General features: G+C 44.4%; 99 protein-coding genes, 1 tRNA gene, 1 pseudogene and 1 riboswitch (2 of these 102 running past the window's edge). Of the genes and pseudogenes, 40 read left to right on the top strand and 61 right to left on the bottom strand.

Going from position 1 to position 115343, the window contains the following annotated elements; translation table 11 throughout:
• Nucleotides 1–527, top strand: partial view of a serine/threonine transporter SstT gene (gene sstT / locus F0231_RS01585; RefSeq protein ID WP_171757961.1) — the 3' end only. It extends 694 nt beyond the left edge of the window; only the last 527 of its 1221 coding nucleotides appear in the window; its start codon lies beyond the left edge, outside the window; the stop codon is at nt 525–527.
• Between the two features lie 67 nt (nt 528–594).
• On the opposite strand, the gene F0231_RS01580 is transcribed toward sstT, so the two are convergent.
• The 3 genes from F0231_RS01580 to F0231_RS01570 all read right to left on the bottom strand — a co-directional run bounded on the left by F0231_RS01580 (nt 595) and on the right by F0231_RS01570 (nt 3634).
• Entirely contained in the window at nt 595–1728 is a 1134-nt protein-coding gene (locus F0231_RS01580) for a tetratricopeptide repeat protein (protein ID WP_171757960.1), read from the bottom strand.
• Nucleotides 1729–1913: 185 nt separating this feature from the next.
• On the bottom strand, nt 1914–2699 hold the full coding sequence (locus F0231_RS01575) for a PilZ domain-containing protein (protein WP_171757959.1): 786 nt from the start codon (nt 2697–2699) through the stop codon (nt 1914–1916).
• Between the two features lie 215 nt (nt 2700–2914).
• On the bottom strand, nt 2915–3634 hold the full coding sequence (locus tag F0231_RS01570) for an SDR family oxidoreductase (RefSeq protein ID WP_171757958.1): 720 nt from the start codon (nt 3632–3634) through the stop codon (nt 2915–2917).
• A gap of 150 nt (nt 3635–3784) precedes the next feature.
• Here F0231_RS01570 and F0231_RS01565 point away from each other — a divergent pair, with 150 nt between their 5' ends.
• Entirely contained in the window at nt 3785–4675 is an 891-nt protein-coding gene (locus F0231_RS01565; protein WP_171757957.1) for a LysR family transcriptional regulator, read from the top strand.
• Between the two features lie 3 nt (nt 4676–4678).
• Here F0231_RS01565 and F0231_RS01560 read toward each other — a convergent pair whose 3' ends face one another.
• Both F0231_RS01560 and F0231_RS01555 read right to left on the bottom strand, forming a co-directional pair.
• Entirely contained in the window at nt 4679–6115 is a 1437-nt protein-coding gene (locus tag F0231_RS01560; RefSeq protein WP_171757956.1) for a coniferyl aldehyde dehydrogenase, read from the bottom strand.
• A gap of 173 nt (nt 6116–6288) precedes the next feature.
• Entirely contained in the window at nt 6289–6429 is a 141-nt protein-coding gene (locus F0231_RS01555; protein ID WP_171757955.1) for a hypothetical protein, read from the bottom strand.
• Nucleotides 6430–6611: 182 nt separating this feature from the next.
• Here F0231_RS01555 and F0231_RS01550 point away from each other — a divergent pair, with 182 nt between their 5' ends.
• From F0231_RS01550 to F0231_RS01520, 7 genes are all read left to right on the top strand, one after another.
• Entirely contained in the window at nt 6612–8363 is a 1752-nt protein-coding gene (locus F0231_RS01550) for an SgrR family transcriptional regulator (RefSeq protein WP_171757954.1), read from the top strand.
• A 220-nt stretch (nt 8364–8583) separates the two neighbouring features.
• The gene (locus F0231_RS01545) at nt 8584–9573 is read left to right on the top strand and encodes an ABC transporter substrate-binding protein (RefSeq protein ID WP_171757953.1); all 990 of its coding nucleotides are present in this window, start codon (nt 8584–8586) and stop codon (nt 9571–9573) included.
• A gap of 92 nt (nt 9574–9665) precedes the next feature.
• Entirely contained in the window at nt 9666–10565 is a 900-nt protein-coding gene (locus F0231_RS01540; protein ID WP_171757952.1) for a proline/glycine betaine ABC transporter permease, read from the top strand.
• Complete coding sequence (locus F0231_RS01535; RefSeq protein WP_171757951.1) at nt 10558–11784, top strand: glycine betaine/L-proline ABC transporter ATP-binding protein; 1227 nt, start codon at nt 10558–10560, stop codon at nt 11782–11784. Before F0231_RS01540 ends, F0231_RS01535 begins: the two co-directional genes overlap by 8 nt.
• 195 nt (nt 11785–11979) lie before the next feature.
• Entirely contained in the window at nt 11980–13572 is a 1593-nt protein-coding gene (locus F0231_RS01530; RefSeq protein ID WP_171757950.1) for a BCCT family transporter, read from the top strand.
• Between the two features lie 282 nt (nt 13573–13854).
• Nucleotides 13855–15270, top strand: a complete 1416-nt coding sequence (locus F0231_RS01525; RefSeq protein ID WP_171757949.1) for a YfcC family protein — start codon at nt 13855–13857, stop codon at nt 15268–15270.
• Between the two features lie 167 nt (nt 15271–15437).
• Nucleotides 15438–16244, top strand: a complete 807-nt coding sequence (locus F0231_RS01520) for a Cof-type HAD-IIB family hydrolase (protein WP_171757948.1) — start codon at nt 15438–15440, stop codon at nt 16242–16244.
• Here F0231_RS01520 and F0231_RS01515 read toward each other — a convergent pair.
• The 4 genes from F0231_RS01515 to F0231_RS01500 all read right to left on the bottom strand — a co-directional run bounded on the left by F0231_RS01515 (nt 16230) and on the right by F0231_RS01500 (nt 18527).
• On the bottom strand, nt 16230–16616 hold the full coding sequence (locus F0231_RS01515; protein WP_171757947.1) for a VOC family protein: 387 nt from the start codon (nt 16614–16616) through the stop codon (nt 16230–16232). The genes F0231_RS01520 and F0231_RS01515 overlap by 15 nt on opposite strands.
• Before the next feature lie 9 nt (nt 16617–16625).
• Entirely contained in the window at nt 16626–17054 is a 429-nt protein-coding gene (locus F0231_RS01510; RefSeq protein WP_171757946.1) for a VOC family protein, read from the bottom strand.
• 13 nt (nt 17055–17067) lie between these two features.
• Complete coding sequence (locus F0231_RS01505; protein ID WP_171757945.1) at nt 17068–17655, bottom strand: hypothetical protein; 588 nt, start codon at nt 17653–17655, stop codon at nt 17068–17070.
• Nucleotides 17656–17741: 86 nt separating this feature from the next.
• On the bottom strand, nt 17742–18527 hold the full coding sequence (locus tag F0231_RS01500; protein ID WP_171757944.1) for a LuxR C-terminal-related transcriptional regulator: 786 nt from the start codon (nt 18525–18527) through the stop codon (nt 17742–17744).
• Between the two features lie 198 nt (nt 18528–18725).
• On the opposite strand from F0231_RS01500, the gene F0231_RS01495 reads away from it, so the two are divergent.
• Together F0231_RS01495 and F0231_RS01490 are read left to right on the top strand one after the other, a co-directional pair.
• Complete coding sequence (locus F0231_RS01495; protein ID WP_171757943.1) at nt 18726–19721, top strand: porin; 996 nt, start codon at nt 18726–18728, stop codon at nt 19719–19721.
• Nucleotides 19722–19918: 197 nt separating this feature from the next.
• The gene (locus F0231_RS01490; RefSeq protein WP_171757942.1) at nt 19919–21811 is read left to right on the top strand and encodes a tetratricopeptide repeat-containing diguanylate cyclase; all 1893 of its coding nucleotides are present in this window, start codon (nt 19919–19921) and stop codon (nt 21809–21811) included.
• A 32-nt stretch (nt 21812–21843) separates the two neighbouring features.
• Here the strand turns inward: F0231_RS01490 and F0231_RS01485 are convergent, their stop codons facing one another.
• Nucleotides 21844–23865, bottom strand: a complete 2022-nt coding sequence (locus tag F0231_RS01485) for an EAL domain-containing protein (RefSeq protein WP_367613452.1) — start codon at nt 23863–23865, stop codon at nt 21844–21846.
• Nucleotides 23866–24182: 317 nt separating this feature from the next.
• Between F0231_RS01485 and F0231_RS01480 the strand changes: the two genes are divergently transcribed.
• Nucleotides 24183–25133 (top strand): 2OG-Fe(II) oxygenase, encoded by a 951-nt coding sequence (locus F0231_RS01480; protein WP_171757940.1) that lies wholly within the window; start codon nt 24183–24185, stop codon nt 25131–25133.
• A 48-nt stretch (nt 25134–25181) separates the two neighbouring features.
• Here the strand turns inward: F0231_RS01480 and F0231_RS01475 are convergent, their stop codons facing one another.
• The 4 genes from F0231_RS01475 to F0231_RS01460 all read right to left on the bottom strand — a co-directional run bounded on the left by F0231_RS01475 (nt 25182) and on the right by F0231_RS01460 (nt 29197).
• Entirely contained in the window at nt 25182–26135 is a 954-nt protein-coding gene (locus tag F0231_RS01475) for an AraC family transcriptional regulator (RefSeq protein WP_253825693.1), read from the bottom strand.
• An 82-nt stretch (nt 26136–26217) separates the two neighbouring features.
• Nucleotides 26218–26991, bottom strand: coding sequence for an SDR family oxidoreductase (locus F0231_RS01470; RefSeq protein WP_171757938.1), 774 nt, complete (start codon nt 26989–26991; stop codon nt 26218–26220).
• A 197-nt stretch (nt 26992–27188) separates the two neighbouring features.
• Complete coding sequence (locus tag F0231_RS01465) at nt 27189–28154, bottom strand: aldo/keto reductase (protein WP_171757937.1); 966 nt, start codon at nt 28152–28154, stop codon at nt 27189–27191.
• 140 nt (nt 28155–28294) lie between these two features.
• Entirely contained in the window at nt 28295–29197 is a 903-nt protein-coding gene (locus F0231_RS01460; protein WP_171757936.1) for a helix-turn-helix transcriptional regulator, read from the bottom strand.
• Nucleotides 29198–29360: 163 nt separating this feature from the next.
• Between F0231_RS01460 and F0231_RS01455 the strand changes: the two genes are divergently transcribed.
• Together F0231_RS01455 and ribB are read left to right on the top strand one after the other, a co-directional pair.
• Nucleotides 29361–29780: a tetratricopeptide repeat protein gene (locus F0231_RS01455; protein ID WP_171757935.1), complete on the top strand. Its 420-nt coding sequence runs from the start codon at nt 29361–29363 to the stop codon at nt 29778–29780.
• A 99-nt stretch (nt 29781–29879) separates the two neighbouring features.
• Nucleotides 29880–30024: riboswitch (FMN riboswitch) on the top strand.
• A 118-nt stretch (nt 30025–30142) separates the two neighbouring features.
• The gene (gene ribB / locus F0231_RS01450) at nt 30143–30799 is read left to right on the top strand and encodes a 3,4-dihydroxy-2-butanone-4-phosphate synthase (protein WP_171757934.1); all 657 of its coding nucleotides are present in this window, start codon (nt 30143–30145) and stop codon (nt 30797–30799) included.
• A 53-nt stretch (nt 30800–30852) separates the two neighbouring features.
• Here the strand turns inward: ribB and F0231_RS01445 are convergent, their stop codons facing one another.
• From F0231_RS01445 to F0231_RS01415, 7 genes are all read right to left on the bottom strand, one after another.
• Complete coding sequence (locus tag F0231_RS01445; RefSeq protein WP_171757933.1) at nt 30853–33348, bottom strand: EAL domain-containing protein; 2496 nt, start codon at nt 33346–33348, stop codon at nt 30853–30855.
• A gap of 213 nt (nt 33349–33561) precedes the next feature.
• Nucleotides 33562–35100, bottom strand: coding sequence for a response regulator (locus tag F0231_RS01440; protein WP_171757932.1), 1539 nt, complete (start codon nt 35098–35100; stop codon nt 33562–33564).
• Between the two features lie 35 nt (nt 35101–35135).
• Nucleotides 35136–36224, bottom strand: a complete 1089-nt coding sequence (locus F0231_RS01435) for a two-component system response regulator (protein WP_171757931.1) — start codon at nt 36222–36224, stop codon at nt 35136–35138.
• A 12-nt stretch (nt 36225–36236) separates the two neighbouring features.
• On the bottom strand, nt 36237–41555 hold the full coding sequence (locus tag F0231_RS01430) for a response regulator (RefSeq protein ID WP_253825692.1): 5319 nt from the start codon (nt 41553–41555) through the stop codon (nt 36237–36239).
• A gap of 317 nt (nt 41556–41872) precedes the next feature.
• Complete coding sequence (locus tag F0231_RS01425; RefSeq protein ID WP_171757929.1) at nt 41873–42787, bottom strand: dihydrodipicolinate synthase family protein; 915 nt, start codon at nt 42785–42787, stop codon at nt 41873–41875.
• An 80-nt stretch (nt 42788–42867) separates the two neighbouring features.
• Entirely contained in the window at nt 42868–43833 is a 966-nt protein-coding gene (locus F0231_RS01420; RefSeq protein WP_171757928.1) for an ornithine cyclodeaminase family protein, read from the bottom strand.
• A gap of 126 nt (nt 43834–43959) precedes the next feature.
• Nucleotides 43960–45213 (bottom strand): FAD-binding oxidoreductase, encoded by a 1254-nt coding sequence (locus F0231_RS01415; RefSeq protein WP_171757927.1) that lies wholly within the window; start codon nt 45211–45213, stop codon nt 43960–43962.
• A 111-nt stretch (nt 45214–45324) separates the two neighbouring features.
• On the opposite strand from F0231_RS01415, the gene F0231_RS01410 reads away from it, so the two are divergent.
• From F0231_RS01410 to F0231_RS01350, 13 genes are all read left to right on the top strand, one after another.
• On the top strand, nt 45325–46326 hold the full coding sequence (locus F0231_RS01410; RefSeq protein WP_171757926.1) for a 4-hydroxyproline epimerase: 1002 nt from the start codon (nt 45325–45327) through the stop codon (nt 46324–46326).
• 20 nt (nt 46327–46346) lie between these two features.
• Nucleotides 46347–47858, top strand: coding sequence for an aldehyde dehydrogenase (NADP(+)) (locus tag F0231_RS01405; RefSeq protein ID WP_171757925.1), 1512 nt, complete (start codon nt 46347–46349; stop codon nt 47856–47858).
• Nucleotides 47859–48025: 167 nt separating this feature from the next.
• On the top strand, nt 48026–49090 hold the full coding sequence (ribA, locus tag F0231_RS01400; RefSeq protein ID WP_171757924.1) for a GTP cyclohydrolase II: 1065 nt from the start codon (nt 48026–48028) through the stop codon (nt 49088–49090).
• Nucleotides 49091–49280: 190 nt separating this feature from the next.
• Nucleotides 49281–49946 carry a GntR family transcriptional regulator gene (locus F0231_RS01395; RefSeq protein WP_171757923.1) on the top strand — a complete coding sequence of 222 codons (666 nt, stop codon included), beginning with the start codon at nt 49281–49283 and terminating at the stop codon, nt 49944–49946.
• A gap of 18 nt (nt 49947–49964) precedes the next feature.
• Nucleotides 49965–50729, top strand: a complete 765-nt coding sequence (locus tag F0231_RS01390) for a transcriptional regulator (RefSeq protein ID WP_171757922.1) — start codon at nt 49965–49967, stop codon at nt 50727–50729.
• A gap of 217 nt (nt 50730–50946) precedes the next feature.
• The gene (locus F0231_RS01385; RefSeq protein ID WP_171757921.1) at nt 50947–52134 is read left to right on the top strand and encodes an alpha/beta hydrolase; all 1188 of its coding nucleotides are present in this window, start codon (nt 50947–50949) and stop codon (nt 52132–52134) included.
• A gap of 397 nt (nt 52135–52531) precedes the next feature.
• Nucleotides 52532–54142: a peptide ABC transporter substrate-binding protein gene (locus F0231_RS01380; protein WP_171757920.1), complete on the top strand. Its 1611-nt coding sequence runs from the start codon at nt 52532–52534 to the stop codon at nt 54140–54142.
• Nucleotides 54143–54212: 70 nt separating this feature from the next.
• Nucleotides 54213–55133 (top strand): oligopeptide ABC transporter permease OppB, encoded by a 921-nt coding sequence (gene oppB / locus F0231_RS01375; protein WP_171757919.1) that lies wholly within the window; start codon nt 54213–54215, stop codon nt 55131–55133.
• 10 nt (nt 55134–55143) lie between these two features.
• Nucleotides 55144–56073, top strand: a complete 930-nt coding sequence (locus F0231_RS01370) for an ABC transporter permease subunit (protein ID WP_171757918.1) — start codon at nt 55144–55146, stop codon at nt 56071–56073.
• A 9-nt stretch (nt 56074–56082) separates the two neighbouring features.
• Nucleotides 56083–57072, top strand: a complete 990-nt coding sequence (locus tag F0231_RS01365) for an ABC transporter ATP-binding protein (protein WP_171757917.1) — start codon at nt 56083–56085, stop codon at nt 57070–57072.
• A gap of 8 nt (nt 57073–57080) precedes the next feature.
• Entirely contained in the window at nt 57081–58079 is a 999-nt protein-coding gene (locus F0231_RS01360) for an ABC transporter ATP-binding protein (RefSeq protein ID WP_171757916.1), read from the top strand.
• Nucleotides 58076–59863: an aminopeptidase P family protein gene (locus tag F0231_RS01355; RefSeq protein WP_171757915.1), complete on the top strand. Its 1788-nt coding sequence runs from the start codon at nt 58076–58078 to the stop codon at nt 59861–59863. The genes F0231_RS01360 and F0231_RS01355 overlap by 4 nt, the downstream gene beginning before the upstream one ends.
• Before the next feature lie 163 nt (nt 59864–60026).
• Entirely contained in the window at nt 60027–60326 is a 300-nt protein-coding gene (locus tag F0231_RS01350; protein WP_171757914.1) for a hypothetical protein, read from the top strand.
• Between the two features lie 105 nt (nt 60327–60431).
• Here the strand turns inward: F0231_RS01350 and F0231_RS01345 are convergent, their stop codons facing one another.
• Nucleotides 60432–62897: a collagenase gene (locus tag F0231_RS01345; protein WP_171757913.1), complete on the bottom strand. Its 2466-nt coding sequence runs from the start codon at nt 62895–62897 to the stop codon at nt 60432–60434.
• Nucleotides 62898–63123: 226 nt separating this feature from the next.
• Between F0231_RS01345 and F0231_RS01340 the strand changes: the two genes are divergently transcribed.
• The gene (locus F0231_RS01340) at nt 63124–63624 is read left to right on the top strand and encodes a hypothetical protein (protein WP_171757912.1); all 501 of its coding nucleotides are present in this window, start codon (nt 63124–63126) and stop codon (nt 63622–63624) included.
• 55 nt (nt 63625–63679) lie between these two features.
• On the opposite strand, the gene F0231_RS01335 is transcribed toward F0231_RS01340, so the two are convergent.
• Nucleotides 63680–63916 (bottom strand): YdcH family protein, encoded by a 237-nt coding sequence (locus F0231_RS01335; RefSeq protein WP_171757911.1) that lies wholly within the window; start codon nt 63914–63916, stop codon nt 63680–63682.
• 179 nt (nt 63917–64095) lie between these two features.
• Between F0231_RS01335 and F0231_RS01330 the strand changes: the two genes are divergently transcribed.
• The gene (locus F0231_RS01330; protein WP_171757910.1) at nt 64096–64989 is read left to right on the top strand and encodes a LysR family transcriptional regulator; all 894 of its coding nucleotides are present in this window, start codon (nt 64096–64098) and stop codon (nt 64987–64989) included.
• Between the two features lie 26 nt (nt 64990–65015).
• Here F0231_RS01330 and F0231_RS01325 read toward each other — a convergent pair whose 3' ends face one another.
• Entirely contained in the window at nt 65016–65888 is an 873-nt protein-coding gene (locus F0231_RS01325; protein ID WP_171757909.1) for a radical SAM protein, read from the bottom strand.
• A gap of 317 nt (nt 65889–66205) precedes the next feature.
• Between F0231_RS01325 and F0231_RS01320 the strand changes: the two genes are divergently transcribed.
• Nucleotides 66206–66991: an SDR family NAD(P)-dependent oxidoreductase gene (locus tag F0231_RS01320; protein WP_171757908.1), complete on the top strand. Its 786-nt coding sequence runs from the start codon at nt 66206–66208 to the stop codon at nt 66989–66991.
• Nucleotides 66992–67059: 68 nt separating this feature from the next.
• Here F0231_RS01320 and F0231_RS01315 read toward each other — a convergent pair whose 3' ends face one another.
• The 4 genes from F0231_RS01315 to F0231_RS01300 form a co-directional block, all read right to left on the bottom strand.
• Complete coding sequence (locus F0231_RS01315) at nt 67060–68325, bottom strand: RidA family protein (RefSeq protein ID WP_171757907.1); 1266 nt, start codon at nt 68323–68325, stop codon at nt 67060–67062.
• Between the two features lie 511 nt (nt 68326–68836).
• Complete coding sequence (locus tag F0231_RS01310) at nt 68837–69793, bottom strand: LysR family transcriptional regulator (protein ID WP_171757906.1); 957 nt, start codon at nt 69791–69793, stop codon at nt 68837–68839.
• Between the two features lie 9 nt (nt 69794–69802).
• Nucleotides 69803–70261: a YaiI/YqxD family protein gene (locus F0231_RS01305; protein ID WP_053439592.1), complete on the bottom strand. Its 459-nt coding sequence runs from the start codon at nt 70259–70261 to the stop codon at nt 69803–69805.
• Nucleotides 70262–70409: 148 nt separating this feature from the next.
• Nucleotides 70410–71798 (bottom strand): MATE family efflux transporter, encoded by a 1389-nt coding sequence (locus F0231_RS01300; protein ID WP_171757905.1) that lies wholly within the window; start codon nt 71796–71798, stop codon nt 70410–70412.
• Between the two features lie 178 nt (nt 71799–71976).
• Here F0231_RS01300 and F0231_RS01295 point away from each other — a divergent pair, with 178 nt between their 5' ends.
• Entirely contained in the window at nt 71977–72882 is a 906-nt protein-coding gene (locus F0231_RS01295) for a LysR family transcriptional regulator (RefSeq protein WP_171757904.1), read from the top strand.
• Between the two features lie 70 nt (nt 72883–72952).
• Here F0231_RS01295 and F0231_RS01290 read toward each other — a convergent pair whose 3' ends face one another.
• A complete protein-coding gene (locus tag F0231_RS01290) occupies nt 72953–73834 on the bottom strand; it encodes a LysR family transcriptional regulator (RefSeq protein WP_171757903.1) in 882 nt (293 codons plus the stop codon).
• A 127-nt stretch (nt 73835–73961) separates the two neighbouring features.
• On the opposite strand from F0231_RS01290, the gene F0231_RS01285 reads away from it, so the two are divergent.
• On the top strand, nt 73962–75140 hold the full coding sequence (locus F0231_RS01285) for an MFS transporter (protein WP_171757902.1): 1179 nt from the start codon (nt 73962–73964) through the stop codon (nt 75138–75140).
• Nucleotides 75141–75181: 41 nt separating this feature from the next.
• On the opposite strand, the gene F0231_RS01280 is transcribed toward F0231_RS01285, so the two are convergent.
• The 6 genes and pseudogenes from F0231_RS01280 to F0231_RS01260 all read right to left on the bottom strand — a co-directional run bounded on the left by F0231_RS01280 (nt 75182) and on the right by F0231_RS01260 (nt 78899).
• A complete protein-coding gene (locus tag F0231_RS01280; protein WP_171757901.1) occupies nt 75182–75448 on the bottom strand; it encodes a hypothetical protein in 267 nt (88 codons plus the stop codon).
• Nucleotides 75449–76140: 692 nt separating this feature from the next.
• Nucleotides 76141–76743 carry a hypothetical protein gene (locus tag F0231_RS01275; RefSeq protein WP_171757900.1) on the bottom strand — a complete coding sequence of 201 codons (603 nt, stop codon included), beginning with the start codon at nt 76741–76743 and terminating at the stop codon, nt 76141–76143.
• A gap of 55 nt (nt 76744–76798) precedes the next feature.
• On the bottom strand, nt 76799–77239 hold the full coding sequence (locus F0231_RS01270) for an immunity protein YezG family protein (RefSeq protein ID WP_171757899.1): 441 nt from the start codon (nt 77237–77239) through the stop codon (nt 76799–76801).
• A gap of 10 nt (nt 77240–77249) precedes the next feature.
• Entirely contained in the window at nt 77250–77672 is a 423-nt protein-coding gene (locus F0231_RS20835; protein WP_253825691.1) for a DNA/RNA non-specific endonuclease, read from the bottom strand.
• 6 nt (nt 77673–77678) lie between these two features.
• Nucleotides 77679–77780, bottom strand: a pseudogene (locus F0231_RS20895) (POTRA domain-containing protein); the annotation flags it as partial.
• A gap of 498 nt (nt 77781–78278) precedes the next feature.
• The gene (locus F0231_RS01260) at nt 78279–78899 is read right to left on the bottom strand and encodes a LysE family translocator (protein WP_171757898.1); all 621 of its coding nucleotides are present in this window, start codon (nt 78897–78899) and stop codon (nt 78279–78281) included.
• Nucleotides 78900–79463: 564 nt separating this feature from the next.
• Here F0231_RS01260 and F0231_RS01255 point away from each other — a divergent pair.
• A complete protein-coding gene (locus tag F0231_RS01255; RefSeq protein ID WP_171757897.1) occupies nt 79464–80768 on the top strand; it encodes a dicarboxylate/amino acid:cation symporter in 1305 nt (434 codons plus the stop codon).
• Nucleotides 80769–80826: 58 nt separating this feature from the next.
• Here the strand turns inward: F0231_RS01255 and F0231_RS01250 are convergent, their stop codons facing one another.
• The 4 genes from F0231_RS01250 to F0231_RS01235 all read right to left on the bottom strand — a co-directional run bounded on the left by F0231_RS01250 (nt 80827) and on the right by F0231_RS01235 (nt 83678).
• Nucleotides 80827–81189 carry a YkvA family protein gene (locus F0231_RS01250; protein ID WP_171757896.1) on the bottom strand — a complete coding sequence of 121 codons (363 nt, stop codon included), beginning with the start codon at nt 81187–81189 and terminating at the stop codon, nt 80827–80829.
• 132 nt (nt 81190–81321) lie between these two features.
• A complete protein-coding gene (locus tag F0231_RS01245; protein WP_171757895.1) occupies nt 81322–82446 on the bottom strand; it encodes a M20 family metallopeptidase in 1125 nt (374 codons plus the stop codon).
• Nucleotides 82447–82455: 9 nt separating this feature from the next.
• On the bottom strand, nt 82456–82923 hold the full coding sequence (locus F0231_RS01240; protein WP_171757894.1) for a YjiG family protein: 468 nt from the start codon (nt 82921–82923) through the stop codon (nt 82456–82458).
• Nucleotides 82923–83678, bottom strand: a complete 756-nt coding sequence (locus F0231_RS01235) for a nucleoside recognition domain-containing protein (RefSeq protein ID WP_171757893.1) — start codon at nt 83676–83678, stop codon at nt 82923–82925. The genes F0231_RS01240 and F0231_RS01235 overlap by 1 nt, the downstream gene beginning before the upstream one ends.
• A 326-nt stretch (nt 83679–84004) precedes the next feature.
• Between F0231_RS01235 and nhaD the strand changes: the two genes are divergently transcribed.
• The gene (gene nhaD / locus F0231_RS01230) at nt 84005–85441 is read left to right on the top strand and encodes a sodium:proton antiporter NhaD (protein ID WP_171757892.1); all 1437 of its coding nucleotides are present in this window, start codon (nt 84005–84007) and stop codon (nt 85439–85441) included.
• Nucleotides 85442–85456: 15 nt separating this feature from the next.
• Here nhaD and F0231_RS01225 read toward each other — a convergent pair whose 3' ends face one another.
• From F0231_RS01225 to F0231_RS01210, 4 genes are all read right to left on the bottom strand, one after another.
• Nucleotides 85457–85825, bottom strand: coding sequence for a hypothetical protein (locus F0231_RS01225; protein WP_171757891.1), 369 nt, complete (start codon nt 85823–85825; stop codon nt 85457–85459).
• A gap of 118 nt (nt 85826–85943) precedes the next feature.
• A complete protein-coding gene (locus F0231_RS01220) occupies nt 85944–86315 on the bottom strand; it encodes a hypothetical protein (RefSeq protein ID WP_171757890.1) in 372 nt (123 codons plus the stop codon).
• Complete coding sequence (locus F0231_RS01215) at nt 86316–86795, bottom strand: methylated-DNA--[protein]-cysteine S-methyltransferase (RefSeq protein ID WP_171757889.1); 480 nt, start codon at nt 86793–86795, stop codon at nt 86316–86318.
• Nucleotides 86792–88156 (bottom strand): DNA-3-methyladenine glycosylase 2 family protein, encoded by a 1365-nt coding sequence (locus F0231_RS01210; protein ID WP_171757888.1) that lies wholly within the window; start codon nt 88154–88156, stop codon nt 86792–86794. The genes F0231_RS01215 and F0231_RS01210 overlap by 4 nt, the downstream gene beginning before the upstream one ends.
• 149 nt (nt 88157–88305) lie before the next feature.
• Between F0231_RS01210 and F0231_RS01205 the strand changes: the two genes are divergently transcribed.
• Nucleotides 88306–88509 carry a hypothetical protein gene (locus F0231_RS01205; RefSeq protein ID WP_171757887.1) on the top strand — a complete coding sequence of 68 codons (204 nt, stop codon included), beginning with the start codon at nt 88306–88308 and terminating at the stop codon, nt 88507–88509.
• Here the strand turns inward: F0231_RS01205 and F0231_RS01200 are convergent.
• Both F0231_RS01200 and F0231_RS01195 read right to left on the bottom strand, forming a co-directional pair.
• Complete coding sequence (locus tag F0231_RS01200) at nt 88495–89769, bottom strand: HAMP domain-containing sensor histidine kinase (RefSeq protein WP_171757886.1); 1275 nt, start codon at nt 89767–89769, stop codon at nt 88495–88497. The genes F0231_RS01205 and F0231_RS01200 overlap by 15 nt on opposite strands.
• Nucleotides 89766–90449 (bottom strand): response regulator transcription factor, encoded by a 684-nt coding sequence (locus tag F0231_RS01195; protein WP_171757885.1) that lies wholly within the window; start codon nt 90447–90449, stop codon nt 89766–89768. The genes F0231_RS01200 and F0231_RS01195 overlap by 4 nt, the downstream gene beginning before the upstream one ends.
• A gap of 164 nt (nt 90450–90613) precedes the next feature.
• On the opposite strand from F0231_RS01195, the gene F0231_RS01190 reads away from it, so the two are divergent.
• The 3 genes from F0231_RS01190 (at nt 90614) to F0231_RS01180 (ending at nt 95213) form a co-directional block, all read left to right on the top strand.
• On the top strand, nt 90614–91387 hold the full coding sequence (locus tag F0231_RS01190; protein ID WP_171757884.1) for an efflux RND transporter periplasmic adaptor subunit: 774 nt from the start codon (nt 90614–90616) through the stop codon (nt 91385–91387).
• 13 nt (nt 91388–91400) lie between these two features.
• A complete protein-coding gene (locus tag F0231_RS01185) occupies nt 91401–94400 on the top strand; it encodes an efflux RND transporter permease subunit (RefSeq protein WP_171757883.1) in 3000 nt (999 codons plus the stop codon).
• A 234-nt stretch (nt 94401–94634) separates the two neighbouring features.
• Nucleotides 94635–95213 carry an FMN-dependent NADH-azoreductase gene (locus F0231_RS01180; RefSeq protein ID WP_171757882.1) on the top strand — a complete coding sequence of 193 codons (579 nt, stop codon included), beginning with the start codon at nt 94635–94637 and terminating at the stop codon, nt 95211–95213.
• A gap of 339 nt (nt 95214–95552) precedes the next feature.
• Here F0231_RS01180 and F0231_RS01175 read toward each other — a convergent pair whose 3' ends face one another.
• The 12 genes from F0231_RS01175 to F0231_RS01120 all read right to left on the bottom strand — a co-directional run bounded on the left by F0231_RS01175 (nt 95553) and on the right by F0231_RS01120 (nt 108843).
• Nucleotides 95553–96716 carry a reverse transcriptase family protein gene (locus F0231_RS01175; protein ID WP_171757881.1) on the bottom strand — a complete coding sequence of 388 codons (1164 nt, stop codon included), beginning with the start codon at nt 96714–96716 and terminating at the stop codon, nt 95553–95555.
• Between the two features lie 249 nt (nt 96717–96965).
• The gene (locus tag F0231_RS01170; RefSeq protein WP_171757880.1) at nt 96966–98114 is read right to left on the bottom strand and encodes a hypothetical protein; all 1149 of its coding nucleotides are present in this window, start codon (nt 98112–98114) and stop codon (nt 96966–96968) included.
• A 58-nt stretch (nt 98115–98172) separates the two neighbouring features.
• On the bottom strand, nt 98173–100659 hold the full coding sequence (locus F0231_RS01165; RefSeq protein WP_171757879.1) for a DEAD/DEAH box helicase: 2487 nt from the start codon (nt 100657–100659) through the stop codon (nt 98173–98175).
• Nucleotides 100660–100671: 12 nt separating this feature from the next.
• Entirely contained in the window at nt 100672–101547 is an 876-nt protein-coding gene (locus tag F0231_RS01160; protein ID WP_171757878.1) for a DUF1837 domain-containing protein, read from the bottom strand.
• Between the two features lie 307 nt (nt 101548–101854).
• A complete protein-coding gene (locus F0231_RS01155) occupies nt 101855–102616 on the bottom strand; it encodes a hypothetical protein (protein WP_253825690.1) in 762 nt (253 codons plus the stop codon).
• A gap of 66 nt (nt 102617–102682) precedes the next feature.
• On the bottom strand, nt 102683–104173 hold the full coding sequence (locus tag F0231_RS01150; protein WP_171757877.1) for a hypothetical protein: 1491 nt from the start codon (nt 104171–104173) through the stop codon (nt 102683–102685).
• 2 nt (nt 104174–104175) lie between these two features.
• Nucleotides 104176–104394: a hypothetical protein gene (locus F0231_RS01145; protein WP_171757876.1), complete on the bottom strand. Its 219-nt coding sequence runs from the start codon at nt 104392–104394 to the stop codon at nt 104176–104178.
• Nucleotides 104391–105488, bottom strand: coding sequence for a site-specific integrase (locus F0231_RS01140; protein WP_171757875.1), 1098 nt, complete (start codon nt 105486–105488; stop codon nt 104391–104393). The genes F0231_RS01145 and F0231_RS01140 overlap by 4 nt, the downstream gene beginning before the upstream one ends.
• A 247-nt stretch (nt 105489–105735) precedes the next feature.
• Nucleotides 105736–105921 carry a hypothetical protein gene (locus tag F0231_RS01135; protein ID WP_061066152.1) on the bottom strand — a complete coding sequence of 62 codons (186 nt, stop codon included), beginning with the start codon at nt 105919–105921 and terminating at the stop codon, nt 105736–105738.
• A gap of 144 nt (nt 105922–106065) precedes the next feature.
• A complete protein-coding gene (locus tag F0231_RS01130) occupies nt 106066–107112 on the bottom strand; it encodes a hypothetical protein (RefSeq protein WP_253825689.1) in 1047 nt (348 codons plus the stop codon).
• A 293-nt stretch (nt 107113–107405) separates the two neighbouring features.
• Nucleotides 107406–108668: a tyrosine-type recombinase/integrase gene (locus tag F0231_RS01125; RefSeq protein ID WP_171757873.1), complete on the bottom strand. Its 1263-nt coding sequence runs from the start codon at nt 108666–108668 to the stop codon at nt 107406–107408.
• Nucleotides 108669–108752: 84 nt separating this feature from the next.
• Nucleotides 108753–108843: transfer RNA gene (locus tag F0231_RS01120), tRNA-Ser, on the bottom strand.
• 316 nt (nt 108844–109159) lie between these two features.
• Between F0231_RS01120 and F0231_RS01115 the strand changes: the two genes are divergently transcribed.
• Nucleotides 109160–109867, top strand: coding sequence for a MaoC family dehydratase (locus F0231_RS01115; protein WP_171757872.1), 708 nt, complete (start codon nt 109160–109162; stop codon nt 109865–109867).
• A gap of 62 nt (nt 109868–109929) precedes the next feature.
• On the opposite strand, the gene F0231_RS01110 is transcribed toward F0231_RS01115, so the two are convergent.
• Nucleotides 109930–110505 carry a hypothetical protein gene (locus tag F0231_RS01110; RefSeq protein ID WP_171757871.1) on the bottom strand — a complete coding sequence of 192 codons (576 nt, stop codon included), beginning with the start codon at nt 110503–110505 and terminating at the stop codon, nt 109930–109932.
• Nucleotides 110506–110681: 176 nt separating this feature from the next.
• Between F0231_RS01110 and F0231_RS01105 the strand changes: the two genes are divergently transcribed.
• On the top strand, nt 110682–112226 hold the full coding sequence (locus F0231_RS01105; protein WP_171757870.1) for a DUF3612 domain-containing protein: 1545 nt from the start codon (nt 110682–110684) through the stop codon (nt 112224–112226).
• A gap of 286 nt (nt 112227–112512) precedes the next feature.
• On the opposite strand, the gene gntR is transcribed toward F0231_RS01105, so the two are convergent.
• From gntR to F0231_RS01090, 3 genes are all read right to left on the bottom strand, one after another.
• Nucleotides 112513–113514, bottom strand: a complete 1002-nt coding sequence (gene gntR / locus F0231_RS01100; protein ID WP_171757869.1) for a gluconate operon transcriptional repressor GntR — start codon at nt 113512–113514, stop codon at nt 112513–112515.
• Nucleotides 113515–113631: 117 nt separating this feature from the next.
• Complete coding sequence (gene gndA, locus F0231_RS01095) at nt 113632–115125, bottom strand: NADP-dependent phosphogluconate dehydrogenase (RefSeq protein ID WP_171757868.1); 1494 nt, start codon at nt 115123–115125, stop codon at nt 113632–113634.
• A protein-coding gene (locus tag F0231_RS01090; RefSeq protein ID WP_171757867.1) for a gluconokinase crosses the window boundary here: on the bottom strand, nt 115122–115343 show its end. The gene runs 279 nt beyond the window's last position; the window shows 222 of its 501 coding nt (coding positions 280–501); its start codon lies beyond the right edge, outside the window; the stop codon is at nt 115122–115124. Before F0231_RS01090 ends, gndA begins: the two co-directional genes overlap by 4 nt.

Genomic DNA, 115343 nt, shown 5'->3' with positions numbered 1-115343 from the left:
CAATCATTGTCTTGGTGAAAACAGGTGAGAACCCATACCCGCTAGTATTGCAATGTATTCGCGAATCAGGTGTGACAGCATTCTTCACACGCTCAAGCGCGGCAAATATCCCAGTAAATATGGCTTTATGTGAGAAGTTAAAACTGGATGAAGATACCTACTCTGTATCTATCCCTCTTGGTGCGACCATCAACATGGCTGGCGCTGCAATCACGATTACTACACTGACTCTCGCAGCCGTTCATACAATGGGTATTGAGGTTGATCTACTGACTGCACTGCTCCTTAGCGTAGTCGCAGCGGTATCGGCATGTGGCGCTTCAGGTGTTGCTGGCGGTTCACTTCTTTTGATTCCACTAGCTTGTGGCCTCTTCGGTATCCCGAATGAGATCGCAATGCAGGTTGTCGCGGTTGGCTTCATCATTGGTGTTGTACAAGACTCTGCTGAAACAGCATTAAACAGCTCAACCGACGTAGTCTTTACCGCTGCTGTGTGTAAATCAAAGCAGAAAAAAGCGACTAAGTAATACATTACTTTGTGATATAAAAATGGCCTCGTATTTCTACGAGGCCATTTTTTTGTTCAAAAACAATTTATTTGGATGAGTTATCCATCGGAGATTGCGAAAAATCTAAACGATTAGGAGCCTCAAGTTCGACCGAGTTTTCGTCAGTTTCACTCTCAAGGGTAGGTTGCTCTGCGTTCTCTTGGATCAATGAAGCATCTAAATCTTCAATAGGAATATCACGTTTATAGAGCTTATTTAACGCCTTAATGATTGAGTGTTTACCAACCTTCTTATCACGAATTTTTTTCAACATCGGCTTAGACAAACTTTGTAAACCGACAACAGTATCAACCCCTATCTGTTGTGCGACCTGATCTCGTAGTTTTTTTGCAGGCTCGTAACCCAACTGCGCCGCCAAAAATAACCAGATATAACTAATGGAATTACCGTTTGGTCGCTGATCCATCCATGCTTCACCGGCTCGATACATCGCTTCTAAATAACCTTTCTCGGCGGCACGCTCCAACCAATAACAACCAACAGAAAAGTTGCTCGCAACTCCGATCCCTCGAATATAGTTCAAGCCTAGCTTCATGCGCCCTTCATTACTTTTAAGTTCCGCCGCTCGACGGTAGAGAGAGACAGACTTAACCGGATCTCTGTCGTTTTCTGAAGAGTACCAATCACCCAAGAACAAGATGGCATCAATGTGGTTGTCTTTTGCAGCGGCTTGCATGACCGAAAGACCTTTGCTCACATTCAGGTCCGTCCCTCGACCATTGATTAATGCTTGGCCCATTTCGAACTTATGTGGAATACTCCCTTCGAGTGCTTTAATGCACACTTTCCAGTACTTAGCTTGTTCTTTTAAGATAACGTCTTGTTGCATCTTATTGCTAATACGCACCACACCGTACATACCATTGATGTTGTCTAAGTTGGCTGCTTTGTTGTACCAGTAAAGGGCTTCTTTCGGGTTACTACGTTCAGACAGCTTAGCGAGATAGAGAATTGTCGGGATGTGCCCACCTTCTGCTTTCATCACGCGCTCTTCTCGTTCTTGACGACGACTGCGTTCAACCGCTTTTCGATAAGCGATTTCTCGTTCACGTCGCTCTTTTTCAAGTCGCTTTTTCCGCATTGATAAAGCAAGCATCCACATAAACATGCCAAGTAGCAGTAAACCCGTTACCCCAATGGCAATCCCAATAATATTCATTTGCTCTCTTTTACGTTTTTTGTCTGAACAACACGTTATCGGCTGTTAGGCAAAATTATTAAGAACCGAAATCATACATCACAAACTGAATGTACGCACAGGCCCTGATGAAATGTCTTGTCTCCATCACCATAAAAAAATCCGAGCAGGGCCCGGATTCAACGCTGATGACCAATGACATCGTTCTAAAGCATAAACTTTTGTTCAACGGAGCAGTAATGTAACCGTTCAATCAAAGCACTGATCTTATCGACACATTCATCCTCGAACCGCACGCCTACTTTCTCATAGCGTTGAGTTTGGCTGATATTTTTTACCACGGCCTGCACACTTAGATCATCATTCCCCTCTCCATCTCCATTGTCTAAGATTTTTAGGTTGACGACAGAGCCGACTTTGTAATGAATTTTGCCTTTTTCAATGACAATCAAGCACCCTGTTCGTGAGATGTTATTGAGGTTACATGAGTAATTGTTTGGGTTAGAAAACAGCGTCGCGGGTAGGTTGATATCAAGGCGTGCATTCTCCCTCAGTCCTGTGACAACTTGTGCTGCATGGGGGAGCTTTATCAAAATTAGGCTTGTATTGCCGCCTGTCAGTAAGTATTCAATGGTGCTTTTAAAATAGACACGCTCTCCGCTACCTTTAGAAGAGGTAATACATGCGGTGATGATATAACTTCTACATATATATTGGGATAAATCTGAAGCTGAGATCGAAGGCGTTTCAATCATGATAATGTTGTTTGCATGAAAACCAATATACTTGGTTCGAAACTTTAACACTTTCCCAGTGGGCGTGGTTACAATCCCTGTTACTTCACATTGAGGTAAGATATTTTGAAATGCATCTTCACCGTAACAAATTGATGTTGATTGCTCGACACTGTTGTCACTGTCATTCACTGCGTTTCTATTCGGGGCAGCCGCTGCCGTCGGATTTCCACTATCACATTGCGCTAACTCTGTCATCGTTGATCATCCCTGTATTATTAAGCACCATATGTTAACCATCAATCATGTACAATCCTTGTTGGTTCAAAGCTCCCAACTTACACAATTAATTTACAGTTAGTAATTCGATTAAATTCAATTTCCCCAATTGTGTCAAGTTATTCTCACAATCAAACCGCATGATTAGAAACCAAAAAAGGCCAGCTGTTGCTGACCTTCTACAAAACAAAAAGTTATGGTTGTTGCTTAGTTGGTGCTAACGCAATTTCGCGAATACAAACATTCTGTGGTTGTGCGTAGGCAAACTCAACTGCACGTGCAACATCATCTGCAGCTAACACACCGCCCATATCTTCTTTCCATGCGTCGTAGCCACCTTTGATGTCTTCTGACGTAGTATGTGAAAGTAGTTCAGTCTCAACTGCACCTGGGGCAATCGTTGTAACACGTACATTTGACGCTGCCACTTCCTCACGTACATTTTCTGAGATAGCGTGAACCGCAAACTTAGTACCACAATAAGCCGCGTGATTTGGGAACGTCTTCTTACCTGCAATCGAACTGATGTTGATGATTGTACCGCTGTTACGCTCCATCATAGGTGCAAGAACCGCTTGCATACCGTTAAGAAGGCCTAATACGTTCACATCAAACATGCGCTTCCATTCAGTCGCGTCTTGAGTATCAATCTGTCCCAGAAGCATTACACCGGCATTGTTCACAAGACCATCGACAGGACCAAATTTCGCTTCCGCTTTCTCAATTGCCGCTTCGAAGGTCGCTTTATCTGTTACGTCTACTTTCTCACACAGTGTATTTGGAAGGTTCAAAGCTTCTAGGCGTTCAACACGACGAGCTAATAGAAGCAGAGGATGTCCTTCATTGCTCAAACGACGAGCAATAGCTTCACCAATACCTGAACTAGCACCTGTGATTACGATTAATTTTTTCATCTTAATAACTCCTCTAAATAATAACTAAGCAGCTCGTCTCGCTGCGATGGAGGTATATTAAGAAAAAGTTATTTGTTGATATATATCACTTTAGTTGAAACACTGTTGCCATAGTGCAACAATGATATCAGTACTCTTTGGAGGTCGCGTATGCTCAATAATGTCAACTTAGCTGATATCCGTTCGTTTGTTTTAATCGCACAACTCGGTAACTTTACTCGTGCAGCAGAGACATTGAACGTTTCTCGCTCCCACGTTTCTCGCCAAATCAGCAACCTTGAACGTCAAATGAAAGTGACCTTGTTGATTCGTACGACACGTACGTTGAAGCTCACTGAAGCGGGTAAGCAGCTTTATACTCAATGTGAGCAAGCACTCAACGGCATTGACCAAGCCGTACTTGCCGCAGTAGACGACGTGGAGAAAGTTCAAGGTGAGATTCGAGTAAACTGTGTAGGCGGTTATCTGGGCGAAGAGGTTATGGCTCAGCTTGCTTTAGACTTTATGCTTCAATACCCCGATGTTCAGATCAATCTCGATTTCAGTAGCTATCGAGTCGATCTGTTAGAGGAGGATTTTGATATCGCATTTAGAATGGGGAAACTCGAGGACTCTGGTTTTGTTGCGCGTAAGCTAATGGATATTGAAATGTCTACTCTCGCTTCTCCTCAATATTTGCAAAAGTTTGGGCAGCCCAAACACCCAAAGGATCTTATTGAGCACCACTGTTTAACTGGCTCAGTCAAACGTTGGGGGTTTAAGCATTCAAAAACAGACGAGCAAAGTGAGATTGCTATTCGTGGTCACCTTGAGTGTAAGAACGGACGAGTGTTAGTAAAAGGAGCACTTAACCATCACGGCATCATTCGTGTTCCTCAAGTTTATTGCCAATCAGAGATTGAAACTAAGCAGCTCATTGAGGTTTTCGAAGAGTGGCGAATTCCTAGTGTCGAATTTTCAGCGATTTATCATCGCGATCGCTATCAACCAAAACGCCTGAGAGCCTTCATCGATTTTGTGAAAACCCATTTTGACTCTTAACGACTAACGTAAAAACAATCGACCAATGAAACTCACTGCAAGACTGCGATACTTGAGAAGAAGATAGCTTCTTGGTAGCCAAGAGGGCGTGCTCAGAACCGTTTTCGCTTTGGAGAAGGTGCGGAAACCTTCTTCACCATGATAATGACCGAGGCCAGACTCTCCTATTCCGCCGAATGGTGCGTCATCGGCAGCAACGTGAAGCAAAGTATCGTTGATCGCAACGCCGCCGCTGTGAGTCTGCTCAATCACTTGTTGCTGAAGTAACTTATCATCCGACATCAAATAGAGTGCTAGCGGTCTCGGCCTTGCGTTAATAAACGCAATCGCTTCGCTTACTTGTCGATATCCTATTACCGGCAAGATAGGGCCGAAAATCTCTTCATTCATCAAGCGCATTTTATCCGTCACCCCTGTCACTAACTGTGGCAGCATTTGACGTCCAGTGGTCTCTACATACTCCACTGAATGGACGGTCGCACCGTGATCGCTTGCGTCTTTCAGATAACACTTCAAACGTTCAAATTGAGCATCATTAACAATATGTGTGGCTTCAAACAAACGGCCTTCTTTCGCATACAGCTGATAGAATCGCTCTAGGTAACGTTCAATAAAAGGGAGTTCTTTACCCTGTGGCACCAAAACATAGTCCGGTGCGACACATATTTGGCCAGCATTAACCGATTTTCCCAATAAGATCGCGTCGATAGCCTTATTAATGTCGGCATCCTTATCAATAATGACTGGAGACTTTCCTCCCAGCTCTAGTGTCACCGGTGTGAGGTTTTTTGCTGCTGCAACGGCCACCAACTTACCAACCTGAGTCGAACCAGTAAAAATCAAATGGTCAAAGGGCAAGGAAGAAAAGTACTGCGCTATTTCTGCCTCTCCTTCTACAGGATAAACATGATCATTCAGGGCTGAGAATATCTCACTCAACACTTGATTCGTATTTGGAGTATGTTCGCTAAGTTTGACCATGACTCGGTTGCCCGCCGCCAGTGCCGTCACTATCGGCGCAATACTCAAGACAATAGGAAAGTTCCATGGCACTATCACTCCAACAACACCGACTGGCTGATATTCAACTCGAACGCGCGATGGCATCAGAAGCAGACCACTGTGTCGCTTGCTCGGTTTCATCCACTTCTTGAGATGCTTTTGGGTATAGTTTATATGGTTGATGGCAGGGAGGAGGTCACAGATCAAACTGTCGAACTCACTGCGAAAACCGTAGTCTTCTGTTAATGCTGCGACGAGCTTTTCTTTGTTGCCTAGCAGTTCAAATTTAAGGGTTTCGAGAAGATCAAGGCGCTGGCTGAGGTTCGAAGCAGGATCGTTAGCGTAGTGTGTCTGAACTTCCGAATAGAGCAGGCGGAGATCCTGTTCCGATTTAACGTGCTCTCTTTGCCACTTGTTAAGGTCTACTACTTTTTCCATAAGACAGGCCATTGAATTTTTACTCTATATTGAACAATAGTAGCCATTCTTGAGCGTAAAATCTTGTTTGCATCTCACGCCAATATATTGCTCATCATAGTTGTAGGGTAAAGCGGCACCAGAGAATTGTTCGTGGGGGTCAGGAGCATGTTCCTACTGGTGCCACTTTAATCTTATTGGTACACAGACATCAGGTTTAGTAACGTTAGAATCGCAACCTTCTCCAACATCGATGTACTCTTATCCAACCTATTCAGATAATGGCTTTTCATTGCGCCTTTGTTCTGGTTACTTGGGTTCGGGGCTGTACTCATAAATTCCTCCTTAGCTGCGGTACAGTTTGCCGCTTAAAGGGGAACACAAAAAGAGACAGTTTTATTTAATCTCCTTCCCCATATCGCACTCATTTAAGAGAATTAGCGTTCAAATACTAGAATTTGAGGTAAATAAGGAACAAACTTAGTGAAAGTGTTCTGAGTTTTTTATAGAGATTCCTGTGTCTGACCTAAATTTGATCCGTTACTACGCTCGCCTTGCTCCATTGGGTATTGGCCAAGAGATTAAAACCGCACTTCCTATGGTGGCTGAGCTGCTATTTACCAGTCCGAGGCATGCGCGAAATTTATTGAGTCAGATGCAGCAATTGGATTGGTTAACGTGGATTCCTAAAGCCGGCAGAAATCAACGTTCGACATTAGTGCTCAATCACCAGCTTGAAGATCTAAAAGGCTTGCTTGCTGCCAAACGTATTATGGAGGGCAAATATGAAAAGGCGCTCTCTATCCTTGATGACGATGAAATTGCATTCGGTCGACTTCTGCAGAGCACATCTGGCGCCTCAATGCGCGAAGGTTTATTGCACATTCAGCTTACTTACAAACGACCGTTTGAGAGGCTAGTTCCTCATCAACTCCACCGTTCCAGTGAACGCTACCTGATTCGACAAATATACTGCTGTTTAGTTAGCAGTTCATACACAGGTGGACTCGAATCTCAGCTTGCACACCACTGGCACTACGATGAACACAACTTGGAATGGTCTTTTTACCTTCGTCCGGGGCTCACTTTTCACAATGGTGCCCGCATTGATGCTCAATGCATTGTTGACCTATTTAACAAGCTTATGGCACTTGAAGACTACCAAAGCGAATTGAGCCATTTACAAGACGTTTATGCGCCGATTCATAATAAAGTGGTGTTCAAGCTATCTCAGCCAGACCAAGGTTTTGGTGGCCTTATTTCTGGGGTTAAGTACTCCATCCAACCCCCAAGCCAAGTCAATGACTCCGCCAACAATCTGGTGATTGGATCTGGACCTTTTGAAGTCACTGAACACTCCCACACCAAGCTCTGCCTTCAAGCATTTGACCGCTACTACGCCTGCCGAGCACTGACTGAACAAGTCACTATCTGGCATTTAGAAGAGTCCGAACTAGAAAACAAACAGATACAAACCAATCAGCCCGGCGCTCAATACAGCAAAGGATGCAACTACTACGTCTCTCACGCAGTAAGTAAGACCATTGAAAAAGACGTTAAACAGAGTAGAACCGAGGACGGCTGTATGTTCATCTTGTTCAATCAATGCGCCGACGTTGTTCTCGATGATACGCAACGTAGATACCTGTCGACTTATCTCACACCGACAAAAGTTTATGATTACCTAGACAACAACAACCTTTTGTTTGGCTGCCAGATCGCCCATAACTTACTGCCGATGTGGCATAACATTGCGCGCCCTGAAATGCCTCAAGCTGCTCTTCCTAAACATCTAGACATTGCCGTGTACGATTACAGCTCACTGTGGAATTGTGCGCTTGCGGTTAAGCACCTGTTAGAGAGTCAAGGAGTCACTGTGTCTATTCACTCATACTCGTACCGAGAACTCACTGCCCTCTCCATGTCCAGCCAACTGAAAGAGTCGTTGATCATCACTAACCTTAACCTTGACGATAACCGTCATGCTTCCGCGTTTAACAACCTTTATCACAACCCAATCGTTCAAAACTGCATAGGCGAAGAGTCGAAACAGTGGCTTATCACACAGCTCGATCAGTTGAGAACACAAACATCGTTAGACCATTACCTAGATGCACTAGAGCCGATTGCCTCAGCGCTTATCAATCAGTTTTGGTTGTCACCACTTTTCCACCATCGCCAAACATTGCGCTTTCATGGTGTACTAAAAGATGTCGCGCTGACGAACTGGGGATGGCCTGACATAAAAAATGTCTGGTCAGCAGACTAACTCTTTCATTCAGTTCTAATAATTTGAACTCAAAATATAATTCGTAACAAAAGTGTCTAAAAAGCCGCAAAGGTAGTAATAAAGCCAGTAAAAATGCGAGCTGAGCGCATTTTTTACAGCTGATAAATGTCAGATTTGGATCATAACTAATACACAATAATTTGAACTCTAAATATCAATTCGCTATTTTTATAAAGTATTCATTAAAAAGGAAATTAAAATGAAACTAAAAACGGCTGCATTACTAACCCTAAGCGCAACCGCTTTCCATAGCCAAGCAGAGGAATGTGGCAAAGTGACGATAGCGGACATGAACTGGAACTCAGCGACCGTTATTGCCAATGTTGACCGATTTATTCTTGAACATGGTTATGGCTGTGAAGCCGAATTGATCCCTGGCGATACCATGCCAACCGGCACCTCCATGATTGAAAAAGGCCAGCCTGATGTCGCTCCTGAACTTTGGAGTAACAGTCTGAAAGATGCGCTCGATAAAGGTGTGGCCGAAAAACGCCTTCGCTATGCTGGCAAATCTCTCGTTGACGGCGGCGAAGAAGGATTCTGGGTACCGAAATACCTAGTAGATAAGCACCCAGAACTTGCAACGATAGAGGGCGTAAAAAAACACGCTAAATTGTTTGAACACCCAGAAGATCCAGACAACTCAGCGTTTTACAGCTGTCCTGCGGGCTGGAACTGTCAAATTAGTGCGGGTCACCTATTTACTGCACTAGGTCTAAAAGAGTCAGGCTTTACGATTGTTGACCCAGGTTCAAGTGCTGGTCTTTCAGGTGCGATAGCTAAAGCTTACGAGCGTGAAGAAGCATGGTTTGGCTACTACTGGGCACCAACCGCCGTATTGGGCAAGTACAACATGGTTAAAGTCGATTTTGGTAGCGGCGTAAACGAAGAAGAGTTCGTTGGCTGTACGACTCAACCAGAGTGTGCCGAGCCTAAACCTACAATGTACCCACCATCACCAGTGCATACGATTACAACTGAAGAGTTTGCAACTCGTGCCCCAGAAGCATACTCATACTTCTCTAAGCGCGGCTTTACCAACGCAGATATGAACCAACTGTTAGCATGGATGGAAGACAACCAAGCTGATGGTGAGGAAGCGATGTTCCATTTCCTAGAAGAGTACCCACAAATCTGGCAAGCGTGGGTTCCACAAGACGTTGCGAATAAAGTGAAGCAAGCACTGTAAGAATCGTTTCTCTCCTATAGTGCTAGACACTATGCTTTAGATGTACTCGCTCACTACCATACGTAGTGAGCGAGAATAAAAGGAACTTATTGATGTCAAATGATAGCTGGTTCAACAGCTTTCCTGAGATGGAGCGCTCTGATCTAAGAGCAATCCGCAAAACACTTGATGGCGCTTATCGAGATTTCTCCCGAGAGTATGGTGACTTAATCGAGTCATTCTTTGATCCTCTACTCTCTTTTCTTATCTGGTTTGAAAAACTCCTTATCTCAACGCCTTGGATGATCATTCTTGCGGTCTGTACAGGTCTTGTTTATATCGCTAGTCGTTCATGGAAGCTCTCTTTAGGCTGTTTTGTCTCGCTCATTCTCATTGGTTATTTCGGAATGTGGGAAGACACGATGCGAACACTCAGCATCATTACTGTCTGTACCATGCTCTCCATTGTATTAGGGATACCAATCGGCATCGCAATGGCCCGTTCAAACAGGGTTCAATCTGTTGTGACACCCATGCTTGATGTCATGCAAACCATGCCTGCATTTGTCTATTTAATCCCAGTCGTAATGCTACTTGGTATTGGTAAAATTCCGGGCTTGATCGCTGTCGTGATCTACGCCATTCCACCAGTAATACGTTTGACCAACTTAGGCATTCGCTTGGTCGACAAAGAGGTGCTTGAAGCATCCACCGCGTTTGGAGCCAGTGCAAAACAGCGTTTGTTTGGCGTACAGCTTCCTCTTGCTATGCCAACCATCATGGCAGGCATCAACCAAACGATCATGATGGCGCTGTCTATGGTGGTGATTGCCTCAATGATCGGCGTAAAAGGTCTTGGTCAGCCTGTTCTCAAGTCCATTACAAACCAGTACTTCACTCTTGGTCTGCTCAACGGTTTCGCCATTGTGGCTCTCGCCATCTTATTCGATCGTGCTTCTCAAGCTTACGCTAAACGCACACAGGCTCACCTTGGAGATATGAAACATGACTAAACCTCTTATCGAAATCAGTGGCCTCTACAAGGTGTTTGGTGCAAAACCGAAATCGGTCATGGATCGTGTCAAACAAGGTGATAGTAAAGATCAGGTTCTTGCCGAGACTGGGCATACCGTTGGCCTTAAAGAGATCAACCTCAGCATTAAACAGGGTGAAATCTTTGTCATTATGGGGCTATCTGGCTCAGGCAAGTCTACGCTTATTCGCCACTTCAACCGACTGATTGATCCAACGGAAGGCCAAATATTGGTTGAAGGCACCGATGTAATGAAGCTTAACCAGAAGGAGTTGGAGGAGTTTCGCCGTCACAAGATGTCGATGGTTTTCCAGCGTTTTGGACTGCTTCCACACCGCACCGTTGTAGACAATGTCGCCTACGGGCTTGAGATTCAAAGTGTTGAAAAATCACAGCGACTCTCGAAAGCCAACGAATGGCTGGAAACGGTCGGATTGAAAGGTTATGAGAATCAATATCCCTCTCAATTGTCCGGCGGTCAGCAGCAACGTGTTGGGCTTGCACGAGCACTGTGTACAGATGCAGAAATTCTTTTGATGGATGAAGCTTTCTCTGCGCTTGATCCGTTAATCCGAAGTGAGATGCAAGATCAATTGATCGAACTTCAAGAGAAGCTACATAAAACCATCGTGTTTATCACTCACGACTTAGATGAAGCACTAAGGCTTGGCGATCGCATTGCAATACTGAAAGATGGTGAACTTGTCCAGCAAGGTACGCCTGATGAAATCCTTCTGCACCCTGCTGATGATTACGTTGAAGCATTCGTGAAAGACGTTAATCGTGCTCGTGCCTTAACGGTAGAAACCGTCATGAACCCACCCGCTTATCGAATCACCGCCAACACGATTCAAGAAGCGATCACTCAAATGAAGCGTGTTAAACAGGATTATGCGTATCACGTAACTGACGACGGTTATCAGGGTGTCTTGACCAAAGAGGGACTGCTTGATGCCGCGAAAGAAACGGCTCATGACGAGATCAATCAAGACATCTATGAAGAAGTGCCTTCTGTTTCTCCAGACGCTGCTATTGAGGAAGTGTTGGTTGACACCATGTCTTACGACTATTCTCTACCCGTCGTTGATGACGAAGGCAACCTACAAGGTGAACTTGAACGCAGTGCCGTAGCAGAAATTTTCTCGGATACGAACGAGGAGGAAACCACGGATACCCCAAAGTTGGATAAAGCCTCATAGTGTACCGCAAGGCTACATATCACAAGGCATTCCGCTGATTTTCAATTGTTCTCTAACCTTTAGAGTTCTTCCTAAAAAGCCCTGAAACATTAGGGCTTTTCTCGATTTTATTGTGATCTACCTTTAGTTTTTACCACTACTCTGTTAACCTGACCGCACAATATACTTCGAACTCTAACTATTGTGTGAGGATTAATGAGTAGTACTAAGGATAGGTATAGCATTGAAAGTACCGACTATACAGTTGGTCAGGATAACGTCCAAAAGTGGGGATTTGATGTCCACAACCCCGTTTTCGGCATCAGTGCGGGCGCAATAATTTTGTTTTTACTGGCTCTTTTGGTCGCTGAACCAGAAGCCGCAAAAGCAGCTCTAGACGGAATGAAATGGAAAGTGATCGGCAACTTCGATGGTTTTTTCATGTGGTCGGCGAACCTGTTTGTTCTCTTCTGTTTTGCCCTTATTGTTTCTCCTTACGGTAAGATTCGTATTGGTGGCAGTGAAGCCAAAGCAGAACATTCAAACCTTTCATGGATGTCGATGCTGTTTGCCGCTGGTATGGGTATCGGCCTTATGTTTTGGGGCGTTGCTGAACCTTTAGCGTATTTTACAGGTTGGTATGAGACTCCACTTGGCGTAGAAGCTTACTCTCAAGAGGCACAAAAACTGGCTCTCGGCGCAACCATTTATAACTGGGGTCTTCACGGCTGGGCTATCTATGCCGTTGTTGCTCTAGCGCTTGCTTTCTTTACGTTCAACAAAGGTATGCCGCTTTCAATCCGTTCCATTTTCTACCCAATTCTTGGCGATAGAACATGGGGTTGGTTTGGTCATATTGTCGATATTGTTGCGGTTCTTGCGACACTGTTCGGTCTAGCGACTTCTCTTGGTTTAGGTGCACAACAAGCAGCAAGTGGTATTAACCACGTCTTTGGTATAGACGGCGGAATCGGTACGCAGCTAGCTGTGATTGCCGCGATTACTCTGCTTGCGACGATTTCTGTCGTGCGTGGCATTAACGGTGGTGTAAAAGTATTAAGTAACATCAATATGGTGGTTGCTTTGTGTCTACTTATCTTTGTCGCAATTGCTGGCGGCATTGTCGGTATGAAGGCCATTCCTACCGCATTGATGGGTTACATTGAAAACTTTATCCCACTGAGCAACCCACACGGTCGTGAAGACGAAACTTGGATGCAAGGTTGGACTGTTTTCTATTGGGCTTGGTGGATCTCTTGGTCACCATTTGTCGGTATGTTCATCGCTCGTATTTCTAAGGGTCGTACCATTCGCGAGTTTATTGTTGCGGTTCTCTTTATCCCAACGACAGTCATTGTTATTTGGATGGGCATCTTTGGCGGTATTGCGATTGACCAAGTGGCCAACAAGGTCGGTGAGATTGGCATGAATGGTCTACAAGACATTACTCTGTCTCTTTTCCACACTTTCGATGCACTACCAATGAGTACGCTACTTTCAGTCGTATCAATTGGCCTTATCATGGTGTTCTTCATTACTTCATCAGATTCTGGCTCTTTGGTAATCGACAGTATTACTTCTGGTGGTAAAGTGGATTCACCGGTTCCACAGCGTGTATTTTGGGCTGTGATTGGTGGCGCAATCGCCGCAGTGTTACTTTGGGTTGGCGGAACAGAATCGATTCAGGCACTGCAAGCAGGCACCGTTTCTATGGCGTTACCATTTGCCTTTATTCTATTGATGATGTGCTGGAGCTTACTACTGGGTTTACGCTCAGAGTTGCAACACAACAAAATCAGCTACGCATAAGCGCAGCAATCTCTTCAAAGCCTAGCTCTTCGCTAGGCTTTTTTATCTCTAGTCACCCTCCTCTCCCTCCTCCCTTTTTACTAAGCCGTTGTTTACAGCTCGAATTAGAATAAAATACGCTTAAAAGTTTGACATACCTCTCACAATTGGTAGTCTTCGCCGCTTTTGACTGATTTATCGATATGTAAAACCGCCAAAAGCCGCTCTTTTGGCACATGTCACGGAAGCACTCTACCCCGATCGATCAGTTTCAGTTGTTGTTAAAACTAAAACGGGGAAACTATGACAATTAATGCAAGCGCATCTGTAGCCAATCCACCAGCCAAAGAGAAAGAAGTGAATCATCCGTTCTTATCTCTTGTCATCATGGTCATTGTGGCTGCAATTGCGAGCTACTTCATCCCAGCAGGTGAGTTTGAACGTGTGGTGGTCGATGGACGCACCATGATCGACCCTGACAGCTTTACTCAGTTACCAAGCAATCCAACAACCCTTTCTTCATTTTTTGAATCATTCTTCAAAGGGTTTAAATCAGCCGCCGGTGTTATGGGGGTCGTCTTCTTCGTTGGGGGCGCATTTGGTGTCATTAAACGCATGGGGGTACTTGATGCCTCTGTAGTTGCTTTGACCACGAAGCTTAATAAACAAGGCCTTTACGTCATTGCACCCGTCATTATGACGGCGATCTTCTTCAACGTAACTTTTACAGGCATGCGTGAATTAGATGTCATTTTTATCTCGCTGATGATCCCGATCTGTATCAAGCTTGGCTATGACGCGATGACCGCACTGGGCGTTGTTTTACTAGCAAGCTGTGCAGGTTTTGCAGCGGCTCTGGCAAATCCATTCTTTACTGGTATCGCACACAAGATAGCAGAACTGCCCCTTTACTCAGGTATGTGGTATCGCTTTATCGTCGGTATGTTCATGCTACTGACCGGCGCTGTCTACGTTCTGCGTTATGCCAACAAAGTAAAACGCGATCCTCGCCAAAGTTTGCTTCACGGCAGCGGCTATAGCTACGATGCAAACATCGAAACCAAAACACTCACCACACGTGAAAAGCTTGCAGGCGTCGCGTTCTTGCTGGTGTTTGGCTACATGATTTTCGGTACGCTCACAATGAACTTTGGCTTTACCGAAATTGCAGGTAGCTTTGTTGCAATGGCGATTATTCCTGGTCTCGTCGGCGGATTATCACCAAACAAGATCTGCGATTACTGGACCAAAGGCTGTGCAGATGTGTTGGTTGCGGTTCTGATTATCTTCTTTGCGCGATCAGTACTGACCATCATGGAAGACGCTCGCATTGTTGACTCGATCATCTTCTATCTGGCTCAGATGATTTCAGGTAGCTCTCAACTGGTCGCAGCAGCAGGTATCTATCTTTCACAAGCACTGATCAATCTGTTTATTCCATCGGGCAGTGGCCAAGCCGTAATCACCATGCCTATCATCATTCCACTGGCCGATATTGGTGACGTGACTCGTCAAGTAGCTGCGTTAGCTTCCCAGCTTGGTGATGGTATTTCTAACTACATTTACCCAACAAACGGGGGCTTACTCGCCGTACTAGCGATTGCTAAAGTTCCTTACGGAAAGTGGGTCAGGTTCTTCTTACCGCTGTTTTTGGTATGGTCAGTAGCAGCCCTGATGGCCGTCGTGATCGCGCAGATGATCGAATTAGGTCCATTCTAAGTTTATAAACATTCAGCACTGTTCGATAAGGCCTGAACGATTGTTTCAGGCCTTTTTATTAGACTTTTCTTAACGATTGACTTAAATCACTTGAGTCGTCATAGAACTCCTGTAAGTTAGCCAAAGTATCAATAACCAAGCCCTACTAAAGTACATAGATCGATACCATGACTACAGAGAATATTAAGTTCGTCGCCACCGATATGGATGGCACACTTCTAGATGAAAATAGCCAACTCAACCCAGAGATCTTTGAACTCTACACTCAGTTAGAAGAGCGAGGCATTATCTTTGCTGCCGCTTCTGGCCGTCAGTACTACAGCTTGATCGAGACTTTTGCACCATTGAAAGATCGTATGATGTTTATTGCGGAAAATGGCACTATGGTGATGCACAAAGGCCAAGAGCTCTACAGCTGCGAAATCGACAAACCTTCTATCACAGCCATCATTGAGCAAGCACGAGCGATTGAAGGCTCTCATATTGTTCTATGTGGCAAAAAGTCCGCCTATATCGAAACCAAAGATCCAAAGGCATTAAAAGAGTTTTCTAAGTACTATAAGCGATGCGAGTACGTCGATGACCTGCTTACTGTTGACGACGACTTTATCAAAATTGCGGTGTGTCATTTCGAAGGGACCGAAACGAATGTCTTCCCTTCATTCAATCAAGCTTTTGGAGAGAGTCATCAAGTTGTTGTCAGCGCCAAGATTTGGCTAGACGTGATGAACGCCCAAGCATCAAAAGGGGCTGCGATTGAGCACTTACAAAAGAGCTTAGGCTTTACTCATGAGCAGACCATGAGCTTTGGCGACTACCTTAATGACCTTGAAATGTTGCAAGCTAGCTATCACTCTTACGCGATGGATAACGCCCATCCAAAAATTAAAGAGATCGCTCGCTTCAGCGCACCAAGTAACCAAGATGCAGGTGTGCTGCAGGTCATTAAACGTGAACTACTAGGCCTGGTATAACTCTAACGGTAAGCCGTCGGGATCTTGAAAAAAGGTAAACGGCTTACCGGTAAACTCATCAATTCGGATAGGTTCAACCTCTAAGCCTTGCTCTGCTAGATACCTGCTGTACTGCTCTACCGATTCGACTGTAAACGCCAAATGTCTAAGCCCTTGCGCTTCAGGCCTTGATGGCCTTTTCGGTGGATTAGGAAAGGAAAACAGCTCAATTTGGCCACCGTCAGGCAGAGCCAGATCCAATTTGTAAGAGTCGCGAGTTTCTCGATAGTTTTCAGCGATAACGTCGAGTTGAAGTACTTGGGTATAGAAATGCTTCGATTGAGCGTAATCTGAGCAGATTATCGCAACATGGTGAATACGTTGTAACTTCACTTTATCTTCCTAATCAATGACTAATGAACCGTCGTCGTTAAACTCCCAGCAATCTCCAAACGCTATTTCCCAAAGATAGCCATCTGGGTCAGAAAAGTAACCACTGTATCCTCCCCAAAAGACATCTTGAGCAGGTTTTTCAAGCTTTGCTCCTAGCGTAACAGCTTTAGCAAGAATCTCATCCACCTCTTGTTTCGAACGTGTATTGTGCGCCAGTGTGACACCACTAAAACCCTGTTCAGTAATGCTCATTTTGGGCGATACGTCTTCCGCCAACGCATCCAAAGGGTATAACGCTAAACAGACTCCGCCGGTTTTAAAGAAGATAATTCCATCTTTTGGCGTTTTCGAACTAGGAAACCCCAATTGCGTATAAAACTGGTAAGAACGCTCTAAATCTTTAACGCCAAGGGTGATGATACTGACTCTCGGTTCCATGAAAATCGCTCCTTTAATTTGTGCTTCCACTATTGACCGACTCAAGTCGCTGCGCGATTTCATGTTGCTGTTTAGACACAGCATCCAGTGCTTCAGCGGTGCTCTTAATGGCACTCGCCATCGACGATATATTCTTGGTTGTGTCGACCAAGGTACTCTGCATAGGTTTTAATACAAACCAGAAAATAGCACCAATAATGGCAATAATAACCACACCTACAGCTGCAATGATCAATAACGCTTGAAAGCGGAGATCATCCAAAAATCGTTGGCTGTTGGTATCAAGTGCTTGTTTTGACTGCTCAAACGTGTGTGGTAATGCTTCAACCGATTGTTTAGAGAGCACCACCAACTGGTTTAGATTGTTGATAGTATCGCCCAATAACGCTTGTTGCTCAGGGCTGAGGTTCTCACTTTTGGAAATATCCGATAGCGCCGAACCAATAGTATCTAGGGACTGACGAGTGTCTTGGATCGCTTGCTCTATCCCTCCAAGTTCCAAAGTCATATTCACATTAACAAAGGGGTCACTCTCTTGCGTTTGTTCTGCCCAAACAATGCTGACCCACAGACTCAGACCGAAACCAATTATCCACTTCATCGCCATTCCTTTAGCCATCTATTCATCTTATTGAATCATAGGCTAAATTTTCACTAACCCCTATAGATTTAAGCGATTGACTCTCGCTAGTTTGACTCGCGAACCGCGAAGCCATTTCTGAGCGCAAATTGAATCAACTCCGTATGAGAACTAAAACCTAGCGCATTTTGCATTCGGTATTTATGTGACTCGACAGTTCTAGGGCTGAGGAAGAGCTTTTCCGCACACTGCTTAGCTGTATAGCCTTGGGCTAGAAGGGCTAAAACTGAGCACTGTTTTTTGCTCAGCTTGAGCAGTTTTTCATTCTCATCGACTAGACGAGTGTCTTCGTTGGCAAGGCTTCGCGTGATGGTTGAGTTCTGCCAATAACATAGCCAGCTATCACACAGCAGCTTTAGCCTTTCAATATCAGCTTCATCCAAGGGACGGCCGTCATCATGGAAGCGAGAAAACGCTAATGCTCCCCATGTTTGACCAAACAGTTTCAGCTGAATCACACCATGCCAACGTGCTCCCTCTCTGTACAATAAACGAAGTGGAACAAGCGGGTGCACTTTCAGCATCTCCGCATCAAAGATTTGGTAAGGACGCTGAACTTTGAGGATATTTAGATACTCTTCATAATTGCCGAGCGCGAATTTTTTCAGATCGAGTTTAGGTACATTTGGGCGAGAAACCGACATACTTTTCCCCTCATTAAGAGAGATAATCGAATTAGGGAACAGCGTCAGACGGTCTAAATCAAAAAAATTCAATGCATCCAAAGCGATATCATCGAACACTTGAGCAAATTGATCGGCGTGGCTGGTTGTTAATGTATTGGTTTGCTTGATAAGCAGCCGTTCAAAGTCTCCCAGTGGCTCTACTGACATAAACCCTATCCCCTTGTTCTTGTTACGCTTACTAGCATATAAAAATCATTTACTCACCTAATGTAAGCATATCGTAAAACTACTGCAATTTAAAAAACATTGTTTTATTGCAGTAGATCTACGGTATTTCTTACCTAGTTCTTACTTCAGAATCACCACCAATTGTTAACACAACTAATAAATATATAGGTAGTGGTCATGAAAAAAACGTTACTTACTCTACTCATCGCTTCTGTTACAACTCCTGCAATGGCTGGCGATATCTACAAAACTGACACAACTAAAGTGGCTTTCTCTGGTGAGATTGATGGATACCTTGCAACAACAGACATCAACGGTTTAAAGACTGACGCTGATGTAAACATGTGGGCAAAAGTTCAGATGGATGCTGAGCAAAAGCTAACGGACACGTTAACTGGCTTTACTTCTTTTGAAATTGAAGCGGGATCTTGGTACACAGGTACTGATTCTGATGCACGCTTCGATGACGTACTCATCGGTGTTAAGACTGACGTTTGGGGTGTTGCAATGGGTGAAGTTGGCGACCTTGCTAGCTCTGCTGATGCAATTGAGAAAGACGACATCACAAACGAAGGAAACTACATGGGCTCAATTGGTGGTAACCACCGTGAGAGCGACGGTAAAGGCTTTGTTGGTAAAGCAAGCTTTGGCCCGATGACTTTTGTTGCTGATGTAAATACTGTTGCTGATAACGACACAGACAACACTTACGGCTTTTCTGCAGATTTCGACCACGAACTTTTCAGCGTTGGTGCGTCTTACATCACGGGTGAAGTAGAAGCGACAGCAACATCGGCTAAGGCTGACTTTGAGCTTTACGGTCTATCTGCATCGACAGAATTCAAGGGCGTTTACCTTGCTGCAACTTACGCAGACGTTGAAGGCACTGACAGCTTTGGCTTCTACAAGACAGACGCGCTAGCAAAAGCGGATTCATTTGGTCTAGCAGCGTCTTACAAGATCGAAAAGACACGCATCTACACGACCTACTCAATGGTTGATGTAAAAGCGATGACAGGTAATGACGAAGGTGACACAACTAACTGGGTGATTGGTGCTGATTACCAAGTCGCTAAGAACATTCTAGCATTTGCTGAATATCAGCAAGCTGAAGCAGATTGGGAAGCAGATGATTCAATGACAGTAGTGACTGGCGTGTACTACGCGTTCTAAACCTCTCCCCATAGGGCAGTGTTGTCTATTTGATGCGCTGCCCCAATTCTTATCTACTCGCCACCATTTATCCCGTCAATCTTATCTCTCTTCAACGCTATAAAATCTAAACTATTTTTCCGCATTAAAGTGCAGGTTATTTATAAAATGATAAACTAAAGGATTATGTCATCCTGTAAGTGAGTAGTTCGATTTTAATGAAGCGACTGATAGCTTGTCTGATTCCAATCCTAATTCTTTGTGTCTCTCCACAAGCGCTGTCTGCATGTGACGTAGGGACGCACAACGACTATTTAGATTCACAAATCAAGGTTGACGATCGCGCCCTACTCGAGTTCTATTATGCATCGCTCTGTAGGCCGGGTACCATCCAAATCGATCAGATTGAAGAACGTAACTCTGATTCAGCTCAAGCTCTAGCACTATACTATTTCGGGCGACTCAACCTTCAAAAGTATCAAGGCATCCAAATAGACAACCCACCCGATCTGGTCAAATTAGGCCAAAGCAATAATATTGATTGGATTGTCGCGGAAGCAAAGCTGTTGAAAGCCATTAAGCTCATCGATAATGACCAGTTACTCGAAGGCGAACTGCTGATGCATGAAGTTATTCCTCTTGCTCGTGGCATTGGTTACCAACGTTTACTCGCCCGTACCTACCGCTGGTTGGGTAATGTCGCGATTCAACGTTCAGACCTCAAAGCAAGCCTGAACTACTATAAAACGGCATTTGAGATTGTCACTGAGATTGATGACCAGTTTCAGGCAACAATGACGCTCAACAACATCGGTACTGTGTATATGGAGTCTGAAGAGTGGCAACGCGCCCAAGACTACGTAGATAAGGCCATCAAACTTTACCAATCAAATCATTTCGACAATAGCCTGTTTGAAGCCATTTTATACGCAAACTCAAGTGCGATTAGCTTCGCGACCAATCATCATGCGCAAGCAAAGCAATATATGTATCAAGCATTAGAGGAAGCGGAAAAAACAGGTTCAACACGAATCAAAACCGCCACCTTATCCAACATCTCACAACTTTATTCCACCGTAGGCCGCCCCGTTGAAGCACTCGCCATGGCAAATAAGTGTCTCAATCAGTTACAAGACGAGCCAAAGTCGAGTCTATTGCACGCTATTTGTTATGAAGGGCTAGCGAGTGCTTACTTAGTCCAAGAAGATTATGGCAAAGCGATTGTTTATGCCCAAAAGATACTGAACGCGCTCTCCCGTTCTGAGAGTAAAGAGACAGGTTGGGAGCTCGACGTGTTAACTACGCTCATCGAAGCGTATGAAGCGCAGCAAGACTATCAACTCGCCCTTAGCTACATGAAACAGCGAACCCTACTCAAAGAGAACTTCTACCGCCAAACCATCAGTGAAGAGATCGTCAACGAGAAAAGTACACTCGAAAGAAAACTATACAAACGCGAGGTCGAACTGCTTGCCGCACAAAATGATCTGCAATCCCTCGCCATCAAAGAACAACGTTCAAAAGAGATCTTATTTATCGTTCTTCTTGCTGTTGTTGGTTACTTTGTCACACGAGGTATTTTGCGTTTACGCCGCACCAACCAAGAGCTTGAAAGCCAGAATACAACCGATACGTTAACGGGGGCATTCAACCGCCGCTACCTAGACAATTGGCTAGCACATCCTAGACGAGTCAAGGAGCACCCAAACTACTTACTGGCGGTTGTCGATATAGACCATTTCAAATCATTCAATGACTTACATGGGCATGAAGTCGGCGATAAGGTCTTAATTGAAACAGTGCACACCTTACAGCGTCATCTTAGATCTCAAGATTTGCTCGTTCGTTGGGGTGGTGAAGAGTTTGTGTTACTGATCCCGAATGAACACCTTTCCAATGCAAGCAATACTCTTGAACGTCTAAGAAGTAGCATCGAAGCTCACACGGTGCAGTTCAACGATCAAGAGTTTAAGGTCACGATTTCAGTGGGGGCAATCCAATGTAGTGCTTCAGACCTGATGAACAGCTGGGAACATCAATTCAATCAAGCAGATGCTGGGCTGTATCGAGCGAAGCGCTCTGGGAGAAATGGGTTCTTTATTGCGAGCTAACCTTATTCTCGTTGTTACCCCGCTCACTATTTCTAAATAGCTTCAGCTTGGCGGGGCGCTGTTTTAAATAGGTCGAATAATGAAGCGAATGGCATTGGTCGATAGAAATAGAACCCTTGTACCAAGTCGATATCGAGATCGGTTATAAAGTCTAATTCTCGCTGCTCTTCTACCCCTTCGATTACAATCTGATTGCTACCAAGGCCAACAAGCTGACTGGTTAAACGAAAAATCTCTTGGCCTTTTTCACTTTTCAGATTAAGCACAAATGAACGGTCGATTTTGACCTTATCGAACTCAAATTTCGACAGGTAGCCAAGTGATGAGTAACCCACACCAAAATCATCGAGGGCAATTGAAACACCATGACGTCGGAGTTCACCAACAACTTCTCGTGTCGCTTTCTCATCTTTAACAAGCACGTCTTCTGTAATCTCAAGTTCAACTTGAGACACATTAAGAGCACTCGACTCTATTAATGCCAATACTTGACTGACAAAGCTGTCGATCAAAAGCGTATCGGGTGAAATATTAATCGATACTTTGAAATTCTCACATTCGGCCAAAGGTGCCACTTCTTTCAACCCTTTATTGAGTACCCACAAGTCAAGTTCACGCATCAGACCTAAGCTCACAAAATAGTCTAGAAAATAGGGTGGCGTGATCTTTCCATCATGGCCACGATGTCGAATAAGCACTTCGACGCCTTCAATATCATGGGTTTTCGAGTTCACCTGCGGCTGATAAAAGAGGACGAATTCCCCTTCCCGCTGCAATGCTTTTAGTTTTTTCTGAGCCGAAATGCTGCTACTTAACTGAGGGATATAGGTGGCCATTGGCTTTGTATCCAACTCTATTTGCGGGCGCGCATAAACATTTTCCGAACACGTCGCACCGAACAGCCCATGACTATGGGTAATCTGCTCCATTTTCCTAAAAAATGGCAGGTATATTGAAACGCCAACAACAATAAGAACCGACTGCAACACAACTGCTGCCCATGAGCCTTCTGTGCCTAAGTAACCACTAAAGAATACCGGCATCATCCAACTCATGACTTCCGATACAGGAGGAACGAGACCAACAGAAGTCGCAAAGTAGGCAATCACCAAAGAAATTGCAGGGACAAGTAAAAAAGGAATGATCAGAACAGGGTTAAACATGATGGGTAAGCCATAAATAATAGGCTCATTGATATTAAAGATACTCAGTGGCAATACCGCTAACGCAAGCTTTCTGTATGAGCTTCCCTTTTCAGAAAATAGAAACATAGTAATAGCCAAACAGAGCGTATTTCCCGCGCCCCCAATCCCTGCATATATGTCGTAAAAGTTGCTGACTAAGACAGGGAGAGGGGTTCCATATGCTTTGTAAGCTTCAGATGCAGCGATTGAAAAATGATAAAGATCCGTTTTGTAAGCGGCCAGTATGATGTGACCATTAATCCCCATCGACCACAATAAGTTACGTGCAACTTCATAAACCAAACTATCAAACAGAGAATTGGGGTTTAACTCTGGCAAGTAGGCACTCAATTCGATTCCATCGAATATCACATGGTTGAGAAAGTAACTGAATGCCGCAAAGGTAAAGACGAGCGTACAAAATGAGGCCACCATATTGATCGAATTTTCAACAACATTAGGCAACTCAGTCGTCGTTAGTACTTTCGTCGCTCTCGTACGCGATAATATCAGTGCAACCGCGATCGGCACTAAAATCGCTAACGGATAGTTGGTCGGAATGACCGTGCCTACTTTAAGTAATTCCCACTGATAGCTGATGATGAAATAAATAACCATTGAAGGGGTAATTACCGCAATCCTATCAAGCTTATGCATAGCCGCTAGAAATTGGGAGTAGTAAACAATCAGCAAGATTGGGAAGAGCTGCCAAGTTAATGAACTTGTCTCCATAAGGCGCTCACCTAATATCTCTCTACCCATCATATTGGCCGCATTGGAACCTAACATGCAGAATGCAGAGATCAAAGAGACTGGCAGCAGCATAACAAAGACATTGCATACCCCTGTTAGGTAGGGGTTTTTGGTCAAGCACTTATTTATCATTAAGAAACAAGGTAGCTTCATTTCTGCGTTTCTTCCGAGAATTCATTGATATCCGGTAAAAACCTTACTATACGGAATGGTATATTGCCAATTATTTCGCTAATTTATTTATTCAACTATCACCATAACAATGAGCTTATTTATTGTCGGTAAATAACAACCCACTAGAGCACTTCTTTCTACGCCTTCAATTATCAACAAAATGTATATTCTAATTCTTCCAAAGCACCATTTTTCAATGAAAGCAAAGCAAATATAGTGACTCCATCGAGACGACAACAACGAAAAAATGAGAGAGTGAGATGGAAAATACAGCCAAAACCAACCAAAGCATCAGCCTTTTAGAACAAGCACGCTCTTTAGCTCTCCCATCACGCGAAGAGGTACTGGTGCGAGCGCCCAAAGTTCAAAAGTTTTGGGATACTCACAAAGAACTGCTTGAAGAAGCGTGGGCTGAATGGGAAACATCATTAAAACAAGGTCAACTAAACCCTGATGTATTTGTTCCTGATGAATCACTGCTTGACCCAGCGATGCGTAAGGCAGTAACTCAAGCTTGGCAAGACCCCTTCAAAGAGATAGCCGTGAGTAACTTACTTGAAGAAGTCGCACCTGGCGTATTCAAGTTTCAGCTTTTCGACCCAGAGCGTCTTAGCCAATTACGCCACTATCTAGAGCAAGTTGCGGATTCCAACATTCCAACTCGAGCGCCCTACGGTATTGTACTAAACAGAAATGGCGCAATGTTGGATAAACGTTCGGAGGGATATTTAGCAGCGCCTGATTTTCAGGCTTTCTATCGCCAATTATTGGATAAATACATGCGCCCTATTGCCCGTATGCTTTTTCCTGAAATCATTGGCTACGATACGCAAACTTTTGGTTTTTCGATTCAGTATCAAGCAGGAATGGATACATCTCTAAGGCTGCACACCGACGCATCTTCTGTAACGTTGAACGTAAACCTGAATATGCCCGGCGAAGCGTTCACTGGTTCTGAACTCGATTATCTTGACCCAGACACAGGCAACATCACACGGCTGACGTTTGAACCAGGTGTCACGATGATTCACCGAGGAAGCGTCCCTCATGCCGCGCACCCTATTACAAGTGGTACACGCACGAACTTTGTGATGTGGCTATACGGAGAGCAGGGCTTTATCCCAATGCCAAACGCACACGCTGACGGGATAGAAGCAAGCAAACGTTGGACGATTCCAACGACGCCAGCGGATAACTTTGCTCCGTTTTAAATAGAGCGAAACAACTATCCCGCTTATTGGTTTAAGCGGGATAATTTATTAGTGATTCAATGCCCCTCGCTCTTGTGTTGGGGTTACTCCTGTCCACGTACTATAAGCTCGAATGAAGGAGTTAACTTCCTGAAAGCCCAGTAAAAAAGCAACTTCTAGTACAGGCAGATCAGTGTGTTTGAGGTAATGCGATGCCAGTTCTTCCCTGACTCGTTGCAGTACTGATTGGAAGCTCTGCTTTTCAGCGGACAGTTTCCGTTGCAAAGTGCGCTTACTCATAGCCATCTCTTTCGCGACATATTCAATGCTACTTTCCCCTTGAGGCAAAGAGCCAATAAGCAAGGTCGTGACCTTATCTACGATGGAGTCCTCCGCTTGCACCGCCTCTAACTTACGTTGAAGCTCTTTATCAAACAGAGCTAACATCGCAAAGTTATCCGTAAGAAATGGCTTATTCGCATCTTCAGCTTTAAACACTATTTTGGCTTCATCGCCTTGCTTGATCTCACACCCAAAGAAAGCTTCATACGCAACCAAGTTATTTGGAACAACAGGCAGTTCTATGCTCTTTGGAGCAATCCTCTGTCTGGTTGCCATTCGGGCTAACTGAGTAAAGAAAATCATTTCAACTAAGTTAAGTGTCTTGGGCAATTCGCCACTGTAGCCATAACAACCCAACGTCAGCTCTGTGTAGCTATCTCTGCGGTCAATATCGAGCAACATAGGACCAATCAGCGGTTTATATTCCTGCAATCGCAAGAAGGCGGCATTGAGGTTTGGACTGCACATTGCGGCGTAGATAGGCACATCACAAGATTCGAAACTCAATATTTCAGCAAGCTTGAGAGGCATTTCATCTTGATCAGACAATGCTTCGATACCATGCCACATTTGAAAATACTGTTGAGTCGTGAGCTGCACTTTCTGCTGTTCAAATAGCCCTGTAGGGAGGCCAGCGTAACTAAGCAGATCCCGAATCTCGATACCGAGATCATTGAACATGACTTTCCAATTCGGTGGAATGGTAAATTTGCTGGCTCTCTTCATCTCGTTATTTCACTTATAAATGGGTCGATTCGACGTGCTATTTTTCCATGAACTGACGCGACAGTTTCAATACCGTTTTGCGGGGTAAGAAAGGAATAACCCAGTTAAGCAAAAACTTCAATGGTGCTTCATTAAATGTGACTAGCTCCCCCTTCTCCATGCCCGCATAACCCCATTCAGCAACAGATCGAGCGGATTTCGCGTTTTTCCATCCATCAACCCCTTCTAAATTGCCCGCCTTAACAAATCCAGTATCTACTGTTCCTGGGCATAGTGCCGTTACACTGATATTGCGATCTTTTACCTCATCTGCAATCGCCTGGGTAAATGAGGTCACATAGGCTTTTGTCGCATAGTAGACCGCTTGCAGTGGGCCTGGCATAAATGATGCCGTCGATGAGACATTTAAAATTTTCCCTGAATTGCGTTCAATCATCCCTTTCAGATAAAGATGCGTCAGGTTGGTCAACGTCACCATATTCACTTGCATCATAGCTTGTTCATCTTCTAACGATCGCTCAAAGAACTTTCCATGCCCACCAAAACCCGCATTGTTGATCAACACATCCACTTGAATACCCATAGAATTGGTTTGAGCAAAGATCTGTTGAACCGATTCTGGATGAGATAGGTCAGATGAAATCACATCGACACGAACGGAGTATTGCGCTTCAAGATCTTTTTTAAGTTGCTCTAACTTACCTTTTGAACGAGCAACGATAACAAGATCACCACCTTTCTCTGCGTGGATCTTAGCAAGTTCTAAACCGATACCATTCGATGCGCCTGTGATAAGTGCTGTGTTTGACATAATGCTACCTTTTGATGTGATGTTATTAGCTGATGACGTTCATACTAGCCAAGCTCTCACATTCCTCTGCATCAGATCGTGACATCTCATTATCCGATCGTGCCAATCGTATTTTCACATATCTAAAACCAAAATAGCCCCGCTAGAAAGCGAGGCTATTGAATTTAGCAATTTGCCAATATTTGTGTAGAGAGCAATTACACCAAAGTGGCTCCTTTAAATGCACCAATTGGCGCAATTTTGTCTAGCTTAGCTAAGGTTTCTTTACTGAGTTCGACTTGCAGTGCCGCTAGGTTTTCATCAATACGTGAAGTTTTTCGGCTACCCGGGATAGGGATGATATTGTCACCTTGAGCCACCAGCCATGCCAGTGCAAGTTGAGCAGGAGTAATGTCATATTCCGCCGCAATAGCTTTGATCTCTTCTAAACGTTCTAGGTTACTTGTGAAATTGTCACCCTGCATTTTGGGGTTGTTATTGCGAAAATCGTTCGCATCGAGTTCTTTCACTTGTCCTGTTAGAAAACCCGCACCAAGTGGAGACCAACATACAAGCGCTGCTCCGATTTTGTTAACAGCAGGTAGAATGTCTTGTTCTGCCTCACGACGAAATAGCGAGTACTCATACTGCACCGCTGAAATTGGGTGAATGTCATTCGCTTGGAGCACTTGTTCTGCAGTCACGTTTGAAAGACCAATGGCCTTAACCTTACCCGCTTTGACCGCGTCTGCCATCGCTTGCACTGTCTCTTCCAATGGTACGTTTGGATCAAGGTAGTGAGCATAAAGAAGGTCGATTTGCTCCACGCCTAGGCGCTCTAGACTGTTATCAATCGCACGAGCAACATACTCTTTGGTACCGTTAATCGTTAACGGAAAGCCCCAGCCTGTATCCAGTTGGCTGCCTGATTGTTCTTCTTCAAATACGATACCGAACTTGGTTGCGATATAAGGTTGAATATTGGTTAGCTTGACTGCTTGTTTAATTAAATCTTCATTGTGACCAGCACCATAGGCGTCGGCAGTATCAATCATCATCCCTTGCTCAATTGCGTGAACCAAGGTGTTTACTGCGACTGAATCATCACTTTCGCCATAGTAACCTTCAAGGCCCATTGCACCGTAACCAATCTGTTTAACTGTGTGTAGGTTTGCGTTTGACATGTTCTTTCTCCCGTGGATTCTGGTTCTTTGCAGTTGGTCTGCTCGAATAACTTGGTAGTAAGAATAGCAATGCCTATCACATTGAGATTGAACATTGTTGCTTGATGATTAGTACATTATTGCCCAACGGACATCGGGGACTACGCTAGGTGTTTTATCCACTGCCCCGGCGTCACTCCGTATTGCTTTTTGAACGCTCGTGTAAAGTGAGATTGATCATTAAAACCCGACTGATGGCTAATATCCGCTATGTTGGCATCGCTGGTATTCAGCTTAAGTTTGGCCTGTTCTAAACGCATCGTCATTAGGTATTGATAAGGTGTAACCCCAACGAGCTTCTTAAATTCACGTAAAAAGTAGAATTTACTGCAAAAGAGCAAGTCAGCTAGGTCATCGACGGAAATTGGGCGGCTTATGTTATCCAAAATATACTGATCAATTTTTTCTACCTGACCGTGGTCGAACTTAGACCCTGTCTCTTGTTCGCTCTTGATATCGAGATAGTTTGAGTAATTTTGAATGTAATGATTGGATAAAAGAGACAATAGACTTTGCAAATAGGATGCGCCGTTACGTCCATTCGATTTAGTTTCAAGAATAAACAGATCCATAATCCCTTTTATCGTTGGATCGGATACGTTGTAGTTATTTAGAAACTGCAAATCCATTTTCTCGATGTTCAACGGGCAACTGTCCAGAAAAACCTTTTCCTCAATGGCCAGAATAACAAAATGACAAGGCTCTGAAATATCATGAGTAAATGGCGTATTTGGCGGATTTACCCAGATATCATCTTCCACCGCTTTGATTGAGGTTAAGCTGTCGCCACTGCCGACGTTCCAATTCAACTCTTTATCCAATGCGAGCGCGAAATAGAAGTAAGGGGTATAAACATTATTCGGATAGAAATGTGGCGAGCGGCCTTTCTCTAGAACGACACCTTGCCAGTTCAAGTCATGGTTGGAGAACTCAATACTAAGCACTTGACCACAGTCAGAAAGTGCATTGGTCTCATGGCTATAAAACATTAAGTTGGACTTCATTGTCTACCTACTTCAAAAAATCCTTTCTCAACATTTAACGTTAATTCGCTAGAAACTGCAAAGTAACCGCTCGAAAATTGACTCTATTTTTAAGCTGTTCTTGAGCCTAGAGAGTAAGAAGCTGTTCTACACTCATAACAGTGATTCGCTTTTGGGATTGACTATGAACACTAAGCTCACTTTGGCAGCGCTTGCAGCCACCTCTATCATCGCCAACCCCGTCTTTGCGGAAACAACGGGGATTGATTGGTATCAACAAGGGATAAAAGCCAAGTACTACCTCAAAGACCAAGACGCAAAGGAATACTTTTTACAAGCGGCATCAAGTGGACATGTCGAAGCGCAATATGAGTTGGCAATACTGTTACTCAACGAAGAGTTAATCCAAGAGCAGCCGCACATCCAAAGCATCCACTGGCTTACCCTTGCCGCAGAAAATCATCACCCGAAAGCCCAATACGAGCTCGCTTTGTTCTACATGGACGAATATGACAACCCTCAGGCAGAACAATTGACCCAGAAATGGATGTTAGCCGCCGCAGAGAATGCACATGAAGAAGCCATCAAATGGGTAGGTCAATAGATAGGCATTCGATGATACTGAACACCAAATCTGCTGCCCAAGTCTGTTGAATTTCCAATGAAAAGCGATACAATTCCCTCGCTATTTTAGCAAACGTTTAATTATTCTCAGGGCGGGGCGAAATTCCCCACCGGCGGTATTCCTTCTTGTTAAGGTGAGCCCGCGAGCGCTCGATTCGTCGAGGTCAGCAGATCTGGTGTAAACCCAGAGCCGACGGTTATAGTCCGGATGAGAGAGAATGAATAACACTACAGCGAGCCTGGCTTACCAAAGTCAGGAGCAGTGTAGTGCGTTTCGTTTTGGCTGGGGATTTTCCCAGTGCTCATGTATGCCCTGATTCTGGTGATATTTAGGAGTTAACCATGAATCAGTCATCTCTTCTTGCCGAATTCGGCGAACCAATCACTCGCGTAGAGAACGCACTACAAGCTCTAAAAGAGGGGCGTGGTGTACTGCTTCTTGACGATGAAGATCGTGAGAACGAGGGTGATATTATCTACTCAGTTGAGTCTCTAACGACAGAACAAATGGCGCTAATGATCCGTGAATGTAGCGGCATTGTGTGCTTATGCTTACCAGAGGAGCAAGCCGACCGCTTGGAGCTTAATCCAATGGTAGTAGACAATAACAGCGCGAATCAGACCGCTTTTACTGTCTCGATTGAAGCGAAAGTCGGCGTAACAACTGGTGTATCGGCACAAGACCGTGTAACCACAATCAAAACCGCCGCTAACCCGACAGCTGTTGCCTCGGATCTTGCTCGCCCAGGTCATGTATTTCCACTTCGAGCGCGCAAAGGTGGGGTAATGACTCGTCGTGGCCACACTGAAGGCACTATTGATTTAATGCAGATGGCGGGCCTACAACCTGCTGGAGTTCTATGTGAAGTGACCAACCCAGACGGTAGCATGGCTAAGACGCCTGAAATCGTTGCATTTGGTAAGTTGCACAATATGCCAGTATTGACCATTGAAGATATGGTGGCTTATCGCCAAGAGTTTGATTTGAAACTCGCCTAGTAAGATTAGCGCCAAGCCTTTACTCGCTCTCGCATAAAGGCTTGGCTTATTGATCAAGCTCGCTCTTTTTCTTCTACCCAATCTTGAAGCAGATTAAAGGGCATAGGTTTAGCAAAATAGTAGCCCTGAAGACACTGACAACCATAAGCCTTTAGCATCAAATGTTGTTCTTTAGTTTCAACCCCTTCCGCCACAACATGAATCTGATATGTCTCACTAATGGCCAAAATGGCTTTCACTAACGCATTACTTTGCGCATTCTCAACCATATTAGCAACAAAGCTCTTATCCACTTTCAGTTCATCAATAGACAGATGATTCAAATTACTTAACGACGAATAGCCCGTACCAAAATCGTCTAGAGAGATACTAAAGCCGTATGCTTTTAGGCGATCTAAAATGGGCACAACGCGCTTCATATCATGAATGAACAGGCTTTCCGTTACCTCCAAAGTAATACGGTTAGAATCAATCCCAATCTGTTCGGTCAACTTGGTAACTTGCTGGTAGAAACCATCGAGAAGAAGCTCTCGCGGGGACACATTAACTGAAAGCAGGAGTGCATTGGGACCGTTTGGTGATAGGGAGAGAATATCCCGACACGCGCGCTCAAAGATAAACGCACCGATTTTGGTGATCATGCCATTTTCTTCAGCAAGAGGAATGAACACATCTGGCCCAATAAAGCCGAGTTCGCGATTAGTCCAACGAATTAGCGCCTCTACCCCAACCAGTTTTTCACTTTGAGAGCACAACTGTGGTTGATAAAATACACTCAGCTCATTATTACATAACGCTCTCTTAAGCTGCTGCTCTACTCGATACTCATCTTGAATTTCTGCGTTAATCTGCGCATCAAAAAACAGCACACTGCCTTTGTTATTCTGCTTAGAACGGTAAAGAACGGTATCAGCACAAGTGATGAGTGTTTCTGGCTCTTGGCTGTCATTCGGATACATGCTGACGCCAATACTACAATCAACCGTTAACATTCGGCCATCAATCAAAAATGGTTGTGAAAAGACCCCTTTGATCACCTCTACTTTCGCCACTGCTTCTTGTTGACTGTTGAGTAGAGGAATACAAAAGATAAATTCGTCTCCGCCAAATCGAGCAACCGAATCATGCGTCTCTAACACGGATTCAAACTGACGGCTCAAACACTCTAGCAATTTGTCACCGACAGCGTGACCGTAGAGATCATTGACCTTTTTGAAGTCATCAAGATCCAAGAACACCACAGCCAATTGCTTATTTACTGCGCTCGAACGAGTAATGTTAGAGGCAAGAGATTCAACCAGTGCGCTTCGATTGGCAAGCCCAGTTAAAGGATCATGAAGTGCCATATACTGCATCTGATTCTTCGTGGTCTCTAACTGGCCAAAATCATCGTTGATGCGCTTTTGGAACTTAGCAAAGCGTTTCACAATTAACTGGCTAGCAAGGTAACTGACCGCAACCATAATCAAGATGGAAGTAACGCCCATTATGATCAGTCGCATTAAATGTTCAAAGCTACTCTGTTCTAACTCTTCTTGTCGTTCCGCGATAAACGTATTTATCTCATCCAGAGAAAACGACGATCCTATCGCCCACCCCCAAGGTGTAAAATCGCGAATAAAGGCAACCCCTGGCCCAATGTTATCTTTATTACTGTCTAAGGTGAGCGTGAAGTCGATGTATTCGCCCTGCTCCCCTAATGTCTGCAAGTCGTCGATTCGAGATTTTAGACGTGTACTAAGCTGACCTATATTCATTCCTACTAGCTTAGGGTTTTCATGGACAAGAAGCGTACCTTGCTCATCAATAATGAAGACTTTCTCATCTTTATTGCTTTGATACTCGAGCACCCAATCAATAAGCGACTGTTTAACATCGCTCTCCACATCAGCCACATATTCTCCAGTGCCGATAAACCAGTCATAAGGTTCAAAAGTTTTGCCAAACCCGATTTTTTCAAACTCTTGATCAATTGGGTAACCCGGCTTTTGATACCACCAGCGATAAAACGCTTCTCCACCGTTTTCTAGTATCAGGTTAATGTGGTTCCTTAGAATATAATTGCCTTTTATATCGACACTTTCCCATCCAGAGTTTCCCTCTAGGTGAGGATTCAACGCATGCATGACATTAATGCCATCCATTTGGAAAATGAAAAAGTAGCCGCGCTGGTTGTAAAAGCGGATAGGTTTGAGGGCGTCAGCAATCATCTTGGTGACTTCTGACTTAGACGCGTTTGGGTTGTTGTTGTAAATATTAGTGGCAATTTGATGAGCTTCAACCACCCGGGATTTCGCTTGATTCTTAAGCTCTTTGACGGTTCGAGATTGACGAAAGTCGATCTGCTTATAAACAAGTTCCACCTGATCTGAGATGACCGCTTTCTGATGCTCCATCATATCACTATGCAAAGCATCACGATTTAGCTGCGCTTTCTTCTTACTGTCATTCACCACAGCGATGGTAATTAAACTGGCAAAAACAGCCACTATTAAGGAAGGAACAAACCTGATCAGTAAGACCAGTTTTTGATCATTAATCACTCTCATCGTAAGGGTTCACCAATACCAACACTGACTAAAAGTATACCTGACCGCCCGATGGCTCAGGTTTTCTAGTTTAAAAGTTTAGAGGCTAGCTATTGTCAGTATCCCGAATAGAGAACTAGTTCTCATTATCTTGATGAATAATATTAAGTTTACTCAAAAACAAAACAGCTTCGAGAAGCTGCTTTATTTTTCGATGTCACAAGGTTATGCGTGTTATTGGACCTTTAAATAGATAACCAATGTCGTTCCAATATCTTCTTTAATTTTCAACTGGATACGCCCTTGTTGAGCAAGAGCGCACAATTTAGCGGAATAGGCTCCCAATCCAAGACCATCGATTTTTCCTTCAGTGGTGAACTTATTAAAGAACTGACCACGAATATTGATCGGCACCACACCTGGGTTATTAATTGAAATAACGATTTCATCCCCAACACGTTCAGAAGTGACTTTAACACTGCTCCCAATCGGCGCAGCTTCAATAGCGTTGTTAATTAGGTTTGAGTACATACTGTAGCTAAGTAGCTCGTCGCCAAGGTAGATATGCTGAGGATCCACATCAAGGTCAACCCTTACCCCCTTGTCTCGCGCTTTCTCCGCAAAACCTTCTATCACTCGTTGGATAACATTATCGGCCGTCACAGGCGTCAGTGGCTTTTCAAATTTCCCCTCTTCTAGATCCTTTAGAAAGTTGTGATTTTCGAGCATATCCGCCATCACTTGTGATGAATCTGTAATCATCGTGATTTCATTGTCTAACTCAGGGGCTTTCTCTTTCAGTGATGGAAGGCTAGTTAAGATCGCTGTGAGTGGGTTACGCAAGTCATGATAGAAGGTTTGGTCAGCTTCATCTCTTACACGAGCAGCTTCTAACAATCGGTCGAGTTGTTTAACCACTTTCTCTTTCTGAATGACAAGATTCATGTGAGTTTCGACGCGAGCACAAACAATTTCAGGAATAATAGGCTTCGTTATGTAATCGACCGCACCTAGCTTCAGCCCTTGAACAACATCATTGGTTTGCGACAACGCTGAAACAAAGATAATCGGGATGAATTCAGTATCAGGGTTTGATTTAAGCGCTTTACATACCGCAAGGCCATCCATCTCAGGCATCATGATGTCTAAAAGGATCAAATCAGGTTTGTCGATTTTTGAACAGATGTCCAATGCTTGAGCGCCACTGCGACAGACCTTGGTTTTGTAGTCTGTTTTAAGCAGTTCTCCCAACACTTGTAGATTTGTTGGTTCATCGTCGACGATAAGAATCGTGCGCCGTGGGTCTTTTTTCTCTTCTTGCTCTTCGGTCTTCTTCAAGCGGCTAACTGCTGAACTGGGAATAGGCGAGACAAACGCCTTATGAATGCGTTCACTCAGAGTCGCGACCGAAAAGGGTTTTATCAGGTATTCAGAAACCCCAGCTTCGATAGCTTCAATCACGTCACTTTGCTGTAAGTTACCCGTGAGCATGACGAAAGGAACGGTTTTATACGCTTCCATTTTTCGTACACGCTGGAGCAATTGGTACCCGTCCATTTTGGGCATCTTCCAATCAGAAACGATGATATCAACGATGTTATTTTCGAGTCGATATAAAGCTTCTTTACCATCTTTTGCTTTGAGGATGGTTTTAAATCCTAGAGACTCGAACGCACTATAGAGAGTTCGAGTAACCGCTTCAAAGTCATCAACAATCAAGACCGTCAAATCTTTATACTGAGACTCTTTCCCGACCAAGTTTATGTTTTGCATCCAATACGTCCTTGTTAAGCCAACTGCGTTATTATTTAGTTATCTGCGAATTCAACGGCGATCCGTTGGAACTCATCTGCAATTTGAACGAAGCAATCCACCATAAACGGATCAAAATGGGAACCTTTGCCGTCGACGATAATATCAACAGCGGTTTGGTGTGGAAGAGAAGGCTTGTAAACACGCTGGCTAATCAATGCATCATAAACATCAGCAATCGCCATGATGCGTGCAGAGACAGGGATATCTTCACCAGATAGGCCTTCTGGATAACCTGAACCGTCCCATTTTTCATGGTGGGAATAGGCAATCTCTTTAGCAAACACCAGGAAGTTATCAGCCGCATCCATTGACCCTTCAGCCGCTTCAATCGCCGCTTTTCCATATTCTGCATGACGTTTCATCTCTTCAAACTCTTCTTCGGTCAGCTTGCCCGGTTTAAGAAGAATACTGTCTACGATACCAACCTTACCGACGTCGTGGAGCGGTGCAGATTTAAACAAGGCCGTGATCGATTCAGGGGTTAGAAATGCTCGGTATTTATCAGATTTAGCAAGTTCTTGCGCCAACAGACGGACGTAGTGTTGAGTGCGGCGAATATGGTTCCCCGTTTCAGGGTCACGAGATTCCGCTAACGCGCCCATCGCCACCATTGCGACATCTTGGAGCTCGCCAAGCTGTTGAGTGCGCTCAACCACTTTGTCCTCTAAGGCTTCATTCTGTTTAGCAAGAAGATCCATCGAGGCCTTCAACAACAGATGGTTTTTTACACGCTCTTTCAAAATAGGAGGGCTAATTGGCTTGGTAATGTAATCAACGGCTCCAAGCGCCAGCCCTTTGGCCTCATCTTCCTCTTGAGATTTAGCTGTTAAGAAGATAACCGGAATGTTTTTTGTTTCTTCAGACGCTTTCAGCCTTTCACACACTTCATAGCCGTCCATCTCTGGCATCATTACGTCAAGTAGAATCAAATCAGGTTTACGTTTCGATATAATTTTTAGTGCAACCTCACCGCTCAATGCCGCTTGCACAAGGTAGTCGTCCGATAAAACTCCCTTTACAACTTCAATGTTCGTGACGGTATCATCTACCGCCAGAATGGTTGCTTTTTTATCTGGTTTCATTTTGCTACCTATTTATTCCGTCGTGTTAGTTTTCAACTCAGCGAGGATGTCCGCCCCAGTATCAAAGTCATAGTTACTTAACACTTCTCGGAGTCTTTCAAGTTGTATCACTACGCTTGGATCTAACGAGTGTTCTAAAAGTTCATCCAGTACATCCACCACTGTTGAATCGAACATATCAATTTGCTCTTCAATCGCCGCTAAGGAAGCTGATAAGTCTACGGTGGATACATCTGTACCCTCTTCTGGCGCTTTTGATTCAGCCAATAATTGCTTCACAAGGGGCAATGCTGACTCAAAATCAAACGAGCCTAGATGTTCATTAATTTTATTAGCCAATGCACTCTGCGCAGAAAAGTCTTTTAACTCTTGCAACTCATCAAAGGTGTCTGACGCGCTGCTATCAAAATCGTCAATTTGCGCAAGCAGTGTATTGGCGAGTAACTCGAAGCGCTGCACATCAAATTCATGCACCGATTTGGTTTCACTGCTATTCGCGAGAGCAGTGGATATAGCACTGTTCATCTGCCCCAAAAGGCTGCCGATCTCTTCTAGCTGAGCATCAAAATCAGTGAGATTTTCCACATCCCCACTCTCTTTCTTCGATACAAGGGCCTGTTCGAGTACGTCGCATGGTTCAATGAGGTAATCTGCACCAATATTTCCCGCGATACCTTTTAATGTATGAATGATAATTACGGCATTATCTAAATCTTTTTCTTCTAACGCTTGCTTTGTGCGGGCAACTGCATCTTTCTCGCTTTCGACCACTCGAGCTAACGTTTTCTTGTAAGCTTTCACATTACCTGCCATACGAGATAGCGCGGCAGGAGTATCAAAACCTTCTACATTAAATTCTTCTTGGCTAAGCACCTCTGCAGGCTCTAGCGTCAAACCTGTCGGCTTAACCCACTTAGCAAGCGTCTTATACACTTCTTGAGGATTGATTGGCTTGGCTAGGTGATCATTCATCCCAGCCTCTAGGCACCTTTCACGGTCACCCGACATCGCATTTGCGGTCATTGCGATAATAGGTAGCTCATCATGCTTACCTGATTGTCGAATAGCACGTGTTGCTTGGTAACCGTCCATCACTGGCATTTGAATATCCATTAATACCGCGTCGAACTCGGCTTGTTCTACCGCATCAACTGCCTCTTGACCGTTATCTGCCGTCGTTACATTTAAGCCCGCCATATTGAGCAGCTCGATGGCGATCTCTTGGTTTATCTCGTTATCTTCAACAAGCAAGATCTTCGCACCTACGATGCCTTGAGTGGCTGAGACATCAAGCTTATTTCCAGTCTGAGCTTGAACACGTTTGGTTTTGTTGCCCATCACTTTCATGACCGAATCAACCAAATTCGATGCACTCACGGGTTTGGTCAATGAATCATCTAGATGGATGTCTCGAGCCTTCTCTATCATTTCGTCACGATCGTAAGCCGTGACAATGACGTAATGCGGCTTGTGGCTAAGGCCAGATTCTTGAGTAATACATCGGCCAAGCTCAATGCCATCCATTGTCGGCATCTTCCAGTCAGCAAGTACTAACTTAAATGGGGAGCCTGACTGTTCTGCTTGAACAAGTTTCTCTATGGCTTCCGCCCCCGAAGAGGCAACATCTGCGTCAAATCCCACACTGCTACAGATGTTTAGCAAGATTTCACGAGCGGCAACGCTGTCATCCACAATAAGTACTGGCAGAGCTTCAAGCGACTTAGCAAAGTCGACTGAGTTATCCTTTTCAATCGACGAAATCGCAAACTTGGCAGTGAAAAAGAACTGACTGCCTTGACCACTTTCACTCTCTACCCAGATTTCTCCTCCCATCAACTCGGTCAGAGTTTTACTGATCGTCAGACCTAAGCCTGTACCACCGTACTTACGAGTCGTCGATGCGTCGGCTTGACTGAACGACTGGAACAATCGGCTTATCTGCTCTTGCGTCATACCAATACCGGTATCACGCACCGAGAACTGAACCATCACTTCATCTTGCTCACGCGACAGTTGTTCGGCTTTGATGATGATTTCGCCGCTGTCCGTGAATTTGACAGCATTATTGGTGAGGTTAAGCAGGATTTGTCCCAGACGTAATGGATCACCGACTAGGTCATTAGGCAGGTTTTGGTCTACATCAATAAGGAGTTCTATGCCCTTTTGCTGCACTTTATGCGCAACCACTTGTACTAAACCGTCAATCGAATCCTCTAAACTGAAGTCCGTATTTTCAAGATCGAGCTTACCTGCTTCAATTTTAGAGAAGTCCAAAATGTCATTGATGATGCCAAGTAATGACTCGGCTGAGGTTTGAATTTTATTGATGTAATCAGATTGTTTGCGGTTAAGATCCGTCTGCATCGCCAAATAGCTCATCCCTATGATGGCATTCATCGGCGTACGAATTTCATGGCTCATGTTGGCTAAGAAGTCGCTTTTTGCTTGCGTCGCCTCTTCTGCTTTTTGCTTAGCGAGCATAAGTTCACGTTCTGCTTCTTTACGCTCAGTGGCATCACGAACAATGGCCGTATACAGTGCGCCACCATCAAAGTTGGCTTCGCCAATCGCGACTTCAATATCTAGCTGAACACCATCCTTACGGTAGCCCGTTAGCTCAAACAACAGATTGCTGACATCGCCCATCTCTTTGTGTTCAAGGTAGTGCTGGTGGAAAGGTATATCCATCAACTTATCGACGGAGTTCTCTAACACTTCATCGGCTTGATAACCAAAAATATCCTCTGCTGCTGGGCTGAATTCCTTAATCACACCTTGTTCATCAACAGCTACGATCCCGTCAGATGCGTTATCAATAATGGTTCTTGTACGTGCAGAGTTCATTTCTAACTCAGCCGTTCGAGCTAACACCTGAGCTTCCAATTCCGCGTGTGAACGAGCCAAAGCGCGTGTCGCTCGAGTACCAATACGCAGCGTAAACATACTCGTGCCAAGCATTAGCACTAGTGCTAAACCGATCATCGACCAAACGGTGTATTTAAGAGTCGTGGTTAGTGCGTACGCCTCATCGAAATCAATTTCAGCGGCGATGCCAACTCCTAGCATTTCATCCCACACCCAGCTGCCAACAACAGGAACACCTCGGTAATCGTTGTAGCCAAATAGATTCGATCCTGACTGCTTGTCTGCGACACTTTTCGCCATGTCCGTCAACGGCCACTCTGGGTTAGCTGGCTGAGGATTATCAACAAGACTGACACCAGGGTTGGCGATTCGCACATTTAGCGACGCATCTTGCCCTTGGGTCAGCATACCGATCTCTTCTAATTGATTCTGGAAGCGAATCTTGGACAGCAGTAGCCCCGAACGATCGAGCGCATAGGTTTCACCACTACGACCAATAAAGCCCGCCGACAACACTGTTGAGAACACACCTTCAAAATTGACGCGCTTGGTCAGAACTGCAATCACCTGTCCCGATTCGTCAATAATTGGCACGGCGAAGAACATGGTTGGTGGTTTGGATTTGGTTTGATCATCACCTAAGTGAACATCAGAGCGAATCGGTGGGATGAAGACGCTTTGCTTATTAAACGCTGACTCCATCAAATCAGGGCGCTGCTTGTGAATCAAGTTTAGCTCCCCAAGGTTAGTATCGCGACGAGACGCCAAATTGACCTTTTCAGGCGAGATAACAAAAAAGCCAAATGAACCAGAGATACCTTTCCTTTCTTCAATAAAGTCGCGTAGCTCTTGTTGTACTTTGGCTTCTTTTAGCGCTTCCTTCATGGGCGCTACTGTCAGCAGCTCTTTCACCAGAGCGACCATCTCAGGGTTTTTACCTAACTGCTCTAGCGAGTTAATTTCAACATCTACCCACCCTGCCATTCGCTTGTGAGTGGAAGAGAGCAAAGTGTTAAGGCTGTATTCAATATTGCTTCGGCTCTGTCGATTACCATATTCGGTGATCAAACTACCAGTTATAACGAGGAAGACCGCCAACACCGCTTGCCCAATCAACAACGTTCGTTTGAAGCTTTTACTGCCAAACTTTTCGGCAAGCTCTTTGTCATTTGCTCGGAAAACGCGCGCGGTCACGATGAACAGTAGTAAAGCAACCACTACGACTACGCCTGCTACGCTCCAAAAGGTTCCCATGAAGCCTTCTGGCTCTTCCATGGTTGTCTGCATCGGTAGATCTTGGTTTTTTAACCAGTCATTACGAGTCAGGATGAGGTCTCTTAAGTTAAGGGAGTCCAACCCTTTTTGAAGAATCGTCGCGAGAATAGGAGTCTTGTTCGTGGACCATAAATGCAGTGTTGAAGGAGAAACAACATCTTCATTGATTGGGCGAAGAGAGGTGATGCTGTCTTTTGCCAATGAATCAAGTATCACGGTTTCAGCGTCTAGGACGGCATCCGCTTTTTCGTCCAGTACCAGCTGAATCGCCTCTTCGATACCACTGGTCTCAATCACCTTGATATTCGGATAGAGCTTTCTGATCTTTTCGATCGTGGTATAGCCCTTTGAAATAGCAATCGTCGACTCAGCAAGATCAGCACTCATTTGATATTGAGAGTCCTGATTACGAACAAAGAACAACTCTCGAACTAAGAAAAATGGCGTTGAGAAGTCCCCTGCCTTTTTTCGCTCATCATTCATGTAGGCGTGGGGAAGCAGGTCGATTTCACCGCGATAAAACTGTTGAAGGAGAACACTCCAATCGGCTTCAACCAGCTCTATCTTAAGACCTGTTTTTTCCATAATTTGTGCGACAATTTCGCCCGCCAAACCACCGATTTTTCCGTCTTCTGTTTTATGAAGCATCGGAGGCCAATGTTCTATACCCACTCGAACAGTATTATTTTCAATCCACTGCTGCTCTACCGTAGTCAATGACAGTGGATTTCCTTCCGCAGCGACCTTTGCCTTCTCTTCAATGCGCTTAGCCAGGTTTAATAGAACACCCATGTATTGGCTTTTGAAATGATGATATTCCTCACTATTAATGAGATCCATCGCGCCTTGACGATCACCTGATTTAACAAGATCGATTGCTCGCATCTCGATATCGACAAGCGAAAAGTTGACACTTTCTAGTTCAGCGACAACCGCAGCATCTTCTTCACTGTGAGCTGCAAGTAACGCATTGATTAAAGAGGTGAGTTTAGGTTCGAATTGGTAATAACGGTCCAGCCATTTTTCATCGCCGGAAAAAGCGTAACTCAGAACCGAAGACGTCAATACCTCATCGAGGTACTTCATCTCTACGGTGATGTTTCTGACTTGAGACTCTGTCAATTGACCTTGCAAAGAGGGAGGTAACCCATCGAAATCAGCTCGGGCATAAGGCAAGGTGAACAATGACATAATAAGAGCCATTGATATAAGGAGAGCAGAGAGTGACCGAGTCCATTGATCACTAATAATACGCTTCATATTGTATACGTCCTGTTTACTTATAGAATACAGCGTACAACGCTATAATATTCTAATCAAGACGCCATAGGCATTAATAATCTAATTGTCAGTAACTTTATTCTAAATTCAAAAAAATAGGACAAAACAGACAAAAATTGGCGAGCAGCTACTCAAAAAAACAACAGAATGGACGTACGAAATATGAGGTTAAGCAATAACGGAGACGGGCTTTGGGCAAGCTAGAGCGCTTGCCCGAGATTTTTAGTCTATAGATTGTATTTTGATAAATCTGGTCGGGTTGCTATCGCTTGTTCAACAAGAGCAATAACTTCGGCTCTCTCTTGACCTTTCAGCAACTGTCGTGGCGCTCTAACTTGCTCACTGCCTCGCCCACAAACTTGCTCAGCCAATTTAATGCACTGCACCAAGGTTGGAATGGTATCAAGTCGGAGCAAAGGCAGGAACCAACGGTAGATTTCTAACGCTTCTGCGTATCGACCTTGGCTCGCCAGCTTATAAATAGCCACTGATTCGGCTGGGAAGGCATTGGTTAAGCCAGAGATCCACCCTGTCGCACCTAACATTAAAGATTCCAACGCAATATCATCAACACCACTAAACACGGTAAAACGATCATCAAAGCGATTGTACAGCTCAGTAATACGGCGCGTATCCGTTGTCGATTCTTTGATCGCCACAATGTTTTCACACTCGGCCAGTTGCGCCATCATCTCTAGAGTCACATCGACACCATAAGAGACCGGGTTGTTGTAGATCATCATCGGCATGTCTGGGGTTGCTTGTGATAGCGTTCGGTAGTAGTCCACGGTCTCACTGTCAGAGGTGCGGTACACCATCGCAGGCATCACCATACAGCCATCGATTCCAATCTTTTTCGCATCTTGCATGTAGTCGACAGCAGCCGTGGTTATTGACTCTGCAGTCCCCGCAATCAGAGGAACACGCCCTGCAACGACCTCTTGCGCTGCTGCAAGTACCTGACGTTTTTCATCCGGATAGAGCGCGCAGTTTTCGCCAACGGTACCCAAACAGATGATGCCGTTCACGCCATCATTAATCTGATTGTCGATAACCGTTTGAGTCGCATCAAGGTCGATGCTTTGATCCGCTCTAAACTGAGTACTGACTGCTGGGTAAACGCCTTTCCAATCGATGTTCATCTTTTTACCTTCCATTTGTATATTGTATGCAATTTATCAAGACGGCAAAGTAAGCCGTCATTGTAGGGGTGTGTACTACTTTAAATAATTGATTTTTCGGATAATATGAACTTTACGGCCGCGAGATCCGCAAGTGCACTACCCACTGATTTGTAGAGCGTGATTTCTTGATCCGAGCATCGACCTAAATGAGATTCGCGGCAGAGCTCAGGGAGTTCCGCTTGTATATCATTAACGTCAAAGGCGCCCTCATCGATAGGGATAAGCAGATCGCCAGCCTCAGCGAGGACGTTTATTTTACTGTCAACAAACACTCTTGAACGCTCGATCGCTTTGCTATCACATTCACGTTTATCTTTATCGTGATTACCGATCAAATCGACATGCGTCCCTTGCTTGATACGTTCGCCGTTAAAAAGAGGAACATCAGACCCTGTTACACAAGAAATGATATCGACCTTATCGACGATCGAATCGATCTCCTTGACGACTTCCACCTGATATTGAGCGCTTGGGGGCAAAGATTGATACTCACGACTCGCTAAAATGGTTTGTGCAGTCTTTGATGCTTTCTCACTGTCGCGCCCCCAGATATAAACTTGCTTTAAAGGCCGAACAGCAGCGTAAGCATTCGCGATGTATGGAGCGAGATTGCCTGTACCACAAATCAATAAACTGGAAGCCTCTGGTCTTGCTAGATAATCCGCCGCCAGTGCCGAAGCCGCCGCAGTGCGCCAAAACGTTAAAACCTTGCCATCCAACAGCGCGAGCGGCTGACCATTAGTGCGGTCAAAAGCAAGGATCTTCGACGCAAGCGAATCTTTCCCCTCGATATAGTTATCTGGAAAGTAGGTGAATGCTTTTACGGTGATCAAAGAGTCACTCCACGCTGGCAGCAGCGCAAACGCATCATATCGACCTTCTTCTAATGGCATCACCCTGCGCTGGGGAGTCGTGGCTTGCTCTCGGTAAGTTTCACGCATCGACTCGATCAAGCCTGACATAGTCAGACATTCAACGACTTGCTGCGCCTCTAAATTGATCATGATTTTCCTTTTTAGGGTCATTTAAACGCTCGTGTTTGCAACAAGTTTGGCGACCTGTGCAGGAAACATTTAATTAACATATACGCCCTGAATATTTTATACAATATTAAATTTCAAAATTTTCCTTCAAAAGCGATCTAACGCAAATGGCGAAATATCCACCGACAGAGAGGTCTCACTTTGTAGCTGACAAATCAGGTCGGCTGTTACCGCAGCTTGAGTGAGTCCTAGGTGTTGATGACCAAACGCAAACAAAATTTTTCTATCCTTAGTTTGGTCGATAACAGGAAGTGAGTCAGGCAATGAAGGGCGATTTCCCATCCATTTCTCGCCAGATTTAACCAATGATATATCTTGTTTGAGTAGCCCCGCCGCCAACTCTTTGAGCATGGTTGCGCGCTTCATATTGGGTGGAGAAGTTAGCCCTGCATACTCAACTGTACCTGCCAAACGGAGCCCGCTTTCCATCGGCGTCATAATGAATTTTCGGTCTGCTGAACTGACAGCGAATGGAAGCGTGTTGGTAAGCTCAGGTAACATTAAGTGATAGCCTCGTTCGGCCTGAAGAGGGACGCGAATCCCAGTAATACGTTCGACAAGATGAGCCGATTCAGCCCCTGTTGCTATCACAGTCTTATCGAATGAGTAACAATCTTTCTCAGTCGCCACGATACTCTTTTCGCCATCAGTAGAAACCTCGACCACAGGTTCATGCACCCATTTATTTTTCAACTCACCTGCCAATAAATTACATATTTCATAAGGGTTTACTGTATGACCGGTCTCTGGGAAAAATACACCAACCTGTACGTTTTCAGACAGGTTAGGCAGTTTGGTTTGTATCGTCTCTTTTTCCCAAACCTGACAAGATACACCACGATTTCTTAGCTCCCTTAGCGTACTTCGATAGGAATCAAACAGAGACGTGTTCTCAAAGGTCAGCAGCGAACCTCGCATCGTAATCAGTTTCGTTAATCCGACCTCTTCAAGCAATGTAAACCAGCTTTCCATCGCCTTACCATTGAGCTCTGTTAGCGCCTGAGTCGCATGCTCGGTCGCTGATTTTCTGGCGTTCATTAAGAAGCGAAGCATCCACGGCATCGTCTTATGGACATCTTGATAACGGATAGAAACAGGGCTGTTTTTGGAGAGCAGCATTTTCGGTAACTGAGGTAAGAGCGTTGGCGTCGCGAGTGGGAAAATTTGCTCTGTAGCAAAATGACCCGCATTGCCTTTCGAACACCCTTCGCCTGGCCCTTTCTTATCGAAAACCGTTACGTCATGACCTTGTAATTGCAGTTTAACAGCGATACACAAACCAATAATCCCGCCACCGATTACTGCTATTTTTTCTTTATTTGATGCTTTATTGCTCACCATTTATTTTGCTCCTTATCACGTTTCAAAAACAAAATTGTATAAAATATACTTAACATCACGATAACATTCAGCTCGACCACTTCAATTAATTTCGTATTCAAGGAGCGAGAAATGAGACAAGGAACTTTCTTTTGCATTGATGCTCACACTTGTGGCAATCCCGTTCGTTTAGTCACTGGTGGTGTTCCTCCATTAGAGGGAAAAACCATGAGTGACAAGCGTCAATACTTCATGCAGCACTATGATTGGATCCGCCAATCCTTGATGTTTGAGCCAAGGGGGCACGCCATGATGTCGGGCTCCGTCGTGTTACCCCCATGCAGTGATAACGCAGATGCATCGATCCTATTTATTGAGACCAGCGGGTGCCTGCCGATGTGTGGACACGGAACGATCGGCACCGTTACGTCAGCGCTGGAGCACCGTTTGATCACCCCCAAAGAGGAAGGTCGATTGATCCTTGATGTGCCCGCAGGCCAAATTGAAGTGCACTACCAACGTGACGGCGAGAAAGTGACATCGGTAAAGATATTTAATGTTCCAGCTTACTTAGCGCATCAAGACGTAACTGTAGAGGTAGAAGGACTGGGAGAGATCACCGTTGATGTCTCTTACGGTGGAAACTACTACGTCATTGTCGATCCACAAGAGAACTTTAAAGGGCTAGAACACTACTCTTCTGATGAGATCCTCATGTTTAGCCCACGAGTTCGCGAAGCCGTTTCCAAAGCCGTTGAGTGTGTTCACCCCGATGATCCAACCGTTTGTGGCGTCTCACACGTTCTTTGGACAGGGACGCCAACACAGCCAGAGTCCACCGCTAAAAACGCCGTATTCTATGGTGAAAAAGCACTTGATCGTTCACCTTGTGGCACCGGAACGAGCGCTCGAATGGCGCAGTGGTTCGCGAAAGGCAAACTGAAACAAGGCGAAGATTTTGTCCATGAAAGCATTATTGGCAGCCTATTTACCGGACGTATCGAAGGAGTCACAGAAGTAAACGGTCGTGCTGCAATACTGCCAAGTATTGAAGGTTGGGCGCAAGTCACAGGACACAACACCATTTGGGTTGACGACCAAGACCCATACGCACACGGATTTGAACTTAAATAATTAGCAACTAGGAAGCCACAATGAACCCAAACCTAACTTTTTCTGCTTTACTGCCAGATTCTCAACAACCACTGTCAGGCCAGTTTCCTGAGCACGATCAACAAGATGTCGATAAAGCGGTCAGTGCCGCGAATGAAATTGCCAAAGCCTATCGCCAAACTAAACCTTCAGTGCGTGCTCAGTTACTTCAGACCATTGCCGACTGTCTTGAAGAGTCAAGAGATGCCATTGTCGAGCGCGCAAACTTAGAATCCGCGCTTCCTTTAGCGAGACTTAATGGAGAACTAAGCCGCACAACGGCACAGCTGCGCCTGTTTTCTGATGTAGTAGAAGCAGGCCGATGGCAAGAGGCGATCCTTGACAGAGCAAACCCTCAACGCGAGCCGATCCCAAAACCCGATATTCGACGTCAAAATATCGCCCTTGGCCCTGTCGCCGTCTTTGGTGCGTCTAATTTTCCTCTCGCTTTTTCAACCGCAGGTGGGGATACCGCATCAGCACTAGCAGCAGGTTGCCCTGTGATAGTGAAAGGCCACCCAGCGCACCCTGGTACCAGTGACATTGTGGCTAAATGTATTGAGAAGGCTCTCGGTTCAATGAACCTTCCGCAAGCCATTTTTACGTTACTTCAAGGCACAAGCCATGAGCTAGGCCAAGCCGTGGTCACCCACCCTGCGATTAAAGCCGTGGGATTTACAGGATCCATCCATGGCGGACGCGCGCTGTTTGATCTTGCACAGCGCCGAGCTGAACCTATTCCGTTTTTTGGCGAACTTGGCGCGTCTAACCCGGTATTCATTCTTTCCAGCCGCCTAAAAAACAGTGCTCAGACTCTTGCAGAAGAGTACTTACTTTCCATGAATATGGGGTGTGGGCAATTTTGTACCAAACCTGCTGTGGTATTTGTTACCGAAAGTGAGGCAAGTATTCAGTTCCTAGCGGCGGTTCGCCAAGGAATCAAAGAGCAACAGGGACAAACCATGTTGACAGCAGGAATCAAGCAAAACTATTTGGCACAGAGCCAACAACGAGCGCAGCAGCAAGGAATCACTTACACCGCTTCAACCCCTGATGAAGGTGTACCCGCTATGCTCTTTGAAACGACCAGTGCCGAGTGGCGAAACAACCCACATTGGCAAGAGGAGATCTTTGGGCCTCAATCTATCGTGGTCGTTTGTGAAGATGACAATGAAATGATCTCCCTAAGTCAAAACCTTGCGGGGAGTTTAACGGCAACGATTCACGCAGATGCCCCTGATTACTCCCTAGCAAGCGCACTACTTGCCGAGCTTGAAGAGGTTGCTGGACGCATAGTGTTTAATGGTTGGCCGACGGGCGTTGAAGTCAGCTACGCTATGGTGCACGGTGGCCCCTACCCAGCTTCAACCATGCCTGCGAGTACATCGGTCGGCGCAGAAGCCATCAAGCGCTGGTTAAGACCGGTTGCCTATCAATCAATCCCTGAAGAGTTGTTACCTAGTGCGCTGAAAACTTCAAATCCACTGAGTGTTCGCCACGATATAAACGAGTAACGACACCAGTATCCAGCCGTGGTGGGTTGGTAGAACCCACCACACATCACTCTGCTGAACATATACGACCTCTGCGCGTCTCATTGACACAATGCTCATCATTGCCTAGTAATTAATAGGCAACCAGACTCTTATAAATTACGATTTTGCAATGTCAGGAGCACACAATGAAAAGCAATATTCAGTTTTACGAACCTGATGACGCCTACGGGTTTCTCTCTAACTTTTACCCTTCTCCAATCCTTATTGAGCATCAGTCGTGGGCCACCAGTGAGCACTATTACCAAGCACAAAAATTCATCCACCAGCCAGAGGTCTATCAAGCAATACAACAATGTGAGTCACCTGAACTCGCCTTCTCTCTCAGTCGTAAATACCAAAACCACGTTCGAACGGATTGGGCCAATGTCCAAATTGACGTGATGAGATTTATCGTTGAAGAAAAATTCAAACAAAACCCGTCGCTTGCTTTCCAGTTGATTGATACAGGCGATGCGAGCATTACCGAGCACTCACACAAAGATGCGTTCTGGGGTGATGGTGATGGTGATGACGGTAAAGGCCTCAACCACCTTGGCAATATTTTAATGACGCTCCGAGAAAAGCTCCAAGAGTGTGAACCTTATAATCTTGTGCAATTTGTTGATAAGGCTAAACTGCCCACGAAATGGGGCACATTTGAAATGTATGGCTTTATTGAGCAAGAAACAGGGAAAGAGCACCTGGCTCTGGTTTACGGCGACATCGCTTCGTCCAAAGCACCGTTAATCCGCCTTCACTCAGAGTGCTTAACAGGTGATGCCCTCTTTAGCACACGTTGTGATTGTGGTTTCCAGCTTGATCGAGCGCTGCAAAACATCATCAATGAGGGAGCGGGTGTCCTACTCTACTTGCGCCAAGAAGGGCGTGGTATCGGCTTGTTGAACAAGATACGAGCCTACCATTTGCAAGATGATGGTGCCGATACGGTAGAGGCGAATGAACGGCTAGGATTCCAAGCTGACATGAGGGATTATCGCTTTTGCAGAGGGATGCTTTCTTACTTAGGTATCGACACCGTTCGTTTAATGACCAACAACCCTCGTAAAGTCAAAGCGCTTGAGCAAGCAAACATTGATATTAAAGAGCGTGTTGCGCTGCAAGAAGGGTTAAACACCAATAACCAATTCTATTTAAAAACCAAAGCTGCAAAGTTAGGCCACATGTTTGATAACCAATTCATCAAGCAATGACACGTCGGCGCAATGGAATCACCGTCTGTTGACCTCCATTGCGCCTTTCCCCGTCGCGCGAGATCAGCTTACTCACGTTAACTCTTGACCCATCACTCAAAAACCATCGTTTTCGCTCTTTGATAGTCGCATTGCATGACTCAAATGGTATATTGGATAAAATAATCAAAAAGCCACACCGGAGACTGGGATGTCACAACAACCTGTTTTTAAAACTCGCACCCAACTAGTGGAAGAAGCCATTCGCGCTAAAATCCTTAAAGGGGAGTTAAAGACTGGTCAGCCACTGCGCCAAGACGCGCTGGCAAAAGAGTTTAATGTAAGCCGAATTCCTGTCCGCGAAGCACTAATGCAGCTTGAAGCTCAAGGGTTGGTGAGCTTCGAGGCCCATAAAGGCGCCACAGTAACTGAACTGTCGCCTGACAAAATCGACGAACTGTTTGAGCTACGTGCCGTGGTCGAGTGCCATATCCTAGAACGCGCCATTCAGAAAATGACGGATGAAGACCTCGCCAAAGCAAACGCGATCCGTGAGCGATTTGATGATGTCGTCAGCCGTGGCGATGAAGTCGAAGAGTGGAGTAACTACAACTACGAGCTTCACAAAGCACTGTACGCTCCTGCCGACATGCCAGAAACCATGGACGTCATCTATAACCTTAATACGAAGTGTGACCGCTACATTCGAATGCAATTGCTGTTCACTGAAGGGACAGTGAAAGCCGATAAAGAACACCAAGCACTGCTCGAAATGTGTCAAAACCGCGATATTGACGGTGCGAAGTACATGTTGAAAAAGCACATCCTTGAAGCAGGGGCTGCCATCCGAGATCTGCTTCTGGAGCGCCAAAACTAACAACGTTGAGTAATAACAATGCACATTGGACCTGAGTTTTTGCTTGCAGCGATTCGTCACAAAATCAAAGATGAGGGGCTTTGCTATAGCGCCCTCTCTGACAAAACAGGGATTCCCTTATCGACCATTAAGCGTCATTTACACAATCCGTCTTTGGGACTGGATAAGATCATGCTCTATAGCCAGCAGCTCAATACGGATCTCAAAGAGCTGTCTGAAATCGCGATTCAGATTCAACGTGATAATGAGCAGTTTTTATCGGATGAACAAAACGCGCTGTTTGTTGAACACCCTTATCTACTCGACTTTATCTATCTAGTGACCTCTTGTGATCACACACCAGAAGAGATCGCTCAAAAATACCAACTCTCCGATACCAGTGTGCGTTTCTATCTTCGTATCTCAGAGGTTCTTGGCTACATAGAAAATCTGGGTGATAAAGTCTATTACCGTTCTGGGCGTCGTTTTATCATGGAAGAAGGCACCGCGCTGGACACACTGTTTAAACGACGCTTCGAACAGGTTTCGATGGATGATCCAACCCTCTCGCAAGTGTGCCATGCGAGAGTCAGACTCACTCCTGAACAGAGATTGCAGCTCGAACAGGAGGTTGATCAAAAGATTGGTGAAATGCACGCCGCCAACTGCGCGAATGGTACAGGCGAACTGACCAATGTACTGTTTCGGAACGTGCCCGGACAACAGATCTTCTTCTCTGATGGGTTACCAGAAATTGATGGTGAGCTTCTAAAAACAGTGTCTGCGCGCTTCAGAAACCGATAATTTCATTTTTAAAAGCCGCTGTCATCGAGCAGCGGCTTTTAATGCTTCAGTTATTCAACCCGCCAAACTCGCTTACTTTCTTATGGCTCAAATCTATGTTCGAGTCATAAATCGTGAACTAAATATTAATTTTAGCGTCACCTATACGCAAATTTTCTACATTTCACTCGATATAGTTACTCGGAAAATTAAACCAATAAACATATACGAGTTAACTATGAACAAGAAAACAATCGCCCTTAGTATCTTACTCGGTTTAACGGCTGTTGGCTGTACAACAAGCAACATGGATGCACACTCTAAGTTCCGCGGTGAACAAGCGCTAGAAGCGGACCAATCGCAATGGTTCCGTGAACTACGTATGGAAGATTGGGAAAAAGTCGTACCAAAAGAAGAAATTCGCTCAGTGCTTGAACGCATTAACTCTGGCGGTGAGCTACGAGACTTTATCAACAACGATGAGCTGGGCAGCTGGACATACGAATTTACTAAAGCCGCTGACGCTTTGGCAGCATCCGCAACTGATTACGAGTCATTTCGTAAAGCCTCAATGATGTACCTGATCGCGTCATACCCGAATCACTTAACTCCTCAAGAGCACAATGCAATTGAGCGCTCTGTCGAGACATATGTTAAGGCTGAAGCATTCAGTAAGACAATTAACGTCGAGCGCGTAGAGATGCCGTTACCAGCAGGCGGCACAATTACTGGCCTGTTACACTTGCCAAAAGAGGCCAATAAGCCATCTGTTATTCTCTACACTGGTGGAGTCGATAAAGTACTGACTGAACACCGTGATTCTATCGATAGCTTATTGAAAGATGGCTATGCTGTCCTCACGTTTGATATCCCTGGTGGCGGGTTAAACAATCAAATCCACATAGAACTAGGAAAAGAAGACCAAGCTCACCAAGCTGCTTTAGCTTACGTTAAGTCTGACCAACGCCTTGATAGTAGCAACGTTGGGGCATTAAGTTCTTCTGGCGGAGGCGTTCCACTGATGATGTTTACCATAAATACGCCAGAGCTGAAAGCTGCCGTAGCACGTTGTGCGGTTGTAACTGACGTCCTGACCGACACTAGTGTTTTCTATGATGCACCACTCATGTCTGTGATGTCTTATGGTTACCGCGTAGGTGTTGAAGACGTGAGCGATTTAGGCTCTTATGGCAAGTGGACGGTCCCACTAGCGCTTAAAACACGCGGCTATAAAGAGAACGTTACAGAGGTGCCAATCCTTGCGATCAACACAAAAGATGACATGGTGAACCCACCTCAAGAGATGGAATATACAGCCGGACTATCAACTCATGGTGAAGTGGCTTACTTTGGCAACTCGGGCCACTGTCCAGATGGGGAAGCAGCAGAGCAAGCTATCACAGGTTTCTTTAATAAGTACATGTAAAGAAAGGCAGAATAACCAGGCCAGCAATCCCATTGCTGGCCTTTTACTATTTTGACAAGCAAGATATATATCCGCTACTGTCATTAGGGTCTGTTGACCTTTTGCGGTTAAATTTCACCCACATTCAATACCTTTATAAAACGCTGTGATCAAACAGCGGTTTCTCAATAATTATTGGTTAGATTTTATTCAGTCTCAAAAACTAAGACCACCCGTCTCTATATCTGCCACCTTGTTACAAACATGTTAAATACTGTTTGTTTGACCATTTTATACAATATACATTCATCTCATCCCCTACGTGAGATGACTGTTAGCGTATAGCCGTTCATAGCGTTAGCTCCCCCTTCCATTTCACCTTGGGGAACCACTCCGATAAGGAAATAACGAGGAAGCTATGAGAGCAAAAAAACTGATTGCATTGAGTGCAATTGCCGCCGCGTTTATGGCTGGCAATACCATCGCCAAGCCCTATCCAGCAGGCACTCCACTTGCAGAGAAGCAAGAGATCGTGCTGAACAACGGTGCCGAAGTCACATCCATTGACCCAGCTAAACAAGCCGCTGAACCTGCCTTTAACCTTGGCCGAGATCTGTTCGAAGGGTTAACAGTCCAAGACAAACAAGGTAAGACAATCCCCGGCATTGCACAAAGCTGGCAAGCCAATGACAACAACACCGTGTACACCTTCAATCTTCGTCAGTCCCAGTGGTCCAATGGCGATCCTCTGACTGCACACGACTTTGTCTACAGTTGGCAACGTTTGATAGACCCGCAAACCGCCTCTCCTTATGCTTGGTTTGCCGCCATCCCTGGGATCAAAAACTCAGCGAGCATTATGAAAGGCAAAGCCAACGCAGACACTTTAGGTGTTCGAGCCATTGATGATTACACGTTTGAAGTGACGCTTGAAAAACCGGTCCCTTTTTTCATCAAACTCTTGAGCCACCCAGTTCTTGCACCTGTTCATAAACCGACAATCGAAAAACATGGCAATGCTTGGACTCAGCCTGAGAATATCGTCACCAATGGCGCTTTCACGGTTTCTAATTGGAAAGTGAATGAAAAAATGGTGATGGAGAAAAATGAGAATTACTGGGATGCCGACAATGTCGTGCTGGAGAAGATCACTTGGTTACCCATTGGTGATGCCAACGTTGCTCTGAATCGCTATCTCGCGGGTGAAATAGACCAAGCACTGTCTATCCCTGCTGCGCAAAAAAACAAACTGTTAAAACAATACCCTGAGCAAGTTGCTGACACGAGCGCGTCATTAGGTTCGACGTTCTACTACCTCAATACTGAAAAAGGGCCAACGAAAGACTTGCGCGTGCGTCAGGCGCTCTCATACGCCATCGACCGCAATATCATTACTAAGGCGATTGCAAAAAATGGTGGTATCCCGATGTTTACCCTCGTTCCACCTCAAACGGATGGCTTTAAGACCCACACACCTGAGTTCGCAACTTGGAATCAAGCTGACCGCAACACCAAAGCAAAAGCACTGCTGAAAGACGCTGGTTACGGCGCAAGTAACCCTCTCAAGCTGACTTTCACAGTACCGACATTCTCTAAAGATGTGAAAATGGCCACCGCAATGGCCGGGATGTGGAAGAGCGTTCTAGGTGCTCAGATTGAAATCAAACAACTGGAACCTAAAGTGTTCTACGCACTAAAAGATCCGGGCAACATCAGCCGTGGTGGCTGGACAGCGGACTACAATGAAGCATCCACTTGGCTTGATATTTTTGTCTCTACAGGCGAGTACAACGACTCAAACTACAATAACCCCGAGTACGACCGCTTAATGTCTGAGTCGAAAAGCTTAAGCGATCCTTCTGCTGAGTATATCGCCGCTGAGAAATTGCTTATCGAAGACATGGCCATCATCCCGATGTACCGCAATGGTAACGACCAATACCTAATTAAAGCGCATGTTGGCGGTTACGAGCGCACCAATCCTGAATCTTCCTACTATCGCAAGAATGTTTACGTAAAAGCCCACTAATTGGGACGGTTTGCTCGCTCCTAGCGATATCCACTAGGGAGCGAGCTTTTTTCTAAGGAAAGGAAACATCATGCTGTTGTATATTCTTCGTCGCTTGCTTATCGCTGTGCCGACCTTGCTGTTTATCGCATTGGTCTCGTTCTGGCTGATGCACATTGCGCCCGGCGGCCCTTTTGATATGGAGCGACCAATGCCGGAGGTGGTACGTGCCAATATCGAAGCCAAGTTCCATCTCAACGACCCCTTTATTGTTCAGTTCTTTATTTATATTGGGAACTTTGTCCAAGGTGACTTAGGCCCGAGCTTCGTGTATCAGGACTTCAGCGTCACTGAATTGGTTTCTCAATCATGGCCTGTCTCTGCCGTTTTAGGCGTGATCTCTTTCTGTATTTCAGTGCCACTAGGAATGGTGCTCGGCACGGTTGCCGCGCTCAATCGCAACGGAAAGCTCGACTACTTTTTAATGTCACTTTCGATGACCGGAGTTGTTATCCCTGCTTTCGTTCTTGCCCCTGTTCTTGTCACTATTTTCTCGATTCACCTTGGCTGGCTACCAGCAGGCGGATGGGAAGGCGGACAAACAGCATTTCTCATATTGCCCGTACTTAGCCTTGCTATTGGGTCAGTGGCAAGTATCGCTCGTGTCATGCGCGGTGCAATGATCGAAACGCTCAATCAGCCATATATTCGCACAGCGAAAGCCAAAGGATTATCCACCAGCTACATCCTGTTTCATCACGCTCTAAGACCATCGCTCATCCCGATTATCGCCATGCTTGGCCCAAGCTTTGTTGCCGTGGTGACGGGATCGGTGATTATCGACATCTTCTTTAGCACTGGCGGCATGGGTCAGCACTTTGTTTCGGGCGCACTTAACCGAGATTACGGGCTCGTTATGGGCATTACCCTTATCGTCGCAGCCCTAACAATCTTCTTTAACTTGGTGGTCGATATTCTCTATACCGTCATCGACCCGCGCATTCGTGTTTAGGAGGTAACGAATGTTAACCAAACAAATTGATGCCAAGGAGCTGGCTGACCAAATGAGCTCCAATATCGAAGCCGTAGAAGGGCGAAGCTTATGGCAAGATGCTTGGGCACGCTTTCGTCGTAATCGAGCGGCAATGACGTCCGTTTATGTCTTGATGTTCATTGTACTGTGCATTGTTTTTGGCCCCCATTTAGCTGCATTTGGCCACGATGAAATCGACTGGAATGTGGTGGCGGATCCTTATGAGTTAGGTAAACCGTCCATCGCCTCAGGGCACTACTTTGGCACTGACGATTTAGGCCAAGATATCTTTGCCCGTACTATGCAAGGAGGCAGACTCTCGATCATGGTGGGATTTATGGGCGCACTCGTCGCGGTTGTTATTGGTACGGCTTGGGGCGCACTCTCTGGCTACTTGGGTGGCTTAGTTGATAGCACCATGATGCGAATCATCGAAGTACTCGACTCCGTGCCATTCATGTTCCTTGTGATTCTGTTCGTTACGCTTTTTGGCAACAACATCTACTTAATCTTCGTTGTGATTGGCATGGTCTCTTGGCTAGGCATTGCGCGTGTGGTTCGTGGTGTCACCTTCAGTATCAAAAAGCGTGAATTCATTGAAGCCGCACACTCAATTGGCGTCTCACGTTTAACCATTGTCCGCCGCCATGTATTACCCAACGTACTCGGCATCGTCATGGTCTATTCCTCACTCATGGTACCTGGGTTCATCATGTTTGAGTCCTTCTTGAGCTTTTTAGGATTGGGCGTTCAACCACCGGATACTAGCTGGGGTATTTTGATCGCAGAAGGAGCAAAAACCATTGACGTCGCCCTCTGGCAGTTGGTTTTTCCGTCGATTTTTCTTGTTGCAACGCTGTTTTGTTTCAACTTCATCGGTGACGGCTTGCGTGATGCGCTTGATCCAAAAGATCGCTAAGGAGCAGTGATGAGTATTTTATCTATCAACAACATGAATGTGCGCTTTCAAACGCCCGATGGCTTAGTGCAAGCGGTTAGCGACCTCTCTTACTCCGTCAACCAAGGTGAAACTCTTGGTATCGTTGGCGAATCAGGTTCAGGAAAAAGCCAATCGGTATTTGCTTTAATGGGCCTCACCGCAGACAACGGGGCCGTCAGTGGTGAAGCGAATTTCCATGGTGAAAACTTACTGACTATGACAAAGAAACAACTCAATCATATTCGCGCCGAGAAGATTGGCATGATCTTCCAAGATCCAATGACGTCACTCAATCCATTCATGAAAGTGGGTAAACAATTGGCTGAAGTGCTAATGATTCATAAAGGAATGTCAAAGAGCGAAGCACATCGTGAAACAATTGCGATGTTAGATGCTGTACGTATTCCATCGGCGGCCACTCGTATGGCGCAGTATCCACATGAAATGTCAGGCGGTATGCGCCAGCGCGTCATGATTGCTATGGCACTATTGTGTAAACCCGAACTTTTAATTGCAGATGAACCAACCACAGCGCTAGACGTAACGGTTCAAGCGCAGATCTTAACCTTGCTTCGTGAACTGCAAAGCGAATTCAATACAGCCATTTTATTGATTACCCACGATATGGGTGTTGTCGCGGAGATGTGTGAACGTGTTTTAGTAATGTATGGCGGCCGCAAGATGGAAGAGGCCGACACCGATTCAATTTTTGATTCACCGTCACACCCATACACGCAAGGGTTGCTTAAAGCGATTCCTTCTATTACCGAGGACATGCACCGATTGCCGACCATTCCTGGTAACCCTCCAAGTGCATTAATCCATAACAAGGGCTGCCCGTTTAAAGAGCGTTGCAGTGCTTATCGGCCAGAGTGCAGCGCCACTGTACCACCATTTCGGGCGCTTTCAGGGCGACAAGGGCTTGCTTGCCATGTTAATGCGCCAGCGTCTATCACCAACATTGCGCGTTCAGCCTAGGAGTTCGAATGAGTAAACCAGAAATACTGCTTTCAGCGCGCGACCTAAAAGTGCATTTCGCCCTGAATAAACACATCATGCCAAGTAAAAGAAAGGTCGTTAAAGCCGTTGATGGTATCGATCTCGATGTCTATCGCGGCGAAACTCTCGGCATAGTGGGCGAGTCTGGCTGCGGGAAATCAACACTTGCTCGTGGGTTATTACGTTTGATTGAGCCTACCGGTGGCGAGCTAACTTGGAAAGGCGAAGACATGCGTGGTTTTGGAAAGCATCAATTAGCCACACGCAGACGCGAATTTCAGATGGTGTTTCAAGATCCTTCGGCGTGCTTAAACCCTCGCCTGACTATTGCGGAATGTATCGCAGAGCCCTTACTCACTCATGAACCACACCTAACGCGCAAAGAAATCGAAGCCCGTGTTATCGCCATGATGGACAAAGTCGGGCTTTTGGCTAGCCAACGTAACCGCTACCCCCATGAGTTTTCTGGTGGGCAATGTCAGCGTGTTGGTATCGCCCGCGCACTCATTTTAAAGCCCGACTTGGTGGTGTGTGATGAGCCTGTTAGTGCTCTTGATGTCTCTATCCAAGCTCAGGTGATCAACCTTCTTGATGATCTTAAACAGGAAATGGGCTTAACCTTGGTGATGATTGCTCACGATCTCAGTGTCGTTCGTCATATTAGCGACCGTGTCATGGTGATGTACCTTGGCAAACCGATGGAAGTGGGTCGCTACGACAGAGTCTTCGATGACGCTCAGCACCCGTACACGAAAGCTTTACTCTCTGCGGTACCCATTGCCCACCCGACTTTGGCGCGTAATAGAAACATTCAATTGTTACCGGGGGATCTTCCCTCTCCGCTCAATCCACCAAGTGGTTGCGTGTTTAGGACTCGGTGCCCTAGCGCAACACAGCTTTGCGGAGAACAAAATCCAACAAGAAGTGGTCAGCATGACCACCATATTTTTTGCACACATACACTGCTAGGAAGCCAACAAAGATGACCTTAGATACAATTCCACAACGTCTCGCAGCACTGAGACAAGGTATGAACGACCACCAACTTGATGCGTACATCGTGACCAACAATGATCCCCATGCCAGTGAATATTCAGCCGACTATTGGCTCGCTCGACAGTGGATATCAGGCTTTACCGGTTCGGCAGGCGATGTGGTCGTCACGGCGCAAGGTGGCGGATTGTGGACGGACGGACGTTATTACATTCAAGCAGAGGAGCAGCTTACCGGCACAGGGTTAGACCTTTTTAAAGCGCGACTGCCAGAGACACCAAGCATCGCTCAGTGGCTTGCTTCTACGTTGCCAGAACAAAGTCGAGTCGGCATTGATGGCCGCAGTATTAGCCAACAATTTTTCCTAGAACTTCAATCGGCCTTTGCGAGCAAACAGATTCAAGTTGTGCTTGAGAAAGACTTAATCTCCCCGATTTGGCTGGATAGACCGGCGCGCCCAACCGCTCCCCTGTTTAATCACCCAATTGAAGTCGCTGGCGTTACGGCAATTGAGAAAGTACAGCAGATCAGACAGTATCTCGAAGAACAAGCCGCCGATGCTATTCTAATCAGCACGCTTGATGATGTTATGTGGACGCTCAATGTCCGCGGAGGAGATACTGATTACTGCCCAATCTCAGAAGGCTACCTTCTGATTGATCATCAAAACTGTCGCTTCTTCGTCGATGAACGAAAACTCAATGCACAAGTTCGCGCTCAACTGGACTCTGAAGCGGTTCACATCCATGACTATTCGCACCTTAATACAGCGTTAAACCTTATCAATCAAGGTGCAAAGCTCATCTATACCGCTAAAAACAGCGCTAGCCTACTGACTCACCAAGTTAAGGCTGATATTGAACTGATCGATAAACCTTGTCCTGTGACCTTGATGAAAGCGCAAAAGAATCCATCAGAGCTTGCCAGCCTAGAAGAGACACTCCGCCAAGATGGCGCAGCAGTCGTTAAGTTCATGAAGTGGCTAGACGAACAAGTGCCAAGTGGTAACGTCACTGAGCTCAATGCGGAAGCGACACTGATGAGTTATCGACAACAGATCGAAGGCTATATAGGAGATAGCTTCCGCACTATCGCAGGCTATGCTGAACATGGTGCTAAGATGCACTACGCGGCTAACGAGCAAAGCAACCACCCTGTAGGAGAGTCACACTTTTTCCTTGTCGATTCAGGAGGTCAGTACCCCGGCGGAACAACAGATATTACTCGTACTTTCCATTTTGGTACCCCTTCAGAAGCGGAAAAGCGTGACTACACATTGGTTTTGAAAGCAGTAATTAGATTAACCCAAACTCAGTTTATGAAAGGCTCGACTGGCGCTAATCTTGATATTATGGCCCGTGGTGTACTGTGGCAGCATGGCATTGATTACAAGTGCGGCACCGGTCATGGCGTCGGGATTTGTTTAAACGTTCATGAAGGACCGCAAAATTTCTCACAAAACCCAGCAGAGCGTGAATTACTGCCAGGCATGGTGATCACTAATGAGCCAGGCGTCTATCGTGAGGGCATTCACGGCGTTCGAATCGAAAACATAATGAAAGTCATCGAACGAGAAGAAAGCGAGTTTGGCACCTTTTATGGCTTCGAAACCATCACCCTTGCGCCCATTGCCACATCGATGATCAATAAAGAACTGCTTGAACAGAATGAAATCGAGTGGCTAAACGACTACCACCAACGCTGTTTTGAGCACCTCTCTGGCTACCTGTCAGAAGACGAAGTTGAGTGGCTAAAAACGGCGACGCAAGCGATTTAATCTCCTCATCTCCTTTTGTTGTGATTTACAACTTAAGTTTTGCCGGTCTTAGCACCGGCTTTTTTGTTTCCTGCAAATATCTTCTGCTCTTCTAAACTAAAAAGAAAAACAACGTCAACGACCCACACGCTAGGCCTATCGTTATTATGAAGGATCTTAAAGTATGGATGTTGATACTTACCAGTTCGCCTTACAAGTTTTCGTCATGGCTTGCAGTGCCTATTTCGTATCTAAACTCATTCTTGATCACATTCATTTTCCCGCTCTAACGGTCATCACCATTGTGGCTTCACTGCTGACCTTAATTCCCGTGGTCGGCTGGGTCTTAGCACTCGTTGCGTTTGTCTTGATCTTCCATGTTACGACCAAGGTTGCCGTTGAAGGGTGTATCCTTGTGGCCACTAGCGGAATGCTGCTAAGTTATTTTGCTTTAGAGGGATTAAACCGTTTCGCTGCTCTTTAACTCTAAACATTTCCAGTTCTAGACATAAGAAAGCCAGGGTAGTTTACATTGTAAATCACCCTGGCTTTTACTTACGGACTCTTTAAGTTATCTATCCTGATTGTGTTAGTTACGGCACGTTGGCGCATCAAAATCGACCGCTATTGCAACGTTTTCGAAGCTGCCCGACACTTTGAGGTAGCCCCAATAGTTAGCTTGTCCCCCTAATGTGATGCACTCTTGGGTTCCTGGGTTATCAGACCAGCCATGTAGATTCGAACCTTGCTCATTCGGCCAATCAAAGTTGCTGTATTCAAGCTTCAACTCACCTGAACCATTTCCCGCAGTGATTGCCATTGACGGATGCTGATTAACCCCTTCAATACTGAGCCAAACCGTGGATTGATTCGCGAGACACGCCGGTGTTGATGCCTCTAGGCGGCCGCCACTTATCTTCGCTTTAACAATACAATCATTTGGTAGACCACCATTTTCCGACGAGTCGGTGATTAGGATCAGCGTGCTTACCGAGTCGGAGTTGCCGTCGTTATCGGTTACTGTTAGGCGAACCGCGTAACTCCCGGCCTGGCTGAATTTGTGCGTCGGATTGGGCGTGGTGCTGGTCGTGCCATCACCGAACTCCCACAAGTATTGGGTGATTTGGCCGTCGGGGTCACTGCTCTCATCACTGCTGAAGGAAATGGTTTCATTAGTTTGTGCCTCGCTTACTGTTTGGATTATCGCAGTCGGTAATTCTGGATTTGGGGTTTGCCCATTGACTAATTCTTGTTGCCACTGTTCAAATTCACTTTGATATTGCACCGCCCATTGAGAGATGATCGCTTTGTACGCAGACCAGTTTCCGCCTCTTGTTTCCACCAGCATTTGGTTAACATCGTCCATATGACGCTCAAACATAAACCTTACGGCCAAATAGCCCCAGCGGTAGATTCTATCAACATCAAAACCATCGTAAGTCGTTTCGAAAATATCTGCGAGCGTGTAAGTAGAGCCATCTAAAATCGTTTCAAGAGCGCGCGGATTGTCGTTCTCATTCGCCACGTACTCAGCGACACCTTCGCTCCACCATACAACCTTTTCTGTCGGATGAGAGAAACCACCGTACATATCAAATCGGCCATCAAGATAGTGAACATACTCATGTTCTAGGTTCCAAACAAAATGATCAGCGTTTGCATAAGGCGCTTCATACGCAATGAAGTTAGGAATATTACCCAAAGTGGAAGGGTCTCCTTCTAGATACATGCCACCGTTATTGGTATCAATATCGAAAATCGGACCGCCGTACTTGCCGTAATCATCACTGGTATCGAAGATATTCACTTGCAGCTGCGTATTGAAATCATCGGCAACGGGTTGGTTACCTGTCTCTAAACGGGTATGGAAGTAGCCCTCTTCGTAGCCCATCTTCTTACAAGCAGCTTGATGCTGAGCTTCTGTCATGTTTTGCGACAAAATACGAATGGTAGGGCTGCAAGTATAAGTTTGAGAGAGCACCATGCTTTTAAGTTGTTGGTCAAAGTTACAAATACCGAACTCTGAGCAATCGACATAATAGGATGCGGTGTCAGCAGTCGCCAGCCAAACACTATCACCAAAACCGTACATCTCGTATTGGTCGAATACACTGCGCACTTGACGTTTCGCAATCGGTTCAATGTCTGTGTTCTTGTATTGCAGTAAACGACCCAACTCACGCCCTGCGTTCGAGGCCATGAACTCATCGCCTCGTCCAATGACACTTTGATTTGATGCAAAACGACCTAATGCCTCCACTAAGTCCGATTGACCACCAATTTTCGCCACAAATTCATCATTCCATTGGCCACCGAATAGAATCGTAAACACGCCGTTGACCGCGTTCCTCATGTACCATTGCTGCGCGTAGTCAGCGTTCCAGCGAGTGAGCCACTGAGTAACAACATCAAGGTATTCGTGTTGAAGTCCCGCACTATCCATCGCGATAATGACTTCACCAAGTACCTTGCCGTGTGAATCGCTATTTTCATAGAACGCCTCATTTCTCACGAAGGCATCAATGGCTTCTCGTACCGCCGGCTGTACCCAAGAGATAAAGCTGACTCGATCGTTAAAGAATTCAGCGTAGTATCCAGCCCTTAAAAAGAGGAATAACGCTTCTAAATCATCACTTCCTCCACCTTGATACGCTCTCGCTAAAGAGGCCGTATGCTTAGCAACGTTGTACATGTTGCCCGATTCAAACGCAGCTTCTTGAATACGGCTTTCAGCTGAAAACAGTTCATTAACACAATCACTGCCTTGCCCGGTGATCGCGTTGATCAAACTGGTACTGCTTGATGTCGAAAAGGCTTCAACGTCACACGGAACCTCGGCTTCCTCTGCTGCCATGGAAAACATCTGCAGACTAGGCTCAGGTTGGTGCGCCAATATTTGTGTGGGCGAGTATTCGTGTTTTTTCTGTTCAACACCATGGTGGTGCTCGTGAGAGGAAATTCTATCAACCACTTGAGGTCTAGGCTGACTCGCCGCGCTAACGTTCATTGCGACGATTGCGCCTGCCACTGCGACTGTTAATTTTTTAAGTTCCATCTTAACTCTTCTTTAGTCTATTTCACGGGATTCTCGTGACACACTGGGTTGTGTGTCATCTCAATCTAGACGGTCAAAATGCACTACTGAAACATTTTATTAACATTCATTTTCTGAGTATCATTTTGTAAGACGGCAGGATTCGATAACTAAGACCCTTTTTGATTTAAGCCAAGGCAATGCGCAATTTATGGAATAGAATACGCACATAAGTAAGGAGTTATCTATGAAGTTAATGGCGGACCGCACTGGCGAGCAGTTTCTGGAGATCAAGTCAGAACATGGGGATGTATTAGAGGTTCAGTTCATCTCAAACCAAGGCGAACCCAAAGGGAAGGTGTTTAAAGATTCGCTCAGTGGCTTGCTATTGGCAGGTTGGACACACAGAACCACATCAACGGCTATCGGGCTGCACCGTTTCAAGCAAGGCTATATGAATGATGCTCACGTTAGCTTTGCCCTCCACCAGCTTTACCCATTAGGCCGTAAAGTTCGCCTACCCAATGGAGACAAAGTTCGAATCGCCAGCTATGCCAATACTCATGCCGATGGCTACTACATGTTCGTTTGTGGCAACGATGAAAAAATCACACGTATGAAGATGAGCCCTGAGTGGGAGCTACTTCCATCAGAAAAGTTACTTGCCCTGCCCTATTACCCTGCGCCACGAACCCAAGCCGAACTTGATAATATTGACGAATTTGACCAATGGGCTGGCGGGTTTTAGTCGTAATAAAAAGCCCCGAGATACGGGGCTCTTTGGGTGTAACGAGAAGCGAGTTCTATGCTTTAAGTCGAGCGTACAGCACGTCTTTCAACTCTGATCGATCATGCTTCATCTGATGCATGTCATCATCGCTGATCGGTGAGTCTCTCAGCTCTAAGGTACGGATCTCTTTGTCCAATGCGTTATAAGTCTTCATCATACTTGCAAAAGCTTCATCCGTTTCAACCAGTGAGATGATCGCTTCTTTGTGTTCAGGAAATTCTTTAATCAGAGAGTGGTCTTCACCGAGCATAGCCATACCTTTTTATTCGTGAGTGAACTATAACCATAGCAAGAAAAGTGGTGCTTTTTTGTGCACACGCGCACTTCCTCACATTTGATTCGCTAGAAAGTCTTATTGTAGAACACGATATTTACGTTGATAATAATCCGAATGAAAGAATGACTTTCTTCAATTTATTGAGAATCCTTATGAATATCGAGCACCTTCGCCTTTTCGTCCGTATTGCGGCTACGCACAACATCAGCCAAGCAGGCCAAGAACTTGGTCTATCTCCTGCTGTGTCGAGTTCTCATATCAATAAGCTTGAATCTGCTCTTGGTGTTCGATTGATTCATCGCACGACTCGTAAAGTCTCATTAACTGAAGAAGGGCTGGCATTTTTACCCCATGCGGAAGAAGTGTTGGCCAGTATTGAAGCTGCGAGATCAGCCGTTGGCGTGGGGAGTTCTTCTCCATCTGGCACATTACGTATCACCGCCCCAGCGTCGTTTGGCCGAATGCACCTTATTCCCGCTCTAACAGGATTTTTAGAGCTCTACCCCGACCTCAATGTAGACTGCCGCTTATCGGATACCATCGTCGATATGGTCGAAGGCGGCTTCGATGTCGCAATCCGCAACGCAGAGTTAAAAGATTCTGGATTGGTTGCTCGTAAGTTGGCACCTGATAACCGTATCATTTGTGCATCGCCCGAATACTTAGCCAAGCACGGTGAACCTAAAACACCACAAGATCTCGCCGAGCATCACATCATTAATCTTTCCGGGATTGATCACTGGGCGTTTGATACCCCAAGCGGTGTCGTTAACATCAAGACAAAATGCCGCGTGAAAGTAGACAATGGTGAAGCAATCAGAGACGCCTGTGTCAGTGGTTTAGGGTTAACGATTAGCTCAACATGGTGCGCTTACAAACACATTCAGCGTGGTGAGCTTATTCCTGTATTAAGTGAGTTTCCACTCCATTCCGATACAGCAATTTGGGCCGTCTATCCAAGCTCTCGACTCATTGCGCCCAAAGTACGTGCGTTCATCGACTACTTTGCCGATTATTTTGGAAGCCCGACATATTGGGATCAGTAACGCCCGGGCTCGCCGGGCGCATCAATTTACCAAGAGAAAGTTTGAATAACGTTGTCAGCGGCCATTGGGTTTTGCTGGATCGCTTGATTAACGTTGTTCAAAAAGAACTGTCTTGAGTCGAGCAAAAAGCCTTTGTGTTGAATCAAATTATTGCCGTGATCACCCCAATAAAAAGTGTCGATATTGAGGTTTTCAAGCAAGTGCTTCTCTTCTTGGAGCACTTGCAGCTCAGTTGGCATAATAAATTCGCCTCGTTGTACTTCTTTTTCCAACTCTGTTCCCGGCTGTACCGCTAATGCCATTGGCGCAATTTGCTCTGGATTGAGCTTATTCAGCAAGGCCGTCGTGGCTTCAATATGTTCTTTTGAACGATCGCGCCCACCTAGACCGAAGATAAACGAGAGTAAAATCTCTATCCCCGCTTCTTTGGCCATTGCCATACCTTCGAGCGCTTGTTCTGCCGTCATGCGCTTTTTGATCTTCTCAAGCACCACTGGGTCACCCGATTCAAGACCGCAGTAAGCCATAGATAATCCTGCATCCACCAGCTCTTTAAGTTCAGTGGTGGTCTTGCGACGAAAATCATTTAAGCCACTATATAAAGAGATCTTCTTGCTCTCAGGAAAAGTGCTACGAAGCTTATCAAACACTTTAAGCAGATAGTCTGTTCTTGCCGCCATAACGTTACCATCAATCAAAAAGATCGACTCAACGTAAGGGTAGTAACGACGCGCTTGATCGATATCCTTGAATACATCTTCAATTGGACGAACCTTGAAACGTTTGTCATCAAACATGCTGCAAAAAGTACAGGTATTGATACTACAACCCAAAGTGACTTGAATTAGAATACTGTTCGCCTCAATCCATGGACGATAAACTTTACCCTCGTAGTTCATAGTGTTGACCTCGTTTATATGAATCCCGAATAGGCTCTCGCGATGTGTTCGGGTTATGAGCCGCGCTCAATCTGATTCCGGCAGTGTATCGCTTAATATTTTTTTGATAATTGAGTGATTGAAATAATCTGTATCAACGTAATCTATATAATCGTCAATCATCGTTATGGTGGACTATTTCAACATCTCGCCTTAATAGAGGTAACTAGTCGTCATATTATGGATTTATTGTTCCATAATGATTGGTGTTTTAAGTTAATGCTAAACAAGGTGCATTGCGCCATACTAGAGCCATCAGCAACGAAGAGGACAACACAATGCAAAAAGTTATTTTGATCACAGGCGCTACAGATGGTATCGGTTTTGAAACAGCAAAAGTGCTGGTTGAGCAAGGTCACCACGTATTAGTCCACGGTCGCAATCCAGCAAAACTTAAAGACGTCGAAGAGAAGCTTTCTGTACTAGGTAAAGTGTCTAGCTACGTTGCTGACTTATCTGACCTAGCCGAGGTCGATACTTTGGTTGAGGCGTTAAAGCGCGACTTTTCAAGCATTGATGTGCTGATTAACAACGCAGGTGTATTCGCAACTAATCAATCGACTACAAAAGATGGCTACGATGTTCGTTTTGTCGTGAACACCCTAGCACCTTACAAATTGACCAAAGCATTGCTACCGATGATCCCCGCTTCTGGCCGAGTTGTGAACCTCTCTTCCGCAGCGCAAGCGAGTGTTAATCTTGATGCGTTAAACGGGAAAAAAGCATTAGGCGATGGTGAAGCTTACGCACAAAGCAAGTTAGCGCTTACTATGTGGTCAAGACACTTAGGACTTGAGAATAAAGCACGAGGTCAAGTCATTGTCTCGGTGAATCCTAAGTCGTTCTTAGGCAGCAAAATGGTAAAAGAGGCTTATGGTGTGGCAGGGAACGACTTAAGTTTAGGTGCAGACATTTTAGTGCGAGCAAGCCTATCAGACGAATTCAATCAAGCCGCAGGTCTTTACTTTGACAATGATATGGAAATGTTTGCTGACCCACATCCAGATGCGCTAAACCAGGCTAAGGTTAACCAAGTGATCGAAGCGATGGATGCATTAATCTAACTCGCTAACAGACTTTGAACATAAAAACGTCCTCACTATCGAGGACGTTTTTTTATCTCTTCAGATGATTACTTCGTTGGGGGTGTTCCCTCTGCATTGGAAACGACGGCATCAATTTGGATCAGTGCGTCAGAAGCTATCTTCTCAACACCAATAACGGTTCTCGCAGGAAGCTGACCATTGAAGAAAGTCACGTACACCTCATCAACCATTTTCAGGTCAGCCATATTAGTAAGTTGAATGTTGATCTTCACCAAGTCATCCATTTCATGACCAATGCTCTCAACAATCGATTTAATGTGAGTAAGACACTGCTTCGCCTGCTCGCCCGTATTCCCTTCAACGAGCTGACCCGTTTGAGCATCGATTGGAAGCTGCGCTGAGATATGGTTGTAATGAGAGAACGCGACAGTTTGCGTTGATAGTACGCTGATCGGTGCTGAATCAGTGTTGTTCGCGCGGATCACAATGCCGTGTCTGTCTTCCACTTCTTGCGGCGGTGTGCCATCGCCATGAGAAATTACCGCATCAATTTGTACCAGTGCATTCATTGGTAGACCAGCAGCTTGAACAATCGTGCGCGCTGGAACATATGCGACACTGCGAGCGATTGCTGAGTCAGGGAAGAAGGTCATGTACACTTCATTCACTAATGCAATGTCAGCAAGATCTCTCACCTGAATACCCACTTTGACGATGTCATCAAACGGTACATCAATACTTTCTAGGACAGTCTTTAAGTTGCGTAGACATTGAGCGGTTTGAGCCTTCACTCCCCCCTCAACCAAAGCGCCTGTATTCGGGTCAACTGGCAACTGCGCCGATAGGTTGTTGTAGTGTGAAAAAGCCACTGAGTGCATCGATGTCGCGCTTTGGGTCACGCTATCGCAGTTTCTCGCCTGCTTAATCAAAGCGCATGGTTCTTGAGGCTCGGTACCTTCACCATTAGAGATTAAAGCATCAACTTGAATCAGAGCATCACTGTTTGGCAGCTCAGCCACAGCGGACACTGTTTTCGTTGGGAAGTAGTCAGTAAAGAACGTCGCCATTACTTCGTTCACCGCGTCTGCATCCTCAATGTTCTTAAGGAATACATTCACTTTAACCACATCATCCATCACGTGTTCAATGCTTTCTACGATAGACTTGATGTTGTCAAAACATTGCTTAGCTTGCGCTTTAATGTCACCTATTACCAACTCACCACTTGCAGGATCGAGCGGCAGTTGCGCCGAAATATTGTTGTAGTGAGAGAACGCAACGCTTTGCGTAGACAGTGCATTGATTGGCGCTTGGTCTGTATTTCGAGATAGCTTGATGATCTTACCGCTCATGATGATAGGTATCCTTATAATAGATGTGTAGGGTATTTTGATAGTTATTATTTAGGGCTTATCTTTCTAAGAGAACTGATGGTAATTCATGGGTATTTCCGCGAGTGTGATGCAATTCAAAATTCAATTTCACTAGAAACTTTGCACTCTTTGGATAATTAGTCAGGACAACATTAATTATCCAAGTTAACAAAGGCAGTACTCTCACAAAAAATGAATCGAGGAGTATTAATCCCTCAATAATGAATAGATAGCATTTAGGAAACCGTGTCTGTTTGCTGTGAAATGTTCAAATGTGATGGCGACTTCACAACATACTGAGTAAACGAGCCTTTCCCTAGCAACACGAGTGCTTTGATTCTCGTATTTAGTGAATATATTTTTATTAGAAATATTACAGACACAAAAAAGCCAACTTAAATTTGGCTATTTAAACAATCATTCTACATTCGCATTAAAGGCTTAACAAAAAGATTCGAATATAAAAACGCCCTTACTTAGACGGTGCTTTTTATTTCTTCACTTTATAGCAATTAGCAAAATCTGGAATATTCTGTTCCCAGATTGGCGGTGTTCCAATGTATTCCTGAACGGCAGTAATAAACTCTCGCACTAAAGCAGTCTGCTTTCGATGTGGATACAAAGCGTAGAGGGCTAGGCCTTGATTGCACAACAAGTGATCCGTCAATAATGGCTTTAAACCTAACTCTGAAATCGGTCGGTTAAGGTTAGAGGAAGCGATTGTCACGTAACCTAGCCCGTCTTTTGCCGACGCAAGTAAGGTTTGCACATCGTTAACCTTGCAGTTGCCTTTCATCTTATAGGCAATGGTTTTGTCGGATTCTGGCGTTTCACCTAAGCGCATGGTGTCTACCGTTAACGAGCGGTTGCTATAAACAACAGAAGGTAGTTTTACCAACTCCTCAGGTGTGGTCGGCTCACCGTAGCGCTCAAGAAAACGCCCAGATGCCAAAATGACTGGGCGAATGTCAGCGATCTTTTTCGCAATTAGGCTCGAATCATCCAATCGCCCTAATCGAAACGCCACATCAAAGTGATCTGAAATAATGTCGGAGCGTTTGTCATCCATCAGTAGCTCTATTTCAACATCTGGAAAACGCTGAATAAACTGAGTGATGACTGGCTGAAGGTGATTTTGCCCAACATGATATGGCGCCGTGATTCGAATACGACCTTTAGGCTGTGCATGGTAAGAGTCCGCAATTGACTGAACATGACTTAACGTGCCAACCAAGTTATGTGCTTGCTCTAAGATCTCTTCTCCTGCAGGGGTGAGCGAGAACGAGCGAGTGGAACGGTTAAGCAGCTGCACGCCTAACTCTGACTCTAGCTTTTTGATTTGCTTAGACAGGGATGAGTTGTCCATATCATGCAGCGCCGCCGCTTTGGTAAACGACCCTTGCTGCACCACATCAATAAAGAGAGATAACTGATTCACCAACGCCATAGTGTGCCTCTATTTTTGAGCTCTTTGCCATTGAACCAACCACTTATCTAAATGATTGGCGAACTGTTGACGATCGGCTTGGCTAAGGGGTGCGGGCCCACCCGTTTGGATGCCGCTGCTACGCATGGTTTCCATAAAGTCACGAATATTGAGACGAGATTTGATGTTCTCTTTAGTGAACATTTCACCACGCGAACTAAGAGCATGACCACCTTTGGTAATGATTTCATCGGCCAGTGGAATATCACTGGTGATCACTAAATCACCCGTTTCACAACGTTTTACGATTTCGTTGTCTGCCACATCGAAACCCGCTTGAACTTGCAGCATGGTCACTTTTGGTGATGCTGGTGTGCGAATGAATTGATTCGCTACTAAGGTAACTTCTACGCCTGTACGCTCTGAAGCACGAAACAAGATGTCTCGCACAACGACTGGACATGCATCCGCATCGACCCAAATTTTCATCAAACTATTTTTCCTTTATATAGGGACTTGTTATATCTCACCATTAGACCGCAATTCATTCCTGCTTAATAGCGATATTTATTCATCAGCAATCTCAACTCGCTAATCTTAGTTTTATTCACTCACTTATAAGCTCTGCAAAGCACTATCAGTTACGTGAAAAAGCGCCTTTAACATCTCGAACATAGTCCTCTAGCGGATTGCGGTTCACCAGTGGTGATTTGTTTTTCGTCAACCAACCATCAAGCAACTTTTTCGCGTAAAGGCACCCCAATATATTGGCTACCGCTACTCCAGCCCAAAGCAGCTCAATCGTGAACAATCCACCAATAAATGCTAACGGGATAGTAAGCAACAATGACTTCACTAAGGTGACTCGCAGTGACATTTTTGCTTGCTGTACACCATTGAAGAACGACGTCGCCATTAACACGAGACCAAACGCTGGAAACGTAGCGCCAACAATATAGAAATACCAACGCCCAAACTCAACCACCTCATTATCGATGCTGAAAATACCAATAACCGATTCAGCAAACACAATGGTTAGCAGACCAAATGTAATCCCCCAATACACCGTCATACGCCCTGAGAGAGCAACGATATTATCCAGTCGACGATACGCTTTAGCACCATAGTTTTGGGCGGTTAACGGCGTGACAATAACACTTAAAGCAAGTATTCCAGTCAACACCAACGACTCAATTCTCGTCACAATACCAAACGCTGCCATGGCACTTTGACCATATTGCGATACAACAGCAGTAATCACGGCAATCGCGATTGGGTTTAAAATTTGTGCGACGACTGCCGGGCTAGAAATTAACAATATCTCTTTCAATTGAAGTCTAATTTGGTATATCGAAGTGAGTGAGAACAGTTTGTTTTGTAACAGTAATAACAGCATACAAAACAGAATCACGGCCCAAGATATAACGGTCGCATACGCAGCCCCCGCCAGTCCATAATTAGGAAAACCCGCATTCCCGAAAATCAGCAAATAGTCGAAGACCACGTTGACGATGCCGCCTAACGCCATAACCACCATCGTTTTGATCATAATCCCTTTTGCCATTAAGGCTGAGTTTGCAATTAAACCACCGACTAAGATCATCATTCCTAGGTAAATTGGCTGCATATATTGCTCAATTAAATCGATAGAATCGCTGGTCGCCCCCAGTAAAGAAAAGGTATTTTCCATGGTGAAAACACCTATGACACCAAGCACTGCCGACAACACACTGAAAGACAACACCGAGATTGTGACCAATGATTGAGCCTTAATTGCATTCTTTTCACCGAGCGCACGCCCAACCGTTGCTGATACCCCTGCAGATATCCCCATGAATAAGCTGACAATGAAGATGTAAACTGGATAGGTATAACTGATTGCGGCCAATTCTTGCGTTCCTAACTGGCCAATAAAATAGCTATCGACAAGCTGAAATAAGAAAGTCATCAGCATTCCAAACGCTGCTGGGGCTGCCATCGTCAGCAGTGATATTTTCACTGGTTTATCAAGGAGTGGGTTTTCCATCTTACATGCCCTCAAACGTTTAATTAGCGTCGTAATGAACAAAACTCAGCCTATTTGCCATAAAGTCAGCTTGCTCAGTTGTGATGTAATTAGCATAGATTGTGCTCGTTTATTTATTAATAGGGCAAATGTGTAATGATTATTTCCATATGAAGTGGAATAAGACCTAGAGGCTGAAATGGTGAGCGCGAAAACAGATTTACTCGATGGCATCGTAATATTTGTCGAAGTCGTTAATAGCGGCAGTTTTACCAATGCAGCGCAAGCGACCTTACATTCAACATCGTATATCAGCAAAGAGATTAATAAACTCGAATCGCGGCTAGGGGTGAGACTGCTTCAACGTACAACTCGCACTCTTAAGCTCACTCCAGAAGGCAAAGAGTTCTATGCGCGCTGCCAGCAGATCATTGATGATGCTGTAACGGCGGAAAACCTAGTGTCTGGCAGTCAACGAGAGCCTCAGGGGACGTTAAGGATAAGCTGCCCGGTCAGTTTTGGGTTAACTAAGCTTCAACCTGTTTTAGTTCAGTTTGCTCAACAGTTTCCCAAAGTACAGCTTGATGTTGATATCAATGATCGCATGGTTGATGTGATTGATGAGGGGTTTGACATCGTGATTAGAGCATCAGAAGCAATGGATGATTCCAGCCTAATAAGCCGTAAGCTTTGTTCTAGCTTTGGCGTGACCGTTGCCTCCCCTCAATACCTTAAAGATTATGGTACACCTAGTCACCCGTCAGAGCTAGAAAGCCATCGCGTCATTACCTACAGCCTGAGCAAACAGCCGCATAAATGGGTATATCAAGAGCGTAACGGTGAGCCTATCGAAGTGCTTACCACAGCAAGAATGATCACGAACAGCCCTCAACTTGAACTGGCTATGTGTAAAGCAGGCCAAGGCATTACTCGTTTACCAAGGGATCACATTAATGATGAATTCGAACAAGGGTCACTCATAGAGCTTTTTCCTGACTTTCCTCCTCTACAATTACCTATCTATTTGGTCTATCCAAGCAAGAAGCATCTATCAGCCAAAGTCCGCGCCTTCATTGACTTTGCCGTCACTCAAATAACGGATTAAGAGAACAGTGGAGAGTTGCGGGGTACTTAGTAGTGTCTTGGTGGCTATTTCAGAATAAAGCTGTTTTGCCTCACAAAGAGAGCCTAGGTTGAATGAAGTCGATAAACGCAGAAATTCGCCTCGCGACGGACGAGGACTTGTAATAGACGGCGTTAACCAACTCTCTATCAGTATTGAGCAGCTTTTCATCCTCTAAAATCGATACCAGTCGCCCTGCCTCCAGATCTTGTTTGACCATGAACCCTGATAAACAAGCGATGCCATTTGAGCTCAGCGCCAACTGCCGAACCGTTTCTCCGTTACTGGATTGCAGGCTAGGCTCAATCGACTTAAACCCTTTTAGCGGCCATTGGTTGAGCACCTTGGGCGCGTTAAAACCAATGATTTGATGTTGCGATAACTCAGACACCGACTTAGGTATCCCATGTCGAGCAAGGTAATCTGGAGAAGCGACGATATAGAGTGGACTTTTACCGAGAGGTTTCGCATGCAATGTCGAGTCTTTGAGCTGACCAATACGAATCGCAACATCGGTTCGTTTCTCTAATAGGTCAACAAAGCCTTCATTCGAAGTGAGCTCCAACTCAATATCTGGGTAGGCTGATTTAAACTCATGTATAAGCGGCACTAACTGATGAAAAACAAACGGGCTGGCGGCGTCGACTCTTAGGTGACCTTTAGGTAGCTCCCCACGCGAGACGATCTCCTCTTCCGCTTGCTTGATGATATCTAGCCCTTTACGAATCGACTCAACGAACTGACGCCCTTCATCGGTGAGTTCTATGCGTCTGGTGGTTCGATTAAGAATCGACACCCCAAGCTGTTTTTCAATTTTACTCACTGCTCTTGATACGCGAGCGACCTGTATACCTAACGCATCGGCGGCCGCGGAGAACCCACCACTGTCAACCACGGTAAGTAACATATCCAATTCATCGGAACGTGTGCGCATGTCATTCATCTCTCAAACCCAATTACCATCATTTATAGCAAAAGTAATTTGATAAAAGCACTATTTTTCACAAATAAAGTTTCTTGAATAATGCACCCCATCAAACAACACAACGATGAGAATCATTATGCCAATTGCTCTATTCGCATTAACGCTGAGTGCTTTTGCTATCGGCACCACCGAATTCGTCATTGTCGGACTTATTCCTACAATGGCAGCAGACCTTTCCGTTTCACTACCTTCTGCCGGTCTGTTAGTAAGCTTGTACGCTTTAGGGGTTGCGGTTGGCGCTCCTGTTCTTACAGCTCTAACAGGTAACTGGCCGCGTAAGAAGGTACTACTTACAGTGATGTCACTGTTTGTGCTAGGTAACCTATTGGCGTGGCAAGCTCCTGGCTACAATACCTTGGTCATGGCTCGCATCCTGACGGGTCTTGCACACGGGGTGTTCTTCTCGATAGGCTCTACCATTGCAACCGGATTGGTTTCTAAAGAGAAAGCAGCCAGCGCTATTGCCATCATGTTTACTGGCCTAACCGTGGCGCTAGTAACCGGTGTACCACTGGGTACGTACATCGGCCAAACTTTCGGCTGGCAAGCGACGTTTTTGATTGTCGCAATCTTAGGTTTAATTGCTCTTATAGGTAGTGCAGCATTGGTACCAAGTAACTTAAAGCAGCCACCAGCGACAAAACTCTCTGCGCAACTTAAGGTTTTAACACAGCCTCGCCTACTATTGGTTTACGCCATCACTGCATTAGGTTACGGCGGCACGTTTACGGCCTTTACCTTCTTAGCGCCGATTTTTGAAGAGATCTCTGGTTTCAACTCTAGTGCTATTGGTTTAATCATGTTGGTTTACGGAGTGTCGGTTGCGGTGGGCAATATTTGGGGCGGCAAGATGGCTGACTCTATGGGCCCAATCAAAGCGCTAACGGTTATCTTTGTCGGCTTAGCGATGGTATTGCTTGTGTTCAACTTTACCGCCTATAACCCTATCGCTGCGGTTCTGACCATTCTGGTTTGGGGTGCGTTCGCATTTGGTAATGTGCCTGGCTTGCAAGTATACGTGGTAAACCTTGCGGAAAAATACGCACCAGACGCAGTAGATGTAGCTTCTGGCCTCAACATCGCGGCATTCAATGTGGGTATTGCGCTAGGCTCTTGGGGCGGCGGTTTGATCGTCGAAGACTCTGGGCTGATGAATACACCTTGGGTTGGTGCAGCTATCGTACTAGGTGCCCTTCTGTTGACTCGCTTAAGCGGCGCACTAGACAAACGTTCTCCAACGCTTCAACAAGCTTAATAAAACAGCCCCTAAGTATTCGCTTACTTAGGGGCTGAACTTCATTTCACACGCATGAGTCGATGCTTTACGTTTTCTAACTCAAACTCTTTCACCTGTGAGCGCTGCATTTTATCGATCTGCTCGATCATCGCCTCGGTATAGCCTTTGCGCTTCATCCATTGCATCGGTTCGGAGAAGCTGTCTTCATTCACAACGTAAGACTCTCCTTTGTGTTCACCAGCATAGACGCTTACTACCCAAACTCGTGACTGAAAGTCCAGTACGTCTATCAAACCTGTTTTAATGCGATTGAGTAAACCCATCAATATGCTCGCTACTTTGCTACAACTCCATACAAGATATATTCATTATCTTACCGTGAACATGGCTACCCCCGAACTCATCGACAAAGCCCTTCATTTAACTTAATCTTACCTTCACACTGCATATTAGTCAGAGGTGGAGTCAGCAAGGCATTGTGCAGCATTAGGAATTAAGATTTTAATAGAATTATAACTATTGTACCTTCACCACTTTGTCTAAATGAATTACTTTTCGGGCATGCTCCCCGAGACGTGATACATGTGTACTTGTTGCATAACACCTTGCTCATTGTTATTCCATGATAGTTTCACCAAAAACCAGAGTATTCCCATTAAATAACAAGTAAGTATCATTTGACAAAATGATTTTTCAGATTGAGCTTATATGAATATGTAATAAATATATAAAAAAAGTGATCCTAAAAAAATAAAAAAACGAAAAACCTGTACTGTATTTTTATTTTCCTCAAAATCATATGTAACTCCTCCTATAGGTAAATTTCGATTAGTTAGAAAGCAAGACATAACTAAAATACTATATAGAGGGATAAAATCACCAAGTGTCACATAACCAAGAATAAAAATATTATTAGTTAAAAATAACAACCACACAAGCGAATAAATAGCAATTAAAATAAACTTAGCCATTCTGTTAAATAACTTATCCGGCCATATGATTAACTCAAAAAATTTATTCACCTTTGAACTGCCCTATTTTCTTTATCTGTAGGTATAGCGTCATTTACTGGATCCAGTAAACCTGATGCAGATAAGTAAGCTTGTACTTTTTCAGCTTTGTGCTTGCCTAAATGCTCTTTCAGCATTAATTCTGTCAAATTAGAGAATCCTTCATCCATAATTTGCTTACTTACAGTATCATCTAAAAACGCACTGCCAAAAGATGTAAGTTTTCCAGTATGATCAATAGTCTTAAATATTGTAGTTCCCGCTCTAGCTGGAAGAGCAGCATACGTCGCTAATGTCGACGCATCATCCAACGCCTTCGCACTAGTTGCAGTAATAAACGCATCGCTGGCTTCATCTTTAACCATATTGCAGTTATTTGCTAAACAATCTGGTGATCCACTTGGATAGTAGTTTACTGTATACACTTTTCCTTCAATTAGATGTGATAACTGATAAGTTCCTGTTTCTGGGTTAATTGGCCTGCCAGAATAACGGTCAATCTCCATACCCTCTTCAGGTAGTGGAACTTTAAAGAATTCGTATCCTAAGCCTTGTTCCAATAAATATGCCTTAGCTTCTTCATTAAAAGGGATTGTCGCTAAATCTTGCACCTTATTATGCCTGTCCTTGTTATTTTTCCCTGCCTGTCCTTATTATTTTCGATGGCTATGATTGAACTTGACGTTCTTCCCATACATCTTCGGGGACATGGTAAATTTCAGCTTCTTCTTTTGTTAGTGAGCTAACCCCTCTCATATATAGTCCACTCCAACTATCTTCTTTATCAATATAAGCGAAGTTAATACTAAACTTACCTTCATCGGTTAGTGTTACCTTACAATGCGTCCAACGTTCTTTTGCAAAAATAGGATGCTGTTGAAGTAATTCAAGCTGTTTTAATATTAAATAAAAAACATCATCAGGGCTATCCTCAAAACCAAACCATTGCTTGATCCCTTTCTCATCTGACCAATCAAATGTATAATCTTTAAACGAATCGTAAACCTGACACGTAAAGCATGATTCAACTCCCTCTTCAGGAAAAATTGACCAAATAAGGTTTCCTATCTCTTTATATATTTCTTGGGGGTTCTTCGCTGTATTCACTTAACACCTTCTATTGTTTTATATTTTCAATGAGTCGTGCGACACGTTTTTCATTTCCAATAGCATAGCTAACTGCAATGGCATCAGGCCTTTTGTTGTTACCAGTATAAATAGGTTTAATATCGACTGTAACCTTCTTGCCTTTCTCTAACTCATTTTTCCACAATCTCTCAAGGCTACCCCACTCACCACCTGAGCCATTAACCTTTTTGTTCATTGGTACATAGTTAATCTGCTCGCCTAACCCATTGAACATCGAAGCAATGAGGTGTCCGCCATGATCATCTTCTAACCCATCCTTAATAGCACCAGAGACACCCGGAAGTGCCATAACTAAGAAGTCAGCCTCTTTGCCATTGAAGAGCACCTTTTCAACCTTCCCTTCGACAATCACAATCAATAACACCCCAGAAGAAAGGTCCTGTGGTGTCATAAAGGCGCGGGAAGTGACGTAACCCGCTTCGATATAGTGATTAGAGATATTGCGAAGGTAGTCATTAATGGCATTAAGGCCAATACACCCTGGCTTAAAGCCGGATATCTCGGCCAGTGTTTGATTGCTGTACTGAGTATTGCCAGAAAATTGTATCTCAGTAATATCAATACACTGAGTATCTTCTATTGGCTGAGAGTCAGGAAGCAGGGGGTAGGTGTCAGCTCTTGAAGCGCATTGGTGCTTTCTTCAAGTTGTTTGAGACGTTGTCGTTGCTCTTCTTCAATATCTTGAGTCGCAAGCGGCCCTAACGGCAAATTTGCCGCGCTAGATATTGTTGGATAACCAAGGGTTAGCAATAGCCCTAAAATGATGTTCAATGCACAAAAACAGTGCTTGATGAATGGCTTATCCTAGCTAAATCTAATACGCACAGTGATGATTGATACCACATACAGTTACAGCATGAATGAAAAATTTATCACATTTGCAACTTTGAGGCATATCAGAATTAACTCAATTTAAAATAAACATTAACCCTCCCTCACTTATCCGAGTAATAACTGTTTATCAGCTCAATAAACGACAACCAAAAGAAACTCATTACTAACTCATTAGCAGCCAAACACCAACACCCATCATAAGCGTGCCAGCGATGCGATTCATTAAACGAACATTTTTAGACTGCCCGAGTAGGTGTTTCAACCCTTTTCCACCCGTGGCATACAAGGTCATACAGATGAACTCGAACAGTAATATAATAGAGACAAGAACAATGAGCTGAGGAGCCAGTTCGGCACTTTGATCAATAAAAGGAGGCAGCAAAGAGATCATAAACGCCCACCCTTTTGGATTCGCTATCGCGGTCACAAAGCCTTGAACCACCAAATCCCAATCGCTTTGCGGTGTAGGGGCGCTCTCATCAATATTGATCGCAAGCTTGCCTTTAGATCGCCACATCTGAACACCGAGATAAAACAGATAGCCCCCACCGATAAGCTTAAGGGCGACAAACAACCAAGGGTAATTGAGCATAACTGCGGCAATGCCCAGTACGGCAGCAACGGCGACTAATCCGACACCGACCAGTTCACCTGCCATCATCCACAGCGCACGTCGATAACCGATGCTCATACCTAGCGTAAGTGCCAAGGTCATACACATTCCCGGAGTGATCGAGACAAAAAAGAAGGTTGGAATAAACATTCCCAGCAAAGCGGTATTCATAGCGTTCTATTTATTATCATGTTGTATTTTGCGACTAACATAAAACAATGTGTCGATAAAACCAATACACCGAATGGGCTGTTTATCTGCCTCAAAATCACTGAGGACAAGCATCAAACTGTTATTAGAAGATAAAGTGATGATAAGGTTCTGATTTAAAATAACTAAAAAGTTACTTTGAAAGGTAAATGACTAAAATCAACGAAGATAAAACGATGAACTTAATCGCTTAGTTTTTTGCGTTTCACTAAGGGCTGCTGCATAAACCATGACTATGTATTCACTTTGAAACACATCTTACCAGTATATGCACATTGATTCTCAAGTAATGAGAATCCTACGTTCTTTAATTAACAGAATTTTTAGTGTTACAAAAACAGTTCTTTGGATAAATCCGTTAATCATACTGGTTATAATGATGTTAAACAGTCAAAAAAACTAGTGACCCAAATCACATCTATAAATTAACCGCATTCTTTTCCTTTCTTATTTTTTCGAGTGACTGCTAACCTCCTGCTCGCCTTGAAGTGAACTCAAGGTGCATAACTATAAGGAGTGTTCACTATGAATACCAAGAAACCGATGTCGCTAACCAGCCGCGTAATTCTAGGTATGGTTGCGGGTATCTTGACAGGATTTGCGATTCGCAGCCTATTTGCCGACAACGGATTTGTCGACGCATACATCGTTAATGGACTATTTGAAGTTGGTGGACAGATCTTCGTTGCCAGCTTAAAAATGCTTGTTGTTCCACTGGTTTTTGTATCCCTTGTTTGCGGTACAAGCTCACTTAAAGACCTCTCTACTTTAGGTCGAATGGGCGGTAAAACCCTTGCGTTCTATGTTGCAACTACTGCAGTTGCTATCACTCTAGCCCTCACTATGGGTAACCTTTTCCAACCTGGCGCAGGCGCGGATTTAACTGCAGCAAGCTCGTTCAAATCAGCTGAAGCACCTTCTCTTGGTCAAGTGATCATTGATATGTTCCCGACCAACCCAATCAGCGCAATGGCTGAAGGTAAGACCCTTCAAGTTATCGTGTTCGCTGTACTCTTTGGTATCGCGATCAGTGCTGCGGGTAAACCAGGTGAGCGTATCGCTGCTTTCTTCTCTGATCTTAATGAAGTGATCATGAAGCTGGTTGCGATTCTGATGAACCTAGCGCCATACGGTGTCTTCTTCCTGATGGCGAAGCTTTTCACTGGTCTAGGTTTAAGCGCAATTGTGAACTTAGCTGAGTACTTCTTAGTACTGGCGGGGACGCTAGTTCTACACGGCCTAGTCACTTACAGTGTGATGCTAAAAGGCTTTACTGGTCTTAGCCCAATTACGTTCTTGAAGAAAATGGAAGATGCGATCATGTTCGCCTTCTCGACCGCTTCTTCAAACGCGACAATTCCAGTAACTATGGAAACAGCAAAGAACCGTATGGGTGTAGAGAACCGAGTCTCTTCGTTCACCGTTCCACTAGGCGCAACAGTGAACATGGACGGTACGGCGATCATGCAAGGTGTCGCGACGGCTTTCATTGCTCAGGCATTTAACATCGACCTGACGATGACGGATTACCTAATGGTGATCATGACAGCAACGCTTGCATCGATTGGTACAGCAGGTGTTCCTGGTGTTGGCTTGGTTATGCTGGCAATGGTATTGAACCAAGTTGGCCTACCACTTGAAGGTATTGCACTTATTATGGGTGTTGACCGCCTACTTGATATGATTCGTACCGCCGTCAACATTACCGGTGACAGCGCCGTGACGATTATTGTCGCGAAATCTGAAGGTGCTTTTGATGAGCAACGCTTCAACGATCCGCTGGCAGGTGCTGCTGAAGAGGAAGTACATTTAAAGCGCTCTGAAGCTTAATTTCACCTCTTTCATCCAAATAGAAAGCCCTCGCTGGAAACAGTGAGGGCTTTTTTGGTTATTCGTGTAATGATTGAAGCTTGTCGCGCGCTTGTGCTTCATGCTCATCTTTAATCGCATTGCCTACCGAGTTTGCAGCTAAAGTGAGCGCGGCCATATCATCGGTAAAGCCGACTCCGGCCATGACGTCTGGCACCATATCCGTCGGTAAAACAAAGTAGGCTAACGCTCCGCCCAAAATCGCTTTGTGCCTTACCGATGTATCTGAGTCCGTCATTGCGAGCCATGACTTAATGCCCATCACTGCCAGCTCTTCACCTGCACGTTTGACCGAACGTTTCATTTTTGTCCAAAACGTTTTGGAATCTGGCGCTTGTTCTGAATGATCTGCGATGGTTTTTAGAGCCACAGTTGAGTCCATCTTTGCCTCCAAAATAGGTTCTTTCATGAAACAATCATAGAACAATGAAGATGAACGAGAGATTAATAAAAAAATCCCCAAACTTTCGTTCAGGGATTGTGATTAATAGTGGCTAGGGTCAGTGGACCTTAGTTACTTGGCGAGCTTCTCTAGCACTCTCATCAGCAACTGAATACGAGGTTCAATTGAGGAAAGCAGTAAATACTCTTGATCACTATGGAACCCTGCACCGATTGGCCCTAGACCATCAAGCGTACGTACGCCCAAGATAGCCGTGTTATTCGCATCTGAGCCGCCGCCGACCTCTTTCCAATTGATATCAATATCAAGTTCTTCAGCTGATTGCTCGACCAATGCCATTAAGGCTTCAGTCTGCTGGCTTGGTACCATCGACGGTTTGTACGCTTCTCGCGTTAGCTCAATGGTGACACCTGCATCAAACGCACGTTGGCTCATCGCATTCAACTCAGTATCAACATCGTCATACTCTGAGTTATTCCAAAAACGTACATCCACGATCGCTTCGGCATGCTCAGGAACAATATTGGCGCCAGCACCACCAGAGACCAGACCCACGTTTAATGTCGTGCCAGATTCAAAATTAGTCATCGCATTGATCGCAATGATCCAATTCGCCATTTCCGTAATCGCACTGCAGCCCTTTTCAGGTTCGTTGCCCGCGTGCGCTGCGACACCGTTAAAGGTGATTTTATAGCGAGCCATACCTTTGCGCGCTTTTACCAAGCCGCCATCTGCACGAGCCGCTTCCGCCACCAAGACTGTCTTCGCCTTTTTAGCCGTTGCCTGAATCCAATCAACCGAATCTAGCGACCCTGTCTCTTCATCTGGGTTCATACAAATACCAATGGAAAGCTTATCGAGAACCGCTTGGTCAAGATTGCGCATCGCATAAACAACGTTCAGAAGGCCAGATTTCATATCTGAAACACCCGGGCCATACGCCTTTTCTGCGTCTGTCGTCATTGGGCGTAGCTCTGCCGTACCCACTGGGAACACCGTATCCATGTGACCAATGAGCATCACATCAATCTGCTCCGCTTCTGGCTTGTTGCGAATCTCAAGTCCAACGCCTGCTTTTCCGCAATCGATGCGTTTAACGCTCCAACCTGACAGTTCTGCAAATTTTGCTTCAAACTGCGCCGCTACTTTCTCGATACCAGCAACCGTGTATGTACCACAATCCAGATCAATCAGTGGACGTAGCTCTTCTAAGTATTCTTTGAGTGAAAAGTTCATGGTGATTCCTTAAAAGAACAGATTCATAACCAGCATTGCGCCGAATGCGTTTAACACAGAGATCGCGATCATCACTGGAATGTAACGACCTTCAGTACCAATCGGGCCCATAATACGACCCATGTATTGAACCTGAGATCCCATCAGGTAGATTGCAGGCGCTAAGATGGCAATATGACCGCCATTTAGAATGCCTTGGTCAAACAGCGTGATTACCACACCCACTGCGCCGCCCATCGACATCCAAGCACCGATAAGCACCGCTGCCGCTTCACCCGGAAGGCCAAATACCGCCATAATTGGCGCAAAGATAGTGCCCATCGCATCCAAAGCACCGGTAATTTGAAGCGCTTTAATAATGACAAACGCCATCAATACATTTGGAACGGTCGATGTCGTTGCAATCACCCAACCTTTCTTAGCACCTTCAACAAAGATATCTGTCACCATAGGCTTTTTCGCTTTTACTTCGCTCATTATGCTGTCTCCTCTTTTAGGTTCTTAACATCTTTGTCTTGGTTGTTTGCTTGGTTATCTGACTTATCTTCTTTACCTTCCGTAATGTTTAGGTAAATGCGGAATAGGTTGGCGCCGATGAACTTAAAGATGAACATGATCGCAACCGCCAAACCGATTGAAGAAGTGACTGCAAGTGAGCCGTCAGCAAGCGTGAGGGTAAATAGAACTGCACCAGATGAGAAGAAGTTAACAATCGTTGCACCAGCAGTGAACTGGAACATGGTAAAGACATCGGTTTCACGCTTGGTGAGTCGGCCTTCATCTTTAAGCTGACGTGTCATTGCCGCGCCCGCGTCGGTACTTTGTAGTGAGGCAATCAGTGCGAGACCCGAGCTACCCGGGATGCCCATTAGCGGACGTAGAAGTGGCGTAAGCAGTTTGCGCGCTGCATCCAATGCACCGTAGTGCTCAAGAACGTTGATGACACCAAGAGCAAACATCACCGTTGGGATAAGCGTCAACGCAAAGATAAAGCCATCACGCGCACCGCTGCCCCCTTTACCACGCAGTGAGGTTGTTACAGCTTCAACACCCTCAGCCGTGTCTTTAACGTCGTACGCGACTTTACCAAACGAGCCATTAAGGGTCGTAAAATCAAGCACACCATACCAATCATTGGACTTCATTAAGCCAGAGAAAAACACCACTGCGAACGCCAACGCTACGTAGCATCCCCACGTTACCTTGCGCTCTTTCTGAGTTGGGTTAGACATATTTCACCTATGTTTTTGTTATATAGAACAGGACACATAAGATCTTGAAATAAAGGGGATGCTATAGTGATGATCAGAATCAAATAGTGATACAAACTATTCATATCTATTAAACTGTTATCATATTTTGTGATAACCAGCATAAATAGCAGTTACCACCAACCAGATAAATCAACATTGCATATCAAAAAGATTCATACTTTAGTCATAATCGGTTAAATATCTGGTGACAATTCAAACAGATCGAACTTACTTCACATATCCCTTATCAATTCCTCACTAGAATGGATTCATCATAAAAACAACCGCTTTCAAGGAGTGAAAGTATGAAACTGCAGTGGTCTGTCTTTGTCGCCCTTTTAATCCTCCCTTTTTCGACTTTTGCTGCCTCTAACTCTGACCAAATCCTTCCTTTGACCAACTCAACCATTGGCTATGCCGCGATTCTTATCTTCGCCATTGCTTATACATTGGTGATGTTGGAAGAGGTACTTCAGCTTCGAAAATCCAAACCAGTATTGCTCGCCGCCGGTATTATTTGGGCAATGATTGGATACGTCTATTCGCAGCACGAGCAGATTGAAGTCGCAAAAGCGGCACTGGAACACAACTTATTGGAATACGCTGAATTGCTGCTCTTCTTACTGGTAGCGATGACCTATATTAGCGCGATGGAAGAGCGGAGGTTGTTTGATGCCTTGCAAGCTTGGATGGTCGGCAAAGGGTTTAATTTTAAGTCTTTGTTCTGGCTGACGGGTATCTTAGCGTTCTTCATTTCTCCAATCGCTGATAACCTCACAACCGCGCTACTGATGTGTGCCGTGGTGATGAAAGTGGGCGGTGACAATACAAAATTCATCAATTTAGCCTGTATCAATATCGTCGTGGCGGCTAATGCCGGTGGTGCGTTCAGTCCATTTGGTGATATCACCACACTTATGGTTTGGCAGGCAGGTCATGTCTCGTTCGCCGAATTCATGCCTTTATTCGTTCCTTCAGTGGTCAACTATGTGCTTCCTGCTTTGATCATGTCATTCTTTGTACCGAATTCGAGTCCAAATGTCGTACACCAGCATGTCGAGTTAAAACGTGGCGCTAGACGCATCGTTGCCCTATTTATCCTCACTATCGCGACGGCCGTTGCTTTCCACGCTGTGCTTCACTTCCCGCCAGTGATTGGCATGATGATGGGCTTGGCGTATCTTCAATTCTTTGGATTTTTCCTACGCCGAACGTTAAAGGCTTCGCTACACAAGAAAGCGACTATTGCGATCGAGAACGGTGACGACCACGCCTTAAAACGTTTGGGGTCAGTCGTCCCCTTCGATGTATTTAGACGTGTTTCTCATGCAGAGTGGGACACATTGCTGTTTTTTTACGGCGTGGTTATGTGTGTTGGTGGTCTAAGCCTACTTGGTTATTTGGGCCTAATCTCAGAAATCATGTACACCCAGTGGGATCCTATTTGGGCTAACGTGATGGTTGGGATTTTATCTGCCATCGTCGATAACATTCCGGTGATGTTTGCGGTTTTAACCATGCAGCCGACGATGGATATGGGTAACTGGTTGCTTGTTACACTGACAGCAGGGGTTGGGGGAAGTTTACTCTCAATTGGCTCTGCAGCGGGTGTTGCTCTGATGGGCGCGGCGCACGGTAAGTACACCTTCTTTGGTCATTTAAAATGGATGCCTGTCATTGCCATTGGTTACGTGGCCAGTATCGCAACGCATTTGATGATGAACTCTGCACTATTTAGTTAGTACCTCAGCTTCATCTTACTCAACCCTAACCCAACGGTTACTCATCAAATAAATACCGCAGGAGTTGCAAACAAGCAGCTCCTGATCTCCATGTACCGACATAACGAGATCGGCTCGAGTTTCTCTCGCCGATGAAGACATGTAGATAACGATCTTATCACCTTGAAATCCAAACTCACGTTTTACATCGCCGTCAAGCGTATGATAGGTCATAACACCTTCAAGAAAGCTCAACCTAGTCTCGTTTTGGTGATTTTCGAAGATACCTTCAAAACTTCCTATTCTTAGTCCTTCCAATGCATTTTTTTTGTCCATGCCTTCTGTATTACAGCCTGCAAGAATTCCTAAAAGCATTGTGATTACCGCTCTTTTCCCTAACAACATATGACTCACCCACATCAACAATAGGATAAATACAATATATCGTACCGTATTTTATTTTTCCACGTTTGATTGCACATAGTTAAAGAAAAAGTGAACTTCAGATTATGTCTCTATTGATTTAACGCTTTAACCAGGTAGGGGATAGTTGATATTTGGCACAGACACTGCAAGTGAGTAACTCTCTATCTCCATGAATTCTCATGACAATGTCTTCTCGTTGCTCTTTAGAATTATTGCGCATTTGGATGGTGACAAAACCATCATCGACAGAAAAAGATTTGGTGAAGCTTGTTCCGTCTTCTTTCGTTACAGTCACCTTTGCGTCGCTGAACTGTAAAAGATCACCGTTATGTTGATTGTCATAAATGCCAATAAATGAATAAGTCTCTTTGTTGAGCATTCTCTCGGCATCCTCTTCGGAGCAGCCTTGCAATGCAATGGGCACTATAGAAGCTAAACCTAATGCTTTAAACCACTGCTTTACACTCATCTAACTCTCCGTTTGTTCTAACTCTAAAAGCTTGGCTTTTCGCTCTACGCCACCAGCATACCCTGTTAGCTTACCATTTTTTCCGATCACACGATGACAAGGAACAACAACTGAAATTGGATTTTTTCCATTTGCCAATCCCACCGCTCTGACCGCTTTAGGGTTGCCAATCTCATCCGCTATTTGCTGATAGCTCCATGTTTCACCAAACGGTATTTTAGTAAGCGCTTGCCACACCTGCTGTTGGAAAGGCGTTCCCATCGCGGCTATAGGCAAATCAAACACCTTTCTTTCACCACTAAAATACTCGTTCAATTGAACTATAGCATCGTTAAGTATGAGACTAGTTTCAGTATATCGTCCCAAATCTTTTGGTTGTGTGGTCTGCGTCTCAAACCAAGCACCCAGTAAGCCATTTTTATTTGCTTGTAAGGTCATAGTGCCTAGCGGTGATTGGAATGTGGTGTAACAAGTATTCATGCATGACTCCAGCAATGAAAGGTCACGTAACTCCCCCAAGGAGAAACCGTGTCTGGTGTTAATTTAGGGAATTGTTGGCATACCTTTTTTACTATTAAATCGCCATCAAGAAAACAATTTGGCTCTGATGCACCTCTTAATCTGGCATAGTTTACTGTCCAAGGGCCGACGCCTTTTAGATCGAGCCATTGCTCGAATGACGCTTCTGGAGTTTCTGCGATCAAGTGAGCGAACCGCGCTAAGGTCTCTTTTCTACTTTGGGGCATCCTCAAGAATGAGAGGTCAGCTTGGATTATCTCATCGGGTGTCGGGAAGTGGCTCACTTTCTCAGGATGTAAGGTCTTTGTCAGCAGGTTGAGTTGTCCAATCGCCGCTTTTACGGAAACTTGTTGGCCAAGTATCGCTCTGACGCCCGCTTCCCACGTATCCCATACACCTGGGATGCGAATACCTGACTGTCTTACAAGCTGTGGCTCCAATAAGGATAAATGCTGCTCAATCTGTAAAATATCGCTGTCTAAATCAAACATACGACGAACTTGATTCACTAAAGGACGTATCAGGGACATGTCCTCAAGTTTGAACTCCAACCTTATTACTCCCGATTTTGGATTGGTCACACAAAACCAACCATGCTGACCATTCAGTGTAAACTGGCGTTCGTAACTGTGTTCCGTCACTTTTTCTAGCCCTTCAACGGCTCTCAGTCGATAAAACGCGAGCATCTGTTGCCAATCAAGAGGACCTCGATAGGCGAGCTCAAGGTAGTTTGTTGTTTCTTTTGTGTTCACACGTTTACGTATTTGTGAGGGTGACAACTGAAGCTGCTGTTTGAATGCATCATTAAATCGGCGAACGCTGTTGAAGCCACTTGCCAGCGCAATATCCGTGATCGAGAGCCCAGTGGTGTGAAGTAGCTGCTTCGCAAACATTAGTTGATAGTAAAGCGCATACTGCTTGGGTGACATACCAATATACTGATTAAATAATTTGCGTAAGTATCGGTCGCTAATCCCCAACCTATCTGATAACTCGACCAAGTTCGATTGGTGAAGCGCCCCTTGTTCAATAAGGTTTACTGCACGCTGAAATGTCGCTTCTACCCCTTTCCACGCCCAAGAGCTTGGTGCACTGTCTGGTCGGCAACGTAAGCAAGGACGATAACCCGCCTGCAAGGCTTGCGCTTTATCTAAGTAGTACTCGACGTTCTCTTCTTTGGGTAAGTTAGCCGGGCAGATTGGTCGACAGAAGATCCCTGTGGTCTTAACAGCCACATAAAAGCGACCATCGAAACGACGATCCCTCGCCATGCGAGCATTATGACAATCTTTTTCAGTCAACGATGCAATTGGGTTCAGCATGATTTATCACTATTGTTCAGACTCTTAACTAAAGTTTAAATCCTGCCCAATGAAATACTAGCCATTTTCGGCACTCAATCAAATTTGCGAAGATAAATTCTTATTCTAGGATTAGAAATGCAGAAGAATAAATAATAAGGAAGTTGGCTATGAACCTGCACTCTTGCACGATCGTACTAAAAGGCGATCTCACCATGACGTGTGACTCCGTTGATCAGACTCTGGGTGTCATTGATCAGCACGGAACCACAAACATCCACCAAATTTTGCTTGATGTCGCTGACGGTGAATCAATCTATTCATACAAGGAGATGTCGATAGAAGAGTCGATAGAAAGTTTAATGAGTCTCTAATCGTGTTAACTGTGCAAGACAGCCCTGCTTTGTGGGGTTGTCTTGTAGTGAAAATTCCCAGCCATAGCTCTGACAGATTCGTTCTACAATCAATAACCCGAGTCCATGCTCTGTTTCTGGCTCTTCACCTAATCCTCGCCCGGTGTCTACCACCTCAACTTTATCGTGACTAATACTTAAGCTGATACTACCGGTGTCAGTAAATCGAATCGCGTTATCCAATAGGTTTTTCAGCACCATATTAAGCACACTCACTGGCATATTCAAAGTGCACTCCTCCTGCACCAAAACGTTCAAGTTCACGCCAGAAGCAAGCTTATTCCGATAGGTTTCTAACCCGAGTAGAGACTCCAAAATAGGGTGCTCTTTTTTGCTTTGAGTCACGTTCTCTTGCTTCACAATATTGAGCAGTACTTCAATCGTCTCTTTCATACCCTTACCTGCTTTCAAAATACGTTCCCGTTGACGTACTTGAAAGTCAGGGTCATCCTTCATCGCTTGAAGGTTCGCCGCACCTAAAATGACAGAGATAGGTGTCTTCAATTCATGACTCGCGTATTTCGCAAACATCAATTCCTGCTTGGCGACACGTTCTTTCATATGCGAATAGCTATTGAGATGAGCAGTAAGTTGCTTTAACTCATCAATAGCATGTTTCGACGTTGAAAAGTCTTCTTCTCTATGTGTCGCAAGCTGATGACTCAATTCAGAAATCGGTGACATAAGACCATCAAAGACTCGCTTTAGAGAGTAACGAAGTACGGTGATCAAAAAGATCATCAACAGCATAGAGATCACCATCAAAGCGTCCCAACTGTCATCACCAAAGTCGATTGCTCGGGAGTCGATCGTTAAATAAAGCGGTAAGAGCTCGCCCTGATAATCAAACATTTGGTGAAAAACCATATAGCCATCAAAATCAAAAGAACGAAAGCGAGTCACCTGGTTTGGTTGATAAGGGAGCAGTCCACGAAACTTATCTGGTAGTGCGTCCGTCTGGTAGTAGGCAGTCACATGCTTACTCAATTTAGCACTGGCCACCTGATCTAATTCATAGTGCTTTAAGGCAATATCTCTAAATGACTTTAAGTGATTTTCTATTTGGTTATCTTCATGAAACACGAGACGAATAGAAAAGGAAAAAAAGACAATAAATGATGTGGTGAGAGCAATGATAGAGAAAGTCGTCAGCAAGCGCGATTTCACATCTTCAATTGAGTTGCCACGCTTTTTCTTGAATACACTTTTGGTCAGGTTCATTGTGTCACCAATTTGAAGCCAAACTTAGGAACCGTCACCAACATAGGAAACTCAAACGGCTTATCAAGCACATTACGCAGCAGATAAATATGACTGCGAAGTACATCTTTGTCAGGGACGTCTTCTCCCCACAACTCATGAATAAGGGCATCACGAGAAACGACATCTCCTTGAGCTTTCACCAACATCAATAATATTTGATACATGGCTGGAGTAATGTCTAACGCCTTTCCCTTCCGTGCGATGGCATGCGTCTTCTCATCAATGACTAAGTCACCATACGCTAATTGGGTACGGGCGACTTTACCCTTGAAACGTTTGATTAAGGCACTTAAGCGAACTTCTAGTTCTGGAAACTGAAAGGGTTTCGTGACGAAATCATCAATCCCCGAATCAAAGCCCGATAACAAATCTTGTTGTCCATTTAGCGCCGTCAGCATTAAAATCGGAGTGGTACAGCCCTGCTCTCTAAGCTCTTGCGCAGCTTGAAAACCGTCCTTTTTAGGCATCATTACATCAAGAATGATCGCATCAAACTCACTTTCTAACGCTAAATTCACACCAAGCTCACCATTGCTGGCAAAGTCCACCTCAGCCCCTTTCACTTCAAGAAAATCGGCCAAGATACCTTGTAGTTCTTCATTGTCTTCTACAACGAGAATGCGACTGCCTTCAATCATGATTTACCTCTTCAAACTCTCTTATTCAATGCTCATGTAGCCGTTGTCGAATTTATGTCGAAGTTAGTGTGGGCGATATTTTTTTTAATGTCGAATCCAATTCGACAAAAACTCGACATTGCCAAGATGAAAATCTCTCACAAGAAATCACGGGGGAAATCATCATGAATGCAAAACTAACAACGCTGTCTTTAGCAACAATGCTTATTGCTGCACCGTCACTCGCTGTCGAGCTTATTGGTCAAGTAGAAAGCAAGCATAGACAAAGCGTCGTTGCTGAAATTAACGGTGTTGTAGAAAGCGCAAATTTCGAACCAGGTGATAAAGTTGAGCAAAACACCTTACTAGCAAGTATCAAAACTCAAAGCTTCGACTTCGAATTATCAAAAAAACAGGCTGGCCTAGAGCTCGCCCAAGCTGATTTACACCTCAAGAAAACCACTTTTGAGCGTTTCCAAGAGTTAGTACGAAAGAAAAGCTTATCTACTAATGAGTTAGATACGGCTAAAGCTGAATACTTAAATGCCAAAGCCACTCTCCGACTGGCCGAAATTGAATTAGAACAAGCTAAACAAAACCTCGATGACACCAAAGTGACATCAACAATGGGAGGCTTTATTGTCAGTCGCAGTGCCGAAGACGGCGCGTGGGTAAACCAAGGGGATCTGCTATATCAACTGGTCAACATCGACACCGTTACCATTAAGCTTTTGGCCAGCGAATATGACATCACATTGTTGAAGGTTGGTCAGGCCATTGAAGTTTGGTCTGAAACTGAACCATCTAAAAAGGTTAAGTCCGTAGTTAAGCGCATTGGGGTCGAAATGGATGCAAATACTCATGCCTACCCGATTGAAGTCGAGGTCAACAATCTCGATTATTCGCTAAAGCCAGGTATGTCCATTTATGCCTCCACTGACATCACCGAATCAAACTAATAGGTCCTAAATTATGATTGCTTATTTCGCTCAGCGGGGCTTTCTTGCTCGAATCATTACCCTTATGGTTCTGTTACTTGGCGCAGCATCGCTCACTACACTCAAGCTCCAAGAGTATCCGGACGTTGCGTTCGATACTGCTGAAATTGATACTTTTTACCCTGGTGCGACGGCACAAGATGTTGAACTGAACATCACTAACCCAATCGAGAAGGAGCTGAGAACCGTTCAAGGTATCAATTACTTCTACTCTCACTCAACTGACGGACACTCATATATTGAGATCGAGTTCAATGAAGGTGGTGATTCGGCCAAAGTACTTCGAGATGTTCAGCAGGCAGTTGATCGCGTAAGTGGTCTACCAAAAGATATTTCTAACCCACCTGTTGTCACTCAAAAACAAACGTCTTCTTTTGAAGTACTGACGTTTGGCGTGAGCTTGGCGCAAAACAATACCGACAAAGCATCACTACAGCATTACGCTCGTCAATTAGAGAAAAGCTTACTCAATGTTTCGGGTGTGAGCTCTGTTTCAATGAGCGGCTACAACGAGCGCGAGTTTTGGGTAGAGATTGATCCAACCAAGGCCAGCCGTTACCAAGTGTCACTGAGTGAAGTCAGCACAGCCATTTCACAACATAACCTGTCTCAATCTGGCGGTGTTGTAGAGTCTTGGGACAGCGAGCAAAAAATCGTCACTATGACACAGGTTCAGTCGACTGAAGATATTGGTAATATTGTCGTCAAAGCCCTTTCTAACGGTACGATTGTCAGAGTTTCAGACGTTGCTTATGTGGAAGATACGTTTGCCAAAGCCACTGAACTCGGTCTTCTTAATGGACAATCTGCGATACTTTTCTCAGTAACGAACAGTGGCAGTTCGGACATCATTAACACAGTTGATAACGTTAAGAACCTAATCAGTTCAGAACAAGAGCGTTTCATCACTCAATACCAATTCGGTTATGGTATGAACCTCGCTGACGATATGCAAAATCGATTCTCGATCGTTTCAATGAACGGCGTCATCGGTCTAGCGTTAGTTCTTATCGTATTGAGCATGGTGCTAAAGCGTCAGGTTGCGTTTTGGGTTTCGCTCTCTATCCCATTTTGTATTCTAGGTGTGCTTGCTGTTCTACCAATGCTAGGACTTAACCTAGACAGTATTACTCTGGCGGCACTGTTGTTAGTGATCGGTATTATTGTCGATGATTCGGTGATTGTTGCTGAGAGCATCTATCAAGAAAAAGAGAAAGGGAAAACTGGAGTCGACGCTGCTGTATCGGGCACCAAGAAGGTGATCAAGCCTATCATTGCGAGCTTATCAACCACTGCTCTGGTCTTTATTCCGATGATGTTCATTCCAGGGACAATGGGTAAAGCAGTACTCGTGATTCCTATCACTGTTATCGCTGCCTTATTACTTTCGCTGATGGAGTGTACGATCACCCTTCCTGCACACTTATCCGGTGCATTAGAAAGTAAAGCAGACAACTCACAAGATAAGTTTAACAGCATTAGCCTTGCTTACCGCCGTCTATTGACCCAAGCGTTAAACTATAAAAAGAGTGTCATTCTAGCGGCGCTAGCAATCTGCGTTGCCTCAGCGGGACTGATCTCAACCTTGAAAATCGACATCTTCCCATCTGAAGCGGCGAAGTACATCGAAGTTTATACTGAAACTAAACCTGGAACACCATTAAGCGAAATTCGTTCTGCTCATAAAGCCGTAGAGCAAGCAATAAATGATCTGCCTGAGAATGAACTTGCCAGCTATGAGCTGACCTATTCTTCCCCGGTGACCACTGGTGTCATTACCTTAACGAACTACGAACAGCGTGACCGCACCGCCGCTGAAATCATCAAAAGCTTAAATGCTCAGTTTGAAAAGTCCGAGCAAGACCTCTTCGTCAAACTTTCCATTGATGCTGGTGGTCCACCTCCTGGTGAACCCGTAGAGATTCGAGTATTAGGCGGAACGGTAACAGAGCGAGAGCAAGCAGTTGCTTTGGTTTCAGACTGGCTAAATACACAATCAGGGATCAGCGGAGTGACGAACAACGAAGCACTTAAAGATCCTCAACTGAATATCGTGCCACAATATGACTGGCTAGCGAAATACAACCTAACGGTTTCAGATCTTGCTTCTGCATTACGTATTGCCTTCGATGGTGACTCTGTAACCTCTACCTGGCTTGGGGATCAAGAGGTCGATATCCGTGTCATTCTTAATGAAGAACATCGTGATTTTGAAAAGTTAAAAACCACGAGAATCTATACTGCAGAAGGTAAGCACGTACCACTGAGCCGCCTAGCAAAAGTAGAAAAGATCGAAGCGCCTCGCCTTATTAAACACTACAACGGCGAACGTGAAGTCACTGTGACAGCGCAAATTACAGATGAGTCAGTTTCACCGGTGACATTGTCGGAGCAACTTATCTCTGAGTTAGCTGGTCAATATTCACAAAGAGTCACGATTGACGTAGGTGGTGAAGCAGAGAACACCAATGAAACCATGAGTGGCTTTATGGTGGCATTCCCCGCTGCTATGGTTGCGATCTTCTTTGTCCTAGCAGTAATGTTCAACTCTTTGCTACAACCACTGCTCGTTATGGCTGTGATTCCATTCGCTGTGATCGCATCATTGATGGCCCTTGTCGTTCACATGCAAGCACTCTCCTTGTTTGCCTTGATTGGTGTGCTCGGTATGACTGGCGTTGTTGTGAACAATTCACTGGTTCTAATCAATCGAATTAATGAGTTAAGACAAGAAGGTCAGCAGGCAATAGACGCAGTGATCAACGCTTCAGTAAGCCGTCTTCGCCCAATCCTATTGACTTCGATCACCACGGTAGTCGGGCTATTACCTTTAGCTTACGGCCTTGGCGGAACCGACGTTTACATGGGACCAATGTCACTCACACTTGGCTATGGTCTATTGTTCTCGCTACCAACTGTACTTTTGGTGATTCCGTCACTCTATGCACTCTGTTTTGTGCGCAAAGAACGTTAATTGCTTCACCCACTTGGTGATGTCTACCAAACCGTATAGGTTAGGTAGACATCTAATCCCCTGCCAATAGTCATTACGCCAAGTGGGCATTTTCTCTTGTTAGAGACTCATTCAGATTTTTCGAACAAGCACCTCAAATTTTACTGATTATCTCACTCATGACTCGCACATATACTAGCGGCAAATAGAGACAACAAGGTTTGAAAGAATCGAACCTAACGAAGAGATATCATTATGACAAATACCCTAGTTTTAAAATCAAGCATCCTTGGTCCTCACTCTCAATCAAACCAGCTGATTGACCACGCATTAGAGGGCAAAACAGGCATCATCGAACGTGACTTGGCTGCAAATCCTGTACCTGTGCTTGATATGGAGATCGCAACTGCGCTGCGCGGTGGTGACAACCTTTCTGAAAGCCAGCAAGCAGCGGTAGATCTGTCTGACCAACTGATTAACGAACTCAAAGCGGCAGACCAAGTTGTAATTGCAGCACCGATGTACAATTTTATGGTTCCAACGCAACTGAAAAACTGGTTCGATATCATTGCTCGCGCAGGGGTGACTTTCTCATACACTGAAAATGGCCCGGTTGGTCTTATCGAAAACAAGAAAGCAATCATCGTGACGACACGCGGTGGCCTGCATAAAGACTCTCCTCGTAACTCAATCGAAAGCTATGTTTCAACCATGCTTGGCTTTATCGGCATTACGGATGTTGAATTTGTCTACGCAGAAGCGTTGAACATGGGGGAAGAGGCGGCAAGCGCAGCGCGTGATTCAGCTCTAAAACAACTGAATGAATTAGTATAAAGCGCCCAGTATAGAAGACATTAGTAACAAACCCGCTAACTAATTTGGCGGGTTTTCTATATGTGGCGAAGGGCTGGGGTTAAGCTCAATTAGGGATTTAATGAATCCCTATCAATGAATTCGCTCTCCGAAAACGAAAAAGCCCCAGCATTTCTGCTAGGGCTTAGAATGTGGCGGAGAGATAGGGATTTGAAAGCTATATCCGCAAGATTAAAACGCTTGTTTTACAATGACTTAACTTTGACTCTCAAAAGCCGAATTTACCATCTGTCTGATACAGATCAAACCAGAAAAAGGCGAATATTGCAACTATAAATAGTGAACACGTACGACCTACAACTAAGTTTGGAAGCTCTCGTTTACTATTCCATTTTGTGTAAGAACATTTGAGAATCTAGCTTCCATCCTGTTGCCGTATTCATAGTCAATTTGTTTTGCATACCCGATCAGTCCGTTTAAATGCGAGACCATGCCAAACACCGTTTGAAATCTTTTGTGCTCAAGATGTTGTGGTATACCAAACTTCTCAATTCCGCGCAGATGACCTTCTAATCGCTTTTTGAAGCCTTTAGATAGTAAAGGTTTTTGACCATCTATGTTTAATCCAAGTACTACTTTTCTACAGCCAGGAGGAATTATTTTCAACTTGGACTTATTTGTGCTGAAATTTCCTGCTCTCAGAACCTTTTTTACATGTCTTACAAACTTGATAGCTCTTTCTCTCGAAAACCTTCTATCAATAGTCGAAAAAGTTAAATCATCAGCATATCTTGTGTAAACGAGTCCATTCTCTGAAGCATAACTATGAAGTTCCTCATCAATTTCTTGGAAAACCAAATTTGACAACATCGGGCTAGTTGGAGCCCCCTGGGGAAGTCTACCAAAGAAGCTAACTCCCTTTCGTTTGTATGGGTACTCTGCCGAATTCGTGTTGAAACTGCGCCACTTTAAGGTGTTTTTAATTCTTAAATGAGTAGGTTGATACGTGCATATTCGCCCTAACTCAAAAGCTAACAAAGGTTTGTAACCGAGTTTTCTAAATACTTTGTAGACCATTACTTCAGAAATTGAGTCAAAAAAGTTTTCAATGTCTATTTTGATAAGCCACTTCGATGAACAGTGCTCTTCAGCACACTTGAAAATAGAAGATTTAGAGTGGTACGAGTAGCATCTAAAGTGAGGAGCTTGCGACGCTAATATTTCTTTATTGATCCAAGTTTGTACCACTTTTAATTCGGCATTTGGAACTGTTAAAAATCTGTGCCCCCCGCTTTTTTTACGGATTCTGTGGAAACAATAGGGCGTCTCATTACGACGAACGATTTCTCTAAGGGAAGGGTAGCTTGCGCCTGTGATATGGCATATGTGGTTTAAGCTAAATACAAATGGAACGGATGTATTGCTTCTTTTGAGGGACTCGTAAACAATTCCTTGAAGTCTTTTTTCTGAAATGCCCTTTTCTAAGCCTTCTTGAATATAAGTGTGAGTTGGGCCGATCGTCATACAGCTACCTTTGATGTTCCCGAGCACTGCTTCATTAATACTCGGAAGGCTACGCACCAGAGATTAATGAAGCAGTGGGCTGCGGATTAATGCGAGACATTTTTCATAGAAAACACTTAACATGCTCTCCAAGTTACCTCCCTTAACTTCGGAAAAGTTAAGGTCGAACACTATCCTGGAATAAAATAGTGCGCCACATGTAAGCCATATGGCTAAACTAGCAGTATGATGCTCACGGCCCAACTAACATTACTTAGGATAATAGTTTTTATCATTAAATTCAATGTGATAGTTTTTAATCTTCCACCTAGAAAGCTCCTTAACCCCTCGTTCAGTGATAGAAATCTCTGAAGACTCAATTGTCAACAATTCCATATCCACCATCAAGTTGAGAATCTCTTGGCACACAGAGTACGACCAATTCAAAATAAGATGTATATCAATAGGGTTTGTGAAGCCGTCATTTACTGCCGTCAGAAACTGCTTAAATCGTACAGAGGTCGGAAGTTGTTGCTCATCTATATGTTCCAAATTCACTCTAAACTGCACAGGTATCGAACGAACGGGAAATAAAGCCTTCCAAATTTTTGTGACTCCCCTCTTAGATGTTGAGGTGGCTTTATATTTAGAGACATTCCTATACAAAATTGCGGGTAAGTTGTTAGGTGCCGAATGTGTGAATACGACCCGAACAGCTGTGTCCTTAAAGCCTAATGGCATACGTTCTTTATTATGAGCATAGTCTTCACATAACCTTAGCAAGGCTTGATGATTTGGTAAGTCATAGAAAGTGGGGCATGCCGCAAGATTGTGAATTTTAACTCTAGCTTTTTTCTCCCAGAACTCAAGATAATCAAGTCCTTGCTCAGAGCCCATAAAAGAGACCACATGTATATCTAACTTGCGCCCCGAAACCCAACTTTTTATTGTTTTGTGATTATAAACAGCCTTAATAAAATCAGAAGTTCTTTTCCCCGAGCCAATCATGTCATCAACTAGTAATATCGCTTGGCACTTCTTTGTTCGTAGTAATGAGAGAGAGGGGGAAAGTTGTTGTTGTAGTATAACTTTAGGTTTAAAAGCTCTTGATAAATTAGTAATTATATTGGATACAAATGCTTCACTACCTAATGGCTCACTGCCTTGCTGAAGTAGAGGGACTATATTGTCATCTGCCACATCGAAGTAGCTCGTTTCTCCGATTAACAGTTCTCTTATCGGATAAATCGCGACACTATCATATTGCACCATGATTTGTTCAAGTTGATACGATAAATCGTTGATTACTCGACTAGTTGGTATTACTACTAAACTGTCAAGTAAGTCGCGAGCCAGTCCTTGATCTTCAGTTTTAAACTGTTTGATGAAGGATTGGCAATAAGTCATGTTACTTAGCATAAAGGTCTAAAACACCATTGATAGTACTTCAATTGTCACAGATATCTGCAAACTTAATCTAAAGTATATGTTGCATATGTTGTAACTCCCAGTAGTTCAACATTCTTCTTGTTAGGTTCTTGTCAAACTGGACATTTGAAGGGTGAAGTTGACTCACTTTGATAGCAGTCTCTCTGGGAACACCCCTATCAGATAGATATCTAGCTAATGGTGTGTGCATGCCTAACTCAATAACAGAAATGATACTCGAATTTTTATGTCCTAGGTCTGCAATTGGTTTTAACAACATAGGTAAACCATAACTTACGTGTTTCCCAAGTTTTTCTATTTCCGAGTCTATCTTGTTATCAATACCGACATCATCAGAATGAAATCTTGCATGGAGAATGTCACGTAAAGGCTTTTCTCTTACCCAGCTCTCTGCACTCTTAGCGACACCATACATATATCCATCATTATCGATCTTTCCTAGGTAACGTTTGAAGTAATAAGGAAACTCCATACGCATTGTAGTCATCCAGTCTAAGAAACCTTGATACATCCCTGGTTCAAAAATATTCGTAGCAAGTGGTTGATAATTGGACTGGTAAATTTGAGTTAACCTCGCCAAATCAACGGGATCCCAGTACCTATTGGCTAAAACAAGGTCTCTTTCAACATTTAGTTTTTCAAGACTCTTCATTATGTCATTAATTAGACCTACCTCTAGGTGCAAGCCAACATCTTTAAGTCGAGAAACTCCTTTCTCTTTACCGTGTCTATAGAGCATTTGCCTTATATGTGTAATGAGCGCCTTTGATGGTGCACCATCAACTACTTGATCTCGCGAAAGCACTTCATCAACAAAATCCGCATGTTGTTGATAGATATCTTGGTAGCCTGTGCGTATGTCTTTATATTCTTCAGGAAATAAAGATGAACCACTGTTTCCATGATTTTCTGAGTCAAAAGAACCTTCATCTAGAACGATGGTTCGACCTATGAAGTCGGTAAGTAGTCTCCCTGCACGCCCTCGTAAGTTGGCAAATTCATAAGCGGATAAACTGACGCTATCTTGCTTTCTTTTGGTGAAGAGATTCGGGTTTCGGACAATTACATTTTTCGCAGGAAGGTTAACACCTTGCATTAGGGTAGTTGTACAGAAAAGATATTTAATAAACTGCCTAGACGTCGCATGCTCTATGCTTTTTCTAACATGCATTGGTGTCTTTCCTGTATGGTAAGCAACACCAGACTCCACGATTGTTGCTAACTCGTAGTTCGAATGTACAGAACTTCTTAGGTAGCTGGATAAGCTACCCAACGCTTTACTATTATCTGGTTCTATATACTTTGCGAATTGATCAGCCGATTTTCTCGCTTGTGTTGAGGTAGGTGAAAAAACAACATTTACGTCATCAGAAAGGCTAGAGAGCGTCCTATGTAAGTAGCCATTGAACTTTGGTGTGTACTGAACTTGCCCCAATCCTTTAATATGACTAGAGTTTTCTATAGTCCTTTGTAACGGCACGTCAAAAAGCGCTGAGTATTGGTTAAGAAGGTAAGTCCCCCTTTTTTTAGATATAGAATAGGTAAGGCTTAAAACAGGAGGAGAGTCAGTTTGTTTTTCCTCTGATACTTCGCCAAAGATCCTAAACCCAAGCCCCCCGATATTTTTAAGTCTTGGCCCGCTCAGAATGATCTTATCTACATTGGCATCATTCCGAACATCTATTAAAACATCGTATAGAACTTTGGAGCGGTCTTCACCTTCATTCGCAACCTTTTCAATGTTTTGAATCTCGTCTACAACCAACATATCTAAATTGCAAACACCTGACTCAGAGAAAAGCGCAATTGCTCTCTCTTGAGTGACAACATAGATGAATTCTTCGAGCTCTTCTTCAAAGGAATTCAATACATCGATATCCCTTATACCATGCTCACGCATGAGCTTGGACAAGTCTGCCGTTACTTGGCTAATAAGGCTCAGAGTTGGCACCACATAGACGAACTTACGTGCCCCTTGTTTTAGCATATCAATAATTTTTAGATATATTAGAAAGGACTTACCAGCTGAGGTCGGAGCTGAGATACCTACTAATCTATTTTGCTCTATTGCCTGCCAAAGGTCGGATTGAAAGCCAGTAAGTGTGTACGTCTTTTCACCGATGGTTATTTGATTTTTTCGGTCATGGATTAGTACTCGTAACTTATCAATATAGCTATTCATCGGGGAGTAAACGCCTTCTTCTCTAAGTTGCTCGTCTAGCATCATAGAGCTTGGAGAAAATCCCATGGAAGATAAGATAGGAGTAATGATCTGTCTTAGATTGTCTTTAATTGATGTTTCTGAGTGAGTCCACAATAGCGAAACGATACTAATAGCAATTTGCCTGTTGAAGTCAGTATCTTCACTGTTCGAAACGTCTTTGAGTAAGTTGAGAGCTTCAAGACATAGTTTGTATGGTATGTAAGTATGTTCAGCATCAATCAAGCTCATTTTTACTGCGAAATTATTGAGTTCGATTTCAAGCAACTGTCTCAAGATGGTTCTATCGGTCATAAAAACTAGGCACTAAAATTCGTTGAGGAGGTCATTTAATGACCAAGTAGGAAATACTACGTAGTGAATCCGCTCCACAATGGCAGGACGAACACCGTTATAGAGATTGTCTTTTACATTTTGCCATCTGTAAGCGAGGCAACTTTCAATTTTATCTTGTATTTCTGTTTGAGTAAGTCCGTCGACCTTTCGGGTTTCTTCATAAGCAATGAGACAAACCAACTCGAAACGCGGTGATTCCAATGTGCCATCTTTCAACTGCCTAGCAATATCTTGAAGGTTAGGGTCAATGAAGTCATCAAGTTGATACAAAATCAACTCGTTATCAATGTTTTCAAATGAATCTACAATACTATTTATTGAAGCTTGTAAGGCTTCATTAAACTTGTACTTAGATTCATAACATTTTGATTCACCGAGGATAAAACATTTACTAGAATCATCTTCGCGGTAATGAATAGCATCAGCGCCGTGTCGCTCCAACCCAGGGTTTGTTGTCAAAGACATTTTCCGTAACAATGGAGGAGCTCTAAAGAAATGTTGAATGAAGTTAAACAAAAGGAGTTCACCATACTGACCCTGCGGACAACCTTTCCTAAACTTTTGATCTGCGACTTGCATTAGGTATGAGCAAGTATTTTGAACATCTCCATTTCTTGCCTGCATCTCTTGAGCGAAAAGCTGATTATACTTGCTTGTCGAATACACCCAGTTTAATGCCGTACTTTTAAGTTCACGTATAAAACTTGAACGCCTTTCTTGAATATCAACATATTTTATCGATACTCCTCTATGAGATGCCCCTTTTGGGGAATCTATGTCTTGTTTAAACCAATAGATTTGGTTCATTAAAGACTCAGTATTAGACAAGAGGTGATCAAACTTCATCAAATACTCATTCCTTTCAACTTGTGATGCAGTGAAACCAGTTTTGCATTATGGCATATCTTTACACCTACTCATACAATGGTTTTATGTATCTCTCACATGCTGTGACCGAATGCAAAGTATCGTTATTAAATGAATTGCGAGGTTTCTGGCTAATGTACCTTTCAATTTCAACCGTTAGTATCTATTCAGTTTACGCAGTGGATTTTCAAAGACTTTCAAACGATTAGTGAGTTCGTTACTTGATTTTCTTAAGTCATCCACATAACTTTCTGGCGTATGTAATGCGTCCTGATAATCTTTCACTTTAGTTATTCGCCTCATCATACCCAGCAGACAACTCAACAATGTGTGATTGAAGGCTTTCATTCTCACTTAGCGCAGAATCCAGCTTCACTTTCACAGATGTATACTCACTTTGCAGTGCTGATAGCTGTTCGTTGATGCCTTGGTAAGTCCCTTGAAGTACTTCGTACTTATCGGTAATTGAGTTCAAATTACTTGTAAGTTTGAGGTTGTGCTGAAGTAAATCCGAGTGGCTTTGCCGTGATTCAGCCAGCTTACATTCTAGTTCTTCAATTTTATCTTCAAGTTGTTCTTTTTCCACAACTTGTTTCTTAAGCCGTTCTTCAATATCAGCAAAGTCAGCTTCAGCTTGCTCCTTAGCTCTATATGTTAGATTGTACTTTGCGTCGAGATCTCTGACACGAATAGCCATCATAGTTTCATAATGCTCGTGCGCCTTGTTATTCAAAGCAGTCGTCATATCACGCATTACTTTACAAAGCTCTTCCTCCCGCTTAGCTAAAAGTTCCTGCAACTCCACTGGAAGGTCATATGACAGAAAAGCAAGGGTAGCTTCACACTCTTTATAGTCTTGCGCATTACGGGCTTCAACAGAGATATGTCCACCTTGTATGAGACGATCTAAATCCGCTTGAATAGTAGAAATTCTTCCTCTGCCAAGCGCTTCCTTGATGTACCAGCCCGAAGGCTTCTTTCCTTTACTGATCAATTGAGTCGCAATGTTGATGATATCGTCATCCGTATATGATTTTGGTCTAGCCATTTTTCACCTGTTTTTAGTTATCATTTTTAGGTTAGTTAGTGAAGTAAGTTAGTCACGTTAACTAACTTACTTATCTATTGAAGCTTCGGCTTCAATTGCAGTATTGGCCTTTTTAATAGCCTTAATTTCTCTGGTAACCCCTTGCGCTACCGAAGGAGGAAGCTCTAACGCGGCACTGAAAGCGGACTCAAGATACTCGGCTTGTTTTTTTGCCACTTTGTTGTCACGCGCATTGATAGCTAGTAGCACTTTCTTGAACACACTGACCAACCTCGGAACGATAGCGTCAGTTAGCTCTAGAGCCAGTTGGGATAACCTTGATTGTTGATCTTTAAGCTCTGTTATCTCAGTGGTTACTGTATCTTTTTCAACTTGAAGCTCACTAAGGTTGACCTGCACTTGAGCCACGTCATTGAGTAACTTGTCAAAGTTATCTTTTAAGGAATGAGTGTTTTCTACTAGCTCATTGTATTGCTGTTCTGCTGAATGAACCTTTGCTTGAACCAACTCAAGTTGGTGCGTGTAGTAGTTATGGCTTCGAGCAGACTTAGGCAAGTTTGCTTCCTTGTCTATCTTCTTGCGCTGCGCGGATTTTCGCTCTGCTTCAGGAGCAAATTCAGCTTTTAGCCCCTTGTTTTTAAAAAGGTGCTCATTGGCAAAATCAAGCATCATACGTTGATGGTAATGACCAAACTTTTGACTGAGCTTCCTGGTAAGCTTGCCATCCTCGGGAAGCAACGCTTCGCTGCGGTGGTTTTCACGAATATACTCATTAACGATGTTAATCTGAGTTTTCCTCAAGTCATATTCACCAGTTTGGTTGTTCCTACCCGAGATAAAGTAGTGAGTATGTGCTCCAGTATTGACATCAACATTTCGCTCATCATCATGTCCAATAATTGCTTGAATATCATAAGCAGGATAATGGTGCTTCAAAAACTCACGCGTAAATGAAATGTATTCTTCAAGCGTTATGGTGTCGTTGCCAACGTTCCATTGATGCGGAACTTTAAAAATGCCTTCTTGCAGAAATACATTGTTCGCTGCTGGTCGCTTCTGCAACTGGTTATAAGCATTCAGATACGTTTCTAGCATCTTGATGCGTTGCTTTTTCCGCTGCATTTTCAGCTTTTTAAATTGCTCGATACATGAGTAGGGCACATGCCCTTTTGCGTTTAAGACTGCTTGCAAAAACTCCGCAGCCTCGGTATTTCCTTTGGTTGTTTCACTCTTAATGGCGTTGTTCATTTTGAGGCGATACTGCCGCTGCTGAGTTTGCAATTTCGATTGATTGCGAATTTTTGGCTGCGGTGCCAACTGATACAACAGCTCTAAACGCTCATCTTCGGGCAATGAGTGCAAGGGTAAAACCTTTGACCCTAGCCAAATTAAGTTGGTATCTGCCAGCTCCTTATTCCACTCTAACCGCTTAGAGTCATTAACAGCGGTGGGTGGTGCAATACGTAATGAGTGAGCTAGAGAGTGTTCGCACTTAACTCGATCAACTGGTTTTGATGTGAAGTTAAAGCGTCGATGAAAGAATCGAATTTCCTTCATAGTCACCCCCGAAGGGGTGAGTATGGTAGAGAGTCAAGAGAGCCATCTCTTGCCCGCAGCTCACGTTCATCTTTTTGGAACAAAAAGTGTGACGGGAGCGCAGCGGGTTGCTTAGTCATCTCACTTTTTAAGTGAATGACTTTGGCACCAATGGTGCCATTCTTGGCAGTGAAACTGCCATGGCTGACAACACAGATGACAATGGTGTCGAGAGTAATCATGGCTGACTCCCGACAAGCATTTTTACCGCAGCGAGAAGCTCAGGTTTAGTTTGTAGCACTTGAATCAAAGCTACGAACTCAGATGAAATTTCTGTCACAGGCACGGGCTCAGAGACTTCCATATCAAACGTACTAGACAGGTTCCTTGCCGAGGCACTTGCGTAGTCGGGGGAGTCTACAGCTATCCATTTGCCATAATGTTTGTCTATCATTGCCGTATCGCTATGGCCCATCTGACGCGCAATCCACTCTTTAGAAATACCTGCCGTCAGGTTTTGACTCGCAAAAGTATGTCGAAGTTGACTTGCGCCACGGTGCTCCACTCCAGCCTTTTCTAGAAATGGCTTGAAAAAGGTTTTATTAAACTGCGCTGCGTGAATGAAAGGGGCATCAGTTTGACTGTTGTAAAAGACAAACTGTAAGTGTTCTTTGATACGACTTTTGTTATCACTTTGCAGCACCGAGATTTCACGAGTCGCCTTGTCACCTGTCAGCTTAAGCTGTTTTAGCAACACTTGAATAGCCAACTCATTGAGCTCGACTTTCCTTATTGACTCTTCAGTTTTTGGAGTCTTGTAATCACTGAGCACCTTGGCCCGACGAACAAACATTTCCTTGCGCTTAAAGTCGATATCTTCCCAAGTTAGTGCAATCAGTTCACTAATCCGAACACCAATAAGAACATTCAACATGAGCGCATGCTTGCCATGTAGACAACCATGAGTATTGTGAAGGCTGTTCAGTTCCGCTTTAGAGAAAGGCTTCGGTTCAACTTTGCACGCTTTAAAGTTCTTGACGTCTAACATTGGGCTAACACCAATAGCACCATCACTGGCCGCGTGCTTAAAAGTACCTCGCAATACGGTCATGAACTCATTGATTGTTTTGTTCGCATAACGCTCGTGGAGGTCGTCAAATAAATCTAGAATGTCGCTATGACAAATGTCGGAGATTAATGTCTCACCGAAGTAGCGCTTCAAGGCGTTCGCTTTGCACTTGTTGTTAACAAGAGTTGATGGAGCAACTCTGAATTTTCGGCTTTTGATGAATTTATCTGCGTAATCTTTAAATTTTTTGGGGTTCCTGTTTTCCATTTTCTCAACTTAGGCAGCTATGGCTGCTCTTCTATTTGAGAGCATCATATCTAGGCAAAATCAGGAAGTCCAAACTGAAAATACTAATATTATTAGTTACTTATTATAAAATCAGAGCACTTTCGTTCTTAATCAATCAGTTAAGAGTTAGCATTTTTTTTCAAAAAAAATGGAAGGCGGTACTGCCTTCCAGTGGTTGAACTTCAAGAGGTGTAACGGCTGATCTCTTTGAGGGTAAACCGACCGATTAAACTTTTCTTGCTGCTTTACTGACATGTTCTGCAAACTTCTCAGCCTCTTGTTCTGAGTAGTATTTACGCTTTCGTCGATGCTTCATTTTGCTATCTCCTCGCTCAATTTTTGTTTGGCTATTGAGTTCTACAGACGATGACTTTCTAACGAACTCATCAGGTTGATTTTTTGTTTCACTCATGTCTTTGCTTCAGTTAGATTGCAGCGCTTTCAAAAGCGCTGCGAATACGGGTGATTAAAGTTCTGCTCATAAGTAACTCCATCGGATTACCATGAGTGAGCAACGACATTGATTTTGTAAATCTGTCGCTGCAACAATGGCTATTTAATTCACTTCTGGGATTAAACTAAGTAGAAAATTGCTAGGATTGCCATGAGTAAGCAAACGGACTCCTCGTGTTAATTGATGATGCAAACTGCCTACTGAGTTCTTCACGGCATCATTCACTGCATAAGTCAGCGTAACGTCATCACACAGCTCTTTATTTTGTTGATTTACCAAACCCGTTTCAAACAGGTATTGCATTATCAGCAGATACAGCTCATCGACGTAATCGTTCCTGGTTGGTATGTGGTTCTTATAAGCAAACTCCTCATACTCTTCTTCAACGATATTCCACAAACTGTAGAGCGAGAAATTAATCGCTTGAAGCTCAGAAAACCAACTAATATCGTCACCAATACCTGATTCTCCTTTTTTTTCAAAACGGCACTCGTTTTCATAGTGATCAACAATACCCTGCGTCATTATCTCTGCAAGTCGATAATGCTCATGTACAAACAAGAGCAAAAGATGACAGTCACGCAATTGATGAAGTTCGTTATAAAGGGAAGAGTACTGACTATTCAGTTTAGGTGCATGCCGATAAGCATCAATTAGAACCTCGTTACATGAAAGTGACATGATCTTATAGCTCTGTTCATCAAAAGCAGAATAACGCTCTTTGACACTGCTGGGAGTGTAAAGGCGCTTATTATCTAGTCCCGTCCATGAGTTGGGAACGATCATGTTATCTCGTGAAGGAAGATGCCATTTTAAAAGATAATGACCTGTGGATGCTTTTGTTTCGTTTTCATCCGTTACTAAAACAAATTCGATACCGAGTGCACTTTGAAAGCTCATAGATATTAAAGATGGCTCTAAATCTAACAGAGCTGGTTTGATAGTGCTTGCGACTAACTCGATCAACTGCTCTTCCGATAAGCTGTAATCGCAGAAAGCCCTGGTGACACGTTGCCAAATGGTGTTTTGAAAGCGAGCCTCTAAAACGGAGTCACTTTCTTGCTTCCAATCCACCAATACATCTTTATTTCGACTTAACCTTTGGTGGACTTCATTAGGGCTGAGATTAAACAAAATGTACGCAAGCATATTATCCCTCTGACGAAAAGGAATACTTAGCTCTAGATTGCGTCTTAGATGTTCATTGAAAGCGTTGGTTAACTTAGTGTAAGTCGATTTGTTGCGTAAACGCATAGCTGTCTCTCCGACATGCAATAGCAAGCTGCGGCTGGCGTTTACAAAAGCTTACTAATGCACTGGGTTTCAGCACAAAGACTTTAAATTAAGTTAAATTGAGTACGGACAGAGGTAGGTATCGCCAGCGACCAGTGTATGTCATCCGCACTCATTGTAATCGGTTCTAAATTTTCAATGCAAGAGATTTAGAACCGATTAAGCGTAAATGCATTAACAGCATGCACCAGCTTCTCTGCTGGAAGTTGCTTGCCGTAGTGTCCGTAGGTCATGCTGGTATTTTTATGCCCTACGATTTGAGCTACCACATGTTCTTCAATATTAGCTTGCTTTAGTTCATCGACGAATGTGTGTCGGAAAGAGTACGCAGTGGGGCGACTACCTGCTTTAAACCCACAAGCAGTCAGAACGTCACCCATGCTGTCTCTGAAATCCTTTGACCAATCGGAATCCTTACCCCGAGGGGTAAAATCAAAGAGCTGCATTTGTTTTTTATCTTGCCGAGATTTCACATATTCGAGAAAGCCCATTTTTATTAACCCTTTATGGATGGGAACTTTCCGTTTAGAAGATGCATTTTTCAGGTGTTGCTGCTCTCCGTTGTCGGTAAAAGAGATGGTTGGTATCGGGCCATCTATGTGGATATCAGCTACTCGAAGTTGGCAAGCTTCCGAAGGACGGCAGCCATGCAACATCATGACTTTAGTGGCCCATTGGAAGGATGAATCCTGCTCTTGAAAAGCACGACTGGCAAGCAGGCGTGTTAGCTCCTTTTCTCCCCAGCGTAGGCGCTGGGAATGAGACGAGGTGTTTTGGGAGGGTAGCTTTACATGTGCAAATGGGTTGTTGGCTATCAGCTCTTGCACGACACACCAATTCATGAATTGTTTGATGGCCGCGAGATAGTCCCTTAAAGTCTTATGGCTTAATCCTCGACCTAAGAGCTTATCTCGATAAGCCATAGCAACGCTACTGGTGATACTCGTTCCTTCCTGTTGCTCTACAAACTTTAAAAAATCCCCATTACGCTGCTTTAACTGCTTAAGAGTGAGGTTAGTGACTTTTTCTAGGCGCTTAGATTCAATAAAACGATTAAGAGCATCATTATTGATGGATGGTATCTGTTTATTTGGCTTGGGCTCATACGTTTCCGAGAGCAGACGACATGTTGAGTCTCCATCACCTGTTTGTTTATTAAAAGAGACTCTAAGCTTGTTAATCTCAGCATTAAGCTTTTGCTTAAAATCTGGAAAGGGTAAAAACTTTGTCTGTGCTAACTCGAAAAGCTCGAAGATTACTTTTGTCTGGTCAAGATTGCGTTTGTAAGCCATACGGCGATCACGCGTGGCTAGGGATAAGCGAATTTCCTTAGGAAAACCGTTTTTTTGAAGGGAAGTCGGGATTGCAACACGTGTGTAGTACACGCTATTAGGTTGTCGAAACAAATACATCTGTATCATCCTCTTGTATTTGTCGACTTTTGAGTTATGAAAACGAAAAAACCGCTGTAAAAACAGCGGTTTAATCTTTAAAAGTGGCGGAGAGATAGGGATTTGAACCCTAGATACGCTATTAACGTATGCCGGTTTTCAAGACCGGTGCTTTCAACCACTCAGCCATCTCTCCGTTGCGGGATGCATAATAGGTATAAGCCCAAGAGTTGTAAAGCATTAATTCACTGCCTATGGTTCAAGTGTTGATAATCTAAACAGCTCAGACGTTAAAACTAAGAGGTTTCAGCCTGAATTAAGCGTAAATCATGAAATAAATACTCTATTGACACTTTTCTAATAAAATAGTGTTTTATTAATATATCATTGATTTTAAAGGGAATAGTGACTTTCGAGAAACAGGTGTACGCCCGAAAGTAATTGCACAATAGTGTGAACTGTTTCAAAATTAACGGATTAACTGAGCAATATGGTCATTTACTGAGGTTTTTATGAAAGTCGCTGACTTATTTAAACATCGTGGTTTAACAAATTCTAAGCAACATTCAGAGCTAGTGCACTGGATGGCTCCTGCAGTGCGCGAGTACTGGGGTGAAATTGTAAATAAGGCTCACAACCGCCACCTGTTTACTCGTCTGCGTGATTTCCATATTCCAGCCGTTAATGATGAAGTGAAGCCAGACGTTGTTCAGCCAGAGCAACCTGCTCAGCCTAAACCAATCCAACTAAAGCCAGAAGCAGAAGCTCTATACCTTGAGCTACAAGCAAAAATCGGCGAAGTGATCCACACTGGTGATTGGCTAGATGTATCACAAGAACGCATCAACCAGTTTGGTCAAGTGACAGAAGACATGCAGTGGATCCATACCGATCCTGAGCGCGCAGCAGAAGAGTCACCTTTTAAAACCACTATTGCTCATGGTTTTTTAACTCTAGCCTTACTGCCTAAGCTAACTGACAGTGTTGACCCTGACAAAAACATGTTCCCGACAGCAAAAATGGTCGTGAACATCGGTCTCAACCAAGTTCGTTTTCCATACCCAGTTAAAGCGGATAACCGTGTTCGAGCAGTCAGCACTCTGTCTAAAGTGACACCAATCCGTAAAGGCTTAGAAATTGAGCGTGAAATCAAGGTTGAGATTGACGGCGTTCGTCGCCCTGGTGCAGTCGTCACTTCGGTAATCCAACTGCACTTTTAAATACAGATTAAAACGAAAAAAGGATACCTCGCTGGTATCCTTTTTTGTTATTGGACTCGGAATTATCGCTGCATTGTGTAGCAACACTCTAGGTCGTAGTCTTCACCGCTTTTACCTGTAAACGCTTTTGCTTCGGTACACGCTTTAGGCTTACCTTTTTCGTCACCTCTTACCAAGCTAATCCAGTGTCGCATCGCTGACATTTCAGAGCTTTCTGATGGAAACATAGTGCACGTTTCTAGCTGGATGTCATCAATAGTTATTAACTCTACACAGCCCGTCCCTTTATGCCCACCAAAGGTTAGCTCTACGTGACTGCCTGTGCCATCACGAAACAGAATTGACGTTGGAGTCTCTTTTTCACCACTGTAAGCGACAAAGTGCTTGTTGCTCTTTAATCCACTGTGAGTGCCATCTTTGAAGTAAGCCACCAAATGACGGTAATCAACCATGTAAGCGGTTACTTCTTGGTGTGAACCGTTCTCAAGCGGGAACATGCGGTCTAGCAGCTGTTTCGCTTTGCTTTGTTTTTCTGAAGATTGCTTCGAGTTTGTTTTCTCTACCGCGAAGACTGCTTCAGCGATAAATGGTTTGTCTTGTTTTTGGATTTCTGTTTTATCGATAGTTAGCATGTTCATAGCGTTTCCCTCGCGGACGGTTATTTCAAAGTAATTGCACAGCTTTATGTCCTAGAGCAAATATTCCAAACTGGTGTTTCATTGATTTGCCAATTTGTGACTTTGCTTACTTTGTATACTAGTGAATTTTTGACTACAATTTCACAACAAAAATTTTACAATGTGAATTTTACAAAATGCCAGTGTCAAAAAGCTTAATTCGTCAGTCCCATTTTTTGGGCACCAAGATAAGAAACCTTCGTAAACGTAACCACTTAACGATGGAAGATCTCTCTGCGCGATGTATTCGGGTTAACCCAGAGTACGCACCCTCGGTGTCATACCTCTCGATGATTGAACGGGGAAAACGAGTCCCAAGCATCGATATGCTCGAAGTGATCGCTGAAGTCTTTCAGAAAGATCCGGCGTGGTTTTTAGATGATGAACCCGAGCAAGCCGATATCACCCCTGATAAAGGGAATCGCGGTGGTATCAATGGAATGGCACTGGAACCGAGCTTTTTGTTTTCAAACGATATACTACAAATAGCCATACCTGAAATGCTCTCTCAGACTGGTATTACTGGCCGCCAGTTTGCGCATTTGCTTATTCGCGCCCATCAAGAAAGCAACCAAAACCATTTTCCTGATTTAGAACGCGCCGCTGAAGAAGTCGGGCTTAAACGCCTAAATCTATCCGCTGAAGACTTGATGGATATCGCACGCAGCTTAGGTTTGACGATTCGTTGGATCTCTCGCCCACCAAAAGACGTTGTTGACGAACTTGGGGTAAGTGCAAAACAAGTGGTAACGTCATTCTTCGAGCCGCCAGGCAGTATCTATCTAAATGAGATACTCAAGCAGTACCCCACTCGCCTTAAGTACGATTTGGCTGTCTATATTGGTCACTGTGTTCTTCATAGCAAAGAAGGGCTAAAGAGCGTGCTCTCTGTTGGTCACGCAAACAGTTGGGAAGAGCATAACCAAGTCGCTCCAACCTCTGAACTCAACTCCCAAGACATTTTACAAGCATGGCGTGACTTCGAGTCGAGCTTCTTTGCGGGCGCTCTGCTCTGCCCCAAGGTTCCATTTAGACAACTGTTGGATAGAAGTGGCTACGAGATAGACGTTCACTTGAAAGCGGGGGTCTCACCGTCGGTTGCCATGCGTCGTATGACTGTCGTTTCCCCTTATCCACATTGGCACTACTTTGATGCTTACGGACAAAACAAACTAAAAGCGGTATATCGAGGGAATGGTATACCTCTCCCTTGGGGGAATATGCGCAAAGTTAACGACCCTTGCCAGCATTGGGCGGTGTTCCGTCGATTATCGGAACCACAGCAAGGCAGCTCTGCACAAATCTCTATTCTGCATGTCGGTGATGAACCAAGAATTTACTGCTGTGAGTCAGTGAATATGACCGACCCAGCGGGTAACAACCGTGTTCTGTGTGCTGGTATCGATTTAAACCCAGCGATTGACGCGCAGGGCGGAAACTCGTTGGAGCTGGCCGAAGAGCTCAAATCACTATGTGTGGGGAACGGAGGAAGCGCAGCCATCCCTCGTCATATGCAAAAAGAGTTTACGACCATCGCGAAAATTCTCAACATCAATTGGATTGAGCGTGGGATTCAAAGTGATGCTAGGGTGATTTGTTCAAGAGGAGCAGTGTGCCCAAGAAAGCCAAGTTGTTACAACGGATGCCAAGAAGATAGCATCGATGTTCAAATGAATAGGTAAGCATTTCCGTACGCTAGATAGAAAAAAAGCCAATCACAATAATCGTGATTGGCTATATATATGTGTGAACAAAATAATAGGTTCACTAACAACGTCAGTTGGCTAGGTGACCCTCGGCTTAATAAGGGTCAATCTTAATAATGCACGGAGCGTGCCAACTTTTAAAACCTTGTTAAGTGCCTATTTAGGTTGTTTTATAGCCCATTTCATAAAAACTAAGCGCATAATTTATTTTCATTTTGCAAAATGAGACAAAATGCAAATCATCCGCTTTGCATTATGCAAATTAAATACTTTCACCTAGCTCAATTTGATAACCGAGATCGATGCACTCTTCCCACTCTTTTTGGCCTTGGAGTCGATTGATCAGCTCTGTCGCTGCGACCTGCCCTATCTGTTCACGAGGGGTAACAACCGTTGCAAGCTTTGGGATCATTGCTTGACTGATATCGTGACCATGGAAACCCGCGATTGCCATTTGTTCTGGGATCTGTATTCCCCGACGTTGACACTCATACAACGCGCCAATCGCCAAATCATCATTAGTACATACGATACCATTAACCTCAGGGTGTCGTTCCACTAGCTGAGACAATAACTTTGCGCCAAGAGTAAACGAAGACGCTTCTTCCGTTTGTAGGCTGACGGGTTCATTACCCGATTCCACCATCGCTTCTTGATACCCTTCCATTTTCAGACGAGTACGCTCATCCATACGAGCCGCAAAGTAAGCAATACGATTTCTTCCTTTCGCAAGAATCGCTTCAGTCATCGCCTTAGATGCCTTCGCGTTATCAAAGCCAACAGCTTGCTCTATTTTATCGGAGTAGCTATCCATGATCTCAATAACGGGGATAGACGCCGTTTGGAGCATCTTTCGGGCTTTCTCTGTGTGAACGTTTTCCGACAAGATGATGGCATCGACATTGTATGAGAGCAAAGAGGCGATGCTCTTTTCCTCTAGTGCTTCACTATAGCCATAGTGAGCAATCATGGTCTGATAACCCGCAGGCGTCGTCACAGACTCGATACCACGAATCACCTCGGCAAAAACTTGGTTCGTTAATGAGGGAACCAAGACACCAATCGCGTTCGACTTCGCATTCGAGAGAATATCAGGCGCACGATTTGGGATGTAACCGAGCTCTTCTACTGCTTGGTTAACTTTATCTTTTACGGTTTCTGAAACGGATGATGGATCTCGTAAGCAACGGCTCACGGTCATCTTGGTGACGCCTACTCGGTCAGCGATGTCTTGTAATGTGGGTCTTTTTTTCTTATTGGCCATGACTGAGTTCTTATTACTGCTTTTAGATGTTACTGGTAACATCATACCTATGAATTGATCTGTTTTTATTGTTGTAGATAACAAAAAAGCGCTCACATCTCTGTGAACGCTCTATTTTTATACGCTTATTTGGCTGCGATTTTCAGCGCTCCAAGTAAGGTGGTATTTGTTTGACTCTTCATCATCAACGCGAGAGTAACTGTGAGCACCAAAGTAGTCTCGTTGTGCTTGCAGCAAGTTGGCTGGAAGCACTTCACAGCGCAAAGAATCGAAATAGCTTAATGCTGAACTAATCGCTGGCATTGGGACTCCGGTTAGCGCAGAGTTTGCAACGGCGGCACGCCAACCAAAAGAGCGGTTGTGGACTTCACCAACAAAGCATTCTGCAAACAGAAGGTTCTCTAGATCGGCATTCGTTTGATAAGCAGAGGTAATGTCTTGTAAGAAGACAGCACGAATAATACATCCCGCGCGCCAAATTTTGGCGATGTGCGCGAAGTCCAGATCCCACCCCTCCTTGATTGATGTCGCTTTCATCAAATCAAAGCCTTGCGCATACACGGATAACTTCGCGCAGTAGAGCGCATCGTGAAGCTCTGCAATGGTTTCTTCTTTGCTAATACCACAACGTGGTTGGACATGCGTTTTTAGAACCTGAGCACCCTTAACACGAGTTGATTTCTGACTGCTTTGTGCGCGGGCAAATACAGCTTGAGCGATCGTCGGAGCAGGCGCACCCTCTTGCAGACTGTTTACCGCTGTCCACAGGCCTGTCCCTTTTTGACCGGCTTTATCTAGCACTACTTCGACAAAAGGCTTTGAAGAAACAGGATCTAACGTTTTCAAGATTTCAGCACTGATCTCCATTAGATAACTGTTAAGCATCCCTGAGTTCCAATCTGCAAAAACGTCACCAATATCTTGAGCAGACATGCCCAATACTTCAGACATGAAATGGTACACTTCACAAATCAGCTGCATATCAGCGTATTCAATACCATTGTGCACCATCTTCACATAGTGCCCCGCCCCCGCAGGACCTAAGTAAGCGGCACAAGGCTCACCTTGATCAAACTGACCCACTGGAAGACCTTTACTATCAACCTTTGCAGAAATGGCTTCCCACATTGGTTTCACGTAGTTCCATGCGTCTTTATCACCACTCGCCATTAGTGAAGGGCCAGTACGTGCACCAACCTCACCACCCGATACCGCGGTAGAGAAAAAACGCAAGCGCCCACGATATTTAGCTTCACGCGCTTCGGTGTCTGTCCAAAGGCTGTTACCAGTATCGATAACAATGTCATCTTGTTCTAAACCCGCGACAAGTAGATCATCAATCACCGCTTCAACTATGTTACCAGCCGGTACTGATAGTGCGATCACGCGTGGCTTCACTAGCGAATCTAGGACGTGATTCAGGTCTGAAGCTTTAACGAAGCTGCCTTTATTTACTTGCTGAGCAAGCGCGTTCGCTTCGGACTGTGCACGTTCGCGGTGTGCTTCGCTGATATCAAAACCCGTAACATCAAAACCTTGGTCAATAAGGTTAAGTGCAAGGCTTTTGCCCATGACACCTAAACCAATCATCGCAATACTTGACTGACTCATGATGCTCGCTCCTCAATCGCAACCAATGACTGTTTCACAACGTCTTCAACGCTAAGTTTGATATCAATGTGTAGCGCTTCATCAGTTGTTGGCTCGACCAGAGCTTCAAACTGACTTTTTAGCATCGCTTCACCATTGAAGTAGTGATTCTCACGCGCCTTATGACGATTCCAAATCGTGTCAAAGTCACCTTTTAGGTAGACGATAACCAGTTCATC

Source organism: Vibrio sp. RE86, from assembly GCF_013114545.1.
GTDB lineage: Bacteria > Pseudomonadota > Gammaproteobacteria > Enterobacterales > Vibrionaceae > Vibrio.
This window is presented reverse-complemented; position numbering and strand designations above follow the sequence as displayed.

Bases quoted from the DNA above. Each gene is read 5' to 3' on its own strand.
- F0231_RS01580 (WP_171757960.1), bottom strand. From the start codon at position 1,728: ATGAATATTATTGGGATTGCCATTGGGGTAACGGGTTTACTGCTACTT.
- F0231_RS01575 (WP_171757959.1), bottom strand. From the start codon at position 2,699: ATGACAGAGTTAGCGCAATGTGATAGTGGAAATCCGACGGCAGCGGCT.
- F0231_RS01570 (WP_171757958.1), bottom strand. From the start codon at position 3,634: ATGAAAAAATTAATCGTAATCACAGGTGCTAGTTCAGGTATTGGTGAA.
- F0231_RS01565 (WP_171757957.1), top strand. From the start codon at position 3,785: ATGCTCAATAATGTCAACTTAGCTGATATCCGTTCGTTTGTTTTAATC.
- F0231_RS01560 (WP_171757956.1), bottom strand. From the start codon at position 6,115: ATGGAAAAAGTAGTAGACCTTAACAAGTGGCAAAGAGAGCACGTTAAA.
- F0231_RS01555 (WP_171757955.1), bottom strand. From the start codon at position 6,429: ATGAGTACAGCCCCGAACCCAAGTAACCAGAACAAAGGCGCAATGAAA.
- F0231_RS01545 (WP_171757953.1), top strand. From the start codon at position 8,584: ATGAAACTAAAAACGGCTGCATTACTAACCCTAAGCGCAACCGCTTTC.
- F0231_RS01540 (WP_171757952.1), top strand. From the start codon at position 9,666: ATGTCAAATGATAGCTGGTTCAACAGCTTTCCTGAGATGGAGCGCTCT.
- F0231_RS01535 (WP_171757951.1), top strand. From the start codon at position 10,558: ATGACTAAACCTCTTATCGAAATCAGTGGCCTCTACAAGGTGTTTGGT.
- F0231_RS01530 (WP_171757950.1), top strand. From the start codon at position 11,980: ATGAGTAGTACTAAGGATAGGTATAGCATTGAAAGTACCGACTATACA.
- F0231_RS01525 (WP_171757949.1), top strand. From the start codon at position 13,855: ATGACAATTAATGCAAGCGCATCTGTAGCCAATCCACCAGCCAAAGAG.
- F0231_RS01520 (WP_171757948.1), top strand. From the start codon at position 15,438: ATGACTACAGAGAATATTAAGTTCGTCGCCACCGATATGGATGGCACA.
- F0231_RS01510 (WP_171757946.1), bottom strand. From the start codon at position 17,054: ATGGAACCGAGAGTCAGTATCATCACCCTTGGCGTTAAAGATTTAGAG.
- F0231_RS01505 (WP_171757945.1), bottom strand. From the start codon at position 17,655: ATGAAGTGGATAATTGGTTTCGGTCTGAGTCTGTGGGTCAGCATTGTT.
- F0231_RS01500 (WP_171757944.1), bottom strand. From the start codon at position 18,527: ATGTCAGTAGAGCCACTGGGAGACTTTGAACGGCTGCTTATCAAGCAA.
- F0231_RS01495 (WP_171757943.1), top strand. From the start codon at position 18,726: ATGAAAAAAACGTTACTTACTCTACTCATCGCTTCTGTTACAACTCCT.
- F0231_RS01490 (WP_171757942.1), top strand. From the start codon at position 19,919: ATGAAGCGACTGATAGCTTGTCTGATTCCAATCCTAATTCTTTGTGTC.
- F0231_RS01480 (WP_171757940.1), top strand. From the start codon at position 24,183: ATGGAAAATACAGCCAAAACCAACCAAAGCATCAGCCTTTTAGAACAA.
- F0231_RS01475 (WP_253825693.1), bottom strand. From the start codon at position 26,135: ATGTTCAATGATCTCGGTATCGAGATTCGGGATCTGCTTAGTTACGCT.
- F0231_RS01470 (WP_171757938.1), bottom strand. From the start codon at position 26,991: ATGTCAAACACAGCACTTATCACAGGCGCATCGAATGGTATCGGTTTA.
- F0231_RS01465 (WP_171757937.1), bottom strand. From the start codon at position 28,154: ATGTCAAACGCAAACCTACACACAGTTAAACAGATTGGTTACGGTGCA.
- F0231_RS01460 (WP_171757936.1), bottom strand. From the start codon at position 29,197: ATGAAGTCCAACTTAATGTTTTATAGCCATGAGACCAATGCACTTTCT.
- F0231_RS01455 (WP_171757935.1), top strand. From the start codon at position 29,361: ATGAACACTAAGCTCACTTTGGCAGCGCTTGCAGCCACCTCTATCATC.
- ribB (WP_171757934.1), top strand. From the start codon at position 30,143: ATGAATCAGTCATCTCTTCTTGCCGAATTCGGCGAACCAATCACTCGC.
- F0231_RS01445 (WP_171757933.1), bottom strand. From the start codon at position 33,348: ATGAGAGTGATTAATGATCAAAAACTGGTCTTACTGATCAGGTTTGTT.
- F0231_RS01440 (WP_171757932.1), bottom strand. From the start codon at position 35,100: ATGCAAAACATAAACTTGGTCGGGAAAGAGTCTCAGTATAAAGATTTG.
- F0231_RS01435 (WP_171757931.1), bottom strand. From the start codon at position 36,224: ATGAAACCAGATAAAAAAGCAACCATTCTGGCGGTAGATGATACCGTC.
- F0231_RS01430 (WP_253825692.1), bottom strand. From the start codon at position 41,555: ATGTCATTGTTCACCTTGCCTTATGCCCGAGCTGATTTCGATGGGTTA.
- F0231_RS01425 (WP_171757929.1), bottom strand. From the start codon at position 42,787: ATGAACATCGATTGGAAAGGCGTTTACCCAGCAGTCAGTACTCAGTTT.
- F0231_RS01420 (WP_171757928.1), bottom strand. From the start codon at position 43,833: ATGATCAATTTAGAGGCGCAGCAAGTCGTTGAATGTCTGACTATGTCA.
- F0231_RS01415 (WP_171757927.1), bottom strand. From the start codon at position 45,213: ATGGTGAGCAATAAAGCATCAAATAAAGAAAAAATAGCAGTAATCGGT.
- F0231_RS01410 (WP_171757926.1), top strand. From the start codon at position 45,325: ATGAGACAAGGAACTTTCTTTTGCATTGATGCTCACACTTGTGGCAAT.
- F0231_RS01405 (WP_171757925.1), top strand. From the start codon at position 46,347: ATGAACCCAAACCTAACTTTTTCTGCTTTACTGCCAGATTCTCAACAA.
- ribA (WP_171757924.1), top strand. From the start codon at position 48,026: ATGAAAAGCAATATTCAGTTTTACGAACCTGATGACGCCTACGGGTTT.
- F0231_RS01395 (WP_171757923.1), top strand. From the start codon at position 49,281: ATGTCACAACAACCTGTTTTTAAAACTCGCACCCAACTAGTGGAAGAA.
- F0231_RS01390 (WP_171757922.1), top strand. From the start codon at position 49,965: ATGCACATTGGACCTGAGTTTTTGCTTGCAGCGATTCGTCACAAAATC.
- F0231_RS01385 (WP_171757921.1), top strand. From the start codon at position 50,947: ATGAACAAGAAAACAATCGCCCTTAGTATCTTACTCGGTTTAACGGCT.
- F0231_RS01380 (WP_171757920.1), top strand. From the start codon at position 52,532: ATGAGAGCAAAAAAACTGATTGCATTGAGTGCAATTGCCGCCGCGTTT.
- oppB (WP_171757919.1), top strand. From the start codon at position 54,213: ATGCTGTTGTATATTCTTCGTCGCTTGCTTATCGCTGTGCCGACCTTG.
- F0231_RS01370 (WP_171757918.1), top strand. From the start codon at position 55,144: ATGTTAACCAAACAAATTGATGCCAAGGAGCTGGCTGACCAAATGAGC.
- F0231_RS01365 (WP_171757917.1), top strand. From the start codon at position 56,083: ATGAGTATTTTATCTATCAACAACATGAATGTGCGCTTTCAAACGCCC.
- F0231_RS01360 (WP_171757916.1), top strand. From the start codon at position 57,081: ATGAGTAAACCAGAAATACTGCTTTCAGCGCGCGACCTAAAAGTGCAT.
- F0231_RS01355 (WP_171757915.1), top strand. From the start codon at position 58,076: ATGACCTTAGATACAATTCCACAACGTCTCGCAGCACTGAGACAAGGT.
- F0231_RS01350 (WP_171757914.1), top strand. From the start codon at position 60,027: ATGGATGTTGATACTTACCAGTTCGCCTTACAAGTTTTCGTCATGGCT.
- F0231_RS01345 (WP_171757913.1), bottom strand. From the start codon at position 62,897: ATGGAACTTAAAAAATTAACAGTCGCAGTGGCAGGCGCAATCGTCGCA.
- F0231_RS01340 (WP_171757912.1), top strand. From the start codon at position 63,124: ATGAAGTTAATGGCGGACCGCACTGGCGAGCAGTTTCTGGAGATCAAG.
- F0231_RS01335 (WP_171757911.1), bottom strand. From the start codon at position 63,916: ATGCTCGGTGAAGACCACTCTCTGATTAAAGAATTTCCTGAACACAAA.
- F0231_RS01330 (WP_171757910.1), top strand. From the start codon at position 64,096: ATGAATATCGAGCACCTTCGCCTTTTCGTCCGTATTGCGGCTACGCAC.
- F0231_RS01325 (WP_171757909.1), bottom strand. From the start codon at position 65,888: ATGAACTACGAGGGTAAAGTTTATCGTCCATGGATTGAGGCGAACAGT.
- F0231_RS01320 (WP_171757908.1), top strand. From the start codon at position 66,206: ATGCAAAAAGTTATTTTGATCACAGGCGCTACAGATGGTATCGGTTTT.
- F0231_RS01315 (WP_171757907.1), bottom strand. From the start codon at position 68,325: ATGAGCGGTAAGATCATCAAGCTATCTCGAAATACAGACCAAGCGCCA.
- F0231_RS01310 (WP_171757906.1), bottom strand. From the start codon at position 69,793: ATGGCGTTGGTGAATCAGTTATCTCTCTTTATTGATGTGGTGCAGCAA.
- F0231_RS01305 (WP_053439592.1), bottom strand. From the start codon at position 70,261: ATGAAAATTTGGGTCGATGCGGATGCATGTCCAGTCGTTGTGCGAGAC.
- F0231_RS01300 (WP_171757905.1), bottom strand. From the start codon at position 71,798: ATGGAAAACCCACTCCTTGATAAACCAGTGAAAATATCACTGCTGACG.
- F0231_RS01295 (WP_171757904.1), top strand. From the start codon at position 71,977: ATGGTGAGCGCGAAAACAGATTTACTCGATGGCATCGTAATATTTGTC.
- F0231_RS01290 (WP_171757903.1), bottom strand. From the start codon at position 73,834: ATGCGCACACGTTCCGATGAATTGGATATGTTACTTACCGTGGTTGAC.
- F0231_RS01285 (WP_171757902.1), top strand. From the start codon at position 73,962: ATGCCAATTGCTCTATTCGCATTAACGCTGAGTGCTTTTGCTATCGGC.
- F0231_RS20835 (WP_253825691.1), bottom strand. From the start codon at position 77,672: ATGACACCACAGGACCTTTCTTCTGGGGTGTTATTGATTGTGATTGTC.
- F0231_RS01260 (WP_171757898.1), bottom strand. From the start codon at position 78,899: ATGAATACCGCTTTGCTGGGAATGTTTATTCCAACCTTCTTTTTTGTC.
- F0231_RS01255 (WP_171757897.1), top strand. From the start codon at position 79,464: ATGAATACCAAGAAACCGATGTCGCTAACCAGCCGCGTAATTCTAGGT.
- F0231_RS01250 (WP_171757896.1), bottom strand. From the start codon at position 81,189: ATGGACTCAACTGTGGCTCTAAAAACCATCGCAGATCATTCAGAACAA.
- F0231_RS01245 (WP_171757895.1), bottom strand. From the start codon at position 82,446: ATGAACTTTTCACTCAAAGAATACTTAGAAGAGCTACGTCCACTGATT.
- F0231_RS01240 (WP_171757894.1), bottom strand. From the start codon at position 82,923: ATGAGCGAAGTAAAAGCGAAAAAGCCTATGGTGACAGATATCTTTGTT.
- F0231_RS01235 (WP_171757893.1), bottom strand. From the start codon at position 83,678: ATGTCTAACCCAACTCAGAAAGAGCGCAAGGTAACGTGGGGATGCTAC.
- nhaD (WP_171757892.1), top strand. From the start codon at position 84,005: ATGAAACTGCAGTGGTCTGTCTTTGTCGCCCTTTTAATCCTCCCTTTT.
- F0231_RS01225 (WP_171757891.1), bottom strand. From the start codon at position 85,825: ATGTTGTTAGGGAAAAGAGCGGTAATCACAATGCTTTTAGGAATTCTT.
- F0231_RS01220 (WP_171757890.1), bottom strand. From the start codon at position 86,315: ATGAGTGTAAAGCAGTGGTTTAAAGCATTAGGTTTAGCTTCTATAGTG.
- F0231_RS01215 (WP_171757889.1), bottom strand. From the start codon at position 86,795: ATGAATACTTGTTACACCACATTCCAATCACCGCTAGGCACTATGACC.
- F0231_RS01210 (WP_171757888.1), bottom strand. From the start codon at position 88,156: ATGCTGAACCCAATTGCATCGTTGACTGAAAAAGATTGTCATAATGCT.
- F0231_RS01205 (WP_171757887.1), top strand. From the start codon at position 88,306: ATGAACCTGCACTCTTGCACGATCGTACTAAAAGGCGATCTCACCATG.
- F0231_RS01200 (WP_171757886.1), bottom strand. From the start codon at position 89,769: ATGAACCTGACCAAAAGTGTATTCAAGAAAAAGCGTGGCAACTCAATT.
- F0231_RS01195 (WP_171757885.1), bottom strand. From the start codon at position 90,449: ATGATTGAAGGCAGTCGCATTCTCGTTGTAGAAGACAATGAAGAACTA.
- F0231_RS01190 (WP_171757884.1), top strand. From the start codon at position 90,614: ATGAATGCAAAACTAACAACGCTGTCTTTAGCAACAATGCTTATTGCT.
- F0231_RS01185 (WP_171757883.1), top strand. From the start codon at position 91,401: ATGATTGCTTATTTCGCTCAGCGGGGCTTTCTTGCTCGAATCATTACC.
- F0231_RS01180 (WP_171757882.1), top strand. From the start codon at position 94,635: ATGACAAATACCCTAGTTTTAAAATCAAGCATCCTTGGTCCTCACTCT.
- F0231_RS01175 (WP_171757881.1), bottom strand. From the start codon at position 96,716: ATGACGATCGGCCCAACTCACACTTATATTCAAGAAGGCTTAGAAAAG.
- F0231_RS01170 (WP_171757880.1), bottom strand. From the start codon at position 98,114: ATGCTAAGTAACATGACTTATTGCCAATCCTTCATCAAACAGTTTAAA.
- F0231_RS01165 (WP_171757879.1), bottom strand. From the start codon at position 100,659: ATGACCGATAGAACCATCTTGAGACAGTTGCTTGAAATCGAACTCAAT.
- F0231_RS01160 (WP_171757878.1), bottom strand. From the start codon at position 101,547: ATGAAGTTTGATCACCTCTTGTCTAATACTGAGTCTTTAATGAACCAA.
- F0231_RS01155 (WP_253825690.1), bottom strand. From the start codon at position 102,616: ATGGCTAGACCAAAATCATATACGGATGACGATATCATCAACATTGCG.
- F0231_RS01150 (WP_171757877.1), bottom strand. From the start codon at position 104,173: ATGAAGGAAATTCGATTCTTTCATCGACGCTTTAACTTCACATCAAAA.
- F0231_RS01145 (WP_171757876.1), bottom strand. From the start codon at position 104,394: ATGATTACTCTCGACACCATTGTCATCTGTGTTGTCAGCCATGGCAGT.
- F0231_RS01140 (WP_171757875.1), bottom strand. From the start codon at position 105,488: ATGGAAAACAGGAACCCCAAAAAATTTAAAGATTACGCAGATAAATTC.
- F0231_RS01135 (WP_061066152.1), bottom strand. From the start codon at position 105,921: ATGAGTGAAACAAAAAATCAACCTGATGAGTTCGTTAGAAAGTCATCG.
- F0231_RS01130 (WP_253825689.1), bottom strand. From the start codon at position 107,112: ATGCTTGCGTACATTTTGTTTAATCTCAGCCCTAATGAAGTCCACCAA.
- F0231_RS01125 (WP_171757873.1), bottom strand. From the start codon at position 108,668: ATGTATTTGTTTCGACAACCTAATAGCGTGTACTACACACGTGTTGCA.
- F0231_RS01115 (WP_171757872.1), top strand. From the start codon at position 109,160: ATGAAAGTCGCTGACTTATTTAAACATCGTGGTTTAACAAATTCTAAG.
- F0231_RS01110 (WP_171757871.1), bottom strand. From the start codon at position 110,505: ATGAACATGCTAACTATCGATAAAACAGAAATCCAAAAACAAGACAAA.
- F0231_RS01105 (WP_171757870.1), top strand. From the start codon at position 110,682: ATGCCAGTGTCAAAAAGCTTAATTCGTCAGTCCCATTTTTTGGGCACC.
- gntR (WP_171757869.1), bottom strand. From the start codon at position 113,514: ATGGCCAATAAGAAAAAAAGACCCACATTACAAGACATCGCTGACCGA.
- gndA (WP_171757868.1), bottom strand. From the start codon at position 115,125: ATGAGTCAGTCAAGTATTGCGATGATTGGTTTAGGTGTCATGGGCAAA.